This window comes from Enterococcus florum (assembly GCF_004309355.1).
GTDB lineage: Bacteria > Bacillota > Bacilli > Lactobacillales > Enterococcaceae > Enterococcus_A > Enterococcus_A florum.
This window is the reverse complement of record NZ_BJCC01000019.1, coordinates 57,672-147,426: the sequence shown is the minus strand read 5'-3', so window position 1 is coordinate 147,426 and position 89,755 is coordinate 57,672. Positions and strand designations below refer to the sequence as shown.

General features: G+C 41.5%; 79 protein-coding genes and 2 riboswitches (1 of these 81 running past the window's edge). Of the genes, 7 read left to right on the top strand and 72 right to left on the bottom strand.

What is annotated here, in order from left to right:
* The first annotated feature begins 78 nt into the window (after positions 1-78).
* From NRIC_RS12275 to rpsT, 4 genes are all read left to right on the top strand, one after another.
* Positions 79-783, top strand: a complete 705-nt coding sequence (locus NRIC_RS12275) for a histidine phosphatase family protein (RefSeq protein ID WP_146622996.1) — start codon at positions 79-81, stop codon at positions 781-783.
* Between the two features lie 188 nt (positions 784-971).
* On the top strand, positions 972-1,802 hold the full coding sequence (locus NRIC_RS12270; protein ID WP_146622995.1) for an undecaprenyl-diphosphate phosphatase: 831 nt from the start codon (positions 972-974) through the stop codon (positions 1,800-1,802).
* A gap of 170 nt (positions 1,803-1,972) precedes the next feature.
* Positions 1,973-3,880, top strand: coding sequence for a heavy metal translocating P-type ATPase (locus tag NRIC_RS12265; protein WP_146622994.1), 1,908 nt, complete (start codon positions 1,973-1,975; stop codon positions 3,878-3,880).
* A gap of 116 nt (positions 3,881-3,996) precedes the next feature.
* Complete coding sequence (gene rpsT, locus NRIC_RS12260) at positions 3,997-4,251, top strand: 30S ribosomal protein S20 (RefSeq protein ID WP_146622993.1); 255 nt, start codon at positions 3,997-3,999, stop codon at positions 4,249-4,251.
* A 68-nt stretch (positions 4,252-4,319) separates the two neighbouring features.
* Here the strand turns inward: rpsT and holA are convergent, their stop codons facing one another.
* The 35 genes from holA to purC all read right to left on the bottom strand — a co-directional run bounded on the left by holA (position 4,320) and on the right by purC (position 44,631).
* On the bottom strand, positions 4,320-5,348 hold the full coding sequence (gene holA, locus NRIC_RS12255; protein WP_146622992.1) for a DNA polymerase III subunit delta: 1,029 nt from the start codon (positions 5,346-5,348) through the stop codon (positions 4,320-4,322).
* 32 nt (positions 5,349-5,380) lie between these two features.
* Complete coding sequence (locus NRIC_RS12250) at positions 5,381-7,555, bottom strand: DNA internalization-related competence protein ComEC/Rec2 (RefSeq protein WP_227873791.1); 2,175 nt, start codon at positions 7,553-7,555, stop codon at positions 5,381-5,383.
* Positions 7,556-7,598: 43 nt separating this feature from the next.
* Positions 7,599-8,099: a ComE operon protein 2 gene (locus NRIC_RS12245; RefSeq protein ID WP_146622990.1), complete on the bottom strand. Its 501-nt coding sequence runs from the start codon at positions 8,097-8,099 to the stop codon at positions 7,599-7,601.
* A gap of 22 nt (positions 8,100-8,121) precedes the next feature.
* Entirely contained in the window at positions 8,122-8,742 is a 621-nt protein-coding gene (locus NRIC_RS12240) for a helix-hairpin-helix domain-containing protein (RefSeq protein ID WP_146622989.1), read from the bottom strand.
* A gap of 54 nt (positions 8,743-8,796) precedes the next feature.
* Positions 8,797-9,849: a SepM family pheromone-processing serine protease gene (locus tag NRIC_RS12235; protein WP_307720541.1), complete on the bottom strand. Its 1,053-nt coding sequence runs from the start codon at positions 9,847-9,849 to the stop codon at positions 8,797-8,799.
* Entirely contained in the window at positions 9,830-10,324 is a 495-nt protein-coding gene (gene coaD, locus NRIC_RS12230; RefSeq protein ID WP_146622988.1) for a pantetheine-phosphate adenylyltransferase, read from the bottom strand. The genes NRIC_RS12235 and coaD overlap by 20 nt, the downstream gene beginning before the upstream one ends.
* The gene (gene rsmD / locus NRIC_RS12225; protein WP_307720542.1) at positions 10,321-10,884 is read right to left on the bottom strand and encodes a 16S rRNA (guanine(966)-N(2))-methyltransferase RsmD; all 564 of its coding nucleotides are present in this window, start codon (positions 10,882-10,884) and stop codon (positions 10,321-10,323) included. The genes coaD and rsmD overlap by 4 nt, the downstream gene beginning before the upstream one ends.
* Positions 10,885-10,968: 84 nt before the next feature.
* Complete coding sequence (locus tag NRIC_RS12220) at positions 10,969-11,310, bottom strand: YlbG family protein (RefSeq protein ID WP_146622986.1); 342 nt, start codon at positions 11,308-11,310, stop codon at positions 10,969-10,971.
* On the bottom strand, positions 11,303-11,728 hold the full coding sequence (locus NRIC_RS12215) for a YlbF/YmcA family competence regulator (protein WP_146622985.1): 426 nt from the start codon (positions 11,726-11,728) through the stop codon (positions 11,303-11,305). The genes NRIC_RS12220 and NRIC_RS12215 overlap by 8 nt, the downstream gene beginning before the upstream one ends.
* 1 nt (position 11,729) lies before the next feature.
* Positions 11,730-12,833 carry a CAP-associated domain-containing protein gene (locus NRIC_RS12210; RefSeq protein ID WP_227873792.1) on the bottom strand — a complete coding sequence of 368 codons (1,104 nt, stop codon included), beginning with the start codon at positions 12,831-12,833 and terminating at the stop codon, positions 11,730-11,732.
* Between the two features lie 21 nt (positions 12,834-12,854).
* Positions 12,855-16,280, bottom strand: a complete 3,426-nt coding sequence (locus NRIC_RS12205; protein ID WP_146622983.1) for a pyruvate carboxylase — start codon at positions 16,278-16,280, stop codon at positions 12,855-12,857.
* A gap of 5 nt (positions 16,281-16,285) precedes the next feature.
* A complete protein-coding gene (locus tag NRIC_RS12200) occupies positions 16,286-17,473 on the bottom strand; it encodes an FtsW/RodA/SpoVE family cell cycle protein (protein ID WP_146622982.1) in 1,188 nt (395 codons plus the stop codon).
* 3 nt (positions 17,474-17,476) lie between these two features.
* The gene (locus NRIC_RS12195) at positions 17,477-17,770 is read right to left on the bottom strand and encodes a DUF1507 family protein (RefSeq protein WP_146622981.1); all 294 of its coding nucleotides are present in this window, start codon (positions 17,768-17,770) and stop codon (positions 17,477-17,479) included.
* Between the two features lie 272 nt (positions 17,771-18,042).
* Positions 18,043-19,881, bottom strand: coding sequence for a translational GTPase TypA (gene typA / locus NRIC_RS12190; RefSeq protein ID WP_146622980.1), 1,839 nt, complete (start codon positions 19,879-19,881; stop codon positions 18,043-18,045).
* A 106-nt stretch (positions 19,882-19,987) separates the two neighbouring features.
* Positions 19,988-20,746 carry an inositol monophosphatase family protein gene (locus tag NRIC_RS12185; RefSeq protein ID WP_146622979.1) on the bottom strand — a complete coding sequence of 253 codons (759 nt, stop codon included), beginning with the start codon at positions 20,744-20,746 and terminating at the stop codon, positions 19,988-19,990.
* A gap of 43 nt (positions 20,747-20,789) precedes the next feature.
* Positions 20,790-21,059, bottom strand: a complete 270-nt coding sequence (locus tag NRIC_RS12180) for a UPF0223 family protein (protein ID WP_146622978.1) — start codon at positions 21,057-21,059, stop codon at positions 20,790-20,792.
* An 81-nt stretch (positions 21,060-21,140) separates the two neighbouring features.
* Positions 21,141-22,547: a dihydrolipoyl dehydrogenase gene (lpdA, locus tag NRIC_RS12175; protein ID WP_146622977.1), complete on the bottom strand. Its 1,407-nt coding sequence runs from the start codon at positions 22,545-22,547 to the stop codon at positions 21,141-21,143.
* 7 nt (positions 22,548-22,554) lie between these two features.
* A complete protein-coding gene (locus NRIC_RS12170) occupies positions 22,555-24,207 on the bottom strand; it encodes a dihydrolipoyllysine-residue acetyltransferase (protein ID WP_146622976.1) in 1,653 nt (550 codons plus the stop codon).
* Between the two features lie 18 nt (positions 24,208-24,225).
* Positions 24,226-25,203 (bottom strand): alpha-ketoacid dehydrogenase subunit beta, encoded by a 978-nt coding sequence (locus tag NRIC_RS12165; RefSeq protein ID WP_146622975.1) that lies wholly within the window; start codon positions 25,201-25,203, stop codon positions 24,226-24,228.
* A gap of 3 nt (positions 25,204-25,206) precedes the next feature.
* Positions 25,207-26,316, bottom strand: a complete 1,110-nt coding sequence (pdhA, locus tag NRIC_RS12160; protein WP_146622974.1) for a pyruvate dehydrogenase (acetyl-transferring) E1 component subunit alpha — start codon at positions 26,314-26,316, stop codon at positions 25,207-25,209.
* A gap of 364 nt (positions 26,317-26,680) precedes the next feature.
* Positions 26,681-29,284 carry a magnesium-translocating P-type ATPase gene (mgtA, locus tag NRIC_RS12155; protein ID WP_175580075.1) on the bottom strand — a complete coding sequence of 868 codons (2,604 nt, stop codon included), beginning with the start codon at positions 29,282-29,284 and terminating at the stop codon, positions 26,681-26,683.
* A 224-nt stretch (positions 29,285-29,508) separates the two neighbouring features.
* Positions 29,509-29,677, bottom strand: a riboswitch (M-box (ykoK) riboswitch).
* Positions 29,678-29,700: 23 nt separating this feature from the next.
* Positions 29,701-30,459 carry a nitroreductase family protein gene (locus tag NRIC_RS12150; RefSeq protein ID WP_146622972.1) on the bottom strand — a complete coding sequence of 253 codons (759 nt, stop codon included), beginning with the start codon at positions 30,457-30,459 and terminating at the stop codon, positions 29,701-29,703.
* Positions 30,452-31,882 carry an aminotransferase-like domain-containing protein gene (locus NRIC_RS12145; protein ID WP_146622971.1) on the bottom strand — a complete coding sequence of 477 codons (1,431 nt, stop codon included), beginning with the start codon at positions 31,880-31,882 and terminating at the stop codon, positions 30,452-30,454. Before NRIC_RS12145 ends, NRIC_RS12150 begins: the two co-directional genes overlap by 8 nt.
* 100 nt (positions 31,883-31,982) lie before the next feature.
* The gene (gene guaC, locus NRIC_RS12140; RefSeq protein ID WP_146622970.1) at positions 31,983-32,960 is read right to left on the bottom strand and encodes a GMP reductase; all 978 of its coding nucleotides are present in this window, start codon (positions 32,958-32,960) and stop codon (positions 31,983-31,985) included.
* Between the two features lie 124 nt (positions 32,961-33,084).
* Positions 33,085-33,522 (bottom strand): DUF3788 family protein, encoded by a 438-nt coding sequence (locus NRIC_RS12135; RefSeq protein WP_227873790.1) that lies wholly within the window; start codon positions 33,520-33,522, stop codon positions 33,085-33,087.
* A gap of 17 nt (positions 33,523-33,539) precedes the next feature.
* Positions 33,540-34,454 carry an aldo/keto reductase gene (locus tag NRIC_RS12130; protein ID WP_146622968.1) on the bottom strand — a complete coding sequence of 305 codons (915 nt, stop codon included), beginning with the start codon at positions 34,452-34,454 and terminating at the stop codon, positions 33,540-33,542.
* A gap of 338 nt (positions 34,455-34,792) precedes the next feature.
* Complete coding sequence (purD, locus tag NRIC_RS12125) at positions 34,793-36,043, bottom strand: phosphoribosylamine--glycine ligase (RefSeq protein ID WP_146622967.1); 1,251 nt, start codon at positions 36,041-36,043, stop codon at positions 34,793-34,795.
* 60 nt (positions 36,044-36,103) lie between these two features.
* A complete protein-coding gene (gene purH, locus NRIC_RS12120; protein WP_146622966.1) occupies positions 36,104-37,639 on the bottom strand; it encodes a bifunctional phosphoribosylaminoimidazolecarboxamide formyltransferase/IMP cyclohydrolase in 1,536 nt (511 codons plus the stop codon).
* 29 nt (positions 37,640-37,668) lie between these two features.
* The gene (purN, locus tag NRIC_RS12115) at positions 37,669-38,241 is read right to left on the bottom strand and encodes a phosphoribosylglycinamide formyltransferase (RefSeq protein ID WP_146622965.1); all 573 of its coding nucleotides are present in this window, start codon (positions 38,239-38,241) and stop codon (positions 37,669-37,671) included.
* Positions 38,238-39,284, bottom strand: a complete 1,047-nt coding sequence (gene purM / locus NRIC_RS12110; RefSeq protein ID WP_146622964.1) for a phosphoribosylformylglycinamidine cyclo-ligase — start codon at positions 39,282-39,284, stop codon at positions 38,238-38,240. Before purM ends, purN begins: the two co-directional genes overlap by 4 nt.
* A 45-nt stretch (positions 39,285-39,329) precedes the next feature.
* Positions 39,330-40,769 carry an amidophosphoribosyltransferase gene (purF, locus tag NRIC_RS12105; RefSeq protein ID WP_146622963.1) on the bottom strand — a complete coding sequence of 480 codons (1,440 nt, stop codon included), beginning with the start codon at positions 40,767-40,769 and terminating at the stop codon, positions 39,330-39,332.
* Entirely contained in the window at positions 40,754-42,973 is a 2,220-nt protein-coding gene (gene purL, locus NRIC_RS12100) for a phosphoribosylformylglycinamidine synthase subunit PurL (protein WP_146622962.1), read from the bottom strand. Before purL ends, purF begins: the two co-directional genes overlap by 16 nt.
* Positions 42,973-43,653: a phosphoribosylformylglycinamidine synthase subunit PurQ gene (gene purQ, locus NRIC_RS12095; RefSeq protein ID WP_146622961.1), complete on the bottom strand. Its 681-nt coding sequence runs from the start codon at positions 43,651-43,653 to the stop codon at positions 42,973-42,975. Before purQ ends, purL begins: the two co-directional genes overlap by 1 nt.
* Position 43,654: 1 nt before the next feature.
* A complete protein-coding gene (gene purS, locus NRIC_RS12090) occupies positions 43,655-43,909 on the bottom strand; it encodes a phosphoribosylformylglycinamidine synthase subunit PurS (RefSeq protein ID WP_146622960.1) in 255 nt (84 codons plus the stop codon).
* Between the two features lie 2 nt (positions 43,910-43,911).
* Positions 43,912-44,631 carry a phosphoribosylaminoimidazolesuccinocarboxamide synthase gene (purC, locus tag NRIC_RS12085; protein ID WP_146622959.1) on the bottom strand — a complete coding sequence of 240 codons (720 nt, stop codon included), beginning with the start codon at positions 44,629-44,631 and terminating at the stop codon, positions 43,912-43,914.
* Positions 44,632-44,884: 253 nt separating this feature from the next.
* Between purC and NRIC_RS12080 the strand changes: the two genes are divergently transcribed.
* Complete coding sequence (locus NRIC_RS12080) at positions 44,885-45,250, top strand: hypothetical protein (protein ID WP_175580072.1); 366 nt, start codon at positions 44,885-44,887, stop codon at positions 45,248-45,250.
* Positions 45,251-45,294: 44 nt separating this feature from the next.
* On the opposite strand, the gene purB is transcribed toward NRIC_RS12080, so the two are convergent.
* From purB to clpB, 6 genes are all read right to left on the bottom strand, one after another.
* Complete coding sequence (gene purB, locus NRIC_RS12075) at positions 45,295-46,587, bottom strand: adenylosuccinate lyase (RefSeq protein WP_146622958.1); 1,293 nt, start codon at positions 46,585-46,587, stop codon at positions 45,295-45,297.
* 44 nt (positions 46,588-46,631) lie between these two features.
* Positions 46,632-47,753: a 5-(carboxyamino)imidazole ribonucleotide synthase gene (gene purK, locus NRIC_RS12070; RefSeq protein WP_175580071.1), complete on the bottom strand. Its 1,122-nt coding sequence runs from the start codon at positions 47,751-47,753 to the stop codon at positions 46,632-46,634.
* Positions 47,746-48,234: a 5-(carboxyamino)imidazole ribonucleotide mutase gene (gene purE, locus NRIC_RS12065; RefSeq protein WP_146622957.1), complete on the bottom strand. Its 489-nt coding sequence runs from the start codon at positions 48,232-48,234 to the stop codon at positions 47,746-47,748. Before purE ends, purK begins: the two co-directional genes overlap by 8 nt.
* Before the next feature lie 321 nt (positions 48,235-48,555).
* Complete coding sequence (locus NRIC_RS12060) at positions 48,556-49,860, bottom strand: nucleobase:cation symporter-2 family protein (protein ID WP_175580070.1); 1,305 nt, start codon at positions 49,858-49,860, stop codon at positions 48,556-48,558.
* A 2-nt stretch (positions 49,861-49,862) separates the two neighbouring features.
* Entirely contained in the window at positions 49,863-50,444 is a 582-nt protein-coding gene (locus NRIC_RS12055) for a xanthine phosphoribosyltransferase (RefSeq protein ID WP_146622955.1), read from the bottom strand.
* 74 nt (positions 50,445-50,518) lie between these two features.
* Positions 50,519-50,616, bottom strand: a riboswitch (purine riboswitch).
* Positions 50,617-50,734: 118 nt separating this feature from the next.
* Positions 50,735-53,335 (bottom strand): ATP-dependent chaperone ClpB, encoded by a 2,601-nt coding sequence (clpB, locus tag NRIC_RS12050; RefSeq protein WP_146622954.1) that lies wholly within the window; start codon positions 53,333-53,335, stop codon positions 50,735-50,737.
* Positions 53,336-53,527: 192 nt separating this feature from the next.
* On the opposite strand from clpB, the gene NRIC_RS12045 reads away from it, so the two are divergent.
* Positions 53,528-54,538: a zinc-binding alcohol dehydrogenase family protein gene (locus NRIC_RS12045; RefSeq protein ID WP_146622953.1), complete on the top strand. Its 1,011-nt coding sequence runs from the start codon at positions 53,528-53,530 to the stop codon at positions 54,536-54,538.
* 72 nt (positions 54,539-54,610) lie between these two features.
* Here the strand turns inward: NRIC_RS12045 and NRIC_RS12040 are convergent, their stop codons facing one another.
* The 31 genes from NRIC_RS12040 to pcrA all read right to left on the bottom strand — a co-directional run bounded on the left by NRIC_RS12040 (position 54,611) and on the right by pcrA (position 88,873).
* Positions 54,611-55,792: an MFS transporter gene (locus NRIC_RS12040; RefSeq protein ID WP_146622952.1), complete on the bottom strand. Its 1,182-nt coding sequence runs from the start codon at positions 55,790-55,792 to the stop codon at positions 54,611-54,613.
* A 65-nt stretch (positions 55,793-55,857) separates the two neighbouring features.
* Positions 55,858-56,886 (bottom strand): lysylphosphatidylglycerol synthase transmembrane domain-containing protein, encoded by a 1,029-nt coding sequence (locus NRIC_RS12035; RefSeq protein WP_146622951.1) that lies wholly within the window; start codon positions 56,884-56,886, stop codon positions 55,858-55,860.
* Positions 56,887-57,126: 240 nt separating this feature from the next.
* Positions 57,127-58,356, bottom strand: a complete 1,230-nt coding sequence (gene pepT / locus NRIC_RS12030; protein ID WP_146622950.1) for a peptidase T — start codon at positions 58,354-58,356, stop codon at positions 57,127-57,129.
* Between the two features lie 27 nt (positions 58,357-58,383).
* Positions 58,384-59,499: a Nif3-like dinuclear metal center hexameric protein gene (locus NRIC_RS12025; RefSeq protein ID WP_146622949.1), complete on the bottom strand. Its 1,116-nt coding sequence runs from the start codon at positions 59,497-59,499 to the stop codon at positions 58,384-58,386.
* Positions 59,468-60,199, bottom strand: coding sequence for a tRNA (adenine(22)-N(1))-methyltransferase (locus NRIC_RS12020; protein WP_146622948.1), 732 nt, complete (start codon positions 60,197-60,199; stop codon positions 59,468-59,470). Before NRIC_RS12020 ends, NRIC_RS12025 begins: the two co-directional genes overlap by 32 nt.
* 113 nt (positions 60,200-60,312) lie before the next feature.
* Positions 60,313-61,239, bottom strand: a complete 927-nt coding sequence (gene dnaI, locus NRIC_RS12015) for a primosomal protein DnaI (RefSeq protein WP_146622947.1) — start codon at positions 61,237-61,239, stop codon at positions 60,313-60,315.
* Positions 61,239-62,576, bottom strand: coding sequence for a DnaD domain protein (locus NRIC_RS12010; protein WP_146622946.1), 1,338 nt, complete (start codon positions 62,574-62,576; stop codon positions 61,239-61,241). The genes dnaI and NRIC_RS12010 overlap by 1 nt, the downstream gene beginning before the upstream one ends.
* 14 nt (positions 62,577-62,590) lie before the next feature.
* Positions 62,591-63,067 carry a transcriptional regulator NrdR gene (gene nrdR / locus NRIC_RS12005; protein ID WP_146622945.1) on the bottom strand — a complete coding sequence of 159 codons (477 nt, stop codon included), beginning with the start codon at positions 63,065-63,067 and terminating at the stop codon, positions 62,591-62,593.
* A 101-nt stretch (positions 63,068-63,168) separates the two neighbouring features.
* Entirely contained in the window at positions 63,169-63,765 is a 597-nt protein-coding gene (coaE, locus tag NRIC_RS12000) for a dephospho-CoA kinase (protein ID WP_146622944.1), read from the bottom strand.
* Between the two features lie 8 nt (positions 63,766-63,773).
* Positions 63,774-64,601, bottom strand: a complete 828-nt coding sequence (gene mutM / locus NRIC_RS11995) for a DNA-formamidopyrimidine glycosylase (protein WP_146622943.1) — start codon at positions 64,599-64,601, stop codon at positions 63,774-63,776.
* Positions 64,602-64,667: 66 nt separating this feature from the next.
* Entirely contained in the window at positions 64,668-67,307 is a 2,640-nt protein-coding gene (gene polA, locus NRIC_RS11990; protein WP_146622942.1) for a DNA polymerase I, read from the bottom strand.
* 84 nt (positions 67,308-67,391) lie between these two features.
* The gene (locus NRIC_RS11985; RefSeq protein WP_146622941.1) at positions 67,392-68,075 is read right to left on the bottom strand and encodes a Bax inhibitor-1/YccA family protein; all 684 of its coding nucleotides are present in this window, start codon (positions 68,073-68,075) and stop codon (positions 67,392-67,394) included.
* Positions 68,068-68,523: a MaoC family dehydratase gene (locus tag NRIC_RS11980; RefSeq protein WP_175580074.1), complete on the bottom strand. Its 456-nt coding sequence runs from the start codon at positions 68,521-68,523 to the stop codon at positions 68,068-68,070. The genes NRIC_RS11985 and NRIC_RS11980 overlap by 8 nt, the downstream gene beginning before the upstream one ends.
* 153 nt (positions 68,524-68,676) lie before the next feature.
* Complete coding sequence (gene murC / locus NRIC_RS11975; RefSeq protein WP_146622939.1) at positions 68,677-70,011, bottom strand: UDP-N-acetylmuramate--L-alanine ligase; 1,335 nt, start codon at positions 70,009-70,011, stop codon at positions 68,677-68,679.
* A 77-nt stretch (positions 70,012-70,088) separates the two neighbouring features.
* Positions 70,089-70,571: a SprT family protein gene (locus NRIC_RS11970; protein ID WP_146622997.1), complete on the bottom strand. Its 483-nt coding sequence runs from the start codon at positions 70,569-70,571 to the stop codon at positions 70,089-70,091.
* Positions 70,564-72,744 carry a Tex family protein gene (locus NRIC_RS11965; RefSeq protein WP_146622938.1) on the bottom strand — a complete coding sequence of 727 codons (2,181 nt, stop codon included), beginning with the start codon at positions 72,742-72,744 and terminating at the stop codon, positions 70,564-70,566. Before NRIC_RS11965 ends, NRIC_RS11970 begins: the two co-directional genes overlap by 8 nt.
* A gap of 76 nt (positions 72,745-72,820) precedes the next feature.
* Positions 72,821-73,720: a DMT family transporter gene (locus tag NRIC_RS11960; protein WP_146622937.1), complete on the bottom strand. Its 900-nt coding sequence runs from the start codon at positions 73,718-73,720 to the stop codon at positions 72,821-72,823.
* A gap of 110 nt (positions 73,721-73,830) precedes the next feature.
* A complete protein-coding gene (locus tag NRIC_RS11955) occupies positions 73,831-74,562 on the bottom strand; it encodes a metallophosphoesterase family protein (RefSeq protein WP_146622936.1) in 732 nt (243 codons plus the stop codon).
* A gap of 52 nt (positions 74,563-74,614) precedes the next feature.
* Positions 74,615-74,986, bottom strand: a complete 372-nt coding sequence (locus NRIC_RS11950) for a VOC family protein (RefSeq protein WP_146622935.1) — start codon at positions 74,984-74,986, stop codon at positions 74,615-74,617.
* A gap of 61 nt (positions 74,987-75,047) precedes the next feature.
* Positions 75,048-76,439: an L-cystine transporter gene (locus NRIC_RS11945; protein WP_146622934.1), complete on the bottom strand. Its 1,392-nt coding sequence runs from the start codon at positions 76,437-76,439 to the stop codon at positions 75,048-75,050.
* A gap of 200 nt (positions 76,440-76,639) precedes the next feature.
* On the bottom strand, positions 76,640-77,026 hold the full coding sequence (locus NRIC_RS11940) for a DUF1149 family protein (RefSeq protein WP_146622933.1): 387 nt from the start codon (positions 77,024-77,026) through the stop codon (positions 76,640-76,642).
* A gap of 240 nt (positions 77,027-77,266) precedes the next feature.
* On the bottom strand, positions 77,267-77,935 hold the full coding sequence (locus tag NRIC_RS11935) for a 2,3-bisphosphoglycerate-dependent phosphoglycerate mutase (protein ID WP_146622932.1): 669 nt from the start codon (positions 77,933-77,935) through the stop codon (positions 77,267-77,269).
* Between the two features lie 53 nt (positions 77,936-77,988).
* Positions 77,989-78,402: a hypothetical protein gene (locus NRIC_RS11930; protein ID WP_146622931.1), complete on the bottom strand. Its 414-nt coding sequence runs from the start codon at positions 78,400-78,402 to the stop codon at positions 77,989-77,991.
* A gap of 164 nt (positions 78,403-78,566) precedes the next feature.
* Positions 78,567-78,698: a hypothetical protein gene (locus NRIC_RS19710; RefSeq protein ID WP_265416113.1), complete on the bottom strand. Its 132-nt coding sequence runs from the start codon at positions 78,696-78,698 to the stop codon at positions 78,567-78,569.
* Positions 78,698-80,065 carry a 23S rRNA (uracil(1939)-C(5))-methyltransferase RlmD gene (rlmD, locus tag NRIC_RS11925; protein WP_146622930.1) on the bottom strand — a complete coding sequence of 456 codons (1,368 nt, stop codon included), beginning with the start codon at positions 80,063-80,065 and terminating at the stop codon, positions 78,698-78,700. The genes NRIC_RS19710 and rlmD overlap by 1 nt, the downstream gene beginning before the upstream one ends.
* A 112-nt stretch (positions 80,066-80,177) precedes the next feature.
* Positions 80,178-81,191 carry a diacylglycerol kinase gene (locus tag NRIC_RS11920; RefSeq protein ID WP_146622929.1) on the bottom strand — a complete coding sequence of 338 codons (1,014 nt, stop codon included), beginning with the start codon at positions 81,189-81,191 and terminating at the stop codon, positions 80,178-80,180.
* A gap of 13 nt (positions 81,192-81,204) precedes the next feature.
* Positions 81,205-82,635, bottom strand: a complete 1,431-nt coding sequence (gatB, locus tag NRIC_RS11915) for an Asp-tRNA(Asn)/Glu-tRNA(Gln) amidotransferase subunit GatB (RefSeq protein ID WP_146622928.1) — start codon at positions 82,633-82,635, stop codon at positions 81,205-81,207.
* Positions 82,635-84,104, bottom strand: a complete 1,470-nt coding sequence (gatA, locus tag NRIC_RS11910) for an Asp-tRNA(Asn)/Glu-tRNA(Gln) amidotransferase subunit GatA (protein ID WP_146622927.1) — start codon at positions 84,102-84,104, stop codon at positions 82,635-82,637. The genes gatB and gatA overlap by 1 nt, the downstream gene beginning before the upstream one ends.
* The gene (gatC, locus tag NRIC_RS11905; RefSeq protein ID WP_146622926.1) at positions 84,104-84,409 is read right to left on the bottom strand and encodes an Asp-tRNA(Asn)/Glu-tRNA(Gln) amidotransferase subunit GatC; all 306 of its coding nucleotides are present in this window, start codon (positions 84,407-84,409) and stop codon (positions 84,104-84,106) included. Before gatC ends, gatA begins: the two co-directional genes overlap by 1 nt.
* Positions 84,410-84,595: 186 nt before the next feature.
* Complete coding sequence (gene ligA, locus NRIC_RS11900) at positions 84,596-86,629, bottom strand: NAD-dependent DNA ligase LigA (protein WP_146622925.1); 2,034 nt, start codon at positions 86,627-86,629, stop codon at positions 84,596-84,598.
* Between the two features lie 15 nt (positions 86,630-86,644).
* A complete protein-coding gene (pcrA, locus tag NRIC_RS11895) occupies positions 86,645-88,873 on the bottom strand; it encodes a DNA helicase PcrA (RefSeq protein WP_146622924.1) in 2,229 nt (742 codons plus the stop codon).
* A gap of 161 nt (positions 88,874-89,034) precedes the next feature.
* On the opposite strand from pcrA, the gene NRIC_RS11890 reads away from it, so the two are divergent.
* On the top strand, positions 89,035-89,755 hold the 5' portion of the coding sequence (locus tag NRIC_RS11890) for a ClC family H(+)/Cl(-) exchange transporter (RefSeq protein WP_146622923.1). It continues 824 nt past the right edge of the window; 721 of the gene's 1,545 nt are visible here — the first part of the coding sequence; it begins with the start codon at positions 89,035-89,037; the stop codon falls past the right edge of the window.

Below are 89,755 nucleotides of genomic sequence, written 5' to 3'. Positions count from 1 at the left end.
GTGTGCTTTGAAAACATTGATATAACAAGGGCTGATAATTATGAAATTAGCTCAATTAAAAATTGTGGAGGTTTTTTTATGACAGAGACAAGTCTTTATATCGTGCGCCACGGAAAAACAATGTTCAACACACTTGAACGTGTCCAAGGTTGGTGCGATACTCCGTTGACACGAAACGGCCGTCAGGGAATTCGTTACGTAGGATTAGGATTACAGGATACACCGTTTGAAGAAGCGTACTCGAGCGATTCCGGACGGGCGATCGAAACCATGCGGATTCTTTTAGGAGAACACCCCGAAGGAAAAAATCTACCTTATCATGTTGATCCTCGCATTCGTGAATGGTGCTTTGGTTCTTTAGAAGGAGCCTATGACGCTGAAATGTGGGGAGTCCTGCCTCGAGTTCTTGATTTCAAAACTGAAGATGATCTTTTCGCAACAGAGGTTACTTTTGAAGAAATCGCTCGAGCAATCGTCGGAGCAGATACGGCAAGCTGGGCAGAGCCTTATGAAAAAATCAAAGAGCGTGTCTGGAATGGCTTCGAGGACATTGCACAGCGACGTGAAAAACAAGGTGGAGGCAACGTTCTTATCGTCTCTCACGGCTTAACGATCGCGTTTTTGCTTAGTCTGATCGATACAAAACAACCCGTTCGTGCAAACTTATTAAATGGAAGTGTGAATCGTATCGACTACAAAGATGGGGAGTTTTCGATCCGCGCAATCAATGACATCAGCTACCTGGAACGTGGAAAAAGTATTGTTTCTAAGGATCAAGAGTAATCATAGGAAAGACTGCTGAACAACACGGCAGTCTTTTTTTAGTTAAAATTTTTTATGCTCTAACAAATGGGTTTGTCTTTTGAACTTGCTAAGCGATTCTTAAAAAAACCTTTCTGATATTTCAATGGTTTTTTAGATATCGAAACGGTATACTGAATTATGTTACTAAGCAGAAAGGAACTAGATATGTGATTATTAATATTTTTAAAGCAATTATCCTTGGCATCGTAGAAGGAATTACGGAATGGCTGCCTATCTCTTCAACGGGACATTTGATTCTGGTGGATGAATTTATCAAAATGGATATCAGCCCAGCCTTCACAGAAATGTTCAATGTCGTTATTCAATTGGGGGCTATCATGGCGGTTGTTGTCTTGTACTTCGACAAGTTGAACCCCTTCTCAGTGAAAAAAGATGCGCAGCAAAAATCGGATACTTGGTCTTTGTGGTCTAAAGTAATTGTTGCTTGTGTGCCGGCTGCTGTGCTGGGGCTCATTTTTGATGATTATCTAGATGCACATTTCCACCGTTTTTTGCCAGTAGCGATTATGTTGATTGTCTACGGGATCGCCTTTATTGTCGTTGAAAAACAAAACAAAAGCAAAACACCAAAATGTACCTCTTTAGCTGATTTTACTTATAAAGCAGCTTTGATTGTCGGATTTTTCCAAGTGCTTTCTCTCATTCCTGGAACCTCTCGTTCTGGTGCGACAATCCTTGGAGCGATTTTGATCGGGGCTTCTCGTTTTGTCGCCACTGAGTTTTCCTTTTTCTTGGGGATTCCAGTGATGTTCGGAGCCAGCGGGTTAAAGATCGTTAAATTTTTGGCCAACGGCAATACCTTTGGCGTACAGGAAATTCTGGTCCTGCTCGTCGGAATGGTAACAGCTTTTATCGTTTCGATCATTGCTATTAAATTCTTGTTGGATTATATCAAGCGAAATGACTTTACTGTTTTTGGATGGTATCGAATCATTTTAGGAGCAATTTTGATCATCTATTGGCTGGTCGCAATGTAAGCAGCAGATTATTCTGTTGCTTTTTTATATTCATTACAACTAACCTAATTGATAAAGGTTATCATTCCAGCGAATAATCTAATTGATAATCACTTTCGTTCTCATTTAGGGATTTCTATTATCAATTAGCAACCTCTTGTGATATGCTTTATTTGAGAGGAGGAATTCCTATGAGTAAAGAAGAAAAACAAGCCTTTTTCTCTACTGTCTGCTGCTTGATCTTTCTGATTTCGGGAAAAACAATCGAATTAATGGATGTTTCCTTTTATCCGCTTTTATTTGTCATCGCCATTGTATCAGGTGGATGGAAGCAGACCTTTGAAGGAGTTTCAGAACTAATCCATGAAAAAACGTTAAATGTCGACTTATTAATGGCTTTAGCAGCTATTGGTGCTTGTCTGATAGGCAATTGGTTTGAAGGAGCGATGCTGACGTTTATTTTCTGTTTAAGCGGCGCGTTGGAGGAGTACGCAACCAATAAAAGCACGAAAGAGATTACTGCTTTAATGAATCTTTCCCCTTCCACTGCATTGAAATTGACTCCTGATAATAAAACGATAGAAACGGATGTCAATGATTTGATCATTTCAGATCTCGTATTTGTTCCTAAGGGCAGTGCTGTCCCGATTGACGGAATTTTACTGGATGATCATTCGTCCATTGATGAATCTGCTATTTCTGGTGAATCGATTCCTGTTGAAAAAAGAAAAGGCGAAGAAGTCTTTGGGGGAACGATCAACACCGGGCAAGCGTTCACGATGAAGGTGACTAAAACAAGCAAAAACACGCTGTTTGCTCAAATAATTAAACTAGTTGAAAATGCGCAAAGCGAAACCAGTGCCACTGCCAGTTTTATCGAAAAAATTGAGAATAGCTATGTGAAAATCGTTTTGTTGGCGGTTCCTTTGGTGATTTTGATTACTCATTTTATCGTAGGGTGGTCCTTCCAGGAAAGTTTTTACCGCGGAATGGTTTTATTGGTGGTTGCCTCTCCTTGTGCTTTGGTTGCCTCTGCGACACCAGCTACGCTTTCTGCGATCTCTAATGGTGCCAAAAAAGGAGTGCTATTCAAATCAGGGAAAAATCTTGAACAATTAGCGGATTTAAAAGCGGTCTCCTTTGACAAAACAGGAACCTTGACTCAAGGAAAACCCAGAGTCACCGATTTTCATGCTCTTGATCCTGATCCGCTTATTCCTAGATTGTTTGCTTCAATGGAAGCACAATCAACGCATCCTTTGGCTCTAGCAACAGTTCGCTTTTTCGAAAATGAAACCCGAATAAGTAATCTAAAAGTCGAAGAAAAAGCCGGATATGGCTTGGAAGCTGATTATGCTGGATACACCTGGAGTTTGGGAAAAACAGCGCAATACACTGAGGATTCAGAAATTGGCGACATGATTCGGGCATGGCGAAATGATGGGAAAACATTGATTTTTTTATCCAAGAATCAGCGGTTGATGGCTATGTTGGCGTTGATCGATCTGCCGAAGAAAGATACTGCAAGTATGATCTCCTATTTTAAAAACGAAAACATTCATACGACTATGCTGACTGGCGATCACGAAGGCTCTGCAGCGTTTGTCGCAAAGGCTGTAGGAATCGATGATTATTATGCCAATTGCCTGCCTCAAGAAAAAACAGTGTTGGTTCAAGAACTTAAAGAGAAATACACGGTTAATGCAATGGTTGGTGATGGAATCAACGATGCCCCTGCCTTAGCAACGGCGACAATTGGTGTGGCTATGGGAGAGGGAACCGATGTCGCTATGGATGTTTCCGATATTGTTTTGATGAAAAATGATTTGAACAAACTGGTTTATAGTCATCGACTTGCTAAAAAATTAAAACGGATCGTAAAACAAAATATCATTTTTTCTTTAACTGTGATTGCATTGTTGATCATTAGTAATTTTGCTCAGTTCTTAAATTTACCTTTAGGTGTTATCGGTCACGAAGGAAGTACGATTCTAGTGATTTTCAACGGGTTAAGAATGCTCCTGCCGTTAAAAGACCTTTCATCAGACCAAAATGACACAAAATGTTTGGAATGTCCGCTTTATCAAGTCTCTCATTGATGTTAAGGAAAAAAACTTGTCACGATTTTATTGCATTGCTGAAAGGCTTTATGTATAATGAGTAATGTTGAATTGTACGGATTTCCCGTATAAGACTGAATTCGGAGGTGAAACCCATGCCAAACATTGAATCTGCAATCAAACGTGTTCGTACTAGCGAAAACGCAAACGTGAAAAACTCTTCTCAAATGAGCGCAATGCGCACAACGATCAAGAAATTTGAAGAAGCTGTTGCTGCTGGTGCTGAAAATACAGAAGAACTTTTCAAAGCTGCTACTAAAGCAATCGATATGGCTGAATCAAAAGGATTGATCCATAAAAACAAAGCAAGCCGTGACAAAGCACGTCTATCAAAAAAAGTGGCAAAATAAAAAACCGATCCTCAGATCGGTTCAGACTGCAGGTATGATCTTTATCAAAGACTCATACCTGCAGTTTTTTATTTGATCATGGCTGTCGTTTGCAGTATGAACAATTGGAATGCCAATTCTTTGTCTGATTGCCCGGTTTTGATTTGATAATCATTTTCGGCTAAACGGTCAAACATCTTGATCAGCGTCTCTAATGGAAACTTCGCCACTTGCTGCATTGCTAATTTAACACGATAGGGATGGATACCTAATGCTTCAGCAATATTGGCTTGCTGGTAGCCGATCTTTTGTAAGATCTTCGTTTGCAGCAGCAATCGAATTTGACCGATCAAAATAGCATTGAGCTTGATCGTCTCTTCTCCCTGAAGATGCAATTCCTCATATGTTCGGTAAGCCTGTTCACTGTTGCCCTTCAGAATCTGTTCTGTCAGTTCGAACACATTCTGTTCCAATGTTTTTGGGACGAGGTCACGCACTTGTTGCAAGGTGATCGTTTCACCTTCACCGGCCAGCAACAATAATTTATCCAGCTCATTCATGGCTTTCGTGAGATCAAAATCTGTCAATCTCAGAAATAAGTCGAAGGCCTCTTTTGAGATTTTCGCTTGCTCGTTGCTGATGTAGCGTTGCAAAAAGCTTCTTAAGTCTGACTCCTGTAAAGGAGCCGCCTCGATTACAGCTGCTTGTTTTTTCAAGGCCTTAGTGATTTTTTTTCTAGCGTCTAACTTCGGATAGCTCGCCCAGAACACTAAAACGGTTGAACTCAATGGATTTTTTAAATAATTTAACAGCAACTCCGTATTTTGTTCAGGAGCATTGGCTTTTTTCTCTCCAGTCAAAAAGAAAGGTCTTTCAACGAAAACCAATCGATAATCTCCAAAAAAAGGGAGCGTTTCCGCTTCTCCGATTACCTGCTCTAATGTCGCCTCTTCCATGTCGAAGTTCATGAAGTTTAATTCTTCTAAATCATCTTTCTTCATTCTAGTCATAAAAGCGTCTCGTAACTGTTGTTGAAAGAAAATCTCTGTGCCCGTAATCAAATAGACCGGTCGGAGCTTGCCCGTTCGAATCTCTTGTAATGCTTGTTGTGTATTCATGATTTCCCTCCCGCCATCTCATGCTACCATGTTTACCCCTCAAAATCTATCATCTTCTCGATTTTTCCGCTGCCAAACAATGGCAGCCATCGATAATAAATCATTCCATGATGGTCCGTGCGTAGAATGCTGATCTGCTGGCGTTCGAGCGTGTCTATTGTCTTTGCTGTCGGATGTCCATACCGGTTATTCTTACCGACGGATATAACGGCTGTTTCGGGATTCACTGTGTCTATAAAAGACGTATCTGTTGAAGTATTACTTCCATGATGGCCAATCTTCAAGATATCTGCTTCCAGTTTAGGATAGTCTTCGATCACTGTTTTCTCTCCTGATTTCTCCAGATCCCCAGATAATAGAAATCGTTTGTGGCCGGCGGTAAAGTAGGTTACGATCGAATCATTGTTTTCGCCCTTACTCAGAATCGGTGCCAAAACAAAAAACTTCACCCTCTGACCTACTTGATCCCCTTTAGTAACAACATGAATTTTCGTGTACTTGTTCAGTTCGTGAAGCAAAGGAAGAATCTTCTTTTCAGATCCCTTTCCGATGTACAAATTTCTTATCTTGATCTCTTTTGAAAGATGCAAAAGTTCTCCCATGTGATCAGCATCATTGTGTGTGATAATGACATGATCGATCTTGGAGATACCTAAACTTTTTATATGCGGAATCACAGTATAGTCGGACAAATGTGTCTGTTTTCTTTTTTGCCATCCTTCTTGCTTAAAATGCAATTGTCCTCCTGTATCTATTAAAAAGGTTTCGCGCTTAAAGGGCAGTTTTATCAGAGTGCTGTCTCCTTGTCCAACATCGATAAACGAAGCCGATCCATATGGAGAGTAAGAGATACTCAGTGTCACCAGCACTAGCAAAACGAGCACGGACATTAGTCTTTGTTTGTACTTCAACCGGTGAATCAGCACGCCAGTTAAAATGAGCAGTACGATCAGTTGACTAAGTGAAGGTTTGCCGATCGTAAGCATCGGTAATGTTATCAGTGAAATCAGTCGTTCAATTAAACTCACTATTTTTTCGAGAAAAAATAGCACGTTAGACGGCAGCTCCAATCCAAAACTAGTAACGAACAAAAAGGTGCAGACTGGTAACAAAAACCATTGGAAAACAGGGACCAGACAAAGAGTCAAAATGCCTGAAGTGATCGACCATTCAGAAAACTCATGAATTAAAATAGGAAATGCCAAAAATGAAAAAAGCAGGGTTTGTTTCCATCTCTTTTCAGTGAGTTGAGGCAAATAAACCAAAATCACTGAAAAAAATAGACTTAGACGTCCCCCTACTGAATACAAGATAAGCGGTCTAATCAAAAGAAGAGCCAATAAGCTGATCGACCACTGGTCCAGTCTAGAACTTTTCCAACCTAAACAATCACAGCTGAAAGTTATTAAATAAGCTGTGACAGCTCGCAAAACACTGATATTCCTTCCTGTCAAAATCGTAAAAAGCACTCCTATGACAATTAACACAAAGAGTCTTGATTCCTTAGTCATTCCCAACCTTTTCAGCAGCAAATGAAATGAGCCTAAATAGAATTGAACATGCATTCCTGATAACGTAAACAAATGAAGAATTCCATTGATCTTATAGGGAGTGATCCACTCGTCAAAGAATGCATCTTTATATCCGATCACAAGAGCATTAACATACGATGACAAGCGTTGCGGCAGCTTTTTTTGTATTCGCATAAACCAAGAATAACGGAGACGGTGCAATGAGAATCCTTTTACAGTGGTCGTTTTAAGATTTTGCACATCGACTCTGCCAACAATGCCTGAGCTGTAATCATAGTCTAATGCATTGAAACCGCCAAGATTTCTAGCAGAGTCAGCTTTATACGACTCACCAGTAATCAGCACATAGCTAGGAGGAGCTGCTGATAACCAAAGCTTTTGCTCTTTTTCGGATGGAAGTTGGTAGTACAAGCGGTATGATTTCCGTCCAGCGACTCCAATGAATTGCAGCGAAGAACCATTCACCTTAACTGTATCCTCTAAGACTTTAAAAACATCAGATTCCGGCATTTCCAGCGGTGCACGGAGTCGAGTGATACAAACCTGTGACCGAACGCCGACAACTAAACAGCTCAAGAAGGTCAGAGCGATCAGCTCCCTGCTTTTTGTCCAGCCAATGCGAATCAACAGCAACAGAAAAAGAACGAGCCATATCCAATGAAATCGATACAGCATCGCTCCTATTAATGCAGCCGTCAGGACAGGTAAAATGAGGTAATTACGAATAATTATCCTCAGGAAAAGCGGCAGCCTCTTCTCCTAACTGAAGTTTTGTAAAATATTTACTCTCCAAAATAACTTGGTGAGCACTTGCTCCTACCTGGTCGATCAATTCGATGGCATAAGGATCATTGCGATAATCCTTCAAGTAATGGATCTTTTTTATACCGGCTTGAAGCAGTGCTTTTGTACAATGTAAACAAGGGAAGTGTGTGACATAGACTTCCGCCTGATCTGTCGGTATTCCCAGTTTCGCACATTGCAGCAGTGCATTCATTTCAGCGTGGATCGTTCTCAGACAATGATTATCTACTACGTAACAGCCATCATCAATACAATGGACATCTCCACTCACAGAGCCATTATATCCTCCTGCAATGATTCGCTTGTCGCGTACGATTGTGGCCCCTACTTCTAAACGGCTGCAAGTACTTCTTAAAGATAGTAACACGGCTTGAGCCATAAAATATTGATCCCAAGGAATTCTTTCTGTCGTCAACTGCACTCTTCCTCTCTTTTTCTTATATTGTAATAGACTCTCGTAATTTTTCAAGCGTCTTTTGTCCGATCCCAGAAACCTTCGTCAACTCATCAATCGATTGAAAGCTGCCATTTTCTTCTCGATAATTCACAATGTCCTGGGCCTTTTTTTCTCCGATCCCGGAAAGCTGCTGCAATTCAGTTATGTCTGCTGTGTTAATATTGATTTGAATTTGTTCTTCCGCCTTTTTGTCCGCTTGTCCTCCTGTTTCTAGCTGTACTTCTGGAATTTCTTCTCCATTTTTTGGTACATAGACTACCTCTTGATCAGATAGCAGTTTAGCAAAATTGATCTGTTTTTGATCTGCCTCTTTAGTGAATCCACCAGCCAATTCAACGGCATCCATCAGACGCATCCCTTCCTTGATCCGGTAAAGACCAGGTTGATTGATCGCCCCTTTTACATCCACATACCATTCCTTTGATTCGCTAGATTGAGAGCTGGCAAACGTTTGTTCTGTCGATTCGCTGGAAAACAGCAGCGCCTCTTTCTTTTCTGGCAACCCTTGATTTCGCATGAACAAAAGCAAAACTGTAATCAGACTAATTCCGAAGATCGTCAGTGAAAGAATCCATTGCCTTTTAGTCAATCGTATATCCATCGCTTCCTCCTTTCTATTAACTTACGCAAAAAAACCGCCAAGTGGCGGTTTTTCCTAAAGTTTATTTAAATAATCCAGCGCATCCTGCACTGTTTTGACTGGAACGATCTTCATATCTGTCCCAAGTTTTTTTGCGGCTGATTCGGCTTCTTGATAATTGGTCTTGATATCTGGTTGAATTGCTTTCATTTCATTAGTGATATCATCATTGGGAGCAAAGAATATTTTTGCGCCACTCTCTGCTGCACTGGCCACCTTCTTATCGATACCGCCAATACGCCCAACCGTTCCTTCTGAATCGATCGTTCCTGTACCAGCAATTTCTTGGCCATGCCGCAGGTCTTTGCCGATCAATTGTTCGTAAATTTCTAAGGTAAACATCAACCCCGCTGAAGGTCCACCAATATTTCCTGCATCAATATCGATTTCTTCCTCCGATTTGATTTCAGTATGATCGGTTAACGTAATTCCGATTCCGGGTTTTTTGTCACTCGGTAATTCGATCAATTTGCCTTTTGCTGTTTTTGTTTCACCTTCGTGCTCAAATGTGACCGCTAATTCTTGTCCTACTTTTTGGCTTTTTACATAATCCATGAATTCTTGACTACTGGTGAAACTCTTGCCGTCAACTTTGGTGACTGTATCCCCGACAGTGATTTTGTCTGCAAAGTTTGAATTCTTCTCTACACCTAAGACATAGACTCCTTTGTATTGAAGATCATAGGGCTTTTGAGCAAGTTTTAACGCCTGTTCAATCGCAGCATTTTGTGAGGATTTCATATAGAATTGCTGCATTTGCTGGTATTCTTCATCGGTCGATCCACCTGTCAGCTCATCTGCAGATACAACATCTTCAAAAGGCTTGAATTGAGCAGCTAGTGCTCGAAAAGCAGTAGCTCGCCGAAAGCCTACAGAGGTCAAACTAAACGAGCCTTCTTGCTGATCCTCTTCTCCATTGACTGTGATTAATTGTTTTAAGTTAATCGTGTCGCCTGGTTGTTCAACATAATAAGGAATTGGAACGAGCATGCAAGCTGCAAATACAAGAATCAGCAAAGCAGTAAGGATTTTTTTTACAGGGACTTTATTATTTTTCAAATTGTTCACGCTTCTTTTCTAGGGCTTGATAGACTGGAGCAGGTAAATAGTCTTTGACATTTCCGTCAAACAGCATCACTTCTTTGAGAATCGTCGAACTGATATGACTGTACTCAGGGTTTGCTAGTAAAAAGACACTCTCCAATTCTGCAGATAGATGTTTGTTCATCAACGCAATTTCTTTTTCGTATTCATAATCTTTGACACTTCTGATTCCGCGTAGTAAAAACCGGACCCCAAGCTCTTCAGCAACTTCAACTGTCAGTTTTTGTGCTTGAGTAATCACTCTGACATTTGGAATATGTTGAACTGATGCTTCGACCAATCGTAGTTTTTCATCTGGTTCAAATAAACTTTTTTTTGAGGTATTGATAAAAACCCCAACAATCAACTCATCAAAAAGTTTTGCCCCTCGCTCGATCGTATCTAGGTGTCCCATTGTCAATGGATCAAAACTCCCTGGAAATAGTGCGATTCGTTTCATTTTTCCTCCTCCAAATCATAGATGGTAACAGCAGTAATTCCATAGATATGCCTTTTTCGTTGAACCAGCTGACCAATCCTCTCTGGAAGGGTGACTGCTTTATCTGTTTCACATACGATTACTGAATCAGCATTTAGTAATTCATGCTGTAACAGAAACTCGATTTGCTTGATGAGTTCCTGTTCCGCATATGGTGGATCCAACAACACAAGATCAAAGCGAACTTCCTCTTTTGCTAATTGCTGAATTGCCTGATTAGCGATCATTTTCATTAATTGAAACTTTTCGGGTTCTTTAGTCATAGCCACATTTTCTTTGATTACTTGCATCGCACGGTAATTTTTCTCGACCAATACCGCTTGGCTCATTCCTCGAGATATTGCTTCAATACCTAAAGACCCACTGCCAGAGAAAAGATCTAAAACACGTCCACCTGAAAAGTAGGGACCGATCATGTTAAAGATTGCTCCCTTTACTTTGTCCGTTGTAGGACGGGTAGTATTTCCTGACAAGGATTTGATTGTTCTGCCTCCGTATTCACCTGCAACGACTCGCATGATATTCTCCTTTTTCTTCAGAATCTATCTTATTATAAAAGAAAAAGATGAAAAATGTTTGATCAAATCAGACATTTTTCATCTTCGTTAGACTGTCTCAGCTAAACGTATCTTTGTGTTGGCTTCTACGACATCTAATTCCTCTTCGTCTTTCACTTGATATGCAGCTTTCGTCCCGATTCGGTCAGCAAAATTCATCTCAATGTCTGGTCTATAAGAGCGCTCGACACGACGAACAAAGTGCAAAGCAGCAAGTTTATTTTCGATCTCATCGACGTCGTCTTCATTCACGTATAATACAACATATTTAAGCTTCCGAGAAACATAATGAATCAGACCATGACGTTTCAAATTTTTCAGCTGTTTCAATGAATAGACCCAGACGATCAATCCACGTCTCTTTTGTACGATAAATTCCGAATTATCCATGACAAGTCCCCTTACATGTATGACCTTTTGTTTCAAAAAATGGATTCCCAGCCTCTACCTTGATTTCTGGTGACAACGTGGAAGCAATAGATTGCCCAAGCGAATCCAATAGTGTTTGCAAATCCGTCTCTGCCAACCGAAAAGCAGCCACCTTCTCATTCAGATCCAAAGTGCGCTTGGCTTTGCGTACGCTTCTCTGTTTCTCAGAAAAATCCGGTGCATACTCACCAAAGTTTTGAATTTGTTCAAAAGCTTCTTTTTTGGCCACAAACTCTTTTTTTATCCTCTGCACATCCAAGCAGGCGTTCATTTGTTTCTTTTTGTTGATATAAGTACAAAATGTATTGCTCATTTTGATCTCCCCAATCAAATCAAGGGTTTGATCCTCCAGAGCAAACAATGATTCGTTGATAATCACCTTAGTCACTGTCCTTTGTTTGATTTGCTTCCTGTAACAAGACTAGCACATTTTCATGATTAAACGCAACGTCTATTTGTTCTTGCTGCTGATCAGAAAAAAATTCGTGGTACGAGTTTTGGGTAAGCCATTGAAAGACGGTGAAGGTTGGATCTATGACCGGTGAATAGAATAACCCTGGATCTTTTGCTAAACCATTTATTTTTTTCAACTGATCGAGTTCTTCAGGACGCAAGCTGAAGGGCATACTATTCAGTCGAGCACTCTGCTTAGATAACCATTCTTCATGCCGCTCATCTGACAAAAGATCTTCAGGTGCAGATAAAAAATCGTCAAGCAGTTTCTGGCTGTGGCTTTCTTTTTCAGTCTGAAATGAATAAGCAGGCAGCTTTTGACCTCTTCGGAAAAAATTAACGACTTCTGTCAATCGCTGTGCCTTTTGTTGATTAATGACCATCCAGTCGAGTTCGCTTTCCTGGACGAGAAAAGAAAGCGGATTGCCGCTGTTGATTTGGTAAGGCATCAATCGCAAGAGCATTTCAATGTTCATATAGCTGAGACCCAGAAGCCGATCCTTCTTTGCGTCAAAAAAAGCAATCGCAAACGTTCCATTGTCAAAAGCAATCAAAGGACGATAGCGCATATCTTCTTCGCTTAATTCGATGTCAACGGGCTCCTCGTCATAGGAAACAGCAAAATTAGCAGACAAGCTCATCTGCTGAGCTAATTGTTGATTCGTCATCCCAAAGGTAAAAGGAGCACTCTCTGATTTTGCACTAAACATGTTAATTGAAACAACCGTGCCTTCTTCAATATTGACTTCTAAAGATCCCTTTTCAAGAGGATAGATCCGAGTTTCGTAAAAAAAACCACTTTGTTCGATGCGTGCAGGTTCCCCAAAGTTCATTTCGACTTCCGTTAGCGGCTGATCGACATATTGGGCATAACCTTCCGTTTGGATCGTTTCGTGTCGGATCGATTTATGGGTCGCAGGCCGATTTTGCTGCTCCACTGGCGACGGCTCTGCAGGTTTTGGCGGAAAAATGATCGGCTGTACATAGTAACCAATCAAAACGATGATAAAGATACTAAGAAAGCCGATCATTCTCTTCAAACCAGAACACTCCTAATTTTCTTTTACTTCAATCAATAAATCACCGGAAGAAATGCTTTCGCCTTCTTCTACGTAAATATGGTCGACTTTTCCATCAAAACGTGCATCGATGGACGTTTCCATTTTCATTGCCTCAGTGATCAGCAAAGGTTGGCCCTTCTCAACATGTTCTCCGCGCTTAACAAGTACTTTGAGAACCGAGCCGGACATCGTCGCTCCGATTTGTTCACGATTTGTTGGTTCGGCTTTACGTTTGGTTTGTACTGAACTCTTGATGGATGAATCTTTGACGGTGATCTCCCGTCTTTGACCATTCAAATTAAAGAACAGTGTACGATTGCCTTCAATATCTGCTTCACCGATCTCGTCTAAACGGATGATCAACATTTTTCCTTTTTCGATCTGAACATTGATCGTTTCACCAAGACGCATTCCAGTGAAAAATGTAGGAGTATCCAATAATGTGACATCTCCAAATTGACTATACGCTTTTTGATAATCGAGGAACACTTGCGGATACATCAAATAGCTGAGAATATCCGTCTTACTCGGCTCAAAACCAATCATTTCTGCCAGTTCACTTTTTACTTTCTCAAAATCCACGGGAGCTGCCAGTGAACCAGGTCGTTCATCTAAGGCAGGGCGACCCTGTAAAATGATCTTGCGCAACTCTTTAGGAAATCCACCTACTGGTTGGCCAATCTCTCCTTGGAAGAAGCTGATCACAGAATCCGGATAGCTTAATTCATCGCCTCGATCATAAATATCTTGTTCAGTTAAATCGTTTTGAACCATAAACAAGGCCATATCGCCAACGACTTTCGAGGAAGGCGTTACTTTTACGATGTCACCAAACATCATATTTACGGATTGGTACATTGCTTTGATTTCATCCCAACGGTCACCCAAACCTACCGCCTTTGCTTGTTGTTGCAGATTTGAGTACTGTCCACCCGGCATCTCATGCTGGTAGACCTCTGTTTGAGCTGCTACGATTCCATTTTCAAAGCTTTGATAGTAAGGCCGGACATCTTCCCAATAATGGTTCAATTGCTGAACATTATTTAAACTGATATCTGGTGTTCTTCCAGCATTCTCTAAAGCATAGTATAAACTACTTAGGCTCGGTTGGCTCGTTGCACCACTCATAGCACTCATAGCAACGTCGACAATATCGACACCAGCCTTAACTGCAGCAGAACACGTAATAATCCCATTTCCGGCAGTATCATGGGTGTGTAAATGAACTGGCAAACTAGTCACTTCCTTCAACTCGCTCACCAATCGATACGCCGCCTGAGGTTTCAGCAATCCTGCCATATCCTTGATTGCAATAATATGCGCTCCAGCGTCCTCTAAAGCCTTTGCCATGTCCTTGTAGTATTGAACATTGTACTTCGTTCGAGCAGGGTCTAAAATGTCGCCGGTGTAGCAAATCGCAGCCTCAGCAATTTTTCCAGAATCCCGTACGACCTGAATGCTTTTTTCCATTTGAGGAATCCAGTTTAAGCTATCGAAAATACGAAAGACGTCAATGCCTCGATGAGCCGCTTCTTTGATAAATTCTTCAATCACATTGTCTGGATAATTGGAATAGCCTACTGCATTCGAGCCTCGGAATAGCATTTGAAGCAGCGTATTCGGCATAGCTTTACGCAGCAATTTCAGTCGTTTCCAAGGATCCTCGCTTAAGAAACGATACGCAACATCAAAAGTTGCTCCCCCCCACATTTCACTTGAAAATAATTCAGGGAGCGCCTGGCTGGTTGCTTGAGCGATATTTACAAAATCGTGTGTTCGTACTCGGGTAGCCAATAAACTTTGATGGGCATCACGGAACGTTGTATCTGTCAACAAAACATTTTTTTGACTTTTAACCCATTGAGCAACAGCCACTGCCCCTTTAGTATCTAAGATTTGTTTAGCTGTTTCAACTGTCCGAATCTCTAGATCCTTCGCTTGTCTAGGCAGCTCAAAGAAAGGCTTCTTTTTCTTTTCAATCCCTGGAAATCCATTGACTGTGATCTCAGAAATGTATCGCATCGTTTTATTTCCACGATCTCGTACTCTAGGGAATTCAAACAACTCAGGCGTATTATCAATAAACGTTGTCTTCGCATCACCGCTTTGGAAAACCGGGTGACTGATGACATTATGCATGAATGGAATATTAGTTTTGACACCCCGAATTCTGAATTCACGTAAACAACGCTGCATTTTTTGAATTGTTTGGTCAAAAGTCAACGCATGGGTACAAACCTTCACAAGCAAGGAATCGAAATGCGGACTCACAACAGCACCGGCATAAGCATTCCCAACATCTAAACGAACCCCAAATCCCCCTGGAGAGCGATACGTATCAATCTTACCGGTGTCTGGCATAAAGCCGTTCAACGGATCCTCCGTCGTGACACGACACTGGATCGCAGAGCCGCTCATGGTTACCTTTTCTTGAGTCGGCAAACCGATCTCTTTATGCAGATCCTTACCTTGAGCGATCAAAAGCTGCGTCGTCACAATATCAACACCTGTGATCAGTTCGGTAATCGTATGCTCTACTTGAACCCTAGGATTAACCTCAATAAAGTAGAATTTGTCTCCCTCAACGAGAAACTCCACAGTACCAGCATTGATGTAGCCCACGTGTTTCATCAATTGAACTGCTGCACCGCAAATCGCCTGACGCTGCTCGTCAGTTAAAGAAAGACAAGGTGCAACCTCAACGACTTTTTGATGACGCCGTTGGACAGAACAATCTCGCTCAAATAAGTGAATCACATTGCCATGACTGTCGCCAAGAATCTGTACTTCAATATGCTTGGGATTTCCAATGTATTTTTCTACATAGACTTCGTCGCTTCCAAAAGCCGCTTTTGCTTCACTTTTTGCTCTCTCGTATCCTTCACGGGCCTCTTTTTCATCATGAGCAACCCGCATGCCTCGACCGCCGCCGCCTAAAGCAGCTTTGATCATGATCGGATATCCGTGGGAATCTGCGAAAGCTAAAATATCATTGACGGAATCAACTGGCCCATCTGATCCAGGAATCGAAGCAATTCCTGCATCCAAAGCAGCGGTTTTGGCTTTAATTTTATCTCCAAAAATATCTAGATGATGGACGGAAGGCCCAACAAAAACAATTCCCTCTTCTTCGCAACGTTTCGCAAATTCGAGATTTTCTGATAAAAAACCGTATCCAGGGTGAATGGCATCTGCTTTTGCTTCTTTCGCTACACGGATAATGTCTTCAATATCTAAATAAGCATCGATCGGCTTTTTCCCTTTACCAACTAAATAAGCCTCGTCTGCTTTGAATCGATGCACAGAGTAGGTATCTTCTTCAGCAAATACCCCAACTGTTTTGATCCCCAACTCGCTGCACGCACGAAAAATCCTTGTTGCGATTTCCCCACGATTTGCCACTAATACTTTTTTCATGCACTTCACTCCTGACTTTTCAAATATTCATATTCAATCGCAAGTTTAGTTCGTTTTTCATCAGCACTGATGTTCAATGCAAACGCAACACCTACTGACAACACCAGCAAACTATTTCCTCCTTGACTCAAGAAAGGAAACGTAATACCGGTCAACGGAATCAAACCTAACAATCCACCAAGATTAATAAACAACTGCAATAAAAATAAACTGCCAATTCCAATACAAATCAAGGAATTGAATGTTTTTTTAGAACGTATCCCTACTAGAAAGATACGGATGATCATAAAAATAAGGACACCTAAAATCAGCAATGCGCCAATCAGTCCTACCTCTTCAATGACAATCGAAAAAATAAAATCTGTATGGGCTTCACTTAAGAACCCTTTTTTTTCAATACTATTGCCAAGTCCGCGTCCGAACCAGCCGCCATTATACATCGCGTAATAGCCATTGACCAATTGGTGCCCTTGGTCTAATTCATATTTAAAGGGGTTTTGGAAGCTTTCAAAGCGGCTAACGATATATTGAAACCGCGCAGGAAAAATATACTTCCCAAAATTGATCAAAAACTCAATAATCAAATAACTTCCAGCAATTCCACCAGTCGCTACGATCAAACTGTACACCCAATTGATTCCGCTGGCTAATAAAAGAATAACTGCCAATAAAGTGATGATTGCTGCATTCCCCATATCTGGCTGGATGGCAACTAATAAAACCATCAACAGCACTAATATCATCGGCCGTTTCATATCAGACCAAAAATTCTCTTGGATCGTATCTTGCCGTTTTGATAAAATGTAAGACAAGTACCAGATAACCATGATTTTTAGATATTCAGCCGGCTGCATGTTTAGAGGACCAATGCTGATCCACCCCTTTGCCCCATTGATCTCATCCCCAAGGAATAACGTAATGATCAACAAAACGAAAATCAGCAATGTAGAAAAAACAATCAATTGCTGACTTTTTAGTACATCTGTTTTCATTTTATACATCAATGTGATGACAACAAGGCTGACGAGCCAAAAGGCTGCCTGTGTAATGACCAGTGAGGAAGGACTTCGGTCAGCTGAAATCAGCAAGTACGAAGTTGAGCTGTAAACAAAAATCAACCCGACGATCGAAAGAACCAAATAGGGAATTAAAATACTATAATCTAAAAAGTGACGTTTCCTCAGCTTAGGCAAGGATTACTCCTCCTCGCTAATTTCTTGTTGATTTTCATATATTTCAGTGTAAAGGCCATTCAGCTCAGCTTCCAGATCACTTAACATCTGCTGTCCTCGACCTTTTTCTAAAATGCCAATTCTCTCTGCAAAAAACACTTGTCGTGAAAAGCCGTACATCTGCGTATCGACAACTTCTTCAAAAGCTTTACATTGGGAGATACAGAGACTATTTTGTTGATTGCGAATCAACAGCTTGATGCGTTCAGCATCGTCATTCAGTATTTTTAGAGCAAAATCAGAAGATACGGTTTCCATTTTTGCTTCCCTCCTATCTTAGTTTCAATATTATAGCACAGAAAAAAACGAAACAGGAGAAAAAAACGAGTATATAAGCGATTATTAAATTTTTCGTTCGGCTTTTTAGAGTTTTACACAGGTCCTATTTGTTACAGAAAGATGACAAAATCGAAAATCAAAATGAAAACACAGAACGACGGTTTCTCGTATGTTCATATCCGTGAAACAATTGTAAAATGTGGAACAAACGAGTGTAAAAAAAGAGCCTCTGGAAAGAGACTCTTAAAAAATTATTCAGCGATTTTCTTTTTCTTCGCAGCTTTTTCACGTTCTGATTTGTTTAAGATTTGTTTTCTTAAACGAATGCTCTCTGGAGTAATTTCGCAATACTCATCATCATTTAGAAATTCCAGCGATTCTTCCAATGTCAAAATGCGTGGTTTTTTGATGACAGATGTTTGATCCTTTGTGGCAGACCGTACATTGGTCATTTGTTTTGCTTTCGTGATGTTTACTCCTAGATCTTTGTCGCGGCTGTTCTCCCCGACGATCATTCCTTCGTAAACTTCTGTACCAGGTTCAACAAAAACCGTTCCGCGTTCTTCAACACTCATGATAGAGTAAGTGGTGGCTTTCCCATTGTCAACAGACACCAATGCACCATTTCGACGCCCGCCTAAATTGCCAGCGATCATCGGCAAATATTGATCAAATGTATGATTCATGATTCCATATCCACGAGTCATTGACAAAAATTCCGTAGTAAAACCGATCAATCCGCGTGCAGGAGCTAAAAATACTAAACGTACTTGACCATTGCCTGAATGGATCATGTCTTGCATTTCGGCTTTTCTTTGGCCTAACGCTTCAATTACACTGCCCATGTATTCTTCAGGTGTGTCGATCTGGACACGCTCAAATGGTTCGCAGCGAACACCATCGACGACACGTTCGATTACCTCTGGACGAGACACTTGCAACTCATAGCCCTCACGACGCATATTTTCGATCATGATTGATAAATGCAGCTCTCCACGGCCAGATACAATCCAGGCATCTGGAGAATCAGTCGGTTCGACACGCAAAGAAACATCCGTATGCAACTCAGACATCAAACGTTCCTCGATCTTACGCGCAGTAACATATTTTCCTTCACGACCTGCAAATGGAGAGTTGTTTACTAGGAAAGTCATTTGCAAAGTAGGCTCGTCAATGTGAAGAATCGGTAAAGCATCTTGATGGTCGACTGGTGTGACTGTCTCACCAACGAAGATATCTTCCATCCCTGACAAAGCGATCAAGTCTCCCGCTTTGGCTTCTTGAACTTCCAGACGTTTCAATCCAAAGAAACCAAAAATCTTAGTTACCCGGAAGTTTTTCACTGACCCATCTAACTTAAGCAAGGACACTTGGTCACCAACTTTGATTTTTCCACGGAAGATACGGCCAATCCCGATACGACCAACGTAGTCATTGTAATCTAATAGAGAAACTTGGAATTGCAATGGATCTTCGCTGTTGTCAACTGGTGCGGGAATTTTTTCAACGATGGTATCAAATACAGGAACCATGGTTTCTTCCTGATCAGCCGGATCATCAGACAAGCTAGAGGTTCCATTTAAAGCTGAAGCGTAGATCACTGGGAAATCCAATTGATCGTCGTCAGCGCCTAATTCGATAAACAATTCTAACACTTCATCAACAACTGCTTCAGGACGAGCTGAAGGCTTGTCGATTTTATTAACAACTACGATCGGGATCAAATGTTGCTCTAACGCTTTTTTCAAAACAAAACGTGTCTGAGGCATTGTCCCTTCATAGGCATCGACCACTAGCAATACACCATCAACCATTTTCATGATACGTTCAACTTCGCCGCCGAAGTCTGCGTGTCCAGGTGTGTCCATGATATTGATCTTGTAGTCTTTGTAGTTTACTGCGGTATTTTTAGCAAGAATGGTAATGCCACGCTCTTTTTCCAGCGCATTGGAGTCCATTGCCCGTTCTTGTAAGCTTACATGGCTGTCTAAGGTATCTGATTGTTTCAACATTTCATCCACTAACGTTGTTTTCCCATGGTCAACATGGGCGATAATGGCAACGTTACGAATATCATCTCTGTATTTCACTATAATTGCTCCTTTTCTTGTAACAAGTCACTCGACAAGACATTATAGCAGATATTCAGGGGAATTGTTAGTAAAACATTTTCATTTTTTCAGAAAACGAATTTTCTTAAGCAATTATTTGGATTACGTCGTCCATTGCCGCCTGGGTCAACCCGATAAAGAGTTCTCGATCTTGAAATTTTAGAGGCTGATGCTCTGCGCCAGAAAATGCCATGCCAAATTGTTCCATCATGATACTTCCCGCCGCATAATCCCAGGGGCTTAACAAACTGATATAACCAATTTGTATCCCTTTCAGGATGGCGATAAAATCAAGGCCTGCACAGCCTAACACCCGTACGCCCATTGAGCGTTCCCCAATCTCCCTTGTGTGGTAATAGTTATCGGCAAAAATAGAGATTCCCATTCCTAAAAGTCCGTCACTCAATCTCTTGTTTGGAGGAGGGGCTAATAAATCTTCATTATGATAAACCCCGCCTACTTTTCGTCCACCCCAGAATAGGTCATCTCGCATGACATCATAAATGAATCCTAATTGACCGATTCCTTCTTCGTAGACCGCCAGCATGATGCAAAAATTTTCCTTCTGCATGACAAAATTCAAGGTTCCATCAATCGGATCGATAACAAAAACTCTTCCTTTGTCAATGGGAGTCTTGTCTTGTCCGTTCTCTTCTCCTAAAATAGTCGCAGAAGAATCAAATTGTTGAATCTTATCGGCCAAAAAATCTTGAATGGACTTGTCCACATCTGTTACTAAATCGGTTCGGCTGCTCTTTTGATCAACGACAAACGTCTCTTGACGAATGGCAGTTCTAATCTTTTCTCCTGCTTCGTAAATCCATTGAATGATTTCTTTTTCCATTTTCTTCACTTCCTATTCTTATAACTGACGACAATAGTATGCTTTACATTTTAAATGACTTGCTTGTAGTATGCTCGGCTTTTTGAACCGTTCGGTAAAGAGAATACCCGCTGACGGACTCGAATTCTTTGCCTAAGCGTTTTTCCTCACCGATACTCTTCACCACCGTTTTAAATTTTTGATACCCATCTAGAAATGTTTTCGTTTCTATTCCTCTTTCATTTGCTTGTTCAACGAGGTTGAGAAAATCGATCACAGCAACCAGTTCATCTCTAGTCCAATCAGGATCGATCGGATAACTATAATTATTCAAGAGTATTCCTCCATTCCATTCATAGTGTACCATGCTTTTAGAACACAAAAAAGCCGAGCGTTTCCACTCGGCTTATCAATTTTAGGTATGAATAGGCAAGCCTAAAGCTAGTTCTGAAGCATCCATCACAATTTCTCCTAATGACGGATGCGGGTGAATCGTCAATGCGATATCCTCTGCATTCATTCCAGATTCGATCGCTAACGCCAATTCCGATACCATATCACTGGCACTAACACCAGCAATTTGAGCACCGATGATCACATTGTCTTCAACGGTTGTGACCAATCGAATAAAGCCTTCTGTTTTGGCTAGAGACAGCGCGCGTCCATTCCCGGAAAATGGGAATTTATACGCTTTTGCCTCTAAGCCAGCTTCTTTGGCTTCTTTGATCGTCATCCCAACAGAAGCAAGTTCTGGATCAGTAAACGCAACAGCAGGCATTGCTTTATAATCAATCGCAACTTTTTTACCAGAAATTGCTTCAGCAACGATTTTAGCTTCGTAGCTGGCTTTATGAGCTAAGGCCGCTCCGGGAGTGACATCTCCAATTGCATAAATGTTTGAAATATTCGTCTGTCCCTGTTCGTTAACGTGGATCAAGCCGCGCTCGTCCATTTCAACTCCAGCTTGTTCAAGTCCCATGTCATTCGTATTTGGCCAACGCCCAACGGTTACCATGACATAATCCGCCTCAATGGTTTCTTCCTTGCCATCTACTTCATAGCGAATACTTACACTGTCGCCGTTATCCTTCGCTTCTCTAGCCATCGCCGAGGTAATGATCTTGACTCCTTTTTTCTTGAAATCATCTTCCACGATCTTTACCATGTCTTTTTCATACGTAGGCAAGATTTGCGGAGTCCCTTCAAGAATGGTTACGTCAGAGCCTAAATTGGCATACGCTCCGCCAAGCTCAGCTCCGATGACACCACCGCCGATGATTACAAATTTCTTAGGAACTTCTTCCAAGCTTAGTCCGCCAGTCGAATCCAAGACCCTGCCGCCGAATTTGAACCCAGGAATCTCAATTGGACGAGAACCTGTAGCAACAATCGCGTTGTTGAAGGAATACGTTTGAGCTGAGTCTGGATGGATCACACGTAGAGTATGATCATCCACGAAGAATGCTTCTCCTTCAATCGTTTCGATTTTATGCTTTTTAAGTAAAAATTTCACACCGCCAGTTAATTTATCTACGACTTGGCTTTGTTTCCATTCTTGGGTTTTTGTAAAATCCAATTTTACATTTTCGCTAGTTACACCAAATGTCGTTGAATCCAATGATTCTTGATAATGATGCCCAGCAGCGATCAAGGCTTTAGATGGAATACATCCGACGTTCAGACAAACACCGCCGATATATTCCCTTTCAATAATGGCGACGGTTTGTCCCATTTGTGCAGCACGGATGGCGGCAACATACCCGCCAGGCCCCGCACCGATGATCACTGTATCTAATTCAATCGCGAAATCTCCAACTACCATGTTTCAATCATCCTTCCATTAGTAATAGTTCTGGTTCAGCCAATAGACGTTTGATGTTGTTCATGGCCTGTTGCGCAGTCGCTCCATCAACAATTCGATGGTCAAAGCTCAGCGATAATTTCATTACGCGACCGACTGCTAGTTCACCTTCTTGATTGACGATTGGTTGTTGCGAAATCGTTCCAACACCTAGTATGGCAACCTCAGGATGGTTAATCACCGGTGTGAAAAATCCGCCGCCGACAGAACCAATGTTTGAAATACTGATAGTTCCATTTCGCATATCCTCTGCTGATAGTTTTCCATCATGTGCTTCAGCAGCCTTTTCGTTGATTTCATCAGCAATCGCAAACATACTTTTCATATTGGCATTTTTAATATTCGGAACATACAACCCGTGATCCGTATCTGTCGCAATCCCGATGTTGTAATAGTTTTTGTAAACAATCTCTTGAGCAGCATCATCAATTGAAGCATTTAAGACAGGATATTTCTTCACTGTAGCAGTCAACGCTTTTACCACGTAAGGCAAGAAAGTAAGTTTAGTGCCATTTTCAGCTGCAACTTCTTTGAATTTTTTACGATGATCCCAAAGTTTAGATACTTCAACTTCATCATGCAATGTTACATGCGGAGCCGTTTGTTTACTATTGACCATCGCCTTGGCAATTGCTTTTCGCGTTGGCGTCATTTTTTCACGAGTTTCCATCTCACCCATATCTGAACGATAAGGGGTTGCTGGGGCAGCTTTGGGTTTAGATGGTTCTGAAACTTCAGAACCGGCTGTTGCTTTTTCAGCTGCTTCGATTTTTTCAGCTTGGGATTCTGTTTGCTGACCACCGCCAGACAAGAAGTTTTCGATATCTTCTTTGGTCACACGTCCACCTTTTCCAGTAGCGGAAACTTGAGTGATTTCTACATCTTTTTCACGAGCAAATTGACGCACGGACGGCATCGCTAAAACTCGCTTATTGGGATCAGCTGCTTCACCTGAAGTATCTTTTGAGACACCTTTTGCTGATTCCTCAGTAGATTCGGAATCCTTTTCTTTTACTGGATCACTTGAAGCGGCACTGTTATGTCCAGGTGCGTCAATTTCTACTAAGACGTCCCCGACATTAGCTACTGTGCCTTCTTCAACTAAAATGGTTTTGATTGTCCCCTTAACAGGTGAAGGAATTTCTTCTACTGATTTGTCATTTTGAACCTCTAGCAATGTATCGTCTTCTTCGATCGTATCGCCAGATTTTACAAACCATTTGACGATTTCGCCCTCCGCAATCCCTTCTCCGATATCTGGTAATTTGAACTGGAATACTCCTTCGCCGTTAGAACTTTCTGTTGGTTCAGCCGCTGGATGAGCCGGCGTCTGTTCTTCATCGGGAGCAGAAGTCTTCTCTGAATCAGATGTATCCGTCTGTCCTTCAGCGTCAATTTCTACTAGAATATCTCCAACATTAGCTACAGTTCCTTCTTCAACAACAATCGTTTTGATCGTTCCAGTAACGGGTGAAGGAATTTCTTCCACTGATTTATCGTTTTGAACTTCTAATAACGTGTCGTCTTCTTCGATCGTATCACCAGGTTTTACAAACCATTTAACGATTTCACCTTCTGCGATACCTTCTCCAATATCCGGCAATTTAAATTGATAAGCCATTCTTTATTCGCTCCTTTTTTAAAACTCAACGATTTCTTTCACTTTTACTTCGATATCTGCTGCATTTGGCAACCAAATACCTTCTGCCTGTCCAAATGGGAAAATCGTATCTGGAGCAGAAACACGGCCAATCGGTGCTTCTAATGAAAGAATTGAACGTTCAGATATCTCTGAAACTACTTGTGCAGCAACTCCGGCTTGTTTTTGTGCTTCCTGAACTACCACTACCCGCCCAGTTTTTTCAACGGATTTGATGATCGTTTGAACGTCCAAAGGAGCCACCGTGCGAAGATCGACAATTTCAACGCTGATATCTTCTTTTGCTAAATTGTCTGCCGCTTTGATTGCTTCACGCACCATCGCGCCATAGGTAATGATTGAAACATCTGAACCCTCTCTAGTTACTGCTGCTTTGTCTAACGGTACTTCATAAATTCCCTCCGGTACTTCGTCACGGAACGAGCGATACAACTTCATGTGCTCTAGGAAAACGACCGGATCGTTGTTTCGAATAGAAGCGATCAATAATCCTTTGGCATCATATGGGTTAGATGGAATTACCACTCGTAATCCTGGAGATTGCGCCATTAGACCTTCTAAGTTGTCTGAGTGCAATTCTGGTGTATGAACGCCTCCGCCAAAAGGTGCTCGAATCGTTACAGGTAAATTTCTTGTATTTCCCATACGGTAGCGGGTGCGCGCCATTTGTCCGACGATCTCATCCATTGCCTCGAAGACAAACCCGAAGAACTGGATTTCTGGAACAGGACGAAATCCTTCTAAAGCCAAACCAAACGCGAGACCTCCGATTCCTGATTCAGCAAGCGGGGTATCGAATACACGTTCTTCTCCAAATTTTTCCTGTAGACCCTCTGTCGCTCGGAAAACACCACCGTTGCTGCCGACATCTTCCCCAAATACTAGGACATCTTCTTCTTTTTCAAGCATCAGAGCTAAGGCATCTGTAATTGCTTGGATCATTGTTTTTTGTGCCATGATTTATTTCGACTCCTTTGCTTCATAAAATTCAATTTGTTCCTTGATGTTTTGCGGTTGTACTTCATACATATTCTTTAAGAAATCAGAGATCTTTTGCTTAGGTGCACGATCTGCATCTGCAATTGCTTGTTTGATCTCTTCTTTCGTTTGTTCAATGATTTCCTCTTCTTTGTCTTCGGACCATAATCCTTTTTCAGCCAGGTAATTCCGGAAACGGATCAATGGATCTTTCAATTGCCATTCATCATCCATATCTTTGGTACGATAGCGGGTTGGATCATCTCCTGATAAGGTATGAGGACCATAACGATAAGTCAACGCTTCGATCAGAACCGGACCATTTCCATTGATCGACCATTCGCGAGCCATTTTTGAGACAGTGTAAACTGCCAATGGGTCCATTCCATCTACTTGAATACCAGGAATCCCAGCAGCTACCGCCTTTTGAGCCAATGTTTTAGCAGCTGTTTGTTTTTCTCGAGGTGTTGAGATAGCAAATCCATTGTTTTGAATATAGAAAACAGCATTTGCCTTATAGGCTCCTGCAAAGTTGATTGCTTCATAAAAATCACCTTGTGATGAACCACCGTCACCCGTATAAGTGAACACAACATTCTTTTTATTTCGCTTCTTCAAGCCCAGTGCTACTCCCGCTGCTTGAACGTATTGTGCGCCGATAATAATTTGTGGAGGTAACGCTTGAAGATCCTCTGGGTATAAATTACCTGCCATGTGACCACGAGACCATAGGAATGCTTCTGAAAGCGGCAGACCATGTTGAATAAGTTGTGGAACATCTCGATAGCCAGGAAGAAGCACATCTTCTTTTTCAAATGCAAAGTGACTAGCCAGCTGACTCGCTTCTTGCCCTGCTGTAGGCGCATAAAAACCAAGTCGCCCTTGACGATTCAATGCCGTTGAACGTTGATCCAAAACACGTGACCAAACCATACGCTTCATTAACTCCACCAATTCATCATCAGATAGATCAGGAACTAATTCTTCGTTGACGATCTTCCCCTCTTGATCAAGGGCTTGATAAATCGGGAAATCAGCATTGATGTTCTCCATTAAGGCTTCAAAATTAATCTTGTTCTTTTTTTCTGCCATGTTGTAATACATTCCTCTCTGTTGATCATTTCATTAATACAGCTAACTAATCTGTATTATTGTTTTACTGCTTACAATACTAAAGTACCATTTTTATACGCGAATGACAACAAATATGCTGTGGCATTCTGAACAAAATAAAGCGATTTACAATTATAGCTTGTGAGTTTAAAAACGGAATACTATTATTCAATAAAAAAAGCGTTAAAATAGTGGTTGTGCTAATTTATAAACGCTTTTAAAACGGCTTAAAAACGTTTTTTTCACTTTTCACCTTCTTGTGAAATTAAGAACTATTTACTAAAACAGCTTATAACATTCCAGTCAAAAAAACAGAGTAGCATAGGTAGCTACTCTGTTACAATTAGATCCATTCTCTTGTGATTTTTATATAAAAATATTTTGCTATTTGAATCGCAAGCATATATGCTGCGACAATGCCAACGAACCAGATCCAATAATTTACAGGCAATTGCACGAAATCAAATTGTTCGCGTAATGGGGTCAGAACGATCGTAATCCCTACACCTACAGCGCCTAGCAAACTGAATAATACAGGCAATGAGGAACGGCTTTGTAAGAACGGAATTTTTCTTGTTCTTACCATTAACACGACTAATGCTTGTGTTGCTAATCCGACCATAAACCAACCTGTTTGAAAAAGGCTTTGTTCTGCGATCGTATTTGCTCCAAAAACAAACCACATCACTAAAAAGGTCAAAATGTCAAAGATCGAACTAACAGGCCCAATGAAAATCGTAAACTTCATCAACCCGGTAGTTTCCCAGCGTGTTGGTCTCTCTAACTCTTCCTCATCTACTCTATCCCAAGGAATTGTCAATTGAGCGATATCATAAATGAGATTTTGTAACAGCAGCTGCAAAGACAGCATTGGTAAAAATGGCAAGAAAGCACTGGCCACCAGAATAGAGAAAACATTTCCGAAGTTTGAACTGATTGTAATTTTGATATATTTCATCATATTGCTAAACACACGTCTGCCTTCGATCACTCCATTTTCTAGCACATTCAAGCTCTTCTCTAGTAAAATGATGGAGCTTGCATCCTTCGTGATATCAGCAGCGGTGTCTACCGAAATACCCACATCTGCTTTTCTTAGAGCCGGAGCGTCATTGATACCATCTCCCATAAAGCCCACAGTGTGTCCGCTGGTTTGTAATGCTTCAATGATTCTTGCTTTTTGCATAGGATTAAGTTTTGCAAACAAATGAATCTGTTCGGCTTTGTTTTGCAGCTGCTCATCCGTTAACTCGTCTACTTGTGTACCAAGCAAGTATTGAGCAGCATCGATTCCGACATCTTGACAAACTTTTTGAGCCACAATTGCATTGTCACCAGTCAGAACTTTCACGGAAACACCGTGTTGATGCAAAGACGAGATTGCTGTGATCGCAGATTCCTTTGCGGGATCTAAAAAGCCCATAAAACCAATTAAGGTCATATCCTTTTCATCCTCCACACTGTATACTGCATCGCTGTGTGCATCTCTTTTCATTGCAACCGTGATTACACGCATTCCTTGACGATTCATTGTTTCATTGACTTCATTTAGTTGTTGTCGTAGATCTTCGGTCAATTCTAAGATCTCTCCATTGATTTCAACATATTTACACACCGCAGACATTTCCTCAACAGCACCTTTAGTGATCATCCATTGGTGGCCGTCCGCTTTTACCACTACTGTTAACCGGCGACGAGAAAAATCAAAAGGAATTTCATCGATCTTTTGAACATCCTTAAAATTCAATTGCCGCTTCTGTTCTTCATAGTAATTAATTACCGCGATATCCATCAAGTTTTTCCAACCTGTTTGATGTGTTGAATTTAGAAAAGCCAAATCTAAAACTTCGTCATTTTCCTTTCCTAACGGATCCAGATGCTGCACCAATACCACTCGATCTTCAGTGATTGTCCCTGTTTTATCAGTACATAACACATCCATACTGCCTAAATTTTGAATGGAAGGGAGCTCCTTAACGATCACTTTGTGCTTCGATAGTGTCATCGCTCCTTTGGCTAAATTAGAGCTCACGATCATTGGCAGCATTTCAGGAGTCAACCCGACCGCGACTGCAATGGCAAAGAAGAATGCATTTCCCCAATCCCCCTTGGTAATCCCGTTGATTACAAAAACCAATGGGAATAGTACCAGAATCAACCGCAGCAATACTTTACTAACTCGTGACAAGCCGCTATCAAAAGAAGTTTTTCCCCTTTTAGTAGTAGCATTTTTGGCAATATCACCAAAAAAAGTGTGTTGTCCTGTTTTTAAAATAATAGCTTTTCCTTGTCCGCTTAACACATCCGTTCCCATAAACACAAGATTCGTTGTATCCAACGCCGTGTCATCCTGTCCTACTTTCTGATCAGACACAAATTTTTCGACAGGCATTGATTCCCCGGTCAAAGAGGATTGGTTCACAAACAAATCCTTTGTCCAGATCAAAACAGCATCTGCAGGAATCATGTCTCCAGTCGCTAGTGTTAGAATGTCTCCTGGAACGACTTCATCCATAGGAATTTCTTTTGTTTCTCCTTCACGAGTGATCGCTGCAGTATTTTCAATCAGTTCCTTTAACTCAATACTGGCCTTTTGCGACCGATATTCTTGAATGAATGTAATCAGCGCACTAGATAAAATCATAATACCCATAACGATAGCAGCTTCATAATCCGCTGTTAAAATAGAAACGACCATTAACAAAGCCAATACATATACAAACAAGTCATTGAATGCTTGAATAAATAATAACAAGGCTGGTGTAGGTTTTTGTGCAGAAACTTCATTAGGACCATATTCTTCTAACCGCGACTGAGCATCCTTTTCCGATAGACCTTGCAACGAAGTGCGCAGAGTCAAAAAAAGATCGCGATCAGATAGTATTGCCAGTTTTTTTAATTCTTGGTCTTTGTTTACTTTGCGTGAGATGAGGTTTTTTCTGTTCATCATCATAATTCCTCCTAACATTGAAGAAAACGTAAGTTCTCTTCGATCGTGTTTTCGCTTTTCTTTGACTACTTCCTTCAGGATGATCCATTGTCCCTCACCTCTCTTTCATTCCTCATAGATAAGTCTCATTGAACAGTGCATGATTTGCTGTCTCTTACCGGATATGTACAACGAACAGCACATAAAAAAGCGCGCACTCGAAAATGAGCACGCGCTTTAGCAATCATGGTCATCGTCGAGCTTTAGCACTATAGGGCGTAGACAGAATATCTGTCAGCTGCATTATGAATCACCTTCACGATGATTCCTGTTCCACCAACTAAGAGTCTCTCGATTCTTTCGCGGCAGCAGCTTGTGTCCATATAGGAGCCTCACCTAACAATTAATTATATTTTCAACATCACTATAATCAATTATTTTAGATCTGTCAATGATGATGATTGGTTTTCAGAAAACAACTTTTGTTTTTGTAAGAATTTATCCACTTTTGTATTGGGCCCTGCTGAAAAATAATCAGCAAACTTTTGACTCCACAGTTTCGTTTCACGTGCTTCAGCAAAGGTCTGCATCGTCGTGACATATTCCTCAATAACATCGTAATCATAGTCCTGATAGTGATCATAATGAATAACTGCCTTTTCAGGCAAGCGAGGTTTTACTCGCATCTCAACGATCGGTTTGCCAATGCTCAGCCCAGCAAGCGGCATCACATAATCTGGCAAATTCAACAAGCGACTGATTTCATCGATATCTTTACGAATGCTTCCAACTACAACACTGCCTAATCCTAGTGCCTCTACAGCAATGACTGCATTTTCCAAAGCTAAAGAAGCGTCTGTAACGGCAGTAATCAAAAAATCTAAGCCCTTATTCATAGGATAATCAACCTCGAAATGGTCTGCGACTTTTTTCGTTCGCTTTAAATCTGCAACGAATAACAAGAAAACCGAACTTTTCAACATGTGAGGATTTCCAGGATTCATGTCTACGAATTTTCGTCGCAGCTCTAAATCCCTTATTACGATTATGCTATACATTTGTCCATTCATCCAACTCGGTGCCTGCCTGCTTGCATCAAGGATGTACTGCAGATCCTCTTGTTTTAACTGGTAGTTTTCATCAAAATCACGATACGTACGATGTTCCTTCATAACCTTTAACGTTTCATTCAACCGATTCCCCTCCTAAACAAATTGAAATCTCTTTGAGTCTTTTAACAAAATCATTCATTTCATCAAAAGACATACGCGTATAATTTATCCGCATAGACATTGTATCATTACTGAAAAGAAAAGAGGGCGCCACCAGTAGATTTTTTTGCAAGAAAATCCGCCAGTCTTTTCGTGTCAGAGTTCTCCCTTTCCAAGTCAACCAGCCATAGAGTCCTCCCTGAATTGGATGACACGTCCAGTTCGAACCGAGTTCATCCACGATGTTCTCAAAATATTCTGCCCTTTCTTTCAAGGTTTGTACTAAGTGTGCTCGGTTTTTCTCAAATGATTTATCCGATAAGGCGGTATGAGCGATTACTTGCGGGAAAATACTAATAGAAAAGTCCATCCTTTGTTTTGCCTCAGCCAACCGCTGAATCAAGGCGCGATCAGCTACGATCCAGCCAATTTTGATCGATGATCCAAAGATTTTGGACAAAGACCCCAAATGAATGACCTGACGCGGAGAAATCGCCTTTAGCGATAAAGGCAGTTTTTTGAAATGCAATTCACTAAACACATCGTCCTCTATCAACGGGATTTGATATTTTAAACTTAATGCAATCAGTTCTTCTCTTCGCTTTAGAGACATCGTTTGTCCAGTAGGATTTTGAAAGGTCGGATTCACAATGATCAGTTTGATGCGCTTTGCAAGTATTAATTGTTCCAATTCATCGATCCTGATTCCTGCTTGGTCAGAGGAAACGCCGTAAACCTTGATACCGGCAGTCTCAAAAATAGGCAATGAATAGAGAAATGACGGGTCTTCGATCGCAACGGTATCCCCATTCTCCAATAAGACCTGCAATAATAAGAATAATGCCTGTTGAGCACCTGAGGTTATCAAGATTTGGCTACTGTCGACCTGAATATCTTGTTCGCTTTTTAATCGTTTGCAAATAACCTCTTGAAGTAGTGGATATCCCAACTCGGTTTGTTTTCTTTCTTCGATCAGCAACTCTTCCCATGTATAAGAAGGAAAACGAAAATCTGGAATCAGATTCAAAGGGAGCTCTCCAGAAAAAAGATTCATCACTGTTTTTTCCTTGGTCTTTTCTTGTAGTGCCTGCAAATAAGGATCCTTTTGATAAGAATCAGGTTTAAGCATTTTTCGCCAATCAACACGCGGTGCAGCACTTCGCCCCCACTTTGTTTCGTTGACGATCGTTCCGCTGCCTCGTTTGCGAAGAACCCAGCCAAGAGCAGCCAACTCATCTAGAGCATGGACGACTGTAGAACGATTGACATCGAATGCTTCAGCCAATCGCCGTTCCGATGGCAATCGTTCTCCTGGCTGCAATTGTCCTTCTTGAATATAAGTAACGATTTGTTCAATGATCTGTTGGTAGATCGGTTTTTTTTCTGTTTTGTTCAAGAACCACATGAAAAACACTCTTTTCTAATTGGATGATCCAAAACTAACCCAATTTAGCTACCTTGTCAAATACAAAAAAAGACGACTTACATAAGCCGCCTCTCTATACTTAAATGGTATCCCCATTAAAAATAGAATTTTTTACAATGACATAATCAACTTTACGGATGGCTTCCAAATCTTTTCCGCCAGCATAAGAAATGGAGGATTGTAAATCTTGTTCCATCTCAACCAATGTGTCTTTTAAACTACCTTTATAAGGAATCCAAATTTTCTTACCTTCAACATTTCTCTTTTCACCTTTTTGAAATTCAGACGCACTTCCGAAGTATTCCTTGTACACCACACCATTTTCCACCTTTGTTTCTCCAGGCGATTCTTCATGGCCGGCAAAAAGTGACCCGATCATCACCATTGAAGCACCAAAACGCACCGATTTTGCGATGTCTCCGTGTGTACGAATCCCGCCATCCGCGAGAATCGGTTTACGTGCTGCTTTTGCACACCATCGCAGTGCAGAAAGTTGCCATCCTCCGGTTCCAAAACCCGTTTTGATTTTAGTGATGCAAACCTTGCCAGGCCCTATACCAACTTTCGTTGCATCCGCACCGGCATTCTCTAATTCACGTACAGCTTCGGGGGTACCAACATTTCCAGCGATAACAAACGTATTAGGCAAATGCATCTTAATATGTTTGATCATTCTGATGACACTATCAGAATGCCCATGAGCTATATCGATGGTCATATAGTCTGGTTGCAGCTTTTGACTAGCTAACTCCTCAACAAACATATACTCATTGGCTTTCACACCCACACTGATTGAAGTAATCAACTTTTTCTCTTGCATTCTTTTAATAAATGGAATGCGATCCAATTCATCAAAACGATGCATAATATAGAAATAGCCATTTTCAGCCAAAAATTCGGCAATTTCTTCATCCACGATCGTTTGCATATTTGCTGGGACGACCGGCATTCTGAATGTGTGCTTGCCTAGAGTTATACTAGTGTCACATTCTGAACGACTGTTTACAATACATTTATTTGGAACTAACTGCACATCTTCATAATCAAATATTTTCACTAAGGACCCTCCATGATGAAAGACATAAAAAACGCAGGGATTTTGATCCCTACGTAATTTACAACAAATAAAGTTAAAAATCAAGCCCTTTTTCAAATTGTCATGACCAAACCCGAACATTCCTCTAAACGATTTGGTTTTCCCTTAACATTTTTGCCTGTAGACTAACAAGATAAACCACGTCTTCCATCTCTGCCTCCGAGGTCACCTTCATCTCGATTTGATTCGCCCCGTTGATCGTATGAAGATAAACAGCTTTGAATTCGTTCGACATGACTTTCAGCATTGGGTCTAAATAGTCTTTGGCAAATGGCGGGATAGGTGTGATAACTGAAAAATAGTCATCATGGACTAGAATACGGCATAACAGTCCACCATATTGGACAATTTCGATATACCACCCGAATTTTTTTTGAAACATTATTTTGACCTCTGGATCGTAATGGCGATTCAATTGCGCCAATAAGATTTTCAAATAATGCGAGTTTGGCAAAAAGTCCATAAATGTACTTAATTCTGGTTTTTCTTCTTTTAATTGCTTCGTTTGCCATTTGTTTTCCATAGCCCTCACCTCTTCCATTAGGGCATGTCATTTCCGGCAGCAAGGTAAATGCTGTACCAGTCCTCCTTCGACAATACAATCTGAGAAGCTCTTGCAATTTGTTTGATGCGGTCTATGTTCATCGTTCCCGCGATTACTTGCATATTCGCTGGATGGCGAAGAATCCACGCACTTGCCAATCCTGTTGGTGTGGTATAATACTTATCAGACAATTCGGCTAATTTTTGGTTTAATTCTGGGAATTTCGGGTTGTCAATAAAGACTCCCTCAAAAAAACCATACTGGTACGGAGACCAAGCTTGGATCGTCATTTGATTGATACGTGAGTAATTTAAGATTTCTCCATCATGGTCAATACTTCTCGCATCTGTCATATTAACATGGATTCCCTGGTCGATCATTCCAGTATGCATAATCCCAAATTGCAATTGGTTGGCAACTAATGGTTGAGTGACTGCTGTCTTTAACAATTCGATCTGATTAGGACTTTGGTTGCTTACGCCAAAATAACGTACTTTTCCTTGCTTTTCCAACTGAGAAAATGCTTCAGCCACTTCTTCTGGTTCGACCAGTGTGTCCGGGCGATGCAATAGTAACGCATCCAAATAATCGGTTTTCAGGCGTTTTAAACTTCCTTCAACGGAGGAAATAATATGCTCTTTGGAGAAATCAAACATTTTCCCGGGTATGATGCCGCATTTGCTCTGAATGACCAATTTTTCTCTGGAAATCTCCGTCTTTTCTAAAGCCGAAGCAAAAATGGACTCACATTCCCCCCCAGAATAAATATCTGCATGGTCAAAGAAGTTGATCCCTTCATTGTACGCTGTCTCGATCACTTTTGTCGGATTCTCTGCCTTATTTATACGCATGCAGCCTAAAATGATTGCAGCTACATCTAAATCTGTTTTTCCAAATTTTACTTTCTTCATTCCGCCACCTCAATCTAATCCTATTTTCATTTTTCATTTTAGCATTTATTATAATATTTGTCATTTTTTAAACACTTTATTTAAAACCCATAAATTTCATAAAGAAAGAGGTATAAATAAGTGTTCTACCAACATTTCACAATCTACTGATTATCGCTTAATCTAATTCATTTTAGGAGATAGATATTGGTTTTGCGATATTGATATCTCGTAAAACAAAAGGCCAATTTATTATACACTTAGAATGTTCAAAGAATCAACAAGTGACAGCCATAAATTTTAAAGTGAATAAATCATCGCACAAAAAAAAGCGCGTTTCCGCACTTTTAGTGGTCATGCTATTTGTAGCTTTTATCGCCAATATCTTTTCGATAGAATAAGCCTTGCATCTTTTGGCTCTCTAAGGCATGATAAGCCTTCTTTTGCGCTTCTTGAATTGTTTCAGCACTGGCTTCAACCAAAAGGACTCTTCCACCGTTAGCAGTTAGTTGACCGTCTTTTTCGGCTACTCCCGCGTAAAAGATCGTCACATCCCCAGAAAATGATGGAAGCTTCATTCCTTTTTGATAAGAACCTGGATAGCCTTCTGCCGCTACTACAACACCGATCGAAGCGATATCCTTCCATACCAATTCTGGGACTTTACCATTCAACAGATCGTCGATAACCATTGCTAAGTCGCTGGCCATCCTAGGCAAAACAACTTGCGTTTCGGGATCGCCAAAGCGTGCATTGAACTCGATGACTTTTGGTCCCTCTTTTGTAGCAATCAATCCTGCATATAAAATACCTGTGAAAGGTGTTTTATTTTTGATCATTCCTTTTGCTGCGGGTTTTAAAATTTGATTGATGGCCTCATCAACCATCGCTTCACGAATTTGAGGTACTGGTGAGTACGCACCCATGCCGCCTGTATTCGGCCCTTTATCTTGGTCGAATGCTCGCTTGTGATCTTGAGCAATCACCATTGGGTACACTTCGTCATTCCGTACGAAGGCCAATAAAGAGAATTCTTCACCGTCTAAAAATTCTTCGATCACGACTTTCGCGCCGCTTTCTCCGAACTTATTTTCTGCCATCATTTCCTTCAAGGCAGTCAAAGCTTCTTCCATCGTAAAAGCAACAGTAACTCCTTTGCCAGCAGCTAAGCCGTCCGCCTTGATAACGATCGGTGCACCTTTTTCCTTCACATAGCTGCAAGCAGATGTATAATCAGTAAAAGCTGCGTACTCTGCAGTCGGAATGTCGTTATCGACCATTATTTTTTTAGCAAATTCTTTTGAACCCTCAATCATCGCGGCATCTTTATTTGGCCCGAAAGCTTTTAATCCCGCTGCTTGAAAATCATCAACGATTCCATTTAACAAGGGCACTTCAGGACCAACAAAAGTCCAATCGATTTGGTTGTCTTTAACAAAAGAAATCAACTTCTGATGATCATTTTCAACGATTGGAACCGTTTGAATCCCATCTTTTTCCATCCCAGGATTCCCCATTGCACAGTAAACGGCTGTCACCTTAGGACTTTCTAAGATTTTTTTTGCAATAGCATGTTCTCGTCCGCCACTGCCAATAATCAGCACCTTCATTTAGTACCTCCTCGTTTTCTTCCTTCTCGTTCCCGTTCCATATACTTTACTGCAAAGATATCAATGTCTGAAATGCCGACCACCTGTAAAGACCATAGCGATCCCATATTTATTGGCCATTTCGATCGAATCTTTATCGCGAATACTTCCACCTGGTTGTACGATCGCTTTGATGCCGTGCTGAGCAGCATATTCAACACTGTCATCCATCGGAAAATATGCATCACTTGCTAACACAGCCCCGGACATTTTATCTTTTGCTTGCTCTAATGCAATCTTCACCGAGCCTACACGATTCATTTGCCCTGCGCCGATTCCAACCGTTTGATACTGATTAGCGACTACAATCGCATTAGACTTGACATGCTTAACAGCTTTCCATGCAAAACTTAATGCTTTTAATTCTTCGTCGCTAGGGATTCTTTCTGTCGCTACTTCCCATTGATCGACGGACTCAGTGATTAAATCCTGATCCTGTACTAATAAGCCGCCTAATACGGAAACTGTTTCGAATGCACCCTGTGTTTCCATTTCAGAGAAATCTAGCGTTAACAACCGTACATTTTTTTTCTTTGCAAGGATCTCAAAAGCTGCAGGAGTGAAGCTTGGAGCGATGATGATCTCTAAAAATAATTTATGCATTTCAATTGCGGTTTCCTCGTCGATCGCACGATTTGCGACTAAAATCCCGCCAAAAATCGACACCGGATCTGCTTCATAAGCATATTGATAGGCCTGGCTAATCGTTGCGCCGCTTCCGATCCCACAAGGATTCATGTGCTTTAATGCAACGACTGTGGGCTCTTCAAATTCACGTATGATTCGCAAGGCGGCATCAGCATCTTTGATATTGTTATAGGAAAGCTCTTTTCCATGAAGCTGCTTGGCACTGGCGATTGAGAAAGAAACTGGTAAAGCAGATTGATAAAACGAAGCCTTCTGATGGCTGTTTTCTCCATATCGTAATGATTGTTTTAGATCAAATGTAAGTGATAGTTTCTCTGGCTCTGTTTCTCCTATCGATCGGGTTAAATATTCACCAATCAAGCTGTCATAAGCAGCCGTATGACGAAACACCTTCGCTGCTAATCGCTTTCTAGTTTCCAATCGGGTTTGTTGATCTTCTGCCAGCTCGTCTAGCACTGTTTGGTAATCCGCTGGGTCAACAACTACAGTGACAGAAGCGAAGTTTTTGGCAGCCGAACGCAGCATGCTTGGTCCGCCGATATCGATATTTTCAATGGCTGCTTCTTCAGTGACATCCGGGTTGCTGATGGTTTCTTTGAAAGGATATAAATTGACACAAACGAAATCAATCGGCTGAATATCAAATTCCTGCATTGCTTGCATGTGTGTGTCTAAGTCACGGCGGCCTAATAAGCCGCCATGGATTTTAGGATGGAGTGTTTTTACTCGACCATCCATCATTTCAGGAAAGCCCGTTACCTCATCGATACTGAGTGTCTTAATTCCTGCATCCTCTAATGCCTTTTTTGTTCCCCCTGTAGAAATGATTTCAATCCCTTGTTGCACTAACCCCTTTGTGAAGTCAACAATTCCTGTTTTATCTGATACACTAATTAGTGCTCGTTTCATTGCTTTCAAACTCCCTCTTTTAAAATATCTTAGCGTTGATGATCCTTAACAATTTTAGCAATCACTGCTGGATACAATTGATGCTCAATCGCATGAATCTTTTCCTCCAACGTCTCCAACGTGTCCGCGGGATCCAGCTTTACAGCCGATTGAGCAATAATAGGTCCGGTATCCACGCCATCGTCAACGTAATGAACTGTCACCCCGGTTTCTTCAACTCTCGCCTCAAAAGCATCTCTGATTCCATGAAGTCCCGGAAAATCAGGCAAGAGAGCGGGGTGAATGTTGATGATTCTATTTGGATAAGCTTGCAGCAGGTCTTTCCCGATGATACGCATATATCCTGCAAGAATCACCAAATCAACTTGCTGACTCTGCAAAAGTTCCAAAAGTGCTTTTTCATAGGAGGCTTTATTTTCAAATTCCTTCAACTCGAAGCTTTGAGTAAATACATCATGCTTCTTTCCTCGCTCTAGCACATAAGCATCTCGATGATCTGAAAAAAGCAAAACGATCTCCGCATCGATCTTTCCGTGCTCGATCGACTGAACAATTGCTTCAAAATTTGATCCATTTCCTGAAGCTAATACCGCTAATCTCATTTTGGTACTCCCTTGAATTCAATCGGCTCTTCATCACGGGTTTTGATACATCCGATTTGATAAAATTCTTCCTGCGATTCCTTTAAAACATTTTGTAGTTTTTCTAGTTTATCAGGAGATACTGCTAAGACCATTCCGATCCCCATATTAAAGATTTCGTACATCTCCATGACTGGAATCTCTCCATACTTTTGCATAACTTCAAAAATCGGCAGGATTGGCCAAGAGCCTAGTTCGATTTCACAAGAAAGAGTTTCCGGCAGCATACGAGGCAGGTTCTCAACAAAACCGCCCCCCGTCACATGAGCGATCCCATTAACCAGCTTTTGTTTCACTAACGGCAGTACAGAGTCAACATAAATGCGTGTTGGTGTCAGCAAAAGATCCGCTAGCCGTTGGTTCTCCATTTCAGGAATTTTTGAATCAACAGTCATCTTTTTTTGTTCAAAAAAGATTTTGCGTACTAGAGAGTAGCCATTCGAGTGAATGCCAGTAGAAGGCAATCCAATCAAAACATCCCCTGCTTGAATCGCTTCCCCAGTAATCATTTGACTTTTTTCTGCAACTCCCACAGTAAATCCTGCGAGATCATAATCCTCTTCACCATACATCCCAGGCATCTCAGCCGTTTCACCACCGATCAAGGCGGCTCCAGCCTGAACACAGCCTTCTGCTACACCAGCAACCACTTGCTCCAGGCGAGCTGGGACATTCTTGCCAGTCGCAATATAATCCAAGAAAAATAGCGGTTCTGCGCCTTGAGCGACAATATCATTCACACACATCGCTACACAATCGATACCGATCGTGCTATGCTGATTTGCCTGAATCGCCACCATTAATTTAGTGCCGACGCCATCTGTTCCCGACACTAGAACGGGTTCATTTAGTTCAAATTGACTTAGATCAAAACAGCCCCCAAAACCACCGATCGCGCCCATGGTCCCTAATCGTTCTGTTCTTTTTACATGCTTCTTGATTCGTTCTACCACTTCGTAGCCAGCCTCAACGTCCACGCCAGCCTTGGAATATGCATTTCCCACTGATTTCTCTCCTTGATCTTTTATAGATTTGATCTCTGCTTCTCTCTAAAAGAAGGATATCTTTTCTTTCAATGACGCTTGATACTGCTCTTCATAGTCATATAACGGTGTCGGATAATCACCATTGAAATAAGCCATGCAAAGACCCGAATAAGGTGCATCAAATTGTAGCCCTACACCTTCGATCAATCCTTCTTCGCTTAAGAAAGCCAATGAATCTGCTTCTATACATTCACAAATTTCTTCGACAGAATGATTTGCGGCGATCAATTCTTTTCTAGTCTGAATATCGATACCGTAAAAACAAGGATAACGCAACGGCGGTGAGGCGATCCGTACATGGACCTCCTTCGCACCTGCTTCTTTCAATAAATTAACGATTCTCCGACTCGTCGTTCCGCGAACGATCGAATCATCCACCATGATAACCCGTTTGCCTGCTACGACCCCTCTAACCGCCGAGAGTTTCATGCGAACACCTTGTTCACGCAGCTCTTGAGTTGGTTGAATGAACGTACGAGCAACATATTGATTCTTTACCAATCCAATTTCGTAAGGAATCCCTGATTCTTCTGCGTATCCGCTTGCTGCAGACAAAGACGAATTAGGAACACCTACCACCATGTCCGCCTCCACAGGTGATTCTATAGCCAAAATTTTACCCATCCTTTTTCGAGCACTGTGAACATTCACGCCAGCGATATTTGAATCTGGCCGAGCAAAATAGACATATTCCATCGAACAGATGGCATGTTGTGTGTCTTCGGTGAAATGCTCTACCGTCAATCCATCTTCATCGATCACAATGATCTCACCAGGATTAACATCCCTGATAAATTCAGCGCCAACTACTTCTAATGCACAGGTCTCAGAGGCAACTACATATGCACCGTTGACCATTTGTCCGATAGATAGGGGTCTGAACCCATTCGGATCCAACGCAGCAACCATTGAATCTTCAGTCAGCATCAAATAGGCAAATCCACCCTTGACTGCATTCAACGCCTCTTTTAACCGTTCAAGAAAGCTAGGCTGATGGCTGCGTCGGATCAAATGCATTAAAATCTCCGTATCAGAATTAGAATGGAAAATCGCACCGTCTTTTTCTAGTTCATTTCGCAAGCTTTTCGCATTCGTCAAATTACCGTTATGAGCCAAAGCAATCTGGCCATCATAAAACTTAAACAGAAACGGCTGAATGTTATCCACGCTGCCATTGCCAGCAGTAGCATAACGAACATGGCCAATCGCAGCATGTCCAGTCAATTGTTCTAATTGACGATCATCTTTAAACACTTCAGAAAGCAACCCAAGATCCCGATGTCCCAAGAGTTTTCCCTCGCTGTTTGAAACGATCCCCGCTCCTTCTTGTCCCCGATGCTGCAAACTATGCAACCCAAAATAAGTGACGCGAGAAGCATCCGGGTGACCCCAGATGCCGAAAACGCCACATTCTTCATTTAAGCTTCTTACTTCATAAGACATGGAATAGCTTCCTCCCATAATTCTCCTGCCGTCTTTGTCGCTACCTGGATCGTGTCATCCTTTGCACGAATGATAATTTCTCCATCAGCCGTTGTTTCTCCGACTTGAATTGCTTTTGAGCCCATGATTCTCTCGAAATCGGCTTGCTTGTCTTTTTGAACAGAAACTACAAACCGTGACTGTGTTTCAGAGAACAGTTCTTCTTTCGAAATAGGCAAGGTTACCTGAACCCCTAATTGGTTTTTAAATGCTGCTTCTGCGATAGCCACCGCCAAACCACCTTCTGAACAATCGTGACTGCTGGCAACAACACCTGCTTGGATGGCTTGCAGCATCGCTGCTTGATTCGCCTTTTCTGTTGAAAGGTCAAAATCCATCAGACGCCCCTCAATCAGCCCTTTTTGCAGTTTTTGGATCTCAGATCCATTAAAGTCTGCTTTGGTTTGACCGACAACATAAATGGCGTCCCCTGGTTGTTTGAATTCCTGTGTTGTGATGTGGCTCAGGTCCTCGATCAGTCCAACCATCCCAATCATTGGTGTTGGGTAAATTGCCTTTCCATCTGTTTCATTGTACAAAGAAACATTCCCCGAGATGACAGGCGTGTTCAATTGACGACAGGCCTCCGATATTCCGTCCGCCGAAGTCCAAAGTTCCCAAAATCCTTCTGGTTTTTCTGGAGAGCCGTAATTTAGACAATCCGTGATTGCTAAAGGCTGGCCTCCAGAAGCAACGATATTTCTTGCAGCTTCGGCCACAGCGATCTGTCCGCCTATCTCTGGATTCAAGTATAAATATCGTGCGTTGCAGTCCGTTGTCATTGCTAATGCTTTATTCGTCCCACGCACTCGCAAAACAGCAGCATCACTGCCGGGGCGAACGACGGTGTTGGTTCGAACTTGAGAATCATATGTTTCATAAATCGAGCGCTTTGAGGCGATGGTCGGCTGCTGAAGCAACTCCAAGAAGGTCGTGGTGGCATCTTTGATCTCCGGAACAAAATTCTCCATTTGAGCAAATTCCTTAATGCGTGCAGGTTCCTTCTTCTCATTCTGATAGACTGGAGCATCTTCTGCGAGTGCGTCCACTGGCAAACAGGCAACTTCTTCACCGTGATGATACAAGCGATACATGCCATCTTCAGTTACTTCACCAATATTGACTGCATCGAGTTCATATTTCTTAAATAATTCAGTCACTTCAGCTTCGTGCCCCTGCTTCACACAAATCAACATCCGTTCTTGTGATTCAGACAGCATCATTTCATAGGGTGTCATGTTGGTTTCGCGCTGAGGAACATCGTCCAAATATAACTTCAACCCTGAACCTGCCTTTGAAGCCATTTCAGAGCTGGAAGAAACCAACCCTGCAGCACCCATGTCCTGAATGCCAACCAGAATATCTGCATGTTCGATAATCAATTCTAAGCAAGCCTCAAGCAGTAGTTTTTCCATGAATGGATCGCCGACCTGTACAGCAGAACGCTGCTGCTCCTCTCCCTCGACAAACTCCTCGGAAGCAAAAGTAGCTCCATGAATTCCGTCACGTCCGGTTTTGGCTCCAACATACATAATCGAATTTCCGACGCCCTTTGCTTGACCCTTTTGAATGTCTTTATGATCAATTAACCCAACGCACATGGCATTGACCAAAGGGTTCCCCTCATAGCAAGGATCGAACGCTACCTCGCCGCCGACCGTAGGAATCCCAATGCAGTTGCCATATCCACTAATACCAGCGACTACCTCTTCTAATAGATACTTTGTTCGAGCATTGTCCAATTCTCCAAATCGCAATGAATCAAGACAAGCAATCGGTCGAGCTCCCATGCTGAAAATATCTCTGATGATGCCTCCAACCCCTGTCGCTGCCCCTTCATAAGGCTCAACAGCAGAAGGATGGTTGTGACTTTCAGCTTTGAAAACAACTGCTTGTCCGTCTCCAATGTCTACGATCCCAGCACCTTCACCAGGCCCCTGCAAAACTTGCGGTCCTTCAGTCGGGAACTTTCGTAAAACAGGTTTCGAATTTTTATAGGAGCAATGTTCACTCCACATAACGGAGAAAAGTCCTGCCTCCGTATAATTTGGTAAACGACCTAAAATATCTTCGGAGATCATACGGTATTCTTCGTCAGTTAAACCCCACTCTGCATAAATCCGCTGTTCTTTTATTTCCTGTGGAGTTGGTTCTACTTTCATCATTAGTCAGCCGTCACCTTTCCGAAATTTTCTAAAATGGAGGCGAATAATTTTTTGCCATCCTCTGATCCTAATAAGCTTTCTACTGCTCGTTCAGGGTGCGGCATCATTCCCAGCACGTTGCCCTGTTTGTTTATGATTCCGGCAATATTCTCAATACTGCCGTTGATATTCTCTCCAGCATAAGTAAATACGATTTGATTATTCGCTTTTAATTCAGCTAAGGTCTCTTCGTCGCAGTAATAGTTTCCTTCACCATGAGCAACAGGTACCTGAATGATTTCGTCTTTGGCAAATGCACTGCTAAATGAGGTTTGATTGTTCACGACTTTAAGCGGAGTAATTTTACTAATAAACTTCAATGAACGATTTCGACGCAAAGCCCCTGGTAATAGTCCAGCTTCTGTTAAGATCTGGAAACCATTGCATGTACCAAATACCGGCTTGCCCTCTTCAGCAAAACGGATCACTTCTTCCATAATATTGGCAAAGCGAGCGATCGCACCACAACGAAGATAATCACCATACGAAAATCCCCCGGGAAGCAGCACACCGTCAAACCCATCTAAGCTGTTTTGATCATATCTGACATACTCACACTCAGCCCCCATGATCTCTTTTACCGCCCAATACATATCCATGTCGCAATTTGATCCAGGGAATACTATAACAGCAAATTTCATCTTATACTTCCTCCATTGCCGCTACTTCAAATCGATAAGTTTCCATGTTGACGTTTGCTAATAACTTGTCGCAAACCTCTTCGACCATCTCTTCCACCGGACGATCACTCTTGGCGATTTTCATCTCAAAGTATTTCCCGATACGAACCTCTTCGATTTCTTGGTAGCCTAAACGGTGCACGGCTCCTTTCACCGCTTCCCCTTGAGGGTCTAAGACAGAATCCTTATACGTGACATACACTTTTACAAAATACATAATTAATCTCCTTCTCTTTTATTTAATCGGTCTAATACTTCTTGATAAACGGGAATGATATCCCCTAAATCACGTCGATAAATATCTTTGTCCAGATGATCTTTTGTTTTTAGGTCCCATAATCGGCAAGTATCCGGAGAGATCTCATCTGCTAAAAGGATCGCTCCATCCGGTGTTTTGCCAAACTCTAGTTTAAAATCGATCAGGTCAATGTTGATCTCTTTGAATAAACGTTTAAGCACATCGTTTACCTCGAGAGCCATCTGACGCAATAGCTGGATCTCTTTTTCAGTAGCAATATTTAAAACCTTCATATGATCTTCGGTGATCATTGGATCATCCAATTGATCATTTTTGAAATAGAAATCGACGATGGGAAATGCTAGTGGTGTTCCTTCTTCGATTGCCAATCGTTTCGAAAAGCTGCCGGCTGCTTTATTCCTTACCACCACCTCAAGAGGGATTATGTTGACAGAACGAATCAGCTGCTCAGTCGCAGAAATTTGTTGAATAAAATGGTTGTTGATTCCAGATCGAGATAAAAAATCAAAGATCAAACTTGTGATCTGGTTGTTAAGTTCGCCTTTTCCAGTGATCATATCCTTCTTTGCACCATTCAATGCAGTAGCCTGGTTAAGATATTCAACCCATACTACTTCTGGATCATTGGTTTCAAACAATTGTTTTGCCTTTCCTTCGTACAGTAAAGTTCCTTTTTCCACACACAACGCTCCTCTTTAATGAACGATTCGATCCCTAAAACAAGGATCGTTCGTTTTTACATTCATTGTAAGTGTAACAATTAGCAGAAATGCGGTCAATAAAATTTCGTATATTAAGAATACAAAAGGATACAATCGTTCGTGTTTAGATCATTTTTTTATTTTTTTTCAACAATTTAAAAAAAGATAACGTTTACAATTTCTTCCAATGGTGCTATATTTTATATGAAAGTATGGTATCGGGGGAATTGTTATGCTAGATTCACAAACTGCTGCTCACGAATTTCTTTATTCGCTATCGCCAACTGAAAAAGACCAACTATTGAATGTCTTGATCGGTTTAGATCACAGTCATATGCTCAATAATAATGCAAGCTTTTATTCCTATCGAAACATAAAGAAACTGTTTAAATCCAGACGATCAGAAATTATGCAATCTTTTCGCTTTGTTAACGATCACAACGATGAAATAATAATCACACAACTAAAGGATCATTCCTTTTTAAAAAATTCATATCGAATTGAGATCTTTTATAACCTGGTCGAATACGATTATCGTTTAATCATGGATTTGCTGCACGAGCTAAAACGATCGTTTTATGTTGAGTCTTATGCGTAAAAAAACCGCTGTCTTATGACAAGCGGTTTTTTTGTTTACCATTTTTATAGTCCGATTCGTTCAAACACTTCTTCTACATTCTTCAGATGGTAATGATAATCGAAAGCATCATCTAGATCTTTCTGAGACAATACCTTAGTGATTTTTTCATCCTCTTCCAACAGCGGACGGAAATCCTTTTGGTGGTCCCAAGCGTAGGCTGTTTTGGGTTGTACAAGGTCATAAGCTTCTTCTCTGGTCATGCCTTTATCAATAAGCTGCAGCATCACTCGTTGGCTGTAGATCAAACCAAAGGTCGCTTGCATATTGCGTTTCATATTTTCTGGAAAGACAGTCAGATTCTTTACAATATTTCCGAAACGATGAAGCATATAATCGACTAAAATAGTTGTATCAGGAACAATGATGCGTTCCGCAGAAGAGTGTGAAATATCACGCTCATGCCACAATGCAACATCCTCAAACGCTGTAACCATGTGTCCTCGAACCACACGAGCCAAACCAGTCATATTTTCAGAACCGATCGGATTACGTTTGTGAGGCATCGCGGAGGATCCCTTTTGACCTTTCGCGAAAAACTCTTCCACTTCACGTGTTTCTGACTTTTGTAATCCCCGAATTTCAGTGGCAAAACGTTCAACTGAGGTTGCAATCAAAGCCAGTGCAGAAAAATACTCTGCATGCAAATCTCGTGGCAAAACTTGAGTAGAAACTTCTTGAGGACGAATCCCCAGTTTTTCGCAAACATAAGCTTCAACAAAAGGAGGAATGTTGGCGAAGGTACCCACTGCACCAGAAATCTTTCCAGCTTCTACACCCTTGGCAGCATGATCAAAGCGTTCGATATTACGTTTCATCTCTGAATACCAGGTTGCTAATTTTAAACCGAATGTGGTCGGCTCCGCATGAACACCATGAGTACGCCCCATCATAACAGTATGCTTGTGTTCCTTAGCCTTTTCTCCAATAATCGTTAAAAATTCTTGCAGATCCTGTCTCAGAAGATCATTTGCTTGTTTATATAGATACCCGTAGGCTGTATCAACAACGTCTGTACTTGTCAACCCGTAATGGACCCATTTACGTTCTTCGCCTAAGGTCTCTGAAACAGCACGTGTAAATGCAACAACATCATGTTTTGTAGATTGCTCGATTTCGAGAATCCGATCGATGTTAAAACTGGCCTTTTCGCGGATTTTTTTTACGTCCTCTTTAGGGATCTCCCCTAACTCCGCCCAGGCTTCGTCTGCCAAAATCTCCACTTCCAACCAAGCTTTGTATCGGTTCTCATCGCTCCAAATAGTGCCCATTTCGGGTCTTGTATAACGAGGGATCATCAAATTGCTCCTAACTGTTTTTTAGTAAAAGGGTCTGTCTTCAATCAGTCCCAAATGTTGGTATGTTCAATCTCCTGCAGCGTTTGGGAAAGATTTTTAGTCAAAACCGTAACATGTCCCATTTTTCGGTTCTCTTTGGCCTCTGCTTTTCCATAATAATGAAAATGCCATTCAGGTTTTTCTGGAATAGCTTTCAACGTTCCAGAAATGTGCTGGCCTAAAATATTAACCATTACTGCCTCTGACAACAACCTTGGTTGACTCAAGGGCCAACCGCAAATTCCACGAATATGCGCATCGAACTGACTCATTGAACACGCCTCAATTGTATAATGTCCAGAATTATGAGGTCGTGGAGCTAATTCATTTACATAAAGAGCTCCCGCCTTCGTCAAGAACATTTCTACACACAGTGTTCCGGTCAATTCTACTCCTTCCGCGATCACCTTTGCGATTCGTTGCGCCTCTTTGGCGACCATTTCCTCTATGCGTGCAGGAACGATCGTTTCATGCAGGATATTGTTTCGATGAAGGTTTTCCGCGATTGGGAAGGTGACATATTCTCCTTGCTCATTGCCAGTGACCAATACAGACAGTTCTTTCTCGAACGGGATCCAGGCCTCTAAAACACAGGTGCCTGATCGCAGCAAGTTCATGGCAGGCGCAAGATCTGAGGTACTTTTCAAAACATATTGTCCATGTCCGTCGTATCCGCCTCGCGTTGTTTTCAATACACACGGATAGCCGATACCATCGATGGCATCTTGGATATCCGTTGGACTGATGATCGTCGCATAAGGCGCGATAACGATGTTATTTCCTTCTAAAAATGATTTCTCCAATAAACGATCTTGGGTGATCGCCAAAAGATCCGTGCCTTGCGGTACACTTACTTTATTAATGATTTGATTGATCGCGTCAACATCGACATTTTCAAATTCATAAGTGACGACATCGGAACGTCGTGCCATCTCTTTCAATGCTGATTGATCGTTATACTCTGCAGCGATATGCCAATCCGCGATTTGTGCTGCTGGACAGTCTCTGGTAGGATCAATGATTCCCACACGAAAGCCCATTTCCTTCGCACTAACAGCCATCATCCGTCCCAGTTGACCACCGCCGACGATGCCGATCGTTGCTCCCGGCTGTACAAAATTAACCAAGTTGTTCACTACTTTCCAATACAATTTCGCTCATTTGCTGTCTCTTTTTCTCTAAACGTACAGCTATTTTCTCATCATACATTGAAAGCATCTGTGCTGCAAGTAGTCCTGCATTTGTTGCACCTGCTTTTCCGATAGCTGTCGTTGCAACAGGTACTCCACCTGGCATTTGAACGATCGACAACAGGGAGTCTAAGCCATTTAAGGCTCTGGATTGCACAGGTACACCGATCACCGGCAGCGTCGTTTTCGCTGCGACCATGCCTGGCAAATGAGCAGCTCCCCCCGCTCCAGCAATAATCACCTTGATTCCTCGTTTTCTGGCTTTTTCTGCAAACTCGAACATTAAATCAGGTGTTCGGTGTGCTGAAACAACTTTTTTTTCATATGAAATGTCTAATTCATCCAAACTGTCACACGCATGCTTCATTGTCTCCCAATCAGAAGAGCTTCCCATTATTACTGCAACCTCAGGCTTCATAAATTGCTCCTTTCGCTATTCATCCATATTTTAACAATCAACCTTGTGGAAGTCAAAACGAAATTCGAATGATAAATCACTATTTTTATTTAATGTTCGTGTTTAACTAAAAAAGTCTACTGTTAAAGGGTAATTTGATTAAGGAGTGTCAGACACTGGTACATTTATTAGAGATTTAACTTGCCTTTTAGTTTGAATAAAACAAGCACGAGTTAAATTTTCGTGGGAACTTTCAAATTTGACTATGAAAGCAATTTTATTCACAATACTTTCCGGTATGTATTGCAACTATAATAAAAAAGAAGCAAAAATCGCTTCTTTTTAGGGGTCAGTTCTTAAATGGGTTGTTACTGCTTTTGATTTAGGCAATCCATGAAACAAGAGATTCAATACTATGGAAGACAAACTGCTCATGACGATGCCATTACTGGTAAACATTTGAACTGTCTCAGGCAATTTGCTGAAAAGTGCGGGAATCGAGTTAAACCCCAGACCAAAACCGATCGAAACGGCAATGATCAAAAGATTTTTTTCATCTTGATAATCCACTTGAGAAAGCATCTTCATTCCTTGGACAGCAACCATTCCGAACATCACTAACATTCCTCCGCCTAGCACTGGTTCGGGAATGATTTGAGCCAAAGCCCCTACTTTAGGAAACAATCCAAGAAAAATCAGTAAAAAAGCAGAAAAGTAGATTGGACGTCGCGTCTTGATCCCAGACAATTGAACCAGTCCAACATTTTGCGAAAAACCAGTGTAGGGAAACGTATTAAAAATACCTCCAAGTAGAACGGCCAATCCCTCTGCACGATATCCGCGCTTCAAGTCGTTTTCAGTCACCTTTTTATGGATAATATCACCTAAAACAAAATACACTCCAGTAGATTCAACTAAACTAACGATCGAAATAATAATCATTAACAAAATCGATGAGAAATCAAAGGTTGGCGTTCCAAAATAAAAGGGTTGGGGCACGTGAAAAAAAGGCGCATGTCCGATCGCCGAGAATTCAACTAGACCAACCATTGCAGCCAGAGATGTTCCTGCAACTAATCCTATCAAAACAGCGATCGAACGAATAAATCCTTTTGCAAAAATTTGAAGACCCAAAATCAGGGCGATTGTGACAAAAGCCAATAACAATGACGTTGGGTCGCCAAAATTGACAGCTGCAGCATCGCCGCCGCCCATTTTTCCGACTGCTACTGGAATCAGGGTCAACCCGATCGTAGTAATGATCGTCCCGGTCACAAGAGGCGGAAAAAGACGTTTAATTTTTGAGAAAAAAGCGGCAATCAACACAATGAAAATTCCAGAAGCGATGATCGATCCATAGATCGCTCCGATTCCTTTGCTTTGTCCAATCAGAATCAACGGGGCCACCGCCTGAATGGCACAGCCTAGGACCACAGGCAATCCAATCCCGAAAAATTTTGTTACAGTTAATTGAAGCAAAGTTGCCGCTCCGCACATGAATATATCGATTGAAATCAGATAGGTCATTTGAGATTCATTAAATCCTAACCCTGTTCCGATCAACAATGGAACAGCAACCGCCCCAGCATACATCGCTAAAAGATGTTGAAGACCTAAAATAGCCGCTTTTCCGTTTTGATTTTTCACGTTTATGCATCCTCCTCTAAAAAGCTTACTTTTCCTTCATGTAAGGAGGCAATGCGTGCCAATGAGACGACAGGAACAGCCATATCCTCTAACAATTTACGGCCGTCCTGGAAAGACTTTTCAATCAGAATTCCAATACCGGCTACCTCAGCACCTGCTTGTTGACAAAGCTCGATCAAGCCCTTTGCAGCCTGCCCATTTGCCAAGAAATCATCGATTAATAAAACCCGATCCTGCGCAGACAAAAATTTACGCGAAATTGAGATCGTGCTAGACACTTGCTTGGTAAAAGAGTAAACAGAAGCCGTTAATAGCTCTTCATCCATCGTTAAGCTTTTAGACTTTCGAGCAAAGATCATCGGTACACCCAACGCTTGAGCAGCATAGACAGCAGGAGCGATGCCAGAGGATTCGATGGTCACGACTTTGGTGATTCCTTGATCTTTAAAAACCTCAGCAAACCGCTTTCCTGTCTGCTCCATCAATTCAGGATCTACCTGATGCGTAATAAACTCATCAACCTTCAGGACACCTTCTCCTAGCACGCGCCCATTGGTTTTGATTCGGTTTGTCAATTCTTTCATGATTCTCTTCCTCTCTGTGGTTTTCGGTATGCCAAAAAACGCACCTCGTCTGCTTAAGCAAAAAAGGTACGTCCATACGTACGATTTTTGCTTATAGTCTTGTATTTACGGCACAAGGTAGAAACTGCCATCCTTATCATGGCGATATATAAGCTTGAAATATAGTGCGATTATCTATGTTTTGACAAAAAAAAGCAAGTGAAAACGAATATTCATGAAAGTTTTCATCACAAATTTATCGTTTTCACTTTGCTTATTTATTTTCAGTTTACATAACCTTATTATTTGCTTTATTCAAAGGTTTCATTTTGAAAAACCAGCTGTTCTCCAAGATGTTCGATGGTTACTTTTGTTTTAGGCATGACCCGCCCTGCAATGATCTCTTTTGCCAACGGAGTCTCTACTTCGCGAGTAATAAACCGTTTGAGTGGGCGAGCCCCGTATTGTGGCTCATAAGCTTGTTTGGCAATCCAAGTTTTCGCTTGTTCAGTGATCACTAACTGAATATCTTGCTCTTCTAGCCGAGAAGACAATTGTTTGACAATTTTTTCTACAATCATGGTGACGTCTTCTAAGCTTAACGGCGTGAACAAGATCGTGTCATCGATACGATTCAGAAATTCTGGTTTAAAGTGTCCTCGAAGCATCGTCATCACTTGCTCTTGGATGGATTCTGGAATCATTCCATCAGCTGTTACCCCCTCTAACAACAGCTGAGAACCGATATTGCTGGTCATGATCAAGACCGTATTTTTAAAATCAATAAGCCTTCCCTTAGAATCAGTCAGGCGCCCATCGTCTAACACCTGCAACAAAATATTAAAGACATCCGGATGAGCCTTTTCGATCTCGTCCAACAAAATGATCGTGTATGGATTTCTGCGAACCGCCTCGGTCAGCTGCCCACCTTCTTCATAACCGACATATCCTGGAGGTGCTCCCACCAGACGGGACACCGCATGCTTTTCCATGTATTCACTCATGTCGATTCGAACCATGTGATCTTCTGAATCAAATAAATTTTCCGCCAAGGCTTTCGCCAGCTCGGTTTTTCCGACTCCAGTCGGCCCTAGGAAAAGGAAGGAACCTAACGGACGATTGGGATCCTGCAATCCGGCGCGAGAACGCAATACAGCATCGCTTACAGCATCCACCGCCTCATCTTGGCCGATTACACGTTGATGCAACGTGGCGTTCAGGCTCAATAATTTTTCGCGCTCACCTTCTACCAATTTGGTAACGGGGATCCCTGTCAGCCGCCCAACGACCTGAGCAATCTCATTTTCGGTAACTGATTCCTGAACCATTCGCAATTGGCTTTCTGTATTTTTATTTTCCAGATCTACTAATTCCTGTTCCAATTTCGGAATCGTTCCATGCCGCAAAACAGCGGCCCGTTCAAGATCGTAATTGTTTTCTGCATCTTCCAATTCATGCTTTGCTTGATCAATCTCCGCCCGTTTGTTGGAAACTGCATTGACTTCCTCTTTTTCCGTTTCCCACTGCAATTTCATCGTATTGACTTCTTCTCTTAGATCAGCCAATTCTTCCTGCAAATTGTTCAACCGTTTTTTGCTGGCCTCATCGGTTTCTCTCTTTAACGCGGCCTCTTCGATTTCAAGCTGCATCAAGCGTCTGGTCACTTGATCTAATTCTGTCGGCATTGAATTCATTTCAACCCGAATACTAGCACTGGCTTCATCGACAAGATCGATCGCTTTGTCTGGTAAAAACCGATCCGTGATATATCGATCTGATAAAGTCGCCGCAGCAACTAACGCATTGTCATGAATATTTACACTGTGATGGATCTCAAAGCGTTCCTTCAACCCTCTCAAAATGCTGATCGTATCTTCAACTGTTGGCTCTTTGACTAAAACCTTTTGGAAGCGGCGTTCCAGTGCCTTGTCCTTTTCCATGTATTGACGATACTCATCCAAAGTGGTGGCACCGATTAAATGTAGTTCTCCTCGCGCCAGCATTGGTTTTAATAAATTTCCGGCGTCCATACTGCCCTCTGTTTTGCCAGCACCGACAATGTTATGAATCTCATCAATAAATAAGATGATCTGACCATCAGACTTTTTGATTTCTTTTAGTACTGATTTTAGGCGTTCTTCGAATTCACCGCGAAATTTTGCACCAGCGATCAATGAGCCCATATCTAAAGAAAAAATCGTCTTATCCTTTAGATTCTCGGGAACGTCCTTTCGCACGATTCGTTGTGCCAACCCTTCAACGATCGCGGTCTTCCCAACACCAGGCTCCCCGATCAAAACAGGATTGTTTTTTGTCTTGCGGGAGAGGATTCGAATCACATCTCGAATTTCCTCATCGCGCCCAATGATCGGATCTTGTTTGCCGTTCTTTACTTGCTGGACCAAATCCACACCATATTTTTCTAATGCTTTATACGTTTCTTCTTGATTTTGAGAAGTCACACGCTCTCCCCCTCGAATGGTTTCTATTGCTTGCTGCACCACTTTTTCGGTCAGCCCTTGCTGAATTAAGTATTTGGTTAATCGATGATTCTTTAGTTTCATTAATCCCAATAAGACGATCTCAGTCGATAAGTACTCATCTCCATAGGAACTGCGCAATTGATTCGCTTCATTTAATAGGGTAAACAAATTTTGACTTAGATTTTGACCATAGCGGATATTTCCGCCAGAAACCGTTGGATAATCATCCAAAGCTCGGTCAATTTCTTGTTCAAATGCGTTTATGTCAATACCAGCATCTGTATAAAAATTACGACCAAAATGATTGGGTTGTAAAAAGATCTTCCATAAATGAGCAATATCGATCTCTTGATGATGTCTTGTCACTGCAATCTGTTGCGCTTCAGCAATCGCTTCTTGTAGCGTGGTAGTCATTTTTTCAATATTCATCGTTCGACCTCCAAAAATATTCTCAAGTATAGTATACTTCTTTGGTCAGAATTGGTCAAAGAGTAAAAAGGTAAAAAGCATAATCTTCGAACACTCTTAAAGAAAATGCTAAAATTCAACAAAGGAATATTGTGCCAAAACAATATCCTTCCTAAAAACGATTCCCTATCTCAGGGAAAAGGAGATGAATGCATGATTTCAAGAGCAATTGGTTTTGAAAAGGGCTTTGAGCTTTCAGAAGGAAATCAATTTCAAATATTTGAGATTTTATTGCCTAAATTAAATGAGTACGATATCATGGTCCAAAATGTTGCTGTTTCAATCAACCCAGTTGACACAAAATTGCGACAAACCGGCAAAGGGACTAAAGCACCTCATATTCTTGGTTTTGACAGCGTCGGTATTGTTACACAGGTTGGAGCAAAAGTCAGCGATTTGGTTGCCGGTGACCGCGTGTTCTTTGCTGGAACAACGACTCGCAGCGGTAGTTACAGTGAAAAAATGATCGTTGATCGCCGAATCGCAGCAAAATTGCCTGAGTCGATCACGACAGAAGACGCTGCCGCAATGCCCCTGACCTTTTTGACTGCTTATGAATTATTATTCGAACAGCTGCCTCTTGTACCTGAAAAAGAGAAAAATCAAGGAACGATCTTGATTGTTAATGGTTCGGGCGGTGTAGGTTCGATCGCAACGCAGCTTGCTAAATGGGCAGGGCTCACGGTCATCACTACAGCCTCACGTGATTCCTCAAAAGAATGGTGCTTACAAATGGGCGCAGACATCGTTTTGAATCATCATAAAAATTTGACTAAACAACTAAATAAGCTAGGGTATACTGAACTTCCGTATATCTTGATGCTGCATTCGAGCGATCATTACTTTGATGAGATGTCTGATTTGCTTCAACCCTTTGGTTATTTGGCTTCGATCGTCGAAACCAAGAAAGATCACGATTTAGCAAGATTGAAAAATAAATCCGGTACTTTTGCTTGGGAGTATATGTTTGCTAAAACAGACTACAATTATCAAATTGAGACCCAAGGAGAAGCACTGAAGCTGCTAGCCCATTTACTAGACCAAAATCAGCTGCAATCAACGGTCACTGAAAAATTGTCTGGCTTCTCCCCGAAAATTTTTTATCAGGCTCATCAAAAGATCGAGTCAAACCAAATGATCGGCAAATTGGTTATCCAGTATTAAACAATTTATGAACTTCAATATCCCGAACCAGCATGCCTCTGCTAGTTCGGGATATTTTTTTGCTAATTGAAATCAACTTGTCTGTTGCTCCGCGTTTCTTGAGTTGATCATCATTTTTAAACTGATTAACACTGCAAAAAGAATAATCACACCCAATAACACAACTGCATACCCAAACGATAAAAAAGAAAAAATAAGCGAATAGATCAATAAGAAAAACACTTGAATAAAATGATTGATCCAAGAGACGATCGAAATATTGGTAGAGGGGTGGTTTCCCTGTAATTCCAAGATCTTATTTTCTAAAAACGGCCGCAACTCAATTTTCATGATCGAATATAGAATGACAACCACAGGAACCACCAACACCGAAGGGATCGGCATCATCAAATAGCTAATGGGGAAGACCAACAATAGAATATATCCTTTGCTGCTTTTCCCGTGGAATAATGATAACCGGCTGCATGCGATCGTGATCAGGCAACTCGCCATAAACAAAATCCCCACAGTCTCATTTGAGAAGTCTAAATGATCATAATAGATTTGGATGATCCAGTAGTAATTTTCCAAAATAGCTAATAAAATGCCTGACACAATACACCAAGACAAAAGCTCTTTATGTGCCCAAAAGGAGTGAAATGAAAATGAAGGCTTGATCACAGGGCTTTGGCTTTGCTTAGGTTGATCAGTTAACTTCAATTGACGATTTGCAAGAATAAAAACAATGAATGAACCAATGACTCCCAAAGCAGTTCCCAACATCACGAAACTTCCGGAACTATCGATCCTCATAAGGTACCCACTGCTAATAAAACTGATCAAATTGGCCGCTATGAATAAAACGTTCGCCCTTTTCTGAATATGAAACACTGATTGATTATCATACGTAGTCTTTAACAAACTAAAAAAGCGGACTTTGTCTGATCCGCTGATGAAACTGCCAAACAGCCCCAGCATTGCTTGAATAATGCACATAGCAATGATCCCTTGGGCAAGTGAAAAACAAAGATAGGTCAAAAAATTTCCAATCAATCCGATGCAAACAATGCGCCCATGACCATATCTATCCCCTAATACCCCTGAAGGAATTTCAAAGACGAAAATAGACAATGAATAGACGATCTCGATCAAAAAAATAGTCTGAACCTCAATGTTTCGGTTCAAATAAATGTTTAATAAAACAGGCATGAAAAACAAGAGGCCTGTGAAGAAGGAGTAGGCATAAAAACAATACTTTTTCACCGGAAATTCCATTGCCTCATCGCCCCTTCTAACTCAAGATCAATCTTGAAAACAGCTGCCTGTTCAAGTAATCCTACTTACTTTTCTTTTCGAACATCTTTGATTTCTGTCCGAATTTCCCTTTGTTTATTCACTAATACATAGACCATGCCGATTAGAAATGGCAGCAGATAAGTCGCATATCGATAAAGCAACATGGATGAGATCGCCTCAACACGGCCAATCAATTCCTGGAACAACAGGACATAGACAAATTCAAATCCGCCGATGCCTCCTGGCGCTGGTAGCACTCCGCCCAAAGTAACCGTAAAACTAATCAGTGCGACAGTCAAAAGCAAATCGATATGGCTATATTCCTGACTCAAAATAAAGTACGGAATCAAATACCATACAGCAAGCTTAGCCATATTGGAAAGAAAAACAGTCAGCACAACACGTTTATTTCTCAAAAATGTCTGGATCGTTTCTCGTAAGGAGTAAAATTGCAAATTCGCTTTATCAACTAAATCGCGCAGCTTTTTTGTTTTGAACAGTCGGTTGGTCACGATGACAAGCAGCACCTGCGCCTGCAAGTTCAAACTAAACAATAGAAGAACCGCTACGATCGTCAAAGAAACCCCGATCCCGATCAGCACTAAAGTGATCCCATTAGGAATTTCAGCCTGCAGTACATCACTTTTTATAAATAAAAAAACCAAAGCCCAAATCATCACAGCGATTTTGTAAATAACCATTCTTAAGGCAGTGACTCCGGTTCCTTGTGAGACTTTCAATCCCTTTTTACGATAAAAAATCACTTCAGCCACGATCGAGCCTGTACCAAATGTAACCACTCGATAAAAAGTGGCATATGCCGAAGCAAAAAAACCATCCATTATACTAAACTCTGGATTATACTCTGCAGCAATATTTTTGATCGTATACCCTTCAATCAATTGGCTGATCAAACCGAAAAAGGTCACTCCTAAAAGCAAAGGACCCGAAGTAGAAGCCAATTCTGAAAAAATCTCACTTAATGAATCGCGAACGACAAAAATAATCAAGCCTAAAATCACGATAAAAAAAAGGATATTTAATACTAACTTACGGTTGACGGAAAACTTCATAGTTAGACCTCGTTCATTTTTTATTCATTTAAGCCTACCATACTATTTGTTTTCCAGCAAAATTCCAGCCAGATAGGGCTTAAGTTTTAGTATTCTATCATTTTACCTGTACAGCTTGATAAAAACCTCCATCTGCAGGCTGAATTATTTGTGCTTCCCTTTTTTTGATGGATCCTATACAGCCTTTAAACGATACGCCTAAAGAGGCTGTGACAGAGATGTCACAGCCTCAAATTGAAGCTATTTTGCATTATTTTCAGCGATTTTTATAATCACGTCGACTGCTTTTTCCATCGTTTGCAAAGAAACAAATTCAAATCGTCCGTGCATGTTTTCGCCGCCTGCAAAAATATTTGGTGTCGGAATTCCCAGGAATGAGATTTTTGAGCCATCTGTGCCTCCGCGAATCGGTTCTATCACTGGCGTAATACCCACTTGCTCCATTGCTTCCTTCGCCAAGTCGATTACGCTCATATCCTTTTCAATGATTTCTCCCATGTTGTAGTACTGATCAAACATCTTGATTTCGACTCGTTCTTCTTCATAGGGTTGATTCATTTTTTCCTGAATCTCTTTAACTAAACCTTTACGTGCTTCGAATTTTTCATGATCGTGGTCACGAATAATATAGGTCATCTTTGCCTCTTCGACATTTCCATCTACTGCTAACAGATGATAAAATCCTTGTCGTCCCTCTGTTTTTTCTGGACGATCCTCTTCAGGCAATTGGTTATGGAAATCGATCGCTAGTTGCAGTGCATTGATCATCGTATCCTTAGCAGTACCAGGATGCACATTTTTTCCATGTAGTGTAATCTCTGCTTGAGCCGCACTGAAGGTTTCATACTGCAATTCACCTAATGGACCGCCATCCATCGTATAAGCAAAATCTGTATCAAATTGTTTTACATCGAACTTATCCGCGCCGATTCCAATTTCCTCATCTGGCCCAAAACCAACTCGCACTTCTCCATGCTTGATTTCGGGGTGCTTAATCAAGTATTCCATTGCTGTCATGATTTCGGCGATCCCAGATTTGTCATCGGCTCCCAGCAATGTCGTTCCATCTGTTGTAATCAATGTATGGTCCCGATAATTTTTTAAATTAGGAAAATCCTTCGTGTTTAGCGTATATTTTCCTTCTTTATCCAGTTTAATAGTCGACTCGCCATCGTATGCTTCGATGATTTGCGGATTGACATTCACCGCATTAAAATCTGCCGTATCCATATGAGCAATGAATCCGATTTTACGTACAGGATGATCGACATTGCTTGGCAGCGTAGCAATCACATACCCATTGCTTTCATTGTACTGAATGTTTTGCATGCCGATCCCTTCAAGTTCTTTCATCAGTTCATGGGCAAAAGCTACCTGCGTTTGTGTACTTGGAGTGGTAGTGCTTGTCGCATCCGAACGAGTTTCCGTTTTTACATAGCGTAAAAAGCGTGGTAATAAATTTTCGTACATCGTGCTCTCTCCTTTAGAAAACCTGATTTATTTAAATGAAAAAGGGTTGGTTGATGAAGCAGAAACAACAAATTCTACATCCCAGCCCTCTTCATTTTTCCATAGATTAAATTGCTCAACCATCTTTTTTTTGCAAACTTCTTCGATATAGTGACCTGGATCGATGACCAGCATCCCCGTTTCCTGCATGTCGTGTGCTGTATGATAGTAAACATCTCCAGTTATATAAACGTCTGCTTCTTGATTCACCGCATCACGGTAAAACTTTTCTGCACTGCCGCCGCAAATCGCAACGGTACGGATCAGCGATTTCTTTTGTTTAGGATAGATTACACGCAACCCCTCCAATTGAAAAGCCGACTTCACCTTTTGGATAAATGCCTCCGTTTCCATAGGCTCATCCAACTCACCAATTCGACCGATGCCATATTTCGTCGGCAAATTATCCAGTTGATAGAGGTCAAAAGCGGGCTCCTCATAAGGATGAGCTTGGTACATCGCTGAAAGTATTTTTTCTTCCATTGTTTCTGGAAAAATGACTTCGATTTTATTTTCTTGAACCTGCTGTGCTTTTCCGATTTCGCCGATTGTTGGATTCGCTCCTCTAACAGGGGTAAATCGACCTGTGCCGCCTAAAGTATAAGAAGTTGCCCGATAGTTTCCCTGTTGTCCTGCGCCTGCCATCGCCAATGCTTCACGCATACGGCCAGCTTCCTCCATCGGAACGAAAACAGCTAATTTCTTCATCACTACTTGATGGCTTTTCACTAAATAGGTCGTTTTCTGAACGCCTAAAAGCTCACAAAACCAATCGTTCAGTCCGTTCGGAATAATATCCATGTTTGTATGGGCCGCATAGACAGCAATGTCATGTTTGATCAAATCTGCATACATGTTGATTTGCACATCGTCGGTGACCAAACGATCGATTGGTCTAAAAATCGGTGGGTGTTTTACAACTAAAAGATCGATCTTTTTTTCAATTGCCTCTGCCACAACATTCGGCCGAACATCTAGACTCATCATAATTCGTTTTGCAGGTTTATTCAGAGTGCCGATGTGCAATCCAACAGGGTCTCCAGGCTCAGCCAACCATTCAGGACAATACTGATTAAAGCGTTCTATAAATCTCTGTGCTTCCATCTGCCAAAACCTCCTTGATCCATTCTGCTTCTTGCTGAAATTCATGAATTTTGTCAGTCACCTCGCGACTGCTTTGAGTTAAATCATTCAGCACACTTTGATGTTTCTCCAATTGGCGTCGCCATTTTTTTAGAAAGACAGAGTTCTTTTCACGCATCAGTATTGGACCGAATAAAAGTTCCTGCGAGGTATATGTGAACGCTTCTGTTCGTTTTTCAGCAACAATTACTTCATAGATTTTTTTATTCTCTTCTAAAATTGTTTCATTCAATATTTGGTATCCCTCTTGCATCAACCAGATTCTTAAATGCTTTTCACCAACATTTGGCTGGAGGATCAAGCGCTCTTTCCCAGATAAACGGTTACGCTCTTTGCCTTTTTGCAAAATGTCTCGAATCAGAACACCACCCATCCCGCAAATCGTCACGACATTAATCTCGTCAGATGGCCTGATTGCTTCCAGTCCGTCGGCCAAACGTACATCGATTCGTTCCTCCAAACCATTACTTGTGGTTTGTCTTTTGGCAGACTCATAGGGGCCCGCAACAACTTCACCAGCAACGGCGTATTGAATTCGATCTTGAAGCATTAATGCAACAGGTAAATAGGCATGGTCTGATCCAATATCTGCTAGACGGGCATTCGCAGGAACAAAATCAGCCACGACCTGTAACCGTTTAGATAACTCATTGGCTTTCATAAATTCACTTCCTAACTGTCATTATAGCACTCATAAAAAAAGCACCACAGAAAAAAGCGGGAAATCCATTGCTTTTTAATGAGGGCTTTTCCTTGTTCTAATCTTGTGATCGTTTAGTTGTTCCGACGATTCTCACCGAGCATCCAAACTTCCTTACTCAAATAGCGGATTCGTTCCATGATCCGCTTGGCCTTCAAAGGTTCCTGATCTCCACGTTGTGTGACAGAAAGATGTTCTTCCAACTGCAGCATATCAAAATTAGAAGAAAAGAAGGTTGGCAGCTGTTCCTGCATCCGATATTGCAAGATAACACCTAAAATATCATCACGAATCCAGGCACTCATCGAGTCAGCACCAATATCATCGATCATTAAAACTGAAGAGCGCTTGATTTCCTCAAGCTTTGGACCCACTTTGTCAGTTGATATCGCCTGTTTCATTTCACTGGCAAACGTTGGAAAATGCACCAATGTTGTTTCAAATCCCTTAATGGCAAGTTCATGCGCAACAGCACCCAAAAGATAGGTTTTTCCAACACCAAAATCACCAACTAGGTAAAGAGCCTTGTGGAACTGACTAGGCTCCGCAGAAAAGCTGTTGATAAAATCCAACGATGCTTCCAAGGCCTCACTGCGGCCTGAAGTGACTTCGAACGTACGGATCGAAGCCTTTCGTACATCTTTCGGCATATCTAATGAATGAATTCGATTGCGGATTTCTTCCTCACGTCGACGTTTTAACAACTCATCCGTAGGAACATAGGTGACATCGATGAAATGGAAATTCAATGCTAACTGTGGTTCATAACCAGGAGCGATCATCGTAGGATCGTTAGCCAAATACTTTTTCTTCTCCTGAGTAAACTCATACAATTTGGCAAAAGACTTTTCAATATCCTCTTGGGTCAATTTTTCTTTGTTTGTTTCGATAAATTCGCGCACGTCTTTATCTTGAAGCACTTCCTTCATCATTTCGTGATAGCGGCCGTCAACTCCACGGCTTTTGATGATTCGATTCAACTGTTTTCCAACATCTTCCATTACTCTTCACCTTCTTTGTTCAAATATTCCGCTAATTTTCGATTTAGCTCAGCCTCTTTTTCAGGACTAAGTTTCTTTTCCTGAGGCGGTTGTTTGATATGTGAGGGCAGCTTTTCCTTGCGTGCTTGCCTTTGTCGATTGTTCGAATACCGATCAGCAGAGGTTTTTTTGACTAATTTTTGATCCGATTGCCGCAAATTCGCCATCACTTCTTCAGGGGTAGTAATTTTTTTTTGTGCCCAATCATTGGCGATCGCATTCAAATAGTTTTGATTGAGCGAAGAATGGTTTTTTACGACTAAAATATAATTAATCAATAAATTAATCACACTATTGGGAAATAAATGTTTGTCAACCAGAGATTCGATGATTCTGGTTTCTGAGGGCGCCACAAAACCGCCCTTTTGCTGCTTAATGGCTTGAAGATAAGTCATAGGAGAAATTCGTTGAACTTCGTCAATGATTTGTCTTTCCGCCGGCGTTAAAGAAATGCGTTCCTTTCTTTGACTATTGGACTGATTCCGATTAGAATTTTCCTTTTTAGCAAGTAAGGCTGAGCGATCCTTACGTAATAATTGCCGTAAATAATTGAAATCGATTGATTGTTGATCGACCGCTTTTCCAGCATACTCAAGCAAATCCATTTCATCCAACCCATACATTAAATGCAACGCTTCAAGCTTTCGCTGTGCCTCTTGATCAATCATGACACCCATTTTTTTCAACTGGGTCTCCATAAAAATCAAGTCAAAATCGGAGTCTCTAGCTGCTCGTTGATTTTTAGGGAAATTGTCCTGTGTCTGCTCGATCATGTCCGTATTCGCAGCAAAACCTTCTTCTCTAAAACGGTAGACTTCTAAAAAATGCTTGGTTGTTTCTGTAAATCCCGGTAACGAGTATCCCTTGGGACGAAACCGCTCCACTAATCTCTCAAATCGGCGTTGGCCAATCCGTTCAAGCAGCAAATAGCACATTAATTCGTCTTGAAAAAATGCGGAAGGCTCTAATGGATCATTTACCCGATAGGCCACCAATAGCCCCAAATCAGGATCATTTTTTTGAAAAACAGAGAGCAACCCGATCCCTTCTAAGCGCTCCCGAGCCTGCAGGACAGCCTGCAAACCACGATCCATTGCTGCTAAAAGATCAGCGTGCATCAAATCAGAGCTGACTCCTTCAATCGTCAGATCGCCTTTTAAATTTAAAAATAAACTCAGTGCATCGTTGCCGATGATTGGCTGGTACAAATACAAAAGAGCTTGCTCTTTGCTTCGGTCAATGTCTGGATTCCCGTAGACTGTATATATGGTCGTGGGTTTTAATTGGTTGATTGTCACTAAAAAAGGACCCCTTATCCTTGATTCTCAGAAGATTTTGCTTTATCGACAATTTCCTGTAATTCCTTCAGAAAAACAGACATATCTTTAAACTGCCGATACACACTGGCAAAACGAATATATGCAATCTCATCGACTTCCATAAGATCTTCCATAACATATTCTCCGATCTGACTGGTTGGAATTTCATTTTCTCCCAAACTGCGAACTCGATTTTCTACCCGATCTACAATTTGCTCCATTTGTTCCATAGCCACAGGTCGTTTTTCCGCAGAACGAATCAGTCCTCGCAAAATCTTGTCTCGGCTGAATTCTTCACGATCTCCGTTTCGCTTGACTACCAGCAATGGTGTTGCTTCAATTCTTTCGAAAGTAGTAAAACGAAATCCGCAATTCTCACACTCTCTTCGTCTTCTGATTGCCCGACCATCATCAGTTTGACGACTGTCGATAACTCTTGAATTATTATGATTACATCTTGGGCAGCGCATTTTGTTCACCTCTCAGATGGATTTTTTTATTTTATAACAAGAGTTTATCATATTCGAAACACTAAAAAAAGCAGGCTGGAGCGATATCATCGATTTCTTTCCTAAAGAAATCGATGATGTTTCAACCATAGGATGACTTGCTCTTCTGTTTCATCAATGGTCCCTCTGTTATCAAAAACATAGTGTGCCAAGTGACGCTTTTCATCTAAAGACATTTGACTGTTGATTCGCTCCATGGCTTCTTCTTCAGAGTAGTGATCTCTAGCCATTAATCGCTTTAACTGCGTAGAAGAATCCACATAGACCACAGCTACCGCATCCATCGCTTGATCGTAATGCGTTTCATACATTAACGGGATATCTGCGATCACTAATGCGCTGTGCAACTTCGCATCATTTATTTGATGATCAATCTCTGTGCGAATAAACGGGTCTAACGTTTGATTCAACTTTTTTCGCTGCACTGGGTCGTGAAAAACGATCTTACCTAATTTTTTTCGATTCAATGTGCCATTCGGGTTAAGAATACCTTCACCAAACTGTTTTGTGATCGCGGCTAGACCATCAGTTGCTGGCTCTACCACCTTACGAGCGACAAGATCTCCATCAACTACGGGAAATCTAAACCGTTTGAACACATTGACGACCGTTGATTTACCACTGGCGATTCCTCCAGTGACTCCTAACACATAACTCATTTTTCCTCCTACCTTCCTTTTTGGCAATGTGGACAAAAGTGGGTACCTCTTTGAGCAACTTTTATTTTGACGATCGGTGTCCCGCAACGAGGGCATGGTTTTCCTGTTTGGCCATAAACATGGAGCTCTTGTTGAAAGTTTCCTGCTTCGCCTAAAGCATTCAGGTATGAACGGATCGTCGTTCCTCCTGCAGCCTTCGCGCGACTGATTACTTCGATGATCGCTTGATGAAGTGCTTTGATCTCCTCTTTCGACAACGAATCCGCTGCACGTTCCGGATGGATTTTTGACTCCCACAAAGCCTCGTCTACATAAATATTTCCTAATCCGGTCACTACTTTTTGATTCAGAAGAAGTGGCTTGATTTTCGTATGAGCGCGATTCAATTTCTTGCCGAATGTATCAAGTTCAAATTCCTCCCAAGTAGGCTCAGGTCCTAGTTGGGCAATCCCTTTATATTGATTTTCCGTGTCCTTCTCAATCAAGGATAGTCTGCCAAATTTGCGTACATCATTATAGAGCAATTCAGAATCATCTGTGAAAACGAACCGAACATGGCTGTGTTTGTCGAGCGGCTTTGCTTCAGGGAAAAATTCATATTTTCCTTCCATGCGCAAATGCGAAACCATATCGTAATGGGTCAAACGAAAAATCAAATATTTTCCCCTGCGGTCTACATCTAGAATTTGTTCACCAATCAATTGACTCCTAAACAAATCTACTTCTGGAGACTCAATGATTCTCGGCCAAAGAACATCCACTCTTTTGATTTCTTTCCCTTTGACTAATGATATCAATCCTTTTCGGACAGTCTCAACTTCTGGTAGTTCTGGCATATTTTTCACTCCCACACTAAATTCTTTGGTAACGAGAAGAAGCTGGAAATAGATTCCAGCTTGTGGTTATTTTGCATCGTACCAGGTTTTCCCCCAGCTGCTGTCTGTGATCAACGGAACATCTAATTGAACCGTTTGCTCCATCACTTCTTTGACTAATGCGTCTAAAGCCTCCAATTCGCTTTCAGGCACTTCAAATACTAACTCATCATGCACCTGCAGCAGCATGGTCGCTTTTAAATCGGAAGCCTTCAAACGCTTATCTAACTCGATCATAGCCAACTTAAGAATATCTGCGGCACTCCCTTGAATCGGTGTATTGATCGCCGTTCGTTCAGCAAACGACCGGATATTGAAATTTCGTGAATTGATATCTGGAAGATAGCGACGGCGATTGTACAAAGTCGCTGCGTATCCCTTATCTTTTGCTTCACGTACACTTTCTTCCATATAACGTTTCACATCTGGGTAATTTTCGAAGTACGTATCAATATATTGTTGAGCAGCTTTGCGTGTGATTCCTAAATTCTGTGACAACCCATAATCTGAGATACCATACACGATCCCAAAATTGACCGCTTTAGCGTCTCTGCGCATATTTGAAGTCACTTCCTCTTCAGATACACCAAAAATGCGCATCGCTGTGCTGGAGTGAATATCCATCCCTTCACGAAAGGCTTCTTTCAAATGCTCATCACCAGATATATGTGCCAAGACCCGCAACTCAATTTGTGAATAGTCAGACGAATAAATAAGCCAATTGTCTTCTTTCGGAACAAAAGCCTGACGAATCTTCCGGCCTTCCTCCAAACGAATCGGAATATTTTGCAAATTCGGATCAACAGAGCTCAATCGCCCAGTTTGTGTCAACGTCTGTATATAGCGCGTATGAACCTTATTATCAGATTGAATCACCTTCAACAGCCCTTCGACATACGTTGACTGTATCTTAGCAATCTGACGATAATTCAAAATATCATCGACAATCGGGGCTTTTTCTCTTAACTGCTCCAATACATCGACTGCCGTAGAATAACCTGTTTTCGTTTTTTTGATGACGGGCAGTTTCATTTTTTCGAACAAGATCACACCCAGTTGTTTAGGAGAGTTGATATTGAACACTTCTCCTGCTTCCTCGTGGATACGCTGTTCGATTTCCTGCAAGCGCGATGAAAACTCTCCACGCATTTGCTGTAGGCGTTGCGCGTTGACAGTAATGCCCGCAATCTCCATTTCGGCTAAAATGATCGACAACGGCAGTTCCATTTGATAAAACAATTTATCTTGTTTCTTATCCTCCAATTCTTTTTGGAGATGGTTGCTCAAAAATTGGATCGCTTTGACTTTACGAGCAAGATGATTAAAGAAAACCTCTTCATCCTCGGGCAAGCCTTTTTTGGCCCCCTTGCCATAGATCTGCTCATCTGATTGAATCTCAGTATAGCCATAATGCTGGGCAACTCCAGCGATGTCATTGCTGTTGTCATTCGTATCCAGCAGATACGAAGCGAGCAGAACATCGAAATTTATTCCTTGCGTTTTAGTGCTATATCGATTTAGAGCAACGTACGTACGTTTTGCATCATAGACTTTTTTTCCATTTGATTTTTCCAGCCAAGCTTTGAAGTCTGGATGATCGAAAATCGCCAACTCACTTGTCGCATAAATTTTATGAGTATTCCCCCACGCAACTCCTACGATATCTGCCAGATGATAATTGTCTTCTAACATTTCTACATACAAGGCACTATCGTCGGTGAACATAGAGGCTTCAAATTCAGAAACTACCTCGAATTGGATATCCTCTAGCTCAGTTGGCTCTTCTTGAACATCAAGCTTGCTTAAAAATTGTTTGAAGTCCATTTCTTTATAAAAAGCGATCAGTTTATCCAAATTTTTACCGAAATAAGCGAGCTCATCCAGAGAAACTTTGACAGGCGCATCTGTAGCGATCGTTGCTAATTTTTTAGATAAAAAGGCCTGTTCCTTGTCATTGATCAGGTTTTCTTTCATCTTGCTTTGTTTCATTTCGTCAATATGTTCATAAACACCTTCGACACTGCCATATTGGTTAAGTAATTTGATCGCTGTTTTTTCCCCGACCTTCGTTACTCCTGGATAATTGTCCGATGTATCACCGGCTAACCCCTTCATATCAATAATCTGTTCAGGAGTTAATCCGTCATACTTTTCAGCAACATGTTCAGGCGTATAGGATTCGATATCGCTGACGCCTTTTACTGTGATGTCTACAGTAATTCGGTCACTCGCCAGCTGAGTCAGATCACGATCACCAGACAAAACAACGACATCAAACTCACTTTCAGCGGCTTGCTTTGCCAGCGTGCCGATAATGTCGTCAGCCTCGTAGTTGTCTAATTCATAATGCTTTACGCCCAGTCCAGCGAGCAATTCACGAATGTACGGCAGTTGTTCACGAAATTCTCCAGGTGTCTTTGAACGTCCACCTTTGTAATCACTGTACATTTCTGTACGGAAGGTGGTTTTTCCAGCATCAAAGGCGACTAAAACATGGGTCGGTTTCTCACGATCCATGACATTTTCAAACATGTTATGGAACGCATAAATCGCATTCGTATGCAATCCATTCTTATTTTTGAAGCGCTCTAACGAATTGTGCAAAGCGAAAAACGCTCGAAATGCGACGCTGTTGCCATCCACTAATAATAATTTATTTTTTGCCATTCTCTCGACTCCTTTACGCTTCATTTTAACAAACTATCACTGAAAAAGGAAAGCTGGACGCAAAAAAAGAAGCGCGTACGCTCCTTAATTGTTTTTACCGAATATGCGTAAGAACGATAAGAATAAATTGATGAAATCAAGATACAATTTCAGTGCCATAAATACGGCGACACCAGATCCAGCTTGCCCATTGCTTTGTACATACACTCTGCGGATCATCTGATTGTCGTAAGCGGTGATCCCAGACATAATAAGAACCATTAGGATTGAAATAAAGAAATCCACTGGGCTGCTTTGTAATACAAAAACGTTTAGCAGCATTGCAATAATGATCCCGATCAATGAGCTATAAGCAGCGCGTCCCATTCCACTTAAGTCGCGTTTTGTAAAGGAGCCGATCAATGACATCGCTAAAAAGGTGACTGTCGAGGTGACTAATGCTGCAGTGATCGTTCCTATATCGTAAAGCATCAAAGTAACTGCCAATGTGACACCATTTAATAAAGAGTAAACGACGAATCCGCCTACTGCAAGACTAGGGTTGCTTTGCGCCTTCACTCCTAAAACCATCACTAAGACGATCTCTACGATCCACAAGCCCATAAAGCCTAACGGAAAGTTTTGAACAAACTGCATGGTTTCATAAAACAAAGGTCCGATCGCTAAATAGGAAGTGACAGCGCTGATACCGATTCCCATTGCTAAATAGGCATAGATTTTACCAAAAAATCGATTGAGCCCATATGTTTGTGTTTGTTGATTATTCATGTGTTTCCTCCTTTAAAGTAACAGTCGGTGGCTTGACCATTACAACTGCATCTAAAATACGTTTTTCTTCATGATTCGTAGCTTCTACAGAAATCGTCACTACATCTTTCATCTTGTCAACTTTGATTACTTCAAATTCAAATGTCAATGTTTCGTAATGAAAGACAGGATCTATAAAATTGATCGAAAAATTGACGACATGAGAGCCTGGTCCAGGCAAATGTTTAGAAATTGCACTTGTGATGATCCCCATCAGCATGACAGAAGGAACCAATGGCTGGCCATACTCGGTTTGTTTGACATATTCATGTTGGATATACAAAGGATTAGCATCATTGGTCAGTCCTAGATACAGCAAAAGCTGATTATCTTCGATCGATTCGGTTAGGGATAACGAGTCTCCTTCCTCGATTTCATCGATCGTTTTTCCAATTTTTTGAACCTTCATAGTGTACAAAACAATTCCCTCCAAAGTCTGATTTCTTCTTTTATTTTAGCAGACTGGGGCAAAAAGACAAGTTTGCTCTCAAGTAAACTGAAATAGATTATCCTTTTCTTTATAAAGAAAAGTCTCGATGTCGAAACATCAAGACTCATTTCTTTAAAGAACATTTCTAGTCGTATTGCTTAGTAACTTTTCGTACATTTGTTCGAAGCGTTGAACATCACCAGCGCCCATAAAAATAATGACCGCATCCTCATGATCAAGTAAGGGTGCCATATTTGTTTCGCCAACAACTTGACCACCTTTTTGGATTTTAATGCCTAAATCCTCAATTTTTACTTCTCCGCTGGTTTCCCGAGCCGAAGAAAAAATATCTAGTAAATATACACGGTCTGCTTTATCCAAAGCGGCAGCAAAGTCATCCATCAATGCGATCGTGCGCGTAAAAGTATGCGGCTGAAACACAGCGATCAGCTCTTTTTCTGGATATTTTTGACGAGCGGCATCAATCGTTGCTGTGATTTCTGCTGGATGATGAGCATAATCGTCTACAATGACCATGTCAGCCACCTTCTTTTCGCTAAAGCGACGTTTCACGCCGGAAAAAGTCAACATCTCTTCTTTGACTTTTTCCATGTCCAATTCTTCAAAATAAGCCACTGCTATAACAGCTAACGCATTGTAAATGTTATGTTTGCCAAAAGACGGAACGGCAAATCGTCCGATAAAGCATTCTTTGTGATATACATCAAAAGCAGATCCGTTTGTCGTTCTAACAATGTTTCGTGCTTGAATGTCATCATTTTCGGAAAGACCATAGTAATAGATCGGTACATCCGCTTCTAGTTTTCGAAGGTATTCATCGTCTCCATAAGCAAAAATTCCTTTTTTTACCTGAGAAGCCATTGTTTGAAAAGCTTCAAATACATCCTCAATACTCTTGAAGTAATCAGGATGATCAAAGTCGATATTGGTCATGATCGCGTAATCAGGAGCGTACGCTAAAAAGTGACGTTGGTATTCACAAGCTTCAAAGGAAAAGAATTTGGCCTCCGGTTCGCCATGCCCAGTTCCATCTCCGATCAGATAGCTGGTAGGCGCGATCCCGCTTAAAACATGTGACAGCAATCCTGTCGTGCTTGTCTTTCCATGGGAACCAGTTACGGCAATACTGGTATATGGTTGAATGAATTGGCCAATAAAATCGTGGTATCGGATAATTTCCAGTCCTAATTCATTGGCACGAACGATCTCTTCGTGAGTATCTGGAAAAGCATTCCCAGCAATGATCGTCATGCCTTTTTTAATATTTTCCTTATTGAAGGTTAGAATCGTGATTCCGGCTTTTTCTAAATCTCGTTGAGTGAAAAAGTATTTTTCCACATCGGAACCTTGAACATGGTACCCTTTTTCATGAAGTACCAAGGCTAATGAACTCATGCCAGAGCCTTTGATCCCAACAAAATGATATAGCTTTTCTTTTGTATTCATGTCATCCTCTTCCTTACCTGTACATATCATTAACTGCGTTTCACATTATGATACAAATAACCAAAAATAGCAATCTTTTATTTCTGAAATGGGTAGTTTGATCGACTGACCTGTTGCTTTGAGGTCTCTATGTAGAGCAATCTTCCGTGGCAATTCCCACACACATAACGAGCTGTGTTGATTTTTCGGCGACGTAAAATGAGGGTTCCGCACGATCGGCATTTATACGAATGTGTTGCTTCCTTAACCAAGGGCTGAACGTACCTGGATCCGCCTGTTTTACTAAGTAATCGTTTAAAATCCTGGTCCTTATGCTGATACCCTTTTCCAGCCAAATGCAGATGGTAGTGGCACAACTCATGTTTGATTACTTTAATCAATTCTTGGCCTCCGTACATTTGAAAGACCAGTGGATTGAAATCTAGATCATGTGTTTTTAAATGATAGCGTCCGCCAGTCGTTCGCAGACGCGAATTAAAATTCGCTCGATGTAAAAACGGCAGGTGGAAAAAATCCATTGAGATTTTTTCCACCAAACGCTGCAATTCTTGATCAGTCATCGCTGTCAATTGGGATCATGGTCAAACTGATCCGGCCTTTTTTCAAATCGACTGCTTCGACCCAAACAGTCACAACATCACCAACCGATACGACGTCTGTTGGATGTTTTACAAACTTCTTGCTCAATTTAGAGATGTGCACTAACCCATCTTGCTTGACCCCAATATCAACAAAGGCACCAAAGTCAATTACGTTGCGCACAGTCCCTTGAAGCTCCATACCAGCTTTTAAATCTTCCATGCTTAACACATCTTGTCTTAACAATGGTGCAGGCATTTCATCACGCATGTCTCTTCCTGGTTGCAATAGAGATTGTAACATATCCTTGATCGTTTCTTTTCCGATCTTAAGTTCTTGATCCAACTGCTGTGGTTGGAGAACTTTCAATTTTTCGCCCGCTTCCTTTGTTCCAATCGTATCAATCGAAATTTCGGCACGAGCCAGAATTTCTTTGGCACTGTTATAGGATTCAGGATGGATCCCTGTGTTGTCCAACACATTCTTGCCATCCGGAATACGCAGAAAGCCAACAGCCTGCTCATAAGCTTTTGGCCCTAATCGCGGAACCTTTTTCAGCTGTGGACGTGAAGCAAACGCTCCGTTTTCTTCACGGTAATTAACAATATTCTGTGCAGTCGTCTTGTTCAGGCCTGATACATACTGCAGCAACTGCGGACTCGCGGTATTGACATTCACTCCAACCTGATTGACCGCTGTCTCTACAACAAAATCCAGCTGCTCAGATAAACGTTTTTGGGAGACATCATGTTGATACTGTCCCACACCTACCGCCTTTGGATCAATTTTTACCAGCTCAGAAAGTGGATCCTGCAATCTTCGAGCAATGCTGACAGCACTACGCTCTTCGACTTGCAGATTTGGAAATTCCTTACGAGCTGCATCACTTGCGGAATACACAGAAGCTCCCGCTTCATTGACGATCACGTAAAATACATCTTCAGACAATTGCTTTAATTGAGCTGCCACAAAGGTTTCCGATTCACGACTAGCTGTTCCGTTTCCAATAGCGATCATTTCAACTCGGTATTTCTTGATCAAGGTTTGCAAGGCAGGGCCGGCAGCTTGTCTTTTGGCTTGCGAAGCCGGCTTATGGGGATAGATGACTTCGATCGCTAAAACCTTCCCAGTCTCATCTACGACTGCTAATTTACAGCCTGTCCGATAAGCAGGATCAAATCCTAGCACACGTTTTCCTTTCAATGGCGGTTGAAGCAGCAAGTTGCGCAGATTCTCACCAAAAATAGCAATCGCTTGTTCATCTGCCTGTTCCGTTAATTCATTGCGAATCTCCCGTTCGATTGCAGGTCCGATAAAGCGTTTATAGCTATCTTTAAAGGCTTCTCTAACAAAGCTTGCAGTAACCGAACGAGTATCTTCGATCAAGGAATTCTCAAAGAAAGAAAAAATTTTTTCCTCATCAATGACGATATCGACTTTTAAAATATCTTCTTTTTCACCACGGTTTGAAGCCAACACACGATGAGACACCATTTTGCTGATGGGTTCTTTAAAATCATAATACATCTCATAAACGTCTTTTTCATCTTTGTCTGTATCTTTAGCTTTGCTTTGATAGATTCCGTGTTTTTTTGTATACTCACGAACCCATGAACGAAATTCCGGACGGTCGCCAACCTGTTCAGCGATGATCTCATGTGCTCCTTGAAGAGCTTCTTCAGCAGTAGCAACTTCATCGGTCACATAGCTGGCTGCTTCAGCATAAACATCCCCAGATTTAGGAAAACTCAATAAATAAGCGGCCAACGGTTCAAGACCTTTTTCCTTAGCGATGGTTGCTTTGGTTCGCCGTTTCTGCTTATAAGGTCGGTACAAATCTTCAACCTTTTGCATTTTTACTGCTTGTTGGATCTCACGAGCCAAATCATCGGTCAATTTGCCTTGTTCTTCAATCAGACGCAGTACTTCATGTTTTCGTTTTTCAAGATTCTCAAGATAAGAATATCGTTCGTCTATTTCTCTAATTTGGACTTCATCCAAACTTCCTGTACGTTCTTTACGGTAACGCGCAATAAAAGGGACCGTGTTCCCTTCCTGCAGCATCTCCAAAACGACTTGAATCTGCTGTGGTCGATATCCTGAAAGTTCTTTGTTCAGTAGCTGCACGATCTCCTGATTAATGTTTTCTGCCATCTTTGCTCCTCGTTTCTTCTCAAAATCCTATTTATTTTAACACATTCTTTAAAGGAGGTGAAACATCCTCTCGAAATCACTCCTTTTGCAGACGGAGATACTGCTTAATCGTGGTCCATTCAGATAAAAGCAATCCAAACAAAGTTAAAATGATTCCAATGATTGCCTTACCAGTTAACTTCTCATGCAGAACGATTACTGAAGCAGCTGTTGTCAGAACAGGGATCGAATAGATATAAATCGTTGCTTGAACTGCACCAATCACCTTGACAGAATAATTCCAAGTGACAAAACAAACAGCAGAGGCTCCAATACCCAAAAAGAAGAGGTTGCCAAAGTTAGCAGGCACGATAACCCGTCCCAGATCAAACTCCCGAACGGAGGTAAAGAAAACCGGGGTCATCGCCAAAAGGCCATAAAAGAAGATTCTTTGGGTTGTTGCAATGGTAGAGTAGCCAAATCCGCTGATCCGATTGATCAATAAGGAATAAACCGCCCAGAAGAAAGTTGCAAAAAAAGCCAATCCATCTCCGATCAGATTTACGTTGACTGTTCGAGTCAGGCTGATCAAGCAAATGCCTGTTATCGCAAATAGAAAGCCAAAAATATAGGAACGATCCATTTTAGTCTTTCTGAGAACAAACTGACTAAGCAATGCTGTGATAAAAGGGCTGACTGATCCGATAATGCCTACATTCATTGCCTGCGTATACGTTAAGGCTACATTTTCTAGAAAATAATAAAGAAATACCCCAAAAATTCCCGAAAATAAAAAATAGCCTTCTTGCTTCCAATTTTTGAACGGCAATGGTCGAGGAAAAGCAATAAAGAGTGCAATCAATCCGATAATAAAGCGTATGTACAGAATTTCGATCGGCAGAAAATCGGTCAACAGAATTTTCGTTGAGATAAAGGTCGATGCCCAAATAATTACAGTCAGTAATGCTGTAAAATGTCCCTTAAACTGGCTTTCCATAGGCTACTCTCCTTGTCTTTTCAATAAACTATGACATAGTTTAATTGGAATGGCCAGAGATTCTACAAATTTAATTTTTGCAACAAAATAAAGCACCGAGACTCGATGCTTTATATCGTTGGATTCCAAGGGCCATTTCGGTTAGGCAGCTCATAATCTTTTACGATTCCTTGTTCATCAAAAACAACGCCATGCAGCGAACCTCCAAACACAGCGCCTCCATCAATCCCAATTTTCCGATCCTGTTGCCAGAGAGCCGTTGTTTGCATATCTCCATAAAGCATTGGTGTGATGGTATGTCCGAATACAATCGTTTTATCCGTATGATTTTCACCATGGTGGAAGGGCTCCCTAATCCACAAAAAATCTCGGTCTGTGGTTTGACGCCAGTCTTTCTTTTGAAGATCCACACCTGCATGAACGAACAAATAGTGCTTCCATTCATAATACAAAGGACGTTCAAGCAAAAAATGAATCAATTCCTTGTACCTGCTTCTGATGAACATTGCTATTTCGGTAGGTGAATATTCCTCTGTAGCACCCGGATGAAGCAGACTTTCGATGGTTTCCTTGCCACCATTGTAAAAATAACTTGCATACCAATCTTCTGGATCATTTAAAAACTGCAAAAAGTACTCCTCATGATTCCCTCGCAAATAAATCGCCTGGTGTTCGTCAACCAATTTTTTGCCTAGCAGCCAGCAGTCTTTGCTTTTAGGGCCACGATCATTAAGATCACCAATTAACAACAATTGCTGCTGACTTAGATCAACGTAGTCGACGATGTTCTGAAACAGGTCATACTCACCATGGACATCACCGATGGCAAAAAGTTGTTCCATCTCTATCCCTCCTCGCCTGCGCATTCAATAAGCCATTAATATATAACTTCCTTTATTTGCCAGATACTACAAAATAATTCCCGTCAATGTCTACAAAATTAAATACATACTCCTCACCGATCTGAGCGATTTCCCCGACCTGAATATCCTTTGATTGCATTTCTTTATAGAGACCAATGACATCATCACTGCTAAAAATCAAGGCAGGTGATGGTTCTGCTGCTTCATCCGAATTCGTTTCGATAAATTGTCGATCATAGATCACTAGATGTGTTTGACTTTCTGCCGTAATCGCTAATTCGACAACCGCTGAGCCATCAAGCTGCTCGAAGCTTACTTGGTGAAACCCTAAAGACTGCCAAAATTCACTGGTTTTTTTGACATCCTCCGCATACAGGATGATTTTTAGTTGGTTATTAAACATTTCTTCACCTCAAAAAGAGTGTAACAAAAAAGACTTGGTCGCGCTAGCCAAGTCTTCGAGTTTAATTATTTTCAATCAATGCTTCTTTGTCTTCCAAAATAGTACGATCTATTTCATGAATCCGGTGACTCGTAACTACACCTGCCACCATACTATCACTTACGTTGACAGCAGTTCGTGCCATATCAATCAAAGGCTCTACAGAAATGACTAATCCAACGATAGCTACAGGCAGATTCATGGCACCTAAAACGATCAATGAAGCAAACGTAGCTCCTCCGCCAACACCTGCCACACCAAATGAACTGATTGTCACGATCGCAATCAGCATCACGATAAATTGCGGTTCAAAGACATTGATTCCAACAGTCGGTGCTACGATCGTGGCTAACATGGCTGGATATACTCCGGCACATCCGTTTTGACCAATCGATATCCCAAAACTTCCAGCAAAGTTTGCAGTCGCATCATCGACACCTAACGCTTTTCGCTGCGTCTCAATATTCATTGGCAAAGTCCCCGCACTCGAACGAGAGGTGAAAGCAAAGCTCAACGCCGGGAATGCTTTCTTCAAATAAGTTACCGGGCTGACTTTTGCAAAGATGATAAGAATCAACAAATGCATCAAAAAGACAGTGAGCAACGCTGCGTATGAAGCCAAAATGAATACACCCAAATTTACGATAGCTTCGAAATCACTTGTAGCCAAAACATTGGTCATTAAAGCAAGCACACCGTATGGCGTTAAGCGCAACACGAGGGTCACGATACGCATAATGATTTTGTACAAGCTTTCAACAATATTCGCAAAAAAGTCTGCTTCTTTAGGCGCTTTTCGCTTGACTCCAAGAAAAGCGACACCAACAAAAGCGGCAAAAACGACCACTCCGATAGTACTAGTCGATCTCATTCCAGCAAAGTCAGCAAACACATTGGTTGGAATAAAAGATAGAATTTGTTGCGGAATCGAGAAGTTTTGAACCATTTCTTGTCGCTCAGCCAACTCACTGATACGAGCTGATTCTGCGGCACCTCTAGTAAAGGTAGCTCCGTCAAGTCCAAAGATCATAACCGACACGATACCGATCAACGCTGCGATAGCTGTAGTCGCCAGCAAAATAAACAGGACATTGGCACTGATTTTCCCTAAGTTCTTACTCGTTTTCATCTTTGTAAATGCACCAACGATCGAGATAAAAACCAGGGGCATTACTAACATTTGTAATAAAGATACATAACCATTACCGACGATTCCGATCCAATCCATCGATTGTTCAATGACCCGACTACCGTTTCCAAGAGTAAGCTGTAAAATCCCACCAAACACGATACCTAACCCTAAACCGGTAAATACTCGTGTAGAAAACTTCACATGCTTCTTTTGCATTTGATAGAAGGCGAACACCATCGCTGCAAAGATCAAAACCACTAGTACAGTGAGCAGATTTGTCATAGTATTCCTCCTATAAAACTAATTTTGATGACAAGTCTGTCAAAGGAAGTAAAGGTTCCCAGAGAATAACTCTTCAGCATTCTCCCTAAAAATAAAGTGCGCGACGCTCATGCTTTTTAGTGACTGTCATATTATATCGTAAAATCTGTAGTATGTCCTTTAATTTGCACAAATAAAAAAACTTCAAGAGAAGGCTGGAATCAGCTTTCCTTTGAAGAAGAAAAATTAATTTTTATTCCTGGCTGGTCTGTTGCGATTTCGGTCATCTCGTAGACCATCCGTTGTACAAGTTGGAACAAAGGGGACACCAATTGGTTTGCCTCGGGTTCAGTTATATCCTGATTCCCTTTCACCTGTCGATTGATGATATGATTGACTTGAGATACAGTCCCACCGATAACAAACTCTTGAAAAGGTAAAACAAATTCAAAACGAACCCCCATAATGCTATTTTCTTTCGGATAATTCGGATCGGTCGATTCTAAAGGACTAAAATTGATCTTTATCCGTTGTTTCACTTCTTGATCCTTTGGCGGAAGACCGTAATTAAATGCTTCCACGATCTCTTTGTCTCTTTGTACGTCCATTTATGCACCTCCTCGAATGAATTATAGCACATTCTGATTAGGAAGTAAGTGCTATTCTTCCTTGCAAACAATGGCTTAGATAACCGTTTATCACGTGAAATAAATCCTTCATTTCAGATAAATAAGCTATATCCTTAAAATTTTCACTATTCATTATGCAATCGTTCTTTTCAAGAAAGAAGAGTTATCAAATAATCCTATTTTCGCATCATTTTTTATTAACTATTTTTAAATACAGGGTCAAAGAATCTTTTTATTGCTGATCTGACCAAATGAATCGAATTGATAAAGGAGCGGTGCAGCATTCGGAACCATGATGCTATCAACTTCATCCTTGGGTATCGATTCTAAATATTGGATCAACACGCGCAAACTGTTTCCGTGTCCGCATACTAAAACAGTCTTCCCTTCTTTTAAAAGAGGCCATATGCGGTCCTGCCAAAGTGGAAGGACACGTTCAGACGTCATCCTAAGACTTTCGCTTTGCGGAATCAATCTAGGATCCAATGCTTTATAGCGTCTATCATCTATATTCTCCTTGATTAAAGGAGGGATTTCTTCAAAATTTCGCCGCCATTTTTGGACTTGCGCTTCTCCAAATTTCGCCGCCATTTGATCCTTGTTTTCCCCGATCAAAGCCCCATAGTGACGTTCATTCAATCGCCATGATTTGATCTCTGGAACAAATAAACATCTGTTTTGTTCTAAAACGATTTGCGCGGTCTTGATCGAACGTTTTAAAACAGACTCAAAAGCGGCATCGATCACTATTCCCGCATCAGTTAATTTTTTTCCGGCCTCCTGAGCCTGCTCGATTCCTTTTGAAGTCAAGTCCACGTCCAACCAACCAGTCCAATAGTTGGCAAAATTTGCTTCACTTTCTCCGTGACGAATCAAAATCAATGTCATCTTTTCCACCCTCTTTGTGTATCAGCATACCAAAGAAGGCCTAGTTATCCAAACTAGACCTTCTTGATAAATTGAGTATGACAATTTTTACACGTTACTTTGATCTTACCTTTTCCGCGAGGTGCTCGCATCTTCTGATAACACGAAGGACATTTAAAGTGACGATACGTCCGATCAATTTTAAAATTTCTCTGTTTTATTTTCGAGAGAATTGCTAAAAATTTTTGATTTTCATTGCTTCGTGGATAGATGCGTTTTGATAACACTCGGTACATTGCTGTTCCTAGGAAGAGCAATGCAAGAAGAGTGCCAATTGCAAAAGGTATCCAAGGGCTAATCAATGAAAGGATGAAGCTTGCGATGAGCAGCCCCTTGTTCAGTGCATCGATTCTTCCGTATCGTCCCCGCATAAAATGAGTATATTTTTGATAAAGCTTTAGTAACCGCTGCATCCAAATTCCTTGCATTTGGTCCTCCTTTTTTGATTATGGATTAAAGTGACTTGTACTCGTGGACTATTTCTAGTACCGATTAACTGCCCTTTCTTTTCGTTCTAGGCGATCACCAATGGAACTGGTAATGGAGAACAAGAGATACTAAATCACCACACAATAGCCACAAGAATCGATCATTACTTATTGTAAATCTTAGGACCCTTGCGCATGTTTTTTCGATCGTTTTTTGGCGATTCAAACTGTTTTGTTCTGCCTCCACCGGACTTTTTTTGTTTGATTAATTCCATCATTTTTTCTTTTGCATTCATTATTGTTCCACCTTTTTTAGTGCTACGACTGCTTCGATATGGTAAGTTTGCGGGAATAAATCTACTGGCTGGACTTTCTCCGGATGGTACCCCAACTTCTCATAGCGTTCCAAATCTCTAGCCAAAGTTGCAGGGTTGCAAGAAATGTAAATGATCCGATCTGGTCCTAGTTCAGCAGATACCTGGATGAAATCCTCCGCCAACCCTTTTCTTGGAGGATCGACAAAGATCACGCTAGGCTTGATTTCCAATTGAGCCCATTGCTTCATCACTTTTTCGGCTTTGCCAACCTGATAAGTCACGTTGTTCTGCTGGTTTGTTCGTGCGTTAGCTTGTGCATCCTCAATTGCTTCAGGGACAACTTCCACCCCATAAACATGCTTGACTCGATCTGCAAACGACAATCCGATCGTTCCGATTCCGCAATACGCATCAATCACGATATCGTCCGGTTTTAATTCTGCGAAATCGATAGCTGTTTGATACAAGACCTCCGCCTGTCGAGTATTCACTTGATAAAAAGATTGAGGTGAGATCCGGTAAGTTCTTCCTAAGAGTTGATCGTTAATCGACTCCTTGCCGGCAAGCAAGCTATTTTCATTTCCCATAATGACATTCGTTTTCTCGCTATTGACGTTTTGCACTACTGAAACAACCTCAGGCAATGCTTTCTGGATTGCTTCAGCAATACGAGAAGCTTGGAAAAATTTAGCTGTACGTGTTACCAGGATCACCATCATCTCATGAGAATAATAACCTCTTCGAATCACGAGATGTCGTAAAAAACCAGTATTTTCTTCTTCATTGTATGGTTTGACCTTGAAACGACGAAGAATATCACGAACGACTAAAATTGCTTGATCAATCACTGGATCCTGAATAAAATAATCTTCGATCGGCAATAGTTGATGCGAATTTTTACGATAAAATCCAGTAGAAAGTTCATCGTTGAGTTTTCTAACGGGAATCTGTGCTTTATTCCGATAGCCATAAGGTTCATCCATTCCTAAAACAGGCAGTACTGGAACCTCTGGAAGATGAGCAATTTTAGTCATTACTCGTTGTACCTGCTCCTGTTTAAAAGCGAGTTGGTATCCGTAATCCATATGACTAAGAGGGGCAATACCGCTCCTCAACAGATCCATATCCTTTATTGGAACACGGTGCTGGCTGTTTGTTACTCGATTCAACACTTTACCGTATGCAAATTTCTTTCCGGTTTTAACGACTACGATATCGACTTTTTCCTCGGGCAAAGCATTCTCAATAAATATTGGAAATCGATCGATGTGAGCGACTCCTAATCCTTCATGCGTCAAATCATCGATCATAACAGTGTATTCTTGATTTTTTTCTACAGTTTCCATTATTTCCTCCTTAAGGAAGTGCTTTGCTTAGTGTAATGAATAACCAAGGAAAAAGCAACACTTCTAATGACAACTTAAAAGGTATCCTCATTGAAAACGAGGATACCTTTCACTATTCTTCATACTCTTCTTTTTCTTCCAGCTTTTTGTATTCCTTAACTAACTCAGCACCAGCTTCTTTTTCTTCCAGTTCGATGCCCAGTATCGCATCATTCGAAATTTCATCTGTATTTGCAAAAAACTCGATATGCTGATGTAGATTTTCAAAACGCATCGGCGCATCCCCGCCGTATTCGCCATCTAAATTGATCATCATCCGCTGGTTGCCATCTAATCTTGAGGCCTCTAAAAAGTTAGTCTTGACATACAACACTTTCGGATCATTGACGTGCTTGCCGCCATTTAACACTAAAGTGATCAAACGAACGATCTCAAACAAATTGGCGGTTTTTACCACAATCAATGAAAATTTCCCATCGTCCAGCATGGCATCCGGTGCGATTGTTTCAAAGCCGCCAATCGAATTAGTTAGACCTAAGAAAAACATGGAGGCATTGCCTTCATATTCTCCTCCTTCGTATTTCAAGCGCATTTTGATTGGTTTAATCCGGGGGAGCATCTCTGCTCCCTTGGCTAAGTAGGCCAAATATCCAAAAATACTCTTCAATTCCGATGGTACCTCATAAGTCAATTCAGTCAGATAGCCGCCTGCTGCAATATTGATAAAGTAATTTTCGTGTGCCTTTCCAATATCCATCTTGACAGTCTGCTGCTTTAAAAGAACCTCAGCTGCTGCTTTCACATTGTTTCTGGGAATTTTAAGCGCTCGAGCATAGTCATTGGTTGTTCCAGCAGGGATAATCGCCATTTTGGGTCTTGTTGGTAATGGCGCAATCCCATTAACGACCTCGTTGATCGTTCCATCTCCGCCTGCTGCGATAACTAAGTCAAACCCTGCTTCGGCTGCCCGGTATGCCTCTTTTTTTGCAGAGTCTGGTTCTGGAGTAGTGGCAAAGGCACTGGTTTCATATCCTGCTTTTTCAACGGTATCCAAGATATCTGCTAAATTATTACGCATGATTTCTTTACCAGATACCGGGTTGTAGATTAAACGTGCTTTCTTCACAGTAGAGCTCCTTCTAGCGTTTCGCTAATTCCTCTTGCAGCAGTTTGTTCACCACACCAGGATTGGCTTTTCCTTTTGTTGCTTTCATGATTTGACCCACTAAGAAACCGACCGCACGGTCTTTTCCGTTTTTAAAATCATCTACAGATTGCTGATTGTTATCTAAAACATCATTGATGATCGGAAGCAGTTGTGCTGGATCAGACAATTGAACTAAGCCTTTTGCTTCGACGACCTTCTTCGCATCTCCACCATGTTCGATCAATTCACGGAAGACCTTTTTTGCAATTTTAGAGCTGATCGTTCCATCGTGAATCAACTTGATCATTCCTGCAAGATTTTCTGGTGTCAATTTTGTCTCAGACAGTTCAAGTTTCTCGCTGTTTAAGTAGGCAGAAACTTCGCCCATCAACCAGTTGGAAGCTTGCTTTGGATCCGCTCCTTGTTGTAGGGTCTCTTCAAAGAAGTCCGACATTCCTAAACTCATCGTCAGCACCGTCGAATCATATTCAGGAAGCCCCAGCTCCTGAACATACCGCTCTCTTCTAGAAGCTGGAAGTTCAGGCAATTCAGCACGCATGCGTTCGATCCATTCATCGTCGATAACAAAGCGAGGGATGTCTGGTTCTGGGAAATAGCGGTAATCGCTTGAGCCTTCCTTGACGCGCATCAATGTTGTTTTATTCGTAGATTCATCGTAACGACGCGTTTCCTGCTGGATCGTTCCGCCAGATAACAATACCTTTGTTTGGCGTTGTACTTCATACACCAGACCTTTACGAACAAAGCTCATAGAGTTTAAGTTTTTCAATTCTGTCTTAGTGCCAAATTCTTCCTGACCATATGGGCGCAAAGAAATATTGGCATCACAGCGCATAGAGCCTTCTTCCATTTTCACATCGCTGACACTGGTAAATTGAATGATCGAACGCAAAGCTTCTAAATAGGCATACGCTTCATCTGGTGAACGCATATCTGCTTCAGAAACGATCTCGATCAAAGGTGTTCCCTGACGATTTAAGTCCACATAAGAATATCCGCCGATTCCGTGCATGTTTTTTCCAGCGTCCTCTTCTAAGTGAACGCGTTCAATGCGAATCGTTTTTTTCTTTCCGTTTACATCGATCTCGATCCATCCATCATGACCGATTGGTTCATCAAATTGAGAGATTTGATAAGCTTTCGGATTGTCAGGATAGAAATAGTTTTTTCGGTCAAAATGCATGTTTTTTGAGACTTGACAGTTTAAAGCCAACGCTGCTTTCATGCCAAACTCGATGGCTGATTTGTTCATAACAGGTAGCACGCCAGGATATCCCCAGTCAATAATGTTTGTATTCGTGTTTGGCTCTGCACCAAAGTGAGCTGGCGCAGGCGAAAAGATTTTAGAGTTGGTCTTAAGCTCCACATGGACTTCCAGACCGATGACTGTTTCTAAATTCATTATTTACTCCCCCCTAAAATCACTGGTTTCAACTTATGATGATCTGTGGCTTGTTCAAAAGCATACGCTGCTTTGTACATCGTTGCTTCATCAAAATGGTTTCCGATCAACTGCAGACCCACTGGTAGACCCTCAGACAATCCGGCAGGAATCGACATCCCCGGTAACCCAGCAAGATTGACTGGTATTGTCAAAATATCGCTTTGATACATTGTGATTGGGTCATTGATATTTTCTCCGATCCCATAAGCAACGGTCGGTGATGTTGGTCCGATGATCAGGTCATAATCGGCAAAAACCTTTTGGAAATCTTGCATGATCAGGGTTCGGACTTGGCCAGCCTTCTTAAAGTAAGCATCATAATAGCCGGCAGATAAAGAGAAAGTTCCCAACATAATCCGGCGCTTCACTTCTTCACCAAAGCCTTCAGAACGAGTATTTACATATACATCTTCCAAGCTTTGAACCTTTTCTGAACGGAAGCCATAACGAATGCCATCAAAGCGCTGCAGGTTAGAGCTTGCTTCAGAGGAAGCGATAATATAATAAACTTGGACTCCATATTTTGAGTGCGGCAAGCTGACTTCTTCTACACTAGCACCTAATGCCTTGAATGTGTCTACTGCTTTCAAAATGGCCGCTTTCACACCAGCATCAACACCTTCACCTAAATATTCCTTTGGCAAGGCGATTTTCATTCCTTTGATGTCTCCATTCAGTCCTGCGGCGAAATCTGGAACTTCTACTCCAGCAGAGGTCCCATCTTTTTCGTCATATCCACTGACTGCACTTAAAGCCAACGCATTGTCTTTGACTGTCCGAGTGAATGGACCGATTTGATCAAGCGAGGAAGCAAAGGCAATCAATCCAAAGCGAGAAATACGTCCATAAGTAGGTTTCATTCCGACAACCCCATTAAATGCGGCTGGTTGGCGAATACTGCCGCCCGTATCACTACCTAACGAAACAGGGACTTGTCCAGCCGCTACTGCTGCTGCTGAACCACCTGAAGACCCGCCCGGAACTTTCGTCTGATCCCAAGCATTTTTGGTTTTCTTATAATAAGAAGTTTCGGTTGAACCTCCCATAGCAAATTCATCCATGTTCAGTTTGCCTACAGTAATCATGTCAGAGCTGTAAACTTTTTCCATGACAGAAGCGTCATAGATCGGATAAAAGTTTGATAGGATTTTTGATGCCGCTGTCGTCAACAGGCCTTTGGTGACGATATTGTCTTTTATACCGATTGGAATTCCTGCTAGCGGATTTGACGTAGTGATGCCCTTTTCATCGATAGCTTTCGCTGCAGCTAGCGCATTTTCCTTATTTAAAGTAATAAAAGCTTCCACTTGTGATTCGGTCTCTTCGATTCGTCTAAAGGTTTCATTGGTCAAATCAGATGCCGTGATTTCTTTAGAAACAAGTAGATTGTGTAATTCTTCAATCGTTTTGTCGAAAAGTCTTTCCATTACGCACCCGCCTCTCCATTGTCAATAATTGCAGGAACTTTAATGAAGCCATCTTCACTCTCAGGAACATTCTTCATCAGTTCTTCGCGCGGCCAACCTTCAGCAGCCACGTCTTCACGCATCACATTGACAGTTTCGATCACGTTGGAAGTGAAGGGAACTCCTTCTGTGTCCACTTCGCTCAATTGTTCGACCATATCAATAATTTTCCCAAGTTGATCGGTAAAACCGCTCAATTCGTTTTCAGAGAAAGAAAGTTTTGCAAGTTTTGCGACATGCTTTACTTGTTCTTCACTGATTGCCATATTATCCCTACTTTCTATCGACAATTCTGTCAATTTTCCATCATTTTATCATATCTCTTTTCGAAATCACGTATTTTCCAGAAATTTTCCAATGAAATTACGGCATTTTCGTGCAAAACACTAGAGAGACATATGCTTGTCTATGATACTCGTTTTTCGCTGAACTCGTCAACTATTGTTTTGATTTTAAGACCCCTCAGCATTGCTGTCTTCAATGGCTTGTATCATTTGTGTCTCATCCCATATCTCGATCCCAAGTCCTTGCGCCTTGGTCAACTTACTCCCTGCATCTTCTCCAGCCACTACGATATCTGTTTTTTTAGAGACGCTGCCAGTAACTTTTCCGCCCAAGTTCTCGATTTTTTCCTTGGCATCTTCCCTGGTGTATTGCCGTAGTTTCCCTGTTAACACTACGGTTTTTTCCTTGAACGGGGATTCTACTTCATCCAATTGATTGGTTCGAAGGCCTTTGTAGATAAGATTGACACCGCGTTCAGCCAGCTCCCGCATCAATTCATGAACCTCTTCGTTCTCAAAGTAAGTCACTACACTGTCAGCAATCGTTTCTCCCATGGTGTTCAGTGCAACAATCTCATCTTTGGTTGCCTGACTTAGTCCTTCAAGGCTGCCAAAATGTTCTGCAAGAATCTTGGCAGCTTTTGAACCGACGTGTCGAATACCCAATCCGAAAATCAAGCGTTCCACAGAATTATCTCGGCTGGCCGCAATTGCTTGCAAAATGTTTTCAGCAGATTTATCTTTGATCTTTTCTAGGGTCAATAATTGTTCCTTCTCAAGTGCATAAAGATCTGCAACATCACCGACCAAGTGTTTATCATACATTTGTGCTAATACACGTGGTCCCAATCCGTCGATGTTCATCGCATTTCGAGAAACAAAATGATTTAGGCCTTCCTTGATTTGGGCTGGACATTTGGGATTGATACATCGTAAAGCCACCTCTTCATCCAAATGAACCAATTCACTACCGCAAATGGGACAATGCGTAGGTGCTTGATAGGGCTCACTGTCATTTGGACGTTTTTCTAGAATCACTTGCGCCACTTCTGGAATAATATCCCCGGCTTTATAGATCAATACCGAATCTTTGAGTCGAATGTCTTTCTTCTCGATATAATCATTATTGTGAAGACTAGCCCGACTTACTGTCGTTCCAGCTACGCGAACGGGGGTCATGATAGCTGTCGGAGTGATCACTCCTGTACGTCCAACCGTCCATTCGATGTCCTCGATCACGGTCTCTGCTTCTTCTGGTGGAAACTTATAGGCAGCTGCCCACCTAGGTGCTTTGACAGTGAAGCCTAACTGATCTTGAAGAGAAAAATCGTTGACCTTGACCACGATACCATCGATTTCATAAGGCAATTGACTTCTTTTTTCATGAAAAGACTCGATATATTCCCATACCTCGTCAATAGTATTGCACAATTTCCACTCCTGATTGGTACGAAAACCTAAACGAGACAACTCATCCAGTGTTTGATCTTGAGTAGTAGCTTCTAAAGGACCAAAGTCAGCCAGCGTATATAAGAAGGTACTCAAATTTCTGTGCGCGGTGATTTTTGAATCCAACTGCCGCAAACTGCCAGCTGCTGCATTACGAGGGTTGGCAAACACCTCTTTTCCATTCTCTTCTCTTTGTTCATTCAATTTGACAAAAGAAGATTTCGGCATATAACATTCGCCTCGAACTTCGATCGACAACGGTTCACTTAGACGTAATGGAATCGACTTTACCGTCTTTAAATTCTCTGTAATGTTTTCGCCAACACTTCCATCACCACGAGTTGCTCCTTGAACAAAGAGACCCTCTTGATATTTCAATGAAATAGATAATCCATCGATTTTCAACTCACAGCAATAGGAGACTGCTTTACCTACTGCTTTTTTTACTCGCTCATCAAAAGCAAACAATTCTTCCTTGTTAAAGACATCATTTAGACTATAAAGCGGTGTATCGTGCACCACTTTTTCAAAGCCTTCCAATACTTTTCCGCCTACACGCTGAGTCGGGGAATCAGAAGTGATCAAATCAGGAAATTCAGTTTCCAACTCTACTAACTTCTGGTATTTTTTATCGTATACATAATCTTCTACAGAAGGCTGATCATTTACATAATACTCCACTGCATATTGATTCAATTCAACACGTAAGGCTTCCGCCATTTGCTGTGCATCTTGAAAAGAAAGCTGCTCCATCTGGTGAACCCCCTTCTAAATTTTTTCGATCGGCGCGAAAGCGGCTAAAAGTCTTTTTACCCCTTGCTGCGGAAATGCAATATCCAATTCAATATCATTCGCACTGCCAGAGACTTTAACGACTGTCCCTGTGCCCCATTTTTTATGCTTGACCTTGTCTCCAGTAGTCCAATCTTCCTTTTCTCCTCCGGAAGCCGTTTTTCCGGTAAAGGGCTCGCGCATGGCATGCTGGTAACGTGCCTGTTTAACTGGTCTTGTTGTAAAAAGATCGGATACAGATTTTTGCGGCTGAATCCCTTCTGTTTTTAAAAGAGATTCATCAATTTCCGCAACGAAACGTGACGGCTGATTGTATTGAGTCCGGCCATAAAGGGTTCGTGAAAAAGCGTTTGTTAGATACAACGATTCTTCTGCACGAGTGATTCCGACATAAGCCAATCGTCGTTCTTCTTCTAATTCCTTTTCTTCCATCAAAGATCGAGAGAGCGGAAACAGGTTTTCTTCCATGCCAATCAAAAAGACGATCGGAAACTCTAGCCCTTTTGCTGCGTGCAATGTCATTAAAGTGACTTGTGCGCTGTTTTCCTGATAATCATCTAAGTCAGATACTAAGGCTAGATCATTTAGAAAAACTGCCAGTTTTTCTTCTGGCGAGTCCTCCTCTTGCTCCGCATAGCGTTTGTCAAATTCTTGAGTAACTGTCCGAAATTCTTCCAAGTTTTCAAGTCGCGACTCTGCTTCTAGGTTCCGCTGATTTTTTAAATCTGCCGAGTAACCGCTGCGTTCCAAAATTTGATCGACCAATTCCGTGACTGGCAAATAGATCATCATTTCCTGAAATTGAGCGATCATAGTGCCAAATTCGGCGATCATACGGCCAGCCTTGCCAGAGATATTGGCTAAGTCTACATTTTGAGCCGCCTCAACCATTGACCAGTCATGCATGGCAGCAAAAGCTCGCAATTTTTCAACTGAAGCAGCACCTATGCCGCGTTTTGGTGTATTAATGACCCGCTCAAAGCTGACACCGTCTCGAGGATTGTTGATAATATTCAAGTAAGCAATGATATCTTTGATTTCTTTTCGATCATAAAACTTGTGTCCGCCGACCATCGTGTACGGAATATTTGATTTGACTAAGGTGTCTTCGATCGTACGTGACTGTGCGTTTGTTCGGTAAAGCACAGCAAAATCGTTGTAGCTTCGTTGATTGGTTTGGACTTCTTCTTTGATTCGACTGATCACAAACTGTGCTTCATCACGTTCACTATCTGCACGATAGTAAGTGATACTGTCGCCATCTTGATTGTCAGTCCATAAATCCTTTTTGCGACGATTGCTATTGTTTTGAATCACTTGGTTCGCCGCTTCAAGAATTTTTTTAGTAGAACGGTAATTCTGCTCTAAAAGAATCACGGAAGCATTGGGGTAATCTTTTTCAAAATCCAAAATATTTTGCATATCTGCCCCACGCCAGCCATAGATACTTTGGTCTGCGTCACCGACGACACATAAATTACGAAAACGAGCTGCAAGCATGTTCACCAATGTATATTGTGCATGGTTAGTATCTTGGTATTCGTCTACGTGCAAATATCGGAACTTATGTTGATAGTAGGTTAATACATCTGGTTCTTCTTCAAAAAGACGGATCGTATTCATAATCAAATCATCAAAATCCATACTTTGATTATTCCGCAATGCTCGCTGATAATTTTCGTAGCATTTACCCACGATTTCTTCAAAAAAGGAGCCCTGTATTTGGCTGTATTTTTCAGGAGTTTGAAGTTCGTTTTTCGCGTTGCTGATCGCTCCTAAGATTGAGCGGGGATCGTATTTTTTAGGGTCGATGTTTAGTTCTTTTAACACCCGTTTCATCAATGTTAGCTGATCCGACCCGTCTAAAATTGTGAAATTGCGGTCGTAGCCGATTTTATCGACATCTCGACGCAGCATTCGGACGCACATCGAGTGGAAAGTCGAAACCCAGACATCTTCGCCGCCTTGTCCCAGAATACGATTGACCCTTTCTTTCATCTCTCGCGCAGCTTTATTTGTAAAGGTGATCGCCAAAATATTCCACGGATTCACCTCTTTTTCTTCTATTAAATATGCAATCCGATGCGTCAACACTCTCGTCTTTCCGCTGCCTGCACCGGCCATAATCAAAAGAGGCCCTTCTGTATGTAAGACTGCTTCTTTTTGCCTAGGATTGAGCCCTGCCAACAACTCTTGTTTCTGCATGCAAAACGTCCTTTCTGTTTTCAATCCTATCTATTATAGCATTCCTCCCACTTTCGTGATACCGGCAGCCATTAAAAAAACAGTAAAATTCTCTGTACGTTTACTTGTCTTTCTGAATAAACAGCGTTACATTATTTAAGTATTTTATTGGAGGTCATTCGATGGATCACACGCATGAAATCAAACGTTTAGATCATACGAAATTATTGTTTATAGGGAAAGGAATCCTTATTGGCGGATTAGCTGGCTTTTGCATCAGTTTGTTTCGATTTCTGATTGAAAACGCGCTTCATTATACTAAGATCATCTATACATCTGCACATCCACACCCGATTATATTAATTCCGTGGATTTTTTTCATGCTTCTGATTGCTTGGAGTATCTCTTTGCTGATTCGCTCTGAGGCAGACATCAAGGGAAGCGGGATTCCACAGATCGAAGGGGAACTTCAAGGTGTCTTGCAGCAAAACTGGTCCTCTGTGTTATGGAAAAAGTTCTTAGGAGGCGTGTTATCAGTAGGAGCAGGACTCTTTCTAGGGCGTGAGGGACCTTCCATCCAGTTGGGAGCGATGATTGGAAAAGGGTTTAGTATAAAAACACAAGCCACGACTTCTGAAAAAAAGATTTTTATGTCTAGCGGTGCGGCGGCTGGTTTAGCGGCGGCATTTAACGCTCCGATCGCCGGTTTGCTGTTCGTCATCGAAGAAATCCACCATACATTTTCTCCACTTATCTGGCTGACATCGTTAGCCGCAGCACTGACTGCAAATTTTGTATCTTTAAACTTCTTTGGGTTAAAACCAGTTCTTTATCTTGGTAAGATTCCTCAACTGCCATTGCGATTGTATGGACACTTGGTCCTTCTAGGCGTTTTATTAGGCA

Coding starts and splice junctions, on each gene's coding strand:
- NRIC_RS11930 (WP_146622931.1), bottom strand. CDS start 78,402: ATGCAAGGAATTTGGATGCAGCGGTTACTAAAGCTTTATCAAAAATAT.
- NRIC_RS12250 (WP_227873791.1), bottom strand. CDS start 7,555: ATGCTGTATCGATTTCATTGGATATGGCTCGTTCTTTTTCTGTTGCTG.
- NRIC_RS12040 (WP_146622952.1), bottom strand. CDS start 55,792: ATGGAATTTCCGGTGAAAAAGTATTGTTTTTATGCCTACTCCTTCTTC.
- NRIC_RS12045 (WP_146622953.1), top strand. CDS start 53,528: ATGATTTCAAGAGCAATTGGTTTTGAAAAGGGCTTTGAGCTTTCAGAA.
- gatA (WP_146622927.1), bottom strand. CDS start 84,104: ATGGAAAGACTTTTCGACAAAACGATTGAAGAATTACACAATCTACTT.
- NRIC_RS12275 (WP_146622996.1), top strand. CDS start 79: ATGACAGAGACAAGTCTTTATATCGTGCGCCACGGAAAAACAATGTTC.
- ligA (WP_146622925.1), bottom strand. CDS start 86,629: ATGGAGCAGCTTTCTTTTCAAGATGCACAGCAAATGGCGGAAGCCTTA.
- purS (WP_146622960.1), bottom strand. CDS start 43,909: ATGTATTTTGTAAAAGTGTATGTCACGTATAAGGATTCTGTCTTAGAC.
- purN (WP_146622965.1), bottom strand. CDS start 38,241: ATGAGATTAGCGGTATTAGCTTCAGGAAATGGATCAAATTTTGAAGCA.
- nrdR (WP_146622945.1), bottom strand. CDS start 63,067: ATGCGCTGCCCAAGATGTAATCATAATAATTCAAGAGTTATCGACAGT.
- NRIC_RS11940 (WP_146622933.1), bottom strand. CDS start 77,026: ATGGACGTACAAAGAGACAAAGAGATCGTGGAAGCATTTAATTACGGT.
- rlmD (WP_146622930.1), bottom strand. CDS start 80,065: ATGGAAACTGTAGAAAAAAATCAAGAATACACTGTTATGATCGATGAT.
- NRIC_RS12025 (WP_146622949.1), bottom strand. CDS start 59,499: ATGGAAGCACAGAGATTTATAGAACGCTTTAATCAGTATTGTCCTGAA.
- gatC (WP_146622926.1), bottom strand. CDS start 84,409: ATGGCAATCAGTGAAGAACAAGTAAAGCATGTCGCAAAACTTGCAAAA.
- NRIC_RS12220 (WP_146622986.1), bottom strand. CDS start 11,310: ATGGATAATTCGGAATTTATCGTACAAAAGAGACGTGGATTGATCGTC.
- NRIC_RS12130 (WP_146622968.1), bottom strand. CDS start 34,454: ATGAAGAAAGTAAAATTTGGAAAAACAGATTTAGATGTAGCTGCAATC.
- purQ (WP_146622961.1), bottom strand. CDS start 43,653: ATGAAATTTGCTGTTATAGTATTCCCTGGATCAAATTGCGACATGGAT.
- holA (WP_146622992.1), bottom strand. CDS start 5,348: ATGAATACACAACAAGCATTACAAGAGATTCGAACGGGCAAGCTCCGA.
- pepT (WP_146622950.1), bottom strand. CDS start 58,356: ATGTACGAAAATTTATTACCACGCTTTTTACGCTATGTAAAAACGGAA.
- NRIC_RS11955 (WP_146622936.1), bottom strand. CDS start 74,562: ATGGAACAACTTTTTGCCATCGGTGATGTCCATGGTGAGTATGACCTG.
- mgtA (WP_175580075.1), bottom strand. CDS start 29,284: ATGAACAGAAAAAACCTCATCTCACGCAAAGTAAACAAAGACCAAGAA.
- mutM (WP_146622943.1), bottom strand. CDS start 64,601: ATGCCAGAACTACCAGAAGTTGAGACTGTCCGAAAAGGATTGATATCA.
- purH (WP_146622966.1), bottom strand. CDS start 37,639: ATGAAACGAGCACTAATTAGTGTATCAGATAAAACAGGAATTGTTGAC.
- NRIC_RS12055 (WP_146622955.1), bottom strand. CDS start 50,444: ATGAAAGAATTGACAAACCGAATCAAAACCAATGGGCGCGTGCTAGGA.
- purB (WP_146622958.1), bottom strand. CDS start 46,587: ATGATCCCTCGTTATACAAGACCCGAAATGGGCACTATTTGGAGCGAT.
- NRIC_RS12080 (WP_175580072.1), top strand. CDS start 44,885: ATGCTAGATTCACAAACTGCTGCTCACGAATTTCTTTATTCGCTATCG.
- purD (WP_146622967.1), bottom strand. CDS start 36,043: ATGAAGGTGCTGATTATTGGCAGTGGCGGACGAGAACATGCTATTGCA.
- NRIC_RS11945 (WP_146622934.1), bottom strand. CDS start 76,439: ATGACAAATCTGCTCACTGTACTAGTGGTTTTGATCTTTGCAGCGATG.
- NRIC_RS11965 (WP_146622938.1), bottom strand. CDS start 72,744: ATGGCAGAAAACATTAATCAGGAGATCGTGCAGCTACTGAACAAAGAA.
- murC (WP_146622939.1), bottom strand. CDS start 70,011: ATGAATACAAAAGAAAAGCTATATCATTTTGTTGGGATCAAAGGCTCT.
- NRIC_RS12135 (WP_227873790.1), bottom strand. CDS start 33,522: ATGGAAAACAAATGGCAAACGAAGCAATTAAAAGAAGAAAAACCAGAA.
- NRIC_RS11980 (WP_175580074.1), bottom strand. CDS start 68,523: ATGAAGGTTCAAAAAATTGGAAAAACGATCGATGAAATCGAGGAAGGA.
- coaD (WP_146622988.1), bottom strand. CDS start 10,324: ATGAAACGAATCGCACTATTTCCAGGGAGTTTTGATCCATTGACAATG.
- NRIC_RS12240 (WP_146622989.1), bottom strand. CDS start 8,742: ATGGATATACGATTGACTAAAAGGCAATGGATTCTTTCACTGACGATC.
- dnaI (WP_146622947.1), bottom strand. CDS start 61,239: ATGGAAGATGTTGGAAAACAGTTGAATCGAATCATCAAAAGCCGTGGA.
- NRIC_RS12185 (WP_146622979.1), bottom strand. CDS start 20,746: ATGGAAAAAGAAATCATTCAATGGATTTACGAAGCAGGAGAAAAGATT.
- NRIC_RS11970 (WP_146622997.1), bottom strand. CDS start 70,571: ATGACTGATCAAGAATTGCAGCGTTTGGTGGAAAAAATCTCAATGGAT.
- NRIC_RS11935 (WP_146622932.1), bottom strand. CDS start 77,935: ATGACATTGATTTTGATTCGTCACGGAGAAAGTGAAGCAAATTTTGCC.
- lpdA (WP_146622977.1), bottom strand. CDS start 22,547: ATGGTAGTTGGAGATTTCGCGATTGAATTAGATACAGTGATCATCGGT.
- NRIC_RS12265 (WP_146622994.1), top strand. CDS start 1,973: ATGAGTAAAGAAGAAAAACAAGCCTTTTTCTCTACTGTCTGCTGCTTG.
- NRIC_RS11985 (WP_146622941.1), bottom strand. CDS start 68,075: ATGAATAATCAACAAACACAAACATATGGGCTCAATCGATTTTTTGGT.
- NRIC_RS12020 (WP_146622948.1), bottom strand. CDS start 60,199: ATGAAAGCCAATGAGTTATCTAAACGGTTACAGGTCGTGGCTGATTTT.
- NRIC_RS12035 (WP_146622951.1), bottom strand. CDS start 56,886: ATGAAGTTTTCCGTCAACCGTAAGTTAGTATTAAATATCCTTTTTTTT.
- gatB (WP_146622928.1), bottom strand. CDS start 82,635: ATGAATTTAGAAACAGTCATCGGTCTGGAAGTCCATGTGGAGCTTAAG.
- pcrA (WP_146622924.1), bottom strand. CDS start 88,873: ATGCAGAAACAAGAGTTGTTGGCAGGGCTCAATCCTAGGCAAAAAGAA.
- NRIC_RS11960 (WP_146622937.1), bottom strand. CDS start 73,720: ATGGAAAGCCAGTTTAAGGGACATTTTACAGCATTACTGACTGTAATT.
- NRIC_RS12170 (WP_146622976.1), bottom strand. CDS start 24,207: ATGGCTTATCAATTTAAATTGCCGGATATTGGAGAAGGTATCGCAGAA.
- NRIC_RS12145 (WP_146622971.1), bottom strand. CDS start 31,882: ATGTGGTTCTTGAACAAAACAGAAAAAAAACCGATCTACCAACAGATC.
- NRIC_RS12195 (WP_146622981.1), bottom strand. CDS start 17,770: ATGGAAACCGTATCTTCTGATTTTGCTCTAAAAATACTGAATGACGAT.
- pdhA (WP_146622974.1), bottom strand. CDS start 26,316: ATGGCAGAAAAAAAGAACAAGATTAATTTTGAAGCCTTAATGGAGAAC.
- polA (WP_146622942.1), bottom strand. CDS start 67,307: ATGGCAAAAAATAAATTATTATTAGTGGATGGCAACAGCGTCGCATTT.
- coaE (WP_146622944.1), bottom strand. CDS start 63,765: ATGAGTTATGTGTTAGGAGTCACTGGAGGAATCGCCAGTGGTAAATCA.
- NRIC_RS12210 (WP_227873792.1), bottom strand. CDS start 12,833: ATGATCGGCTTTCTTAGTATCTTTATCATCGTTTTGATTGGTTACTAT.
- NRIC_RS19710 (WP_265416113.1), bottom strand. CDS start 78,698: ATGAATGCAAAAGAAAAAATGATGGAATTAATCAAACAAAAAAAGTCC.
- NRIC_RS12205 (WP_146622983.1), bottom strand. CDS start 16,280: ATGAAAAAAGTATTAGTGGCAAATCGTGGGGAAATCGCAACAAGGATT.
- NRIC_RS11950 (WP_146622935.1), bottom strand. CDS start 74,986: ATGTTTAATAACCAACTAAAAATCATCCTGTATGCGGAGGATGTCAAA.
- purE (WP_146622957.1), bottom strand. CDS start 48,234: ATGAAGCCTGAGGTTGCAGTAATAATGGGAAGCTCTTCTGATTGGGAG.
- NRIC_RS12165 (WP_146622975.1), bottom strand. CDS start 25,203: ATGGCACAAAAAACAATGATCCAAGCAATTACAGATGCCTTAGCTCTG.
- rpsT (WP_146622993.1), top strand. CDS start 3,997: ATGCCAAACATTGAATCTGCAATCAAACGTGTTCGTACTAGCGAAAAC.
- purL (WP_146622962.1), bottom strand. CDS start 42,973: ATGATGAAAGTAGAACCAACTCCACAGGAAATAAAAGAACAGCGGATT.
- purF (WP_146622963.1), bottom strand. CDS start 40,769: ATGTCTTATGAAGTAAGAAGCTTAAATGAAGAATGTGGCGTTTTCGGC.
- clpB (WP_146622954.1), bottom strand. CDS start 53,335: ATGAATATTGAAAAAATGACTACCACGCTACAAGAAGCGATTGCTGAA.